At 69.0% G+C, this 112,179-nt stretch carries 103 protein-coding genes and 1 tRNA gene (2 of these 104 cut by a window edge); 51 read left to right on the forward strand and 53 right to left on the reverse strand.

What is annotated here, in order from left to right:
* The 7 genes in view from rlmH to AC07OZ_RS17975 are tightly spaced (at most 30 nt apart) and all read right to left on the reverse strand, a layout consistent with a single transcriptional unit that may run on beyond the window.
* A protein-coding gene (rlmH, locus tag AC07OZ_RS17945; RefSeq protein ID WP_495468440.1) for a 23S rRNA (pseudouridine(1915)-N(3))-methyltransferase RlmH crosses the window boundary here: on the reverse strand, positions 1–119 show its 5' end (the start). It extends 352 nt beyond the left edge of the window; 119 of the gene's 471 nt are visible here — the first part of the coding sequence; it begins with the start codon at positions 117–119; its stop codon lies beyond the left edge, outside the window.
* A gap of 4 nt (positions 120–123) precedes the next feature.
* Positions 124–1,029, reverse strand: a complete 906-nt coding sequence (gene rsfS / locus AC07OZ_RS17950) for a ribosome silencing factor (RefSeq protein WP_495468441.1) — start codon at positions 1,027–1,029, stop codon at positions 124–126.
* A complete protein-coding gene (nadD, locus tag AC07OZ_RS17955) occupies positions 1,030–1,674 on the reverse strand; it encodes a nicotinate (nicotinamide) nucleotide adenylyltransferase (RefSeq protein WP_495468442.1) in 645 nt (214 codons plus the stop codon). It lies immediately after the preceding gene.
* A 30-nt stretch (positions 1,675–1,704) separates the two neighbouring features.
* Positions 1,705–2,640: an oxygen-dependent coproporphyrinogen oxidase gene (gene hemF, locus AC07OZ_RS17960; protein WP_495468443.1), complete on the reverse strand. Its 936-nt coding sequence runs from the start codon at positions 2,638–2,640 to the stop codon at positions 1,705–1,707.
* Positions 2,637–3,335 (reverse strand): 1-acyl-sn-glycerol-3-phosphate acyltransferase, encoded by a 699-nt coding sequence (locus tag AC07OZ_RS17965; RefSeq protein WP_495468444.1) that lies wholly within the window; start codon positions 3,333–3,335, stop codon positions 2,637–2,639. Before AC07OZ_RS17965 ends, hemF begins: the two co-directional genes overlap by 4 nt.
* Positions 3,336–3,365: 30 nt before the next feature.
* The gene (gene purD, locus AC07OZ_RS17970) at positions 3,366–4,649 is read right to left on the reverse strand and encodes a phosphoribosylamine--glycine ligase (RefSeq protein ID WP_495468445.1); all 1,284 of its coding nucleotides are present in this window, start codon (positions 4,647–4,649) and stop codon (positions 3,366–3,368) included.
* On the reverse strand, positions 4,646–5,371 hold the full coding sequence (locus AC07OZ_RS17975) for a YebC/PmpR family DNA-binding transcriptional regulator (protein ID WP_297531163.1): 726 nt from the start codon (positions 5,369–5,371) through the stop codon (positions 4,646–4,648). Before AC07OZ_RS17975 ends, purD begins: the two co-directional genes overlap by 4 nt.
* A 102-nt stretch (positions 5,372–5,473) precedes the next feature.
* On the opposite strand from AC07OZ_RS17975, the gene AC07OZ_RS17980 reads away from it, so the two are divergent.
* The 6 genes from AC07OZ_RS17980 (at position 5,474) to AC07OZ_RS18005 (ending at position 13,158) form a co-directional block, all read left to right on the forward strand.
* Positions 5,474–7,096, forward strand: coding sequence for a helicase HerA-like domain-containing protein (locus AC07OZ_RS17980; protein WP_495468446.1), 1,623 nt, complete (start codon positions 5,474–5,476; stop codon positions 7,094–7,096).
* A 52-nt stretch (positions 7,097–7,148) separates the two neighbouring features.
* Positions 7,149–7,883: a hypothetical protein gene (locus tag AC07OZ_RS17985; protein WP_495468447.1), complete on the forward strand. Its 735-nt coding sequence runs from the start codon at positions 7,149–7,151 to the stop codon at positions 7,881–7,883.
* Between the two features lie 36 nt (positions 7,884–7,919).
* Positions 7,920–10,394: a hypothetical protein gene (locus AC07OZ_RS17990; protein ID WP_495468448.1), complete on the forward strand. Its 2,475-nt coding sequence runs from the start codon at positions 7,920–7,922 to the stop codon at positions 10,392–10,394.
* A 127-nt stretch (positions 10,395–10,521) separates the two neighbouring features.
* A complete protein-coding gene (locus AC07OZ_RS17995) occupies positions 10,522–11,040 on the forward strand; it encodes a DUF6622 family protein (RefSeq protein ID WP_495468449.1) in 519 nt (172 codons plus the stop codon).
* Between the two features lie 30 nt (positions 11,041–11,070).
* Positions 11,071–12,270: a sensor histidine kinase gene (locus AC07OZ_RS18000; protein WP_495468450.1), complete on the forward strand. Its 1,200-nt coding sequence runs from the start codon at positions 11,071–11,073 to the stop codon at positions 12,268–12,270.
* A gap of 30 nt (positions 12,271–12,300) precedes the next feature.
* A complete protein-coding gene (locus AC07OZ_RS18005) occupies positions 12,301–13,158 on the forward strand; it encodes a LytR/AlgR family response regulator transcription factor (protein WP_495468451.1) in 858 nt (285 codons plus the stop codon).
* Between the two features lie 21 nt (positions 13,159–13,179).
* Here AC07OZ_RS18005 and AC07OZ_RS18010 read toward each other — a convergent pair whose 3' ends face one another.
* Positions 13,180–14,574: a hypothetical protein gene (locus AC07OZ_RS18010; protein ID WP_495468452.1), complete on the reverse strand. Its 1,395-nt coding sequence runs from the start codon at positions 14,572–14,574 to the stop codon at positions 13,180–13,182.
* A 720-nt stretch (positions 14,575–15,294) separates the two neighbouring features.
* On the opposite strand from AC07OZ_RS18010, the gene AC07OZ_RS18015 reads away from it, so the two are divergent.
* The 8 genes from AC07OZ_RS18015 to AC07OZ_RS18050 all read left to right on the forward strand — a co-directional run bounded on the left by AC07OZ_RS18015 (position 15,295) and on the right by AC07OZ_RS18050 (position 26,258).
* Positions 15,295–17,124, forward strand: a complete 1,830-nt coding sequence (locus AC07OZ_RS18015) for a glutamine--tRNA ligase/YqeY domain fusion protein (RefSeq protein ID WP_495468453.1) — start codon at positions 15,295–15,297, stop codon at positions 17,122–17,124.
* A 174-nt stretch (positions 17,125–17,298) separates the two neighbouring features.
* On the forward strand, positions 17,299–18,567 hold the full coding sequence (locus tag AC07OZ_RS18020) for an efflux RND transporter periplasmic adaptor subunit (RefSeq protein WP_495468454.1): 1,269 nt from the start codon (positions 17,299–17,301) through the stop codon (positions 18,565–18,567).
* Between the two features lie 105 nt (positions 18,568–18,672).
* Positions 18,673–19,404 (forward strand): ABC transporter ATP-binding protein, encoded by a 732-nt coding sequence (locus tag AC07OZ_RS18025; protein WP_495468455.1) that lies wholly within the window; start codon positions 18,673–18,675, stop codon positions 19,402–19,404.
* Positions 19,405–19,417: 13 nt separating this feature from the next.
* The gene (locus tag AC07OZ_RS18030; RefSeq protein ID WP_495468456.1) at positions 19,418–20,803 is read left to right on the forward strand and encodes a TolC family outer membrane protein; all 1,386 of its coding nucleotides are present in this window, start codon (positions 19,418–19,420) and stop codon (positions 20,801–20,803) included.
* A 17-nt stretch (positions 20,804–20,820) separates the two neighbouring features.
* A complete protein-coding gene (locus tag AC07OZ_RS18035) occupies positions 20,821–22,134 on the forward strand; it encodes an ABC transporter permease (RefSeq protein WP_495468457.1) in 1,314 nt (437 codons plus the stop codon).
* Positions 22,135–22,153: 19 nt separating this feature from the next.
* Complete coding sequence (locus AC07OZ_RS18040) at positions 22,154–23,386, forward strand: ABC transporter permease (RefSeq protein WP_495468458.1); 1,233 nt, start codon at positions 22,154–22,156, stop codon at positions 23,384–23,386.
* 122 nt (positions 23,387–23,508) lie between these two features.
* On the forward strand, positions 23,509–24,846 hold the full coding sequence (locus tag AC07OZ_RS18045) for a sigma-54-dependent transcriptional regulator (RefSeq protein WP_495468459.1): 1,338 nt from the start codon (positions 23,509–23,511) through the stop codon (positions 24,844–24,846).
* Positions 24,843–26,258, forward strand: a complete 1,416-nt coding sequence (locus tag AC07OZ_RS18050; RefSeq protein WP_495468460.1) for a sensor histidine kinase — start codon at positions 24,843–24,845, stop codon at positions 26,256–26,258. Before AC07OZ_RS18045 ends, AC07OZ_RS18050 begins: the two co-directional genes overlap by 4 nt.
* A 3-nt stretch (positions 26,259–26,261) precedes the next feature.
* Here the strand turns inward: AC07OZ_RS18050 and AC07OZ_RS18055 are convergent, their stop codons facing one another.
* Complete coding sequence (locus AC07OZ_RS18055; RefSeq protein ID WP_377156667.1) at positions 26,262–26,507, reverse strand: DUF3297 family protein; 246 nt, start codon at positions 26,505–26,507, stop codon at positions 26,262–26,264.
* A 70-nt stretch (positions 26,508–26,577) separates the two neighbouring features.
* Here AC07OZ_RS18055 and AC07OZ_RS18060 point away from each other — a divergent pair, with 70 nt between their 5' ends.
* A complete protein-coding gene (locus AC07OZ_RS18060) occupies positions 26,578–27,156 on the forward strand; it encodes a DinB family protein (RefSeq protein ID WP_495468461.1) in 579 nt (192 codons plus the stop codon).
* Between the two features lie 48 nt (positions 27,157–27,204).
* Here the strand turns inward: AC07OZ_RS18060 and AC07OZ_RS18065 are convergent, their stop codons facing one another.
* The gene (locus AC07OZ_RS18065) at positions 27,205–27,477 is read right to left on the reverse strand and encodes a hypothetical protein (protein WP_495468462.1); all 273 of its coding nucleotides are present in this window, start codon (positions 27,475–27,477) and stop codon (positions 27,205–27,207) included.
* 196 nt (positions 27,478–27,673) lie between these two features.
* Between AC07OZ_RS18065 and AC07OZ_RS18070 the strand changes: the two genes are divergently transcribed.
* Complete coding sequence (locus tag AC07OZ_RS18070; protein WP_495468463.1) at positions 27,674–28,321, forward strand: class I SAM-dependent methyltransferase; 648 nt, start codon at positions 27,674–27,676, stop codon at positions 28,319–28,321.
* Between the two features lie 73 nt (positions 28,322–28,394).
* Here AC07OZ_RS18070 and AC07OZ_RS18075 read toward each other — a convergent pair whose 3' ends face one another.
* The 5 genes from AC07OZ_RS18075 to AC07OZ_RS18095 all read right to left on the reverse strand — a co-directional run bounded on the left by AC07OZ_RS18075 (position 28,395) and on the right by AC07OZ_RS18095 (position 34,794).
* A complete protein-coding gene (locus AC07OZ_RS18075; protein WP_331614230.1) occupies positions 28,395–28,739 on the reverse strand; it encodes a translation initiation factor Sui1 in 345 nt (114 codons plus the stop codon).
* Between the two features lie 30 nt (positions 28,740–28,769).
* Positions 28,770–31,091 carry a S9 family peptidase gene (locus AC07OZ_RS18080; protein ID WP_495468464.1) on the reverse strand — a complete coding sequence of 774 codons (2,322 nt, stop codon included), beginning with the start codon at positions 31,089–31,091 and terminating at the stop codon, positions 28,770–28,772.
* Positions 31,088–32,203 (reverse strand): tRNA dihydrouridine synthase, encoded by a 1,116-nt coding sequence (locus AC07OZ_RS18085; RefSeq protein ID WP_495468552.1) that lies wholly within the window; start codon positions 32,201–32,203, stop codon positions 31,088–31,090. The genes AC07OZ_RS18080 and AC07OZ_RS18085 overlap by 4 nt, the downstream gene beginning before the upstream one ends.
* A gap of 76 nt (positions 32,204–32,279) precedes the next feature.
* Positions 32,280–32,804 carry a YgjP-like metallopeptidase domain-containing protein gene (locus AC07OZ_RS18090; RefSeq protein ID WP_495468465.1) on the reverse strand — a complete coding sequence of 175 codons (525 nt, stop codon included), beginning with the start codon at positions 32,802–32,804 and terminating at the stop codon, positions 32,280–32,282.
* A 7-nt stretch (positions 32,805–32,811) separates the two neighbouring features.
* Positions 32,812–34,794 carry a M3 family metallopeptidase gene (locus tag AC07OZ_RS18095; protein ID WP_495468466.1) on the reverse strand — a complete coding sequence of 661 codons (1,983 nt, stop codon included), beginning with the start codon at positions 34,792–34,794 and terminating at the stop codon, positions 32,812–32,814.
* A 99-nt stretch (positions 34,795–34,893) separates the two neighbouring features.
* Here AC07OZ_RS18095 and AC07OZ_RS18100 point away from each other — a divergent pair, with 99 nt between their 5' ends.
* From AC07OZ_RS18100 to AC07OZ_RS18135, 8 genes are all read left to right on the forward strand, one after another.
* Positions 34,894–35,256, forward strand: coding sequence for a 2Fe-2S iron-sulfur cluster-binding protein (locus AC07OZ_RS18100; protein WP_495468553.1), 363 nt, complete (start codon positions 34,894–34,896; stop codon positions 35,254–35,256).
* Between the two features lie 230 nt (positions 35,257–35,486).
* Positions 35,487–37,031: a methyl-accepting chemotaxis protein gene (locus AC07OZ_RS18105; RefSeq protein WP_495468467.1), complete on the forward strand. Its 1,545-nt coding sequence runs from the start codon at positions 35,487–35,489 to the stop codon at positions 37,029–37,031.
* Positions 37,032–37,239: 208 nt separating this feature from the next.
* Entirely contained in the window at positions 37,240–38,799 is a 1,560-nt protein-coding gene (locus tag AC07OZ_RS18110; RefSeq protein ID WP_495468468.1) for a protein adenylyltransferase SelO, read from the forward strand.
* Entirely contained in the window at positions 38,796–39,251 is a 456-nt protein-coding gene (msrB, locus tag AC07OZ_RS18115) for a peptide-methionine (R)-S-oxide reductase MsrB (protein WP_495136511.1), read from the forward strand. Before AC07OZ_RS18110 ends, msrB begins: the two co-directional genes overlap by 4 nt.
* A 25-nt stretch (positions 39,252–39,276) precedes the next feature.
* Positions 39,277–39,927: a septation protein A gene (locus AC07OZ_RS18120; RefSeq protein ID WP_495468469.1), complete on the forward strand. Its 651-nt coding sequence runs from the start codon at positions 39,277–39,279 to the stop codon at positions 39,925–39,927.
* Complete coding sequence (locus AC07OZ_RS18125; protein ID WP_495468470.1) at positions 39,924–40,268, forward strand: BolA family protein; 345 nt, start codon at positions 39,924–39,926, stop codon at positions 40,266–40,268. Before AC07OZ_RS18120 ends, AC07OZ_RS18125 begins: the two co-directional genes overlap by 4 nt.
* 69 nt (positions 40,269–40,337) lie before the next feature.
* Positions 40,338–41,135, forward strand: a complete 798-nt coding sequence (locus tag AC07OZ_RS18130; RefSeq protein ID WP_495468471.1) for a peptidylprolyl isomerase — start codon at positions 40,338–40,340, stop codon at positions 41,133–41,135.
* Between the two features lie 121 nt (positions 41,136–41,256).
* Positions 41,257–41,817 carry a DUF2062 domain-containing protein gene (locus tag AC07OZ_RS18135; protein WP_495468472.1) on the forward strand — a complete coding sequence of 187 codons (561 nt, stop codon included), beginning with the start codon at positions 41,257–41,259 and terminating at the stop codon, positions 41,815–41,817.
* A 4-nt stretch (positions 41,818–41,821) separates the two neighbouring features.
* Here AC07OZ_RS18135 and AC07OZ_RS18140 read toward each other — a convergent pair whose 3' ends face one another.
* A complete protein-coding gene (locus AC07OZ_RS18140; protein ID WP_495468473.1) occupies positions 41,822–42,517 on the reverse strand; it encodes an ABC transporter ATP-binding protein in 696 nt (231 codons plus the stop codon).
* Here AC07OZ_RS18140 and AC07OZ_RS18145 point away from each other — a divergent pair.
* The 6 genes from AC07OZ_RS18145 to AC07OZ_RS18170 all read left to right on the forward strand — a co-directional run bounded on the left by AC07OZ_RS18145 (position 42,516) and on the right by AC07OZ_RS18170 (position 48,361).
* On the forward strand, positions 42,516–43,211 hold the full coding sequence (locus AC07OZ_RS18145; protein WP_495468474.1) for an arylesterase: 696 nt from the start codon (positions 42,516–42,518) through the stop codon (positions 43,209–43,211). The two genes, AC07OZ_RS18140 and AC07OZ_RS18145, sit on opposite strands and share 2 nt — an antisense overlap.
* Positions 43,212–43,263: 52 nt before the next feature.
* Positions 43,264–44,109 carry a sulfatase-like hydrolase/transferase gene (locus tag AC07OZ_RS18150; RefSeq protein WP_495468475.1) on the forward strand — a complete coding sequence of 282 codons (846 nt, stop codon included), beginning with the start codon at positions 43,264–43,266 and terminating at the stop codon, positions 44,107–44,109.
* A 5-nt stretch (positions 44,110–44,114) separates the two neighbouring features.
* Complete coding sequence (locus AC07OZ_RS18155; RefSeq protein ID WP_495468554.1) at positions 44,115–44,906, forward strand: sulfatase-like hydrolase/transferase; 792 nt, start codon at positions 44,115–44,117, stop codon at positions 44,904–44,906.
* A gap of 82 nt (positions 44,907–44,988) precedes the next feature.
* Positions 44,989–46,311: an NRAMP family divalent metal transporter gene (locus AC07OZ_RS18160; protein ID WP_495468476.1), complete on the forward strand. Its 1,323-nt coding sequence runs from the start codon at positions 44,989–44,991 to the stop codon at positions 46,309–46,311.
* 9 nt (positions 46,312–46,320) lie between these two features.
* Positions 46,321–47,421: a tetratricopeptide repeat protein gene (locus AC07OZ_RS18165; protein WP_495468477.1), complete on the forward strand. Its 1,101-nt coding sequence runs from the start codon at positions 46,321–46,323 to the stop codon at positions 47,419–47,421.
* Positions 47,422–47,569: 148 nt separating this feature from the next.
* The gene (locus tag AC07OZ_RS18170; protein ID WP_495468478.1) at positions 47,570–48,361 is read left to right on the forward strand and encodes a tellurite resistance TerB family protein; all 792 of its coding nucleotides are present in this window, start codon (positions 47,570–47,572) and stop codon (positions 48,359–48,361) included.
* Between the two features lie 3 nt (positions 48,362–48,364).
* Here AC07OZ_RS18170 and AC07OZ_RS18175 read toward each other — a convergent pair whose 3' ends face one another.
* The gene (locus AC07OZ_RS18175) at positions 48,365–48,889 is read right to left on the reverse strand and encodes a hypothetical protein (protein ID WP_495468479.1); all 525 of its coding nucleotides are present in this window, start codon (positions 48,887–48,889) and stop codon (positions 48,365–48,367) included.
* Between the two features lie 63 nt (positions 48,890–48,952).
* Complete coding sequence (locus AC07OZ_RS18180; RefSeq protein WP_495468480.1) at positions 48,953–49,381, reverse strand: hypothetical protein; 429 nt, start codon at positions 49,379–49,381, stop codon at positions 48,953–48,955.
* Between AC07OZ_RS18180 and AC07OZ_RS18185 the strand changes: the two genes are divergently transcribed.
* Together AC07OZ_RS18185 and AC07OZ_RS18190 are read left to right on the forward strand one after the other, a co-directional pair.
* On the forward strand, positions 49,370–49,768 hold the full coding sequence (locus AC07OZ_RS18185; RefSeq protein ID WP_495468481.1) for a GFA family protein: 399 nt from the start codon (positions 49,370–49,372) through the stop codon (positions 49,766–49,768). The two genes, AC07OZ_RS18180 and AC07OZ_RS18185, sit on opposite strands and share 12 nt — an antisense overlap.
* Positions 49,769–49,785: 17 nt before the next feature.
* Positions 49,786–50,139 (forward strand): VOC family protein, encoded by a 354-nt coding sequence (locus AC07OZ_RS18190; RefSeq protein WP_495468482.1) that lies wholly within the window; start codon positions 49,786–49,788, stop codon positions 50,137–50,139.
* A gap of 97 nt (positions 50,140–50,236) precedes the next feature.
* Here the strand turns inward: AC07OZ_RS18190 and AC07OZ_RS18195 are convergent, their stop codons facing one another.
* Together AC07OZ_RS18195 and AC07OZ_RS18200 are read right to left on the reverse strand one after the other, a co-directional pair.
* Positions 50,237–51,028 (reverse strand): CPBP family glutamic-type intramembrane protease, encoded by a 792-nt coding sequence (locus AC07OZ_RS18195; RefSeq protein ID WP_495468483.1) that lies wholly within the window; start codon positions 51,026–51,028, stop codon positions 50,237–50,239.
* 284 nt (positions 51,029–51,312) lie between these two features.
* A complete protein-coding gene (locus AC07OZ_RS18200; protein ID WP_495468484.1) occupies positions 51,313–52,206 on the reverse strand; it encodes an IclR family transcriptional regulator in 894 nt (297 codons plus the stop codon).
* A 130-nt stretch (positions 52,207–52,336) separates the two neighbouring features.
* On the opposite strand from AC07OZ_RS18200, the gene AC07OZ_RS18205 reads away from it, so the two are divergent.
* The 6 genes from AC07OZ_RS18205 (at position 52,337) to AC07OZ_RS18230 (ending at position 59,046) form a co-directional block, all read left to right on the forward strand.
* Positions 52,337–53,290, forward strand: coding sequence for an MBL fold metallo-hydrolase (locus tag AC07OZ_RS18205; protein WP_495468485.1), 954 nt, complete (start codon positions 52,337–52,339; stop codon positions 53,288–53,290).
* Between the two features lie 27 nt (positions 53,291–53,317).
* Positions 53,318–55,108, forward strand: a complete 1,791-nt coding sequence (locus AC07OZ_RS18210; RefSeq protein WP_495468486.1) for an FAD-dependent oxidoreductase — start codon at positions 53,318–53,320, stop codon at positions 55,106–55,108.
* Positions 55,099–55,362, forward strand: coding sequence for a DUF2783 domain-containing protein (locus AC07OZ_RS18215; protein ID WP_495468487.1), 264 nt, complete (start codon positions 55,099–55,101; stop codon positions 55,360–55,362). The genes AC07OZ_RS18210 and AC07OZ_RS18215 overlap by 10 nt, the downstream gene beginning before the upstream one ends.
* The gene (gene hmgA, locus AC07OZ_RS18220) at positions 55,359–56,741 is read left to right on the forward strand and encodes a homogentisate 1,2-dioxygenase (protein ID WP_495468488.1); all 1,383 of its coding nucleotides are present in this window, start codon (positions 55,359–55,361) and stop codon (positions 56,739–56,741) included. The genes AC07OZ_RS18215 and hmgA overlap by 4 nt, the downstream gene beginning before the upstream one ends.
* Before the next feature lie 4 nt (positions 56,742–56,745).
* On the forward strand, positions 56,746–58,068 hold the full coding sequence (gene fahA, locus AC07OZ_RS18225; protein ID WP_495468489.1) for a fumarylacetoacetase: 1,323 nt from the start codon (positions 56,746–56,748) through the stop codon (positions 58,066–58,068).
* A 210-nt stretch (positions 58,069–58,278) separates the two neighbouring features.
* Positions 58,279–59,046: a DUF481 domain-containing protein gene (locus AC07OZ_RS18230; RefSeq protein ID WP_495468490.1), complete on the forward strand. Its 768-nt coding sequence runs from the start codon at positions 58,279–58,281 to the stop codon at positions 59,044–59,046.
* A 16-nt stretch (positions 59,047–59,062) separates the two neighbouring features.
* Here AC07OZ_RS18230 and AC07OZ_RS18235 read toward each other — a convergent pair whose 3' ends face one another.
* Positions 59,063–59,935, reverse strand: coding sequence for a LysR family transcriptional regulator (locus tag AC07OZ_RS18235; protein WP_495468491.1), 873 nt, complete (start codon positions 59,933–59,935; stop codon positions 59,063–59,065).
* A 136-nt stretch (positions 59,936–60,071) separates the two neighbouring features.
* Here AC07OZ_RS18235 and AC07OZ_RS18240 point away from each other — a divergent pair, with 136 nt between their 5' ends.
* Genes AC07OZ_RS18240 through AC07OZ_RS18250 form a run of 3 tightly spaced genes read left to right on the forward strand, consistent with a single transcriptional unit; the run spans position 60,072 to position 62,721 of the window.
* On the forward strand, positions 60,072–61,097 hold the full coding sequence (locus tag AC07OZ_RS18240) for a Bug family tripartite tricarboxylate transporter substrate binding protein (RefSeq protein ID WP_495468492.1): 1,026 nt from the start codon (positions 60,072–60,074) through the stop codon (positions 61,095–61,097).
* 11 nt (positions 61,098–61,108) lie between these two features.
* A complete protein-coding gene (locus AC07OZ_RS18245; RefSeq protein WP_495468493.1) occupies positions 61,109–61,807 on the forward strand; it encodes an RraA family protein in 699 nt (232 codons plus the stop codon).
* Entirely contained in the window at positions 61,804–62,721 is a 918-nt protein-coding gene (locus AC07OZ_RS18250; protein ID WP_495468494.1) for an NAD(P)-dependent oxidoreductase, read from the forward strand. The genes AC07OZ_RS18245 and AC07OZ_RS18250 overlap by 4 nt, the downstream gene beginning before the upstream one ends.
* Positions 62,722–62,817: 96 nt before the next feature.
* Here the strand turns inward: AC07OZ_RS18250 and AC07OZ_RS18255 are convergent, their stop codons facing one another.
* Both AC07OZ_RS18255 and def read right to left on the reverse strand, forming a co-directional pair.
* Positions 62,818–64,914: a DUF6600 domain-containing protein gene (locus AC07OZ_RS18255; protein ID WP_495468495.1), complete on the reverse strand. Its 2,097-nt coding sequence runs from the start codon at positions 64,912–64,914 to the stop codon at positions 62,818–62,820.
* A 193-nt stretch (positions 64,915–65,107) separates the two neighbouring features.
* A complete protein-coding gene (def, locus tag AC07OZ_RS18260; RefSeq protein ID WP_495468496.1) occupies positions 65,108–65,644 on the reverse strand; it encodes a peptide deformylase in 537 nt (178 codons plus the stop codon).
* 120 nt (positions 65,645–65,764) lie between these two features.
* On the opposite strand from def, the gene AC07OZ_RS18265 reads away from it, so the two are divergent.
* Entirely contained in the window at positions 65,765–66,772 is a 1,008-nt protein-coding gene (locus AC07OZ_RS18265; protein ID WP_495468497.1) for an MBL fold metallo-hydrolase, read from the forward strand.
* A gap of 58 nt (positions 66,773–66,830) precedes the next feature.
* On the opposite strand, the gene ntrC is transcribed toward AC07OZ_RS18265, so the two are convergent.
* From ntrC to AC07OZ_RS18315, 10 genes are all read right to left on the reverse strand, one after another.
* Entirely contained in the window at positions 66,831–68,327 is a 1,497-nt protein-coding gene (ntrC, locus tag AC07OZ_RS18270; RefSeq protein ID WP_495468498.1) for a nitrogen regulation protein NR(I), read from the reverse strand.
* Positions 68,328–68,369: 42 nt separating this feature from the next.
* Positions 68,370–69,476 (reverse strand): nitrogen regulation protein NR(II), encoded by a 1,107-nt coding sequence (gene glnL / locus AC07OZ_RS18275; protein WP_495468499.1) that lies wholly within the window; start codon positions 69,474–69,476, stop codon positions 68,370–68,372.
* Between the two features lie 63 nt (positions 69,477–69,539).
* Positions 69,540–70,079, reverse strand: a complete 540-nt coding sequence (locus AC07OZ_RS18280; RefSeq protein WP_495468500.1) for a hypothetical protein — start codon at positions 70,077–70,079, stop codon at positions 69,540–69,542.
* Between the two features lie 228 nt (positions 70,080–70,307).
* Positions 70,308–71,726: a type I glutamate--ammonia ligase gene (gene glnA / locus AC07OZ_RS18285; protein WP_421033021.1), complete on the reverse strand. Its 1,419-nt coding sequence runs from the start codon at positions 71,724–71,726 to the stop codon at positions 70,308–70,310.
* A gap of 243 nt (positions 71,727–71,969) precedes the next feature.
* The gene (locus AC07OZ_RS18290; RefSeq protein WP_495468501.1) at positions 71,970–72,764 is read right to left on the reverse strand and encodes a competence/damage-inducible protein A; all 795 of its coding nucleotides are present in this window, start codon (positions 72,762–72,764) and stop codon (positions 71,970–71,972) included.
* A gap of 52 nt (positions 72,765–72,816) precedes the next feature.
* A complete protein-coding gene (locus AC07OZ_RS18295) occupies positions 72,817–73,803 on the reverse strand; it encodes an EI24 domain-containing protein (RefSeq protein ID WP_495468502.1) in 987 nt (328 codons plus the stop codon).
* On the reverse strand, positions 73,803–74,855 hold the full coding sequence (locus AC07OZ_RS18300) for a sterol desaturase family protein (protein ID WP_495468503.1): 1,053 nt from the start codon (positions 74,853–74,855) through the stop codon (positions 73,803–73,805). Before AC07OZ_RS18300 ends, AC07OZ_RS18295 begins: the two co-directional genes overlap by 1 nt.
* A gap of 71 nt (positions 74,856–74,926) precedes the next feature.
* On the reverse strand, positions 74,927–75,805 hold the full coding sequence (locus tag AC07OZ_RS18305; protein ID WP_495468555.1) for a polysaccharide deacetylase family protein: 879 nt from the start codon (positions 75,803–75,805) through the stop codon (positions 74,927–74,929).
* A gap of 122 nt (positions 75,806–75,927) precedes the next feature.
* Complete coding sequence (locus AC07OZ_RS18310; protein ID WP_495468504.1) at positions 75,928–76,941, reverse strand: YncE family protein; 1,014 nt, start codon at positions 76,939–76,941, stop codon at positions 75,928–75,930.
* Between the two features lie 300 nt (positions 76,942–77,241).
* A complete protein-coding gene (locus tag AC07OZ_RS18315) occupies positions 77,242–78,054 on the reverse strand; it encodes a TIGR00266 family protein (RefSeq protein WP_377162067.1) in 813 nt (270 codons plus the stop codon).
* An 83-nt stretch (positions 78,055–78,137) separates the two neighbouring features.
* On the opposite strand from AC07OZ_RS18315, the gene AC07OZ_RS18320 reads away from it, so the two are divergent.
* Positions 78,138–78,944, forward strand: coding sequence for an IclR family transcriptional regulator domain-containing protein (locus tag AC07OZ_RS18320; protein WP_495468505.1), 807 nt, complete (start codon positions 78,138–78,140; stop codon positions 78,942–78,944).
* Between the two features lie 90 nt (positions 78,945–79,034).
* Here AC07OZ_RS18320 and phbB read toward each other — a convergent pair whose 3' ends face one another.
* From phbB to phaC, 3 genes are all read right to left on the reverse strand, one after another.
* Positions 79,035–79,772 (reverse strand): acetoacetyl-CoA reductase, encoded by a 738-nt coding sequence (phbB, locus tag AC07OZ_RS18325; RefSeq protein ID WP_495468506.1) that lies wholly within the window; start codon positions 79,770–79,772, stop codon positions 79,035–79,037.
* Between the two features lie 120 nt (positions 79,773–79,892).
* Positions 79,893–81,080 carry an acetyl-CoA C-acetyltransferase gene (locus AC07OZ_RS18330; protein WP_495468507.1) on the reverse strand — a complete coding sequence of 396 codons (1,188 nt, stop codon included), beginning with the start codon at positions 81,078–81,080 and terminating at the stop codon, positions 79,893–79,895.
* Between the two features lie 113 nt (positions 81,081–81,193).
* Complete coding sequence (gene phaC / locus AC07OZ_RS18335; protein ID WP_495468508.1) at positions 81,194–82,948, reverse strand: class I poly(R)-hydroxyalkanoic acid synthase; 1,755 nt, start codon at positions 82,946–82,948, stop codon at positions 81,194–81,196.
* A gap of 158 nt (positions 82,949–83,106) precedes the next feature.
* On the opposite strand from phaC, the gene AC07OZ_RS18340 reads away from it, so the two are divergent.
* The gene (locus AC07OZ_RS18340) at positions 83,107–83,400 is read left to right on the forward strand and encodes a hypothetical protein (RefSeq protein WP_495468509.1); all 294 of its coding nucleotides are present in this window, start codon (positions 83,107–83,109) and stop codon (positions 83,398–83,400) included.
* Here the strand turns inward: AC07OZ_RS18340 and pgeF are convergent.
* Together pgeF and maiA are read right to left on the reverse strand one after the other, a co-directional pair.
* Complete coding sequence (pgeF, locus tag AC07OZ_RS18345) at positions 83,320–84,120, reverse strand: peptidoglycan editing factor PgeF (RefSeq protein ID WP_495468510.1); 801 nt, start codon at positions 84,118–84,120, stop codon at positions 83,320–83,322. The two genes, AC07OZ_RS18340 and pgeF, sit on opposite strands and share 81 nt — an antisense overlap.
* Positions 84,110–84,748, reverse strand: coding sequence for a maleylacetoacetate isomerase (gene maiA, locus AC07OZ_RS18350; RefSeq protein WP_495468511.1), 639 nt, complete (start codon positions 84,746–84,748; stop codon positions 84,110–84,112). Before maiA ends, pgeF begins: the two co-directional genes overlap by 11 nt.
* Before the next feature lie 52 nt (positions 84,749–84,800).
* Here maiA and AC07OZ_RS18355 point away from each other — a divergent pair, with 52 nt between their 5' ends.
* On the forward strand, positions 84,801–85,349 hold the full coding sequence (locus tag AC07OZ_RS18355; protein WP_495468512.1) for an NUDIX hydrolase: 549 nt from the start codon (positions 84,801–84,803) through the stop codon (positions 85,347–85,349).
* Between the two features lie 80 nt (positions 85,350–85,429).
* On the opposite strand, the gene AC07OZ_RS18360 is transcribed toward AC07OZ_RS18355, so the two are convergent.
* Complete coding sequence (locus tag AC07OZ_RS18360; RefSeq protein ID WP_495468513.1) at positions 85,430–87,358, reverse strand: EAL domain-containing protein; 1,929 nt, start codon at positions 87,356–87,358, stop codon at positions 85,430–85,432.
* 22 nt (positions 87,359–87,380) lie between these two features.
* A complete protein-coding gene (locus AC07OZ_RS18365) occupies positions 87,381–88,010 on the reverse strand; it encodes a transglutaminase-like cysteine peptidase (protein ID WP_495468514.1) in 630 nt (209 codons plus the stop codon).
* A 214-nt stretch (positions 88,011–88,224) separates the two neighbouring features.
* Here AC07OZ_RS18365 and AC07OZ_RS18370 point away from each other — a divergent pair, with 214 nt between their 5' ends.
* Complete coding sequence (locus AC07OZ_RS18370; RefSeq protein ID WP_495468515.1) at positions 88,225–89,091, forward strand: HDOD domain-containing protein; 867 nt, start codon at positions 88,225–88,227, stop codon at positions 89,089–89,091.
* Between the two features lie 120 nt (positions 89,092–89,211).
* Here the strand turns inward: AC07OZ_RS18370 and AC07OZ_RS18375 are convergent, their stop codons facing one another.
* From AC07OZ_RS18375 to aceE, 4 genes are all read right to left on the reverse strand, one after another.
* The gene (locus AC07OZ_RS18375; RefSeq protein ID WP_495468516.1) at positions 89,212–90,096 is read right to left on the reverse strand and encodes a delta(1)-pyrroline-2-carboxylate reductase family protein; all 885 of its coding nucleotides are present in this window, start codon (positions 90,094–90,096) and stop codon (positions 89,212–89,214) included.
* A gap of 62 nt (positions 90,097–90,158) precedes the next feature.
* Positions 90,159–91,994, reverse strand: coding sequence for a dihydrolipoyl dehydrogenase (gene lpdA / locus AC07OZ_RS18380; RefSeq protein WP_495468517.1), 1,836 nt, complete (start codon positions 91,992–91,994; stop codon positions 90,159–90,161).
* Between the two features lie 15 nt (positions 91,995–92,009).
* Complete coding sequence (gene aceF, locus AC07OZ_RS18385; protein ID WP_495468518.1) at positions 92,010–93,689, reverse strand: dihydrolipoyllysine-residue acetyltransferase; 1,680 nt, start codon at positions 93,687–93,689, stop codon at positions 92,010–92,012.
* 24 nt (positions 93,690–93,713) lie between these two features.
* On the reverse strand, positions 93,714–96,443 hold the full coding sequence (gene aceE, locus AC07OZ_RS18390; RefSeq protein ID WP_495468519.1) for a pyruvate dehydrogenase (acetyl-transferring), homodimeric type: 2,730 nt from the start codon (positions 96,441–96,443) through the stop codon (positions 93,714–93,716).
* Positions 96,444–96,815: 372 nt separating this feature from the next.
* Between aceE and AC07OZ_RS18395 the strand changes: the two genes are divergently transcribed.
* The 3 genes from AC07OZ_RS18395 to folD all read left to right on the forward strand — a co-directional run bounded on the left by AC07OZ_RS18395 (position 96,816) and on the right by folD (position 101,075).
* Positions 96,816–99,452 (forward strand): PAS domain-containing sensor histidine kinase, encoded by a 2,637-nt coding sequence (locus tag AC07OZ_RS18395; RefSeq protein ID WP_495468520.1) that lies wholly within the window; start codon positions 96,816–96,818, stop codon positions 99,450–99,452.
* Positions 99,449–100,081 (forward strand): response regulator transcription factor, encoded by a 633-nt coding sequence (locus tag AC07OZ_RS18400; RefSeq protein WP_067268997.1) that lies wholly within the window; start codon positions 99,449–99,451, stop codon positions 100,079–100,081. Before AC07OZ_RS18395 ends, AC07OZ_RS18400 begins: the two co-directional genes overlap by 4 nt.
* 136 nt (positions 100,082–100,217) lie before the next feature.
* Positions 100,218–101,075 (forward strand): bifunctional methylenetetrahydrofolate dehydrogenase/methenyltetrahydrofolate cyclohydrolase FolD, encoded by an 858-nt coding sequence (gene folD / locus AC07OZ_RS18405; RefSeq protein WP_495468521.1) that lies wholly within the window; start codon positions 100,218–100,220, stop codon positions 101,073–101,075.
* Here folD and AC07OZ_RS18410 read toward each other — a convergent pair whose 3' ends face one another.
* Positions 101,076–103,568 carry an ABC transporter permease gene (locus AC07OZ_RS18410; RefSeq protein ID WP_495468522.1) on the reverse strand — a complete coding sequence of 831 codons (2,493 nt, stop codon included), beginning with the start codon at positions 103,566–103,568 and terminating at the stop codon, positions 101,076–101,078.
* A 256-nt stretch (positions 103,569–103,824) separates the two neighbouring features.
* On the opposite strand from AC07OZ_RS18410, the gene AC07OZ_RS18415 reads away from it, so the two are divergent.
* Positions 103,825–104,646 (forward strand): dioxygenase family protein, encoded by an 822-nt coding sequence (locus tag AC07OZ_RS18415; RefSeq protein ID WP_495468523.1) that lies wholly within the window; start codon positions 103,825–103,827, stop codon positions 104,644–104,646.
* Positions 104,647–104,712: 66 nt separating this feature from the next.
* On the opposite strand, the gene AC07OZ_RS18420 is transcribed toward AC07OZ_RS18415, so the two are convergent.
* The 8 genes from AC07OZ_RS18420 to AC07OZ_RS18455 form a co-directional block, all read right to left on the reverse strand.
* Positions 104,713–105,630 (reverse strand): aspartyl/asparaginyl beta-hydroxylase domain-containing protein, encoded by a 918-nt coding sequence (locus tag AC07OZ_RS18420; RefSeq protein WP_495468524.1) that lies wholly within the window; start codon positions 105,628–105,630, stop codon positions 104,713–104,715.
* A 30-nt stretch (positions 105,631–105,660) separates the two neighbouring features.
* Positions 105,661–106,863 (reverse strand): MFS transporter, encoded by a 1,203-nt coding sequence (locus tag AC07OZ_RS18425; RefSeq protein WP_495468525.1) that lies wholly within the window; start codon positions 106,861–106,863, stop codon positions 105,661–105,663.
* 189 nt (positions 106,864–107,052) lie between these two features.
* Positions 107,053–107,127: transfer RNA gene (locus AC07OZ_RS18430), tRNA-Gly, on the reverse strand.
* A 60-nt stretch (positions 107,128–107,187) separates the two neighbouring features.
* On the reverse strand, positions 107,188–107,697 hold the full coding sequence (locus AC07OZ_RS18435) for a PilZ domain-containing protein (RefSeq protein ID WP_495468526.1): 510 nt from the start codon (positions 107,695–107,697) through the stop codon (positions 107,188–107,190).
* A gap of 107 nt (positions 107,698–107,804) precedes the next feature.
* A complete protein-coding gene (locus tag AC07OZ_RS18440) occupies positions 107,805–108,545 on the reverse strand; it encodes an SDR family oxidoreductase (RefSeq protein ID WP_495468527.1) in 741 nt (246 codons plus the stop codon).
* Between the two features lie 71 nt (positions 108,546–108,616).
* Positions 108,617–109,192, reverse strand: a complete 576-nt coding sequence (locus tag AC07OZ_RS18445; protein WP_495468528.1) for a TetR/AcrR family transcriptional regulator — start codon at positions 109,190–109,192, stop codon at positions 108,617–108,619.
* A gap of 93 nt (positions 109,193–109,285) precedes the next feature.
* Positions 109,286–110,116 (reverse strand): 2,5-didehydrogluconate reductase DkgB, encoded by an 831-nt coding sequence (gene dkgB, locus AC07OZ_RS18450; protein WP_495468529.1) that lies wholly within the window; start codon positions 110,114–110,116, stop codon positions 109,286–109,288.
* 56 nt (positions 110,117–110,172) lie between these two features.
* Complete coding sequence (locus AC07OZ_RS18455; RefSeq protein ID WP_495468530.1) at positions 110,173–111,381, reverse strand: MFS transporter; 1,209 nt, start codon at positions 111,379–111,381, stop codon at positions 110,173–110,175.
* Between the two features lie 188 nt (positions 111,382–111,569).
* On the opposite strand from AC07OZ_RS18455, the gene AC07OZ_RS18460 reads away from it, so the two are divergent.
* A protein-coding gene (locus AC07OZ_RS18460) for a DUF1810 family protein (protein WP_495468531.1) crosses the window boundary here: on the forward strand, positions 111,570–112,179 show its 5' portion. It continues 386 nt past the right edge of the window; only the first 610 of its 996 coding nucleotides appear in the window; the start codon lies at positions 111,570–111,572; its stop codon lies beyond the right edge, outside the window.

The raw sequence follows: 112,179 nt of genomic DNA on the forward strand, positions 1-112,179 counted from the left end.
GCCTTCACCGCCTTGAGCTCCAGCCGCATCTCGGGCGGGAAGCGCTTGGCGAAATCCTCATAGGCCTCATCGGCCCAGGCCGGCATCTTCTGCCCGACCGCGCACAACACCAGCCGCACGGGGTCAGGCCTTGGCCTTGGACTTCGTGCCGGTCTTCACCGTCGTCTTCTTGGCGGCCGGCTTGGAGACCGGCTTGGCCGCCGGCTTTCTGGCCGCGGCCGCCGGCTTGGCGGCGGCGACCTTCGGCGACACCTTCTTCGTCGCCGGCTTCTTGCTGCCGACCTTCACCGTCTCGACCGGCGCCTGGGTGGCGGCGGGCTTGCGCGTGGTCTTGGCGGCAGGCTTCGCGGTGGCGGCCGTCGTCTTGATGCTCGTCTTCTTCGCAGCAGGCTTGCCGGCCGGCTTGGCAGACTTGGTCGCGGCAGTCTTCACCGGCGCGGCCTTCGTTGCCGACTTCGCGGCGGCGGACTTGGTGCCGGTCGCGCGCGTCGGAGCCTTCTTCGACGCGGCACCGATCGCCTCGCCGTCGACAGACTTGACCTTGGTGGACTTCTTGTCGGCCTTCTTGTCGGCGCCCTTCTCAGCCTTCTCAGCCTTGCCGGCCTTCTTGGCGGAGGACTTCTTCGCCTTGGGCGCGTCCTCGTCGTCCATCGGCTCGGAGGCCTTCACCAGCTTGGTGCCGCTGTCGCCCAGCTTGAGCTTCACCGGCTTGCCGCCCCAGATCTCTTCGAGGTGGTAGTACTGGCGGATCGCCGGCTGCATCAGGTGGACCACGGCGGCGCCGCAGTCGACGATGATCCATTCGCCGTTGTCCTCGCCCTCGGTGCGCATGACCTGCATGCCGCGCTTCTTGACCGTCTCGCGCACGCTGGAGGCCAGCGCCTTGGTCTGCCGGTTGCTCGTGCCCGAGGCGATGATCACGCGCTCGAACAGCGGCGACAGGCGCTCGGTGTCGAAGACCAGGATGTCCTGGCCCTTCACATCCTCGAGACCATCGACGATGGCACGTTCCAGTTTCTTGATGTCCATTCAGTTCTCACTGTAGAGACGGTGCCGGGAAATATAACCCGCCACCTCTTCGCCCACCACGGGCCCTGCGTCAGCGCCCTCGGCCGCCAATCGGCGGGCCTCGGTGGATGACCATTCCAGCGCCGGCATCGTCAGCCGGACCAGCCGATGCGGCCGTTCCAGCAGCGCCGCCGGCGCCTGTACCTTGTCCTGCGCGCGGGCCGCGACTGCCAGCCCCATGCGCTCGACCAGTTCCTCCCAGCCGTTCCAGCTCGGGAAGCCGGCCAACTGGTCCTGCCCGAGGATCAGCCAGAGCGCGTCGTGAGGACGCTCCTGCTGATACTCGCGCACCGAGTCGAGCGTGTAGCTCGGCCCGGCGCGTTTCATCTCGCGATCGTCGAGGACGAAGCGCGGATCCCCGCCCTTCCCCGTGATCGTCAGCCGCACCATCTCGGCACGGTCCGCGGCGTCCGCCATCTGGCGACCCGCCTTCTGCCACGGCTGCCCGGCGACGATCCAGCGGACCTCGTCCAGCGCCAACTGGTCGAGTGCCGCGTGCGCCAACGCCAGGTGCGCGCGGTGCACCGGATCGAAGGAGCCGCCGAACCACCCGACCTGACGGATCCGATCCAGGCCCTTCGGGCTTCCGGAAGCGCTGTCGCTCACTGCTGATCCTTCCGGCTCACTCACGCGCCTTCAGAACCACAGGTGTGTCGGCACCTCATCCGCCCAGTCGCGCGGGCGGAGGAAGTCGCTGTAGAGCTTCGCCTCGGGCGAGCCGGCCTCGGGCTGCCAGTCGTAGCGCCAGCGCGCGACCGGCGGCATCGACATCAGGATGGACTCGGTGCGCCCGCCCGACTGCAGCCCGAACAGCGTGCCGCGGTCGAAGACCAGGTTGAACTCGACGTAACGTCCGCGCCGGTATTCCTGGAAGTCGCGCTCGCGTTCGCCGTAGGCCAGGCCGTGCCGACGATCGACGATCGGCTCGTAGGCGGGCAGGAACGCGTCGCCGACGGATTGGACCATGCCGAACGCCTTCTCGACGCCGCCCTCGGCGAAATCGTCGAAGAAGATGCCGCCGACGCCGCGCGGCTCGTTGCGGTGCTTCAGGTGGAAGTACTCGTCGCACCACTGCTTGAAGCGCGGATAGAGCGCCTCGCCGTGCGGCTCCAGCGCCGCCCGGCAGGTGCGGTGGAAGTGCTGCGCGTCGCGCTCGAAACCGTAGTACGGCGTCAGGTCCATGCCGCCGCCGAACCACACGACCGGCTCGCGGTCGGGCGGCAGCGCGGCGAACATGCGGACGTTCATGTGGACCGTGGGCACGAACGGGTTGTGCGGGTGCATCACCAGCGACACGCCCATCGCCTCGAACGGCGCGCCGGCCAGCTCGGGCCGGTGCGCCGTCGCCGACGGGGGCAACACCCGGCCCCGCACATGCGAGAAGTTGACGCCGCCGCGCTCGAACACGGCGCCGTTCTCGATCAGGCGCACCAGGCCGTCGCCTTCGAGGCGGCCACCGGGCTCGCGCTGCCAGGCGTCGGTGATGAATGCCTGACCGTCCAGACGCTCGAGCGTCGTGACGATCCTTTGCTGCAGACCGAGCAGGTAATCGCGCACCAACTGCGTATTCATCGGGGATCTCCGTCCTTGGCGGCTTCGGGGTGAAGTTCGGGGTGAAGTTCAGGGTGGGGTTCGGGGCGGGGGTCAGTTCTCAACCGGATCGGCCCCGCGTTCTCGGGCCGCTTGCCCTGGCGGCCGGCCAGCACTTCGGCGAACAGCGCGAAGTCCTGGGCCGGATCGCCGCTGACCTCGACGAAGTCGGTGAACAGCACCCGCTTCGTCGCGAAGTCGAACGACGCCAGGCCGACCGGCACCTCGGCCTGCACGGCCACGTGGTACGCGCCGGACTTCCAGTGATCGACGTAGCCGCGCGTGCCCTCCGGCGCGGCGATCAGCCAGAAGGACTCGTCGCGCGCTTTCGCGTCGCGCATCTGCTGGACCGTGTCGGCGACCATGCCGTTGGCCGAGCGGCGGTTCACCGGCACGCCGCCGATCGAGCGCATCCAGCGGCCGACGATCGCCGGCTTGAACAGGCTGTCCTTGGCCCAGAACTTCAGCTGGAAGCCCAGGCTCCATTTCGTCAGCACGCCGATGGGGAAGTCCCAGTTCGACGTGTGCGGATAGACCATCACGACCCCCTGCCTTGCCGGCAGACCGTTGCAGGCGATGCGCCAGCCGAAGGCGCCCAGCACGGCACGCGCGAACGCGCTGCCGCCGGGCATCGGCGTCAGCGCGCCGGTCCATCGTCGGGGAGCGGAAGGGGCCACGTCAGGTCAGCGGTGGAGTCAGCCGTGGCGTCAGCGCTTGATCGCGCGGTAGCCGATGTCCTGGCGGTACTGCTTGCCGTCGAACTGGATGGACTGCGCGGTCTGGTAGGCCAGTTGCTGCGCGTGGCGCACGGCCTCGCCCAGCGCGGTCACGCACAACACGCGGCCGCCGCTGGTCACGAGCTGGCCGTCGTCCTGCAGCGTGGTGCCGGCGTGGAAGACCATCGCCTCCTCGCCATCCACGGGCAGGCCGCTGATCGCATCGCCCTTGCGCGGCGACAGCGGATAGCCGCCGGCGGCCATCACGACGCCCAGCGCGGCGCGGCGGTCCCACTGCAGCTCGACCTGGTCGAGCGTGCCGTCGGTCGCGTGCATCAGCACTTCGAACAGGTCGCTCTTCAGACGCATCATGATCGGCTGCGTCTCGGGGTCGCCCATGCGGGTGTTGAACTCGACGGTGCGCGGCTGGCCGTGCGCATCGATCATCAGCCCGGCGTACAGGAAGCCGGTGAAGGGCGCGCCGTCGCGGGCCATGCCCTGGATCGTCGGCATGATGATCTCGTGCATCGCCTTGGCGTGGACGTTGGGCGTCACGACCGGCGCGGGCGAGTAGGCGCCCATGCCCCCGGTGTTCGGCCCCTGGTCGCCGTCGAGCAGGCGCTTGTGGTCCTGGCTGGTGGCCAGCGGCAGGACGTTCTTGCCGTCGCACAGCACGATGAAGCTGGCTTCCTCGCCTTCGAGGAACTGTTCGATGACGACGCGGGCGCCGCCCTCGTTGTGCACCACGCCGAGCTTGTTGTCCGCGAGGATCCAGTCAATCGCCTCATGCGCCTCGGCCAGCGTCATCGCGACGACCACGCCCTTGCCCGCCGCCAGGCCGTCGGCCTTGATGACGATGGGCGCGCCCTGCGCATCGACGTAGGCATGCGCCTGGGTCGCGTCGCTGAAGGTCTCGTAGGCGGCGGTCGGGATGCCGTGGCGCTTCATGAACTCCTTGGCGAAGGCCTTGGAGCTCTCCAGCTGCGCGGCGGCCTTGGTCGGTCCGAAGATGCGCAGGCCGCGGGCGCGGAACTCGTCGACGACGCCGGCGGCCAGGAAGGCCTCCGGGCCGACGACCGTCAGCGCGATCTTCTGCTCGATCGCGAAGTCGGCCAGCGCCTTCACGTCGGTGATCGGGACGTTCTTCAGCAGCGGGTCGCGCGCGGTGCCGCCGTTGCCGGGGGCCACGAAGACCTGCGTGACGCGCTCGCCCTGCGCCAGCCGCCAGGCCAGCGCATGTTCACGGCCACCATTGCCAAGGACCAGGACCTTCATTCGGACAGGCTCGCGTTGTTGTAGACGTCCTGGACATCGTCCAGGTCTTCGATGACATCCAGCAGCTTCTGCATGCGGGCGGCATCTTCGCCGGCCAGCTCGATGGTGTTCTCGGCGCGCATCGTGACTTCGGCGATCTCGGGCTTCAGGCCGGCCGCTTCGAGCGCGTTCTTGACGGCTTCGTAGTCGGCGGGCGAGGTCAGCACCTCGATGGCGCCGTCGTCGTCGGTCAGGACGTCCTCGGCGCCGGCTTCCAGCGCGACTTCCATGACCTTGTCCTCCGACGTGCCCGGCGCGAAGACCAGCTGGCCGCAGTGCTTGAACTGGAAGGCCACCGAGCCTTCGGTGCCCAGGTTGCCGCCGTACTTGCTGAACGCGTGGCGGACTTCGGCGACGGTGCGGACGCGGTTGTCGGTCATGCAGTCCACGATGATCGCGGCGCCGCCGATGCCGTAGCCCTCGTAGCGGATTTCCTCGTAGGTCACGCCGTCGAGGTTGCCGGTGGCCTTGTCGACGTTGCGCTTGATGTTGTCGGCCGGCATGTTGGCGCCCTTGGCCTTCTCGATGGCCAGGCGCAGGCGGGGATTCATGTTGATGTCGGCACCGCCGGCACGGGCCGCGACGATGATTTCACGCGTCAGACGGGTCCAGACCTTGCCGCGCTTCTCGTCCTGGCGGCCCTTGCGGTGCTGGATGTTCGCCCATTTGGAATGCCCTGCCATGTCCTCGTTCTCCTATGAACGACGGCCCGGAAAAAGTCCGGGCCGGCGCTGTTGATGCTTCGTTAGACTGTGATTTTAGCTTTTTGCCTCTGGAGATTCCGCATGGCCGACCCGATCCTGCTGGCACGCCACGGCGACATCGAGTGCCAGCTGCTTCCCGCGCTGGCCAACCGGCACGGTCTGATCACCGGCGCCACCGGCACCGGGAAGACGATCAGTCTGCAGAAACTGGCCGAATCGTTCAGCCAGATGGGCGTTCCGGTCTTCATGGCGGACGTCAAGGGCGATCTGACCGGCATCTCGCAGGCCGGCGCGCCGTCGGCCAAGCTGCTGGCGGTGCTGAAGGAACGCGGCTTCGAACCGCCGACCGCCATCGCCTGTCCGACGACGCTCTGGGACGTGTTCGGCGAACAGGGCCATCCGGTGCGCGCGACGGTCTCCGACATGGGGCCGCTGCTGCTGTCGCGGATGCTGGGCCTCAACGAGACCCAGGGCGGCGTGCTCCAAATGGTCTTCAAGATCGCCGACGACCACGGCCTGGCGCTGCTGGACCTGAAGGACCTGCGCGCGATGCTGCAGCACGTGGGCGACAACGCGAGCGAGTTCACGACGCAGTACGGCAACGTCTCGGCGGCCAGCGTCGGCGCGATCCAGCGCGGGCTGCTGCAGATCGAGGCGCAGGGCGGCGACAAGTTCTTCGGCGAGCCGATGCTGGACATCCACGACTTCATGCAGACGTCGGATGGATTGGGCGTGATCAACATCCTGGCCGCGGACAAGCTGATGGCCGCGCCGCGGCTGTACGCGACCTTCCTGCTGTGGATGCTGTCGGAGCTGTTCGAGGCGCTGCCCGAGGTCGGCGACCTGGACAAACCCAAGCTGGTGTTCTTCTTCGACGAGGCGCACCTACTGTTCAAGGACGCGCCGGCGGCGCTGGTGGAGCGCATCGAACTGGTGGTGCGGCTGGTGCGGTCCAAGGGCGTGGGCGTCTACTTCGTGACGCAGAACCCGCTGGACATCCCGGACACGGTGCTGGGGCAGCTCGGCAACCGGGTGCAGCACGCGCTGCGCGCGTTCACGCCGCGCGACCAGAAGGCGGTCAAGGCGGCGGCGGACACGATGCGCCCGAAGCCGGGGCTGGACATCGCGATGGCGATCACCGAGCTGGGCGTCGGCGAGGCGCTGATCAGCCTGCTCGACGAGAAGGGCCGGCCCGCCATCACCGAGCGGGTGTTCGTGCTCCCGCCGGGCAGCCAGATCGGGCCGATCACGCCGGAGCAGCGCAAGACGTTGATCACCGGGTCGCTGGTGGCCGGGGTCTACGAGAAACACGTCGACCGCGAGTCGGCCTATGAAAAGCTGACCGGCCGGGCGGCCACGACGGCCGACGCGGCGCCGCAGCCCTCGCAGGCGGGCTCGCCGCGCGGCAGCGCCGGTGCCGGCTCAATGGCGGACGAGGCGGACGAGGCCTTCCGACGCGCGCCAACCACGGGCCAGGGCGGCGCACCCGCGCCTGCACCGGCACAGGACGACGGCGGCGGCCTGCTCGGCGGGCTGAAGGACGTGCTGTTCGGCAGCACCGGGCCGCGCGGCGGGCGTCATGAGGGGCTGGCGGAGACGGCAGCCAAGTCCGCGCTGCGCAGCATCGGATCGTCGGTGGGCCGGGAGATCGTCCGTGGCGTGCTGGGTAGCCTGCTGGGCGGCGGTACTAAGCGCCGCCGTTGAACTGACGGCGCCGGCCGCCTGGGCGGCCAAGCCCGCCAAGGCCACGACCGCCATGTCCGCAAGTCCTGACCCCGGTCCTTCGGACATCGCCTGGGTCTGGGACCACCACGCGCCGCCGCCGAACGCCTCCGCCTGGGCGGTGACCGTGACGCAGATGCGCCTGACGCCGGACGGCATCGAAGAGCGGCCGCGTCTGCGCGGCTACCCCGCTCCCGAAGGTCGTCCGGTCACGCCGGTCGTCCATGTCGATCCGTTGCCGTCCCGGGAGACAGGTGGCGCGCTCAACGACACCCAGCAGGCCGCGATCGTCGCTCGCGTGCTGGACGCCGCGTCGCGATCGACCAGCGGCTGGGTGCAACTCGACTTCGAGGCCGTGCCGTCGCAACGGGACAGCTACCTCGCGCTGGTGCGCCGGCTCCGCGCTGCGCTGCCAGCGTCGACGAAGCTGTCGGTCACGCTGCTCGCCTGGCAATGCCGCAGCCGCGCCTGGATAGCGCCGATCGCCGCCGACGAAGTGGTGCCGATGTTCTTCCGCCTGGGACGGGACACGGCGCGCTGGCAGCGCGAACTCGCCGAGGGCGCCAGCACGCTGCACCCGCGCTGCCGCAACGAGGCAGCGGGCTTCTCGCCCCAGGACACGCCGCCCGCGTACTGGCAGCGGCGCTGGCCCAAGCGCTACTGGTTCAACCTCGCGCGCGGCCAGTCGACCGACTGGCCAGCTGCGGCCGCGTCGGCCATCTGGCCGGAGCGACCCCCACCCCGCGCTGCGCGGTCTCCGGCACCCTGAACCCTGAACGCCCTGAAATCCTTCATCCGCGTCACCATGACCTCCTCTCTCCGCGTCTTGCCTTTCGTCCTGGCTTTGCTGCTGGGCACCGTCATGCCCGCTCACGCCAGCGGCTCGGGTCCGGTCGACGAATTCGTCACCCGCAGCCGCACCGAGGTGCCGCTGGACCGCTACGGACGCGGCGAGCTCGGCCTGGTGCTGACCGGCTATTCGCCGTCGATGTTGGTGCCGGCCTGGCGCGCGATGGCGGCTGCGGACGCGGGCAAGGCGCCCGCGCCGGTGTCCGAGGAAGCGATCGACGGCGCCTGCTGTTCGTCGGGTCCGTACTACAACGACGACTGGAACGCGGAGAAGCGTCCCGCCATCGCCGCCTGGCTGCAAGCGCGCAGCGCCGTCACGCCGGTGCCGCCGCGCTGGCGGACGGTGCGGATGAAGCGCGTGCCCAACCGCGATTACCAGGAGTTCATGAACTGCCCGGACGATGCCTACCGCTTCGCGACGGACACGCTGGACCAACTGCGCCGGCGCGAGGACGCGACGCCCGGCCGGCTGGCGCAGTGGGTGGAGACGCAGGACGCCGTGTTCGGCCGCTGCGGCGGGACGAACCGCCGGCCGACGTACGGCGCGCCTCCGGCGCCACCGCCGCCGCCGCTGCCGGACGTGCTGCCCCTGCCCGACACCGAGCCGCCCATCTGGCGGCAGGCCCGCAGCTATCAACAGGGCGCGGCCGCGTTCTACGCCGGCGACTGGGCCGCGGCGGACAGCCGCTTCAACGCCATCGCCAAGCGCGAGAGCCACGGCTGGCAGGCCTGGGCCGCGCTGGCGCAGATGCGCACGGCGCTCCGGCGGGCGTCGCTGGGCCCGCTGATGGGTTTCAGCCGCACCGACGACAGCGTCGTGAAGACGATGGAGGCGATGGCCGTCCGGATCGCGGCCCATCCGGACTGGACCGTGCAGCAACGGGCGGCCGGACAGCTGCTGGAGGCGGCGCGGGCGCAATTCGAGCCGGCGGCACAGTTCGACCGGCTGTCGCGCGCGCTGGCCGCGCTCGACCGCGCGCCGGACACGCAGACGCTGATCGATTGGCGGGTGCTGGCCGACAAGCTGGAGCAGACGGAGTTCCGCCGCCAGTTGCGGGAGCGGTCTGGGGATCTCGCGGCGCAGCCCTTGATCGGGTGGATGGACACGATGAAGTCCTGCGATCGGCAGGAAATGACCGGCGGGCGTCCGACGATCAAGGACCCCGACGACGCCTTCGCGCGGCCGCGGGGATTCGAGGTGGCCGTCGCGCAGTGGCGGAAGAAGCCGTCGACGGTGCTGTGGCTGCTGCCCGCGCTGAGCTGCGCGGACGGCGGGGCGCTGTCGCGCGACCGCGCACTGCGCGACGCGCTGATGGCCGCCGCGGACCGCGTGCCGAGCGCTCATCCCGGCTGGCTGACGATCCGCTGGCAGCAGGTGCGCCTGCTCCGGGAGAGTGGTGGGAACGCACAGGCGCGGGAGCGGCTGGCGCCGCTGGTCGAAGGCGGCACGGCTCACGGTCCGACGCCGAGCGCCCGCAACCTCATTGCACAAGAGGCGCTGGCGCTGGCACGCACGCCGGACGAGTCGTTCCCCTGGCTGGCGCGTGAGTGGGGCAATTGGAATCGGCCTCGGACGGAGGCCGGCCAGCAGGCATCGGCATCGGCATCGGCCGCGACACCGGCGTCGGCGTCGGCGTCGGCGTCGGCGTCGGCACCGTCATCGGCAGCGGCAAAGGCACCGCCGCCGCTGATGCGGACGCTGGCCGCCGACGGCGCCCGGCTGATCTCCGAGCGATTCACGCTGGCGGACTGGCAGCGCCTGGTCGACGCGACGCAGGTGCCCCAGGACCTGCGGGCGCAACTGGCGTTCGGGTGGTGGTGGCGGGCGGAGCTGTCGGACCAGATGGCGATGGCGCGGGACGCCGCCCAGCGGCTGGGCGCCCTGTTGCCGAAGGGGCGATCCCTGGTCGCGCCTTACCTGGAGGCCAGGACGCCGACGGCCCGGCGGTCGGCGATCTGGCGAGCCGCCTTGAAGCACCCCGCGTTCTCGGCGCAGCTCGGGACCGGGTTGGGCGGCGTCTCGTTGCAGGAGCCGGACGGGCAGGATCCCAAGGACGTGACGGCCAGCCAATGGTGCCGTCTGGACGGCACGGACAACTCGGCGCCCGGCGGCACGGATCCGATGCTCGACGAGGAGCGGATGCCGCCGCTGTCGACGGAATTCCCAGAGCCGGCGGGGCTCATGAAGGAGCGTGCGGCGCTCAAGACGGCCGGCTCGGCGACCGGCGAGTTCAGCCGCTGGGTCCTGGCCGAGTCGCGCCGCCCGGACCGGCCGGCCGACCTGGCCTGGCTGCTGTACGTCGGCATCCAGTCGACCCGCGGCGGCTGCGTCGACCCGGACAACAGCGAGCGCTCCAAGGCCATGTTCCAGATGCTGCACCGCCTGTATCCGAAGTCGGAGTGGGCCAAGCGCTCGCCATACTACTTCTGAAGCGTTTCACGCCTTCCGGCCACCGCTCGCGCCGGATCCCTGCACCTCATCGCAATCCCATGGCCGACCCGGGCGGGCGCCGCGACAGTCGACCCCATCGACAACGCACTGCCTCACGGAGCCCGTCATGCACCCCACCCCGCTTCAGATCCTGTCCCACATCCCCGGCTTCGTCTGGGCGATCCTCGTGGTGATCCTGTACTTCGGCATCAAGCAGAGCACCGCCACCGCCGTGCGCGCCAAGCGCCTGGTCGTGCTGCCGGCGCTGTGGCTGGTGTTCGGCGCCTGGGGCGTGGCGAAGTCCTTCGGCCTGGACGGCCTGCCGGGCCTGGCCTGGCTGCTCGGCATCGGCGCCGGCGTGCTGGCGCTGCGCGCCCTGCGCTGGCCGGGCAACGTCAGCTACGACACCACCAGCCGCCGCTTCCTCGTCCCCGGCAGCTGGGTGCCGATGGCGCTGATGATGGGCATCTTCGGGCTCAAGTTCGCCTCGGGCATGAGCCTGGCGCTGCACCCGGACTACGCGCACAACACCGCCTATGCGATCGGCTTCAGCGCGGCCTTCGGCCTGTTCAGCGGCGCCTTCCTGGGCCGGGCGATCAACATCCTGTCGCACCGCCCTCAGCCGTGCGAGACCGCCACGGCCTGAGCGGGTCGCGATCGCCGACACTTCCACCCCATGAGCACCCTGCCCCTCTCGCCGCCCGTGCGCTGGATCCTCCGGCACGTGCTCATCGTGCTGACGCTGACGGTGGTCATCTCGCTGTCGCTGGTGATCGTGTTCAGCCAGCCCCTGGGCACGACGCTGATCTACTGCTTCTTCATCTCGCTGTTCTGCGCCGCCAGCATCAACGTGCTGCGCTACGGACTGGGCTGGATCCGCTGGCGGCTGCTGGACCGCCTGGGCCGCGCGCCGGCCGAGCCCTTCGACTGGCCGGGCTGGCCGCTGATGGTGCTGTGCCTGCTGCTGGGCACCGGCATCGGCTACAGCCTGGGGGTGGAGGTCGGCAACATGGTGACGGGCCTGCAGGAGAAGAGCCTGCTGTCCAGCCCCCTGCGCCGCGTGCTGAGCGTGATGGTGATCGCGCTGATCCCGGGCTTCGGCGCGACGCTGTTCTTCCTGTCCCGCCACCGCATCGCCGCCGCCGAGGCGCGCGCGGAGACGCTGCGCCGCCAGGCCGCGGAGACACAACTGCGGCTGCTCGAATCGCAGCTCGAACCGCACATGCTGTTCAACACGCTGGCCAACCTGCGGGTGCTGATCGGGATGGACGCGGACCGGGCGCAGGCGATGCTGGACCACCTGATCGCCTTCCTGCGCGCGACGTTGTCGGCCTCCCGCGCCGAACGCCACCCGCTGAAGGAGGAGTTCGCCCGCATCGCCGACTACCTCGCGCTGATGCAGGTCCGGATGGGGTCGCGGCTGCGTTTCGAATTCGATCTGCCCGACGCGCTGCGCGAGGTGCCGGTGCCGCCGCTGCTGCTGCAGCCGCTGGTGGAGAACGCCATCAAGCACGGCCTGGAGCCGCACGTGGGCGGCGGGACGCTGCGGGTGCGGGCGGCCGAGGCCGAGGGTCAGTTGTTGCTGGACGTCGAGGACGACGGCGCGGGCTTCGACGCCGCGGCGGCGCGGTCGCCGGAGGGCGGCTTCGGGACGGTGCAGGTGCGAGACCGGCTGGCCGTGGCCTGCGGACCGCAGGCGCGGCTGGAGCTGTCGCGGCTGGACCTCTCCCGCCCGGCGGGCGGTGGCACGCGGGCGAGGATCCGCATGCCGCTGCCCCCGCCCATGCCCATGCCCCCCTCCGGCGCCACATCCGGAACTGCATCCGCAGATGCATCCGGGTCGGCCTCCAGGCCCGGTCCCTGCGTCACACGCTGAAGCCATCCATCCCTGTTGGAGGAAGAGTCCATGCCCACCGCCCTGATCGCCGAAGACGAAGAACTGCTGGCCGCGCACCTGCGGCAGGAACTGAAGGCGCTCTGGCCTGAACTGGAGATCGTCGCGATGGCCGCGCACGGCGAGGAGGCGGTGACGTTGGCCTTGCGGCACCGGCCGGACGTCTGCTTCTTCGACATCCGGATGCCCGGCATGACGGGATTGGAGGCGGCCGCGCAGCTCGCCGACGACTGGGAGGACACGACGTCCGGCGGCGCACCGTTCCCCTTGCTGGTGTTCGTGACGGCCTACGACCAGTTCGCGTTGCAGGCCTTCGATCGCGCGGCCGTGGACTACGTGCTTAAGCCCGTGCAGCGCGAACGGCTCGCGCAGACGGTGTCGCGATTGAAGGCGGCGCTCGCGCAGCGGCAGCAGCCGCCCGCGGCGCTGGAGTCGGCCATCGAGCAACTGCGCGGGCTGCTCGGCGTCGGGGCGAACGCGACGGCGGGCGGAGCGAATGCCTCCGCGCCGTCCGGCGCGCCCGCAGCGGCCGGCGGGGCGGCGGCGCCGCTGCGCCACCTGCAGGTCGGCGTCGGCGAAGCCATCGTGCTGGTGCCGGTCGACGACGTCGTCTACCTCGAGGCCGCGGACAAGTACGTCCGCGTGCTCACCGCCGACCAGGAATACCTGGTGCGGATCTCGCTGCGCGAGCTGCTCCCGCAGCTCGACACGAACCGGTTCTGGCAGGTGCACCGCGGGCACATCGTGCACGTGGACGCGATCGAGCGCGTCCTCCGCGACGACACCGGCAAGCTGACACTGCGGCTGCGCCGCCGGCCGGAGAGGCTGGCGGTGAGCCGGATGTACGGGCACCTGTTCCGGGCGATGTGACCCGGACGTCGGCAGGCGGTCTCAGATGCCGACCGTCGCGCCGTTCGCCGCGAAGTGGATCTGGAGGTTCTCGCCCGACTGCGACGTCACCAGGATGCGCTGATCGAAATTGTCCGCAGCGGTCTCCCCTCGACCGTCACGATCGATCCACAAGGAGATCGTGCCGTCGGCGAGGACCTCCTTCCGGAGGTACTCGCTGATGGCGGCAGCACTCAGCACATTCATCGAGGCGAAGGCTGCATCGTTGAGGTCGATGACGTCGAACTGCCGGATGTCGTAGCCGTGGATCCAGTCGATCTGGCTGTTCGCGCTGGACATCGTGCCCCAGACGAAGTGGTCCGCGTTCTGGGTTCCGAACAGATGGTCCGTCTTCTGATGCGTCGCATCGGCGACCCACACCCGACTTTGCGGATCCCACGCCGCATCGGCGATGTTCACATCCGGCGGCGTGGAAGACTGCCGTCCCTCCAGCGCATTCACGCTCAGGCCGTCCGGCGTCTCCGAACCGCGCAGCGAGACGAACGAGGCATTGCCCGCACGATCCACCGCCAGCGCGATGTACATCTCGTCGTCGCCGTGGAACCAGCCCCAGCCCTTCTCCCCGGCGGCGACGTCCAGCGACTGGCTCACCCGCCCGTGTTCGAGGTAGCTCTGCGCCGTGCCGTCGTTGAGCGTGCCGGCCGGGATCGCCACGATCCGCGCGTCCTCGTCGGTCTGGAGCGTCCAGCCGTAGTTCGGCACTTCCGGCTTCGCCGTCCAGACACCGCTCGCCGTCGGCGCGACGCTGTCCAGCGTGAACGTCACTTCCGCCGTGTCGCTGACGGTCCCGGCGGCATCGATCTGCCGTGCCTGCAAGGACTTCAGCGCATCCGGTCCGAGCGCGTCCGCAGGAACCGCCGAGCCGGTCCCGTCGTGCCAGGTCTTGCCCGCATCGAGTGAATACTGCCAGCGCGCACCGGGCTCGAGGCCACCCACGCGGATCTCGCCTCGTGCCCCCAGCAGGTGATCCGCCGTCGCGCCCGGCGCGTGCAGCGCCAGTTGCGGCGTGCCCGGCGTCGGGCGGGCCGGCGGCTGGTCGTCCTGCGCCGGCTTCTGCTCGGGCGTGTGGTCCGGCGGCACGTCCGGCTTCTGATCGGGCGTGCGGTTCGGCGGCACGTCCGGCTTTTGGTCGGGCATCTGGTTCGGCGGCAGGTCCGGTTGCTGGTCGGGCGTGTGGTTCGGCGTCACGTCCGCCCTCTGGTCCGGCTTCTGATCCGCCTTCTGATCCGGATGCTGGTCCGGCGTCTGGTCCGCCTTCGGGACTGGTTTCTGGTCCGATCCTGGATCAGGCACGGGCACGGGCACGGACTTCGGATCGGGTCCCGGATCCGCCTTCGAGCCGGGTACGGGGTCCAGCTTCGACTCGGACTCGGGCACGGAATCGGACGTGGGTTCCGGCCTCGGTGTCGGCAGGGGATCCGGCCTTTGTTCCCGCGAAGGCGCCGGCGTCGGAGTTGGCGTTGGCATCGGCGGGACCGGCATCGGGCCCGGTCCCGGCTGCGGAGAACCGCCCCGATCCGCGCCTCCCGCCAGGAACGTCGTCGAGCCCGCGGCCAGCGCGGCGCCCGTCAGCCAGACGACCAAGGCGGCAACGGTCTTCTCCGTCGAACCATCGGAGCTTTCGGCGGTGGGGGAGGACTCCTCCGGCGCCGCGCTGGGCGACGATTCCGCGAGTGATCCGGCGGGCAATCCGGCCTGCGCTTCGGCATCGTCGGGTTGCACTGGGGTGGAGGTGGGGGGAGTGGCGCCTTCCACCGCCTCATCGGCGGCGCGGCGCTTGCGCGGATCTGGCCTCTGAGGCGCCCGGGAAGGTGACGGCGTGAGGAAATCGGAATGTCGCATCGGCGTGTTCGGTTGTCTGACGGAAACCTCGCAGTCTCAGAGCGCCGCCTGTTCAGCGCCATGGCTTCCAAGTTCGCGATGTGGCGCCCGCCGCCAGCCCATCGACGTGAGGCCCTGGCTCCGATGAGCCAGCCGAGATCGCCAGGGCTCGCCCGCGGACCGCCGCACGAACGCCGCACGAACGCCCCGCCCTGGAGAATGGGCGGCCGGGCCCCACGTAGAATCCACGGCCTCTCTTCGAGACTTCACCCATCGATGTCCAGCCCTGACAAGACCGCCGGCGCTTCCGCGCCCGACAAGACGGACGCCGCCGTCAAGCCCAGCAACTTCCTGCGCGCGATCATCGAGCGCGATCTGGAGCAGGGCTTCCAGCCGGCGCGCCACTTCGGCGGCAGCCCGGGCGACGCGGCGCACCACGCCGCCGGCCCGCTGGACCCCGCGAAGATCCGCACCCGCTTCCCGCCCGAGCCCAACGGCTACCTGCACATCGGCCACGCCAAGTCGATCTGCCTGAACTTCGGCCTGGCGCGCGACTACGGCGGCATCTGCCACCTGCGTTTCGACGACACCAACCCGGAGAAGGAAGAGCAGGAGTACGTCGACGCGATCAAGGAGATGGTCGCCTGGCTGGGCTGGCGCTGGGACGCCGCCGACGGCAGCGGCCACGAGACCAGCCACCTGTACTACGCCAGCAACTACTTCGACCTGATGTACCGCGGCGCCGAGTACCTGGTGTCGCAAGGCCTGGCCTACGTCGACGAGCAGTCCCCCGAGGACATGCGCGCCAACCGCGGCGACTTCGGCACGCCGGGCAAGAACAGCCCCTTCCGCGACCGCACGCCCGAGCAACACCTGACCCGCCTGCGCGAGATGCGCGACGGGAAGCACCCCGACGGCTCGATGGTGCTGCGCGCCAAGATCGACATGGCGTCGCCCAACATCAACCTGCGCGATCCGGCGCTGTACCGCATCCGCCGCGCGACGCACCACAACACCGGCGACCAATGGTGCATCTACCCGATGTACACCTACGCGCACCCGATCGAGGACGCGCTGGAGTGCATCACGCACAGCGTCTGCACGCTGGAGTTCGAGGACCAGCGCCCGTTCTACGACTGGCTGGTCGAGCACCTGGCCGAAGGCGGCCTGCTCGCCCGCCCGCTGCCGCATCAGTATGAATTCGGCCGGCTGAACCTGACCTACGTGGTCACCAGCAAGCGCAAGCTGCGCCAGCTGGTCGATGAGAAGCACGTCGACGGCTGGGACGACCCGCGCCTGCCCACGCTGGTCGGCATGCGCCGCCGCGGCTACACGCCGGAAGCGATCCGTGCGATGGTCGAGAGCACCGGCGCGTCCAAGACCAACGCCTGGATCGACTACTCGGTGCTGGACGGCTACCTGCGCGCCGACCTCGAAGGCAAGGCCGCCCGCGCGATGGCGGTGCTGGACCCGGTCAAGCTCAAGCTCGAGAACTACGCGGAGATCTTCGGCTCGACCGATCACCGCGAGCCCTGCTCGGCCCCCGCCCATCCGCATGTGCCCGAACTCGGCACGCGCGCGTTCAGCCTCGGCCCCGAACTGTGGATCGAGCGCGAGGACTTCAGGGAAGTCCCGTCCAAGGGCTACCACCGCCTGTTCCCCGGCAACAAGGCGCGGCTGAAGTACGGCTACGTCATCGAGTGCACCGGCTGCGAGAAGGATGCCGACGGCACCATCACCGCGGTGCTCGCAAAGCTGGTCCCGGACACGAAGAGCGGCACGCCCGGCGCGGACGCGGTCAAGGTCAAGGGCGTCATCACCTGGGTGGGCGCGCACGAAGGCATCGCCACCGAGCTGCGCCTGTACGACCGCCTGTTCACCGAGGCGCAGCCCGACGCCGGCGACCGCAACTTCCTGGAGCTGCTGAACCCGGACGCCAAGCGCGTGACGCGCGGCTACCTGGAGCCCTCGCTGAAGGACGCCGCGCCGGACACCAAGGTCCAGTTCGAGCGTCACGGCTACTTCGTGGCCGATCGCGTCGACCACCGCGCGGGAGCGCCGGTGTTCAACAAGATCACCGGCCTGCGGGACAGCTTCGGGAAGTAAGTCGGCGTGTCCGTGTCCGGACACTGTCCGTCCGAGTGTCCGCGGACACTGGCCGGGCCGACGTCGATGACGACAAGTCATTGATCTGAAAAGGAATTTTGAGGACGCACGGCCTGGCACGGGGCTTGCGAAAGAGTGCGGCATCGATCACACGAAGCCGCACTCGGACACCTCATGATTCGCGATACCTCCGGACAGGACGTTCCCCTCGCCCGCCCTCAGGGACGCCGCCGCCTCTGGCTGGCGCTGGCCGGCGCGGGGCTGCTGATCGCCGCGTTCGCCGCCGCGCCCGCCGTGCAACGGATGCTGGGCAGCGGCAACTCGGTCAGCCTGCAGCGCCTGTCGGTCGCCCCCGTCGAGATCGGCCCGCTGGTGCGCGACGTCGCCGGCGAGGGCAAGGTCGTGGCCGCGATGAGCCCCACCGTCTACGCGCTGCATGGCGGCAACCTGGTGCTCAAGGTGAAGGCCGGCGACAAGGTCGCCAAGGACCAGTTGCTCGGCGTCATCGACAGCCCCGACCTGCGCGCCAAGCTCGCGCAGGAGCAGAGCAACGCCGACGCGCTGCGCACCGAGGCGCTTCGCGCCGAGGTGGACGGCCGCGAGCAGCGCGCCGCCCTGCGCTCCACGTATGAGAACGCCGCGATCGACCTGCAGACCGCGCGCAACGACCTCGACCGCCAGACCAAGGCCTACGACGCCGGCGCCGTCGCCGGCATGCAGGTCGAGAAGGCCCGCGACGCGATGGAAAAGGCCCGCATCACGGCCGCCCACGCGCAGGCCGGCCTCGGCCTCAAGGACGACAGCCTGAAGTTCGAGCTCCAGTCCAAGCAGCAGGCCCTGCAGCGCCAGCAACTGCTGGTGAAGGACCTGGAGCGCCAGGTCGCCGAGCTCGAACTGCACTCGCCGGTGGACGGCCAGGTCGGTCAGCTGCTGGTGGCCGAACGCGCCAACGTCGCGGCCGGCGTGGGCCTGCTCACCGTCGTCGACCTGACCGCGCTGGAAGTGCAGATGCAGGTGCCGGAGAGTTTCGCCCGCGACCTCGCCATCGGCATGCCCGGCGAGATCTCCGGCAACGGCCGGCAGTGGAAGGGTCTGGTCAGCACGGTCTCGCCGGAGGTCGTCAACAACGAGGTCGCCGCGCGCCTGCGCTTCGACGGCGCCACGCCCGACCAGCTCCGCCAGAACCAGCGCCTGTCGGTGCGCGTGCTGCTGGACCGCCGCGACAAGGTGCTGACCGTCGCGCGCGGCAGCTTCGTCGAGGACGGCGGCGGCCGTTTCGTCTACGTCGTGCAGGACGGCCAGGCAGTCAAGCGCCCGATCCGCCTGGGCGCGCAGAGCCTGTCCAAGGTCGAGATCCTGGAAGGCCTCAAGCCCGGCGAGCAGGTCATCGTCTCCGGCACCCAGGCCTTCGAGGGCGCCGAGCGCGTGACCTTGAGCCCGTGAACCCTGAGCCCGTGACAACCGGCCCTTGAGCCCACCGCCAGCCGCCGCCCGCGCCACCGCATTCCATCCACGAATTCCACCCCTTCAACGCCCGCGAGGAACCTCATGCTGAAGATGCAATCGCTCTCCAAGGTCTACCGCACCGAAATGATCGAGACCTACGCCCTGCGCGAGTTCAACCTGGACGTGCGCGAAGGCGAGTTCGTCGCGGTGACCGGGCCGTCCGGTTCCGGCAAGACGACCTTCCTGACCATCGCCGGCCTGCTCGAAGCCTTCACCGGCGGCCGCTACCAGCTCGACGGCGTCGACGTCAGCGGCATGGACGACACGCAGCGTTCGCGCATGCGCAACGAGAAGATCGGCTTCATCTTCCAGGCCTTCAACCTGATCCCCGACCTCAACGTGCTGGACAACATCGAGGTCCCGCTGCGCTACCGCGGCATGAAGGCCGCCGAGCGCCAGCAGCGCGCCCGCGACGCGCTGGCCCGCGTGGGGTTGTCGGCGCGCGAGCGCCACTACCCCGCCGAGCTGTCCGGCGGCCAGCAGCAGCGCGTGGCGATCGCGCGCGCGCTGGCCGGCTCGCCGCGCCTGCTGCTGGCCGACGAACCGACCGGCAACCTCGACAGCGCGATGGCGCGCAGCGTCATGGACCTGCTGGAGGAACTGCACCGCGACGGCGCCACCATCGTCATGGTCACGCACGATCCGCAGCTCGCCGCGCGCGCGCAGCGCAACGTGCACGTGATCGACGGCCAGGTCGTCGACATCGCCGCCGAGCTCCACATGGACCCCGAGCTGCTGCGCGCCGCCAAGCCGCTCACCCCGACCTCGGCCTGACCTCGTCCTGAACATGAGACTGCCCTTCCCTTCGAGGCGCGCGGTAGTACCGGCGATCGCGGTGGCCCTGCTCTGCGCCGGCTGCTGCCTGCCGGCCGCCGCCGAGGACCTGCTCGAGATCTACGCGCAGGCCCGTTCCGCCGATCCCGTGCTGGCCGGCGCGCGCGCCGTGCGCGGCGAGCAGCAGGAACTCGCCGTCCAGGCCCGCGCGCAGTTGCTGCCGCAGTGGTCCGCGCAGCTGAGCGAATCGCACCTCCGCGACGACGGCCGCCAGCACCAGCTGACGCACAGCCTGAACCAGGTCCTCGTCGACCTGAGCCGGCTGCGCAGCTGGGATGCGGCCAAGACGCTGGTCACCGCCGAGGACGCCCGCGTGCGCGCCGCCGAGGCCGACCTGTGCGCCCGCGTCGCCCGCGCCTACTTCGGCGTGCTGAACGCGCAGGCCACGTTGCAGACCGCGCAGGCGATCGAGGACGTGTACGGCCAGCAGGTGGCGCAGGCGCAGTCGCGCTTCGACGCGCAGCTGTCCGCGTCGCTCGACGTCGAGCAGGGCCGCGCGTATTACGAGCTGGCCCGCGGCAACACGGCGTCCGTGCGCGAGGACCTCCTCGACGCCCGCCAGGCGCTGGCGCAGATCACCGGCCGCATGCCGGGCGAGCTCAAGCCGCTCGCGCCCGACCTCGCGATGCTGATGCCCAATCCGGCCGATCCCGAGGCCTGGGTGACGCAGGCGCTGCGCGACAACCCGTCGCTGCAGGCCGCCGCGCTGGCGGTGAGCGCCGGCGACCAGCGCGTCGCCGCCGCGCGCGCCGCGCACCTGCCGACCCTGAGCGCCGGCCTCGACGGCCAGCGGCTGTCGGGCCCGGCCGTCGCGCCTCAGGACGCGGGCCGCTACACGACGACCGTCGGCCTGAAGCTGACGATCCCGATCTTCGCCGGCGGCGCGACCGAGTCGCAGAAGCGCCAGGCGATCTACCAGCGCGAGCAGCTGCGCGACGACCTCGAAAGCGCGCGCCGCGCCATGACGCGCGAAACGCAGGCGCAGTACCAGGCCGTGTTGTCCGCGCTGAGCCAGATGCGCACGGCCGGCGCCGCGGTGCAGGCGGCCGAGAAGGCGCTGGCCTCGACGCGCAGCGGCCTGGACCTGGGCCTGCGCACGATGACCGACCTGCTGCTCGCGATCCAGACGCAGAGCAACGCCCGCAACGCCTGGGAACAGGCGCGCCACCGCTACGTGCTGTCCAAGCTGCTACTGCAGCAGGCGGCCGGCGCGCTGGGCGAGCCCGAACTGGCCTCCGTGAACACGCTGTTGAATGCCGCGCCCGCGCCGCAACCGACGTCGACATCGACGTCATTGCCCGCATCACCGGTCAAGACCGTTCCGCCCGTCAAGTCGTGAGCTGAGAGAGGACCTCCATGCTGACCTACTACCTCGAACTCGCCCTGCGCGCCATGCGCAGCCACCGCGGCCTGACCGTGCTGATGCTGCTGTCCATCGCGATGGGCGTGGCCGCCTGCATGACGACGCTGACGGTGTTCCACGTCATGTCCGGCGATCCGATCCCGGGCAAGAGCAGCCGGCTCTTCAACGTGCAGCTCGACGCGGAGTCCAAGCGCGACTGGAAACCCGGCGACGAGCCCGAGCTCCAGCTCACCCGCTTCGACGCCGAGCAGCTGCTGCGCGCCAAGCGCGCGGTGCACCAGGTCATCATGACCGGCTCGTTCATCGCGGTCGATCCGGCGGGCTCGGGCGACGCCTCGCAGCCGCCGTTCTTCACCGGCGCGCGCTGGACCACAGCCGACTTCTTCACGATGTTCGAGGCCCCGTTCCGCTACGGCAACGGCTGGGCCGCCGCGGACGACACCGCGGAAGCGCGCGTCGCGGTCATCTCCGCCGAGCTCAACGACAAGCTCTTCGGCGGTCAGGACAGCCGCGGCAAGACGCTGCGCCTGCGCGACAAGGACTTCACCGTCGTCGGCGTGCTCAAACCCTTCCGCCCCGCGCCCCACTATTACGACCTGACCCTGGGCGCGTACGCGAAGGCCGCGGACGTCTACATCCCGCTGTCGACCTCGCTGTCGCTGCGCTTCGGCGCCGCGGGCAACACGAGCTGCTGGGGCCGCACCGACGGTGTCGATTCGCGCTCGCTCAACGCGCCGTGCGCGTGGCTGCAGTACTGGGTGCAGCTCGACACGCCGCAGCAGGTCGCCGACTACAAGACCTACCTGACGCAGTACTCCGACCAGCAGCGCGAGGCCGGCCGCTTCGAGCGCCCGTCCAACCCCAAGCTCAGCGCCGTGAACGAATGGCTCGCCATCCGCAAGGTCGTGCCCAGCGACATCAAGCTGCAGGTGCTGCTCGCCTTCGGCTTCCTGGCCGTGTGCCTGACCAACACCGTGGGCCTGCTGCTGGCGAAGTGCCTGCGCCGCAGCGGCGAGATCGGCGTGCGCCGCGCCCTGGGCGCGCCGCGCCGGCAGATCTTCCTGCAGTTCCTCGTGGAGGCCGGCACGCTCGGCCTGGTGGGCGGCCTGCTGGGACTGGCACTGACCTGGGTCGGGCTGTGGGTGGTGCGGCAGAACCCGTCGGACTACGCGCAGTTGGCGCAGCTGGACTGGGAGATGCTGGCCACCACGCTGGGCGTATCGCTCGCAGCCAGTCTGCTGGCCGGCCTGCTGCCCGCGTGGCGCGCCTGCCAGATCACGCCCGCCATCCAGTTGAAGACGCAATGAGGCCTTGAGGAGAATCACCATGGACATCCTGCCCATCCTGTCGACGCTCAAGCGTCACAAGACCGCCGCCGGCCTCATCGTGCTGCAGATCGCGCTGACCTGCGCGATCGTGTGCAACGCCCTGTTCCTGATCTTCCAGCGCATCGAGCGCATCACCGCCGAGACCGGCGTCGCCGAGTCGGAGCTGGTGACCTTCTCGCTGTCGAGCATGGCGCGGGTCGAGAACCCCGAGCCGCAGACGCAGGCCGACCTGGCCGCGCTGCGCGAGGTGCCGGGTGTGGCCTCGGTCTCGCTGACCAACCAGTACCCGTATGGCCGCAGCTCCAACAACTCCGGCGTGCGGCTGTCGGCGGACACCAACCAGTCCGCCCGCGTCGTGGGCGGCCACTACACGGTCGGCCCGGGCTTCATCCAGACGATGGGCATGAAGCTGATCGAAGGCCGCGACTTCGAGGCCAACGAGTTCGTCCCGGGCTCGTCGCTGGACGCCAATCCCGATCCGCGCGTGCCGGCGGTGATCATCAACAAGAAGATGGCGGAACGGCTCTGGCCCGGCGAGTCGGCGGTCGGCAAGGCCATCTACGTCTACGGCAGCGAGCCGCAACGTGTCGTCGGCGTGGTGCAGGAACTGCCCTCGCCCAACCCGGGCTCGCAGGACGAGAACACGCTGCACACGATGATGTTCCCGGTGCAGCCGAGCTTCCGCGGCGGCACCTTCATGGTCCGCGTCGCGCCGGGCGCCGACCGCGAGGCCGTGCTGAAGGCCGCCACCGCCAAGCTGCTCGGCAACAGCCCCGGCCTGCGCCGCGTGGTCCGCGATCAGGAGACCGTCAGCAAGCTGCGCAGCAACTACTACCGCCAGGACCGCTCGATGATCCAGTTGCTGGCCGGCGTCTGCGTCGGGCTGCTGGTGGTGACGGCCTTCGGCATCGTCGGCCTGGCCAGCTTCTGGGTGCAGCAGCGCACGCGGATGATCGGCACGCGGCGCGCGCTGGGTGCCACGCGCGGCCAGATCCTGCGCTACTTCCAGACCGAGAACCTGCTGCTGTCCACCGCCGGCATCGTGCTGGGCATGATCGGCGCGTACGGCATCAGCCTGCTGCTGATGCGCAGCTACGAGCTGCCGCGTCTGCCGGTCGTCTACCTGCCGATCGGGGCGCTGGTGCTGTGGGCGCTGGGCCAGATCGCGGTGTTCGCGCCGGCGCGCCGGGCCGCGGCGCTGCCGCCGGTGGCCGCGCTGCGCGGCGGTTGAACGTCCGCGCGAGGCCTCCCGCCGTCCTTGTTCCGACGAGGACGGCACTCCGGCGCGAGAGGCCCTCGCGCCGGTTTCCGTTTGTCTCTCGACGGGTGTCCCCTTGATATGCTGCGCCTCCAATGAGAACCGTCCTGATCATCGATGACCACGCCGGTGTCGGCGAGGCGCTGTCGCTGCTGCTCTCGCTGCACGACATCGAGGCGCTCTACGCGGCCTCTCCGGCCGAGGGCCTCGCGCTGCTGGCGCAACGCCGTGTCGACCTGGTGATCCAGGACATGAACTTCAGCGCCGACACGACTTCGGGCGAGGAAGGCCGCGAGCTCTTCCAGCAACTGCGCGGACGACACCCGGACCTGCCCATCATCCTGCTGACGGCCTGGACGCAGCTGGAGCAGGCGGTCGCGCTGGTGAAGGCGGGCGCGGCAGACTACCTGGCCAAACCCTGGGACGACGCCAAGCTGCTGGCGACGGTCGAGAACCTGCTGGAGCTGGCCGAGAACGGCCGCGCGCTGCGCGAGAGCCGGCACGAGCAGCGCCAGCGCCTCGACGAGCTGCGACGCCGCTACCGGCTCGACGGACTGGTGGTCGAATCGCCGGCGCTGTTGCGCTGCCTGGAGCTCGCCTGCCAAGTCGCACGCTCGGCGGCGCCGGTGCTGGTCACCGGTCCGAACGGCAGCGGCAAGGAACGTGTCGCGGCGATCGTGCATGCCAACTCGGCGGTGGCCGACGGGCCCTTCGTCGCGATCAACTGCGGCGCGCTGCCGGGCGACCTGATCGAGGCCGAGCTCTTCGGCGCGGAGAGCGGCGCCTTCACCGGCGCGGCGCGCGCCCGCGAGGGCCGTTTCGAGACCGCCGACGGCGGCACGTTGTTCCTCGACGAGATCGGCAACCTGCCGCTGGCCGGCCAGGTGAAGCTGCTGCGCGTGCTGGAGACGGGGCGCTTCGAGCGCCTGGGATCGAGCCGCTCGCGGCAGACGACGGTGCGGGTGATCTCGGCGACCAACGCGGACCTGCGCGCGATGGTGCGCGCCGGCACCTTCCGCGAGGACCTGTACTACCGGCTCAACGTGATCGAGGTCGCGCTGCCGGGACTGGCCGAGCGCGTGCCCGACATCCTGCCGCTGGCGGAGCATTTCCTCGCCGGCCGCGCGACCCTGAGCGACAGCGCGCGCGAGGCGCTGATGGCGCATCCCTGGCCCGGCAACGTCCGCGAGCTGAAGAACGCCATCGAGCGCGCCGCGCTGCTGGCGCCGGGCCGCGTGATCGGCGAGCAGGACCTGGCGCTGCCGGCCGCGTCACCGCTGGCGTCACGCAACCTCGACGAGCCCAGCCGCGAGGCCGTGGTCGCCGCGCTGGAGTCCGCGTCGGGCGTGATCAGCCGGGCGGCGCAGTCGCTCGGGCTGTCGCGCCAGGCGCTCTACCGGCGCATGGAGCGCTACGGGCTGGACGCCGGATGAGGGAGGCGCCGCCGCGCTCATCCGGGCCTTCCACCCGGCACGCGAGCTGGCATCGCTCGCTGCACATGCGGCTGGCGCTGTGCCTGATCGCCGCGGCGGTCGCGGCCGTGTCCATCCACCTAACCCTGACGCTGTGGCCGGTGCCACAGCTCCTGCAGTCCATGGGCCACGAGGCGCCGGAGACCTGGAGCGCCGCCGCGGTGGGACTCACCTTCCTGCTGATGCTCCCCATCGTCTGGGGCCTCGCGAGCCTGCTGCTGATGCCGCTGACGCGCCTGCTGCGGGCGCTGGAGAGCACGGTGCTCAGCTACCGCGACGGCGAGTTCGGCAGCGGCATCGCCGCGGAGCCTCCCGGCGGCCTGGCCGAGCTGTCGACCCTCACGAGATTGCACAGCGAGCTGGGCGTGGCCTTGCGCGAGCAGCGCCGCCACCTCGCGCAGCGCGAGCTGCTGCTGGACACGGTGGTGCAGAACACGCCCGTGGCGCTGCTGCTGACCGACGCGAACGAGCGCATCGCCTACGCCAACATCGCCGCGCGTCAGTTGATGGACCAGGGCCGCAGCCTGGCGGGTCGCGGTCTGGACGAGGTGCTGGCCGACGCGCCGGAAGACCTGCGCCTGGCCTTCGCGGGCGCGCAGGACGGACTCTTCAGCGTCATGCAGGATGGGCAGGAGGAGCGCTACCACCTGTCGATGCGCGACTTCCGCCTGCAGGGCCAGCCGCATCGCCTGCGCCTGCTGCGCCGCATGACGAAGGAGCTGTCGCGGCAGGAGGTCGCGAGCTGGAAGCGCGTGATCCGCGTGATCAGCCATGAGCTGAACAACTCGCTGGCACCGATCTCGTCGCTGGCGCACAGCGGCGCGGAACTGTCGCGGCGCGGCATGCACGAGCGCGTGCCCGGCGTCTTCGGCAGCATCGGCGACCGCGCGAAGCACCTGCACCAGTTCCTGGCCGGTTACGCGAGCTTCGCGAAGCTGCCCGCGCCGCTGCTGGCGCCGGTCGACTGGCCGCCCTTCATCGACTCCCTGGGCGCGCACTACCCCTTCGCGCTGACGGGCGAGTTGCCCGCGTCACCGGGGCGTTTCGACGCGGCGCAGATGGAGCAGGCGCTGATCAACCTGCTGAAGAACGCGCATGAATCCGGCAGCGCGCCGGAAGGCGTGAGCCTGAGCGTCGGTACCGGTGGTGTGGCGCGCGAGGATTGGCGCATCGAGGTCGGCGACCGCGGCCCCGGCATGACCGAGGCGCAGCTGTCGCAGGCGCTGATGCCGTTCTACTCGACCAAGCGCAGCGGCAGCGGGCTGGGCCTGGCGCTCGCGCGCGAGATCGCCGAGGCGCACGGCGGCCGCATCGCGATGGGCAACCGCGACGGCGGCGGCCTATGGGTGGCGATCAGCTGGCCAAGGAGCTGAGCGTCACTTGTAGAACGCTTCGACCTTGCCCTTGAGCTTGATCATCATCGGCTGGCCCTTGCGGTCCAGCGTGCGGCCGGCGGGGACGCGGATCCAGCCCTCGGAGACGCAGTACTCCTCGACGTCCTTGCGCTCCTTGCCGTTGAAGAGGATGCCGATGTCGTGCTCGAACACGGCGGCGACGTGGTGCGGGCTGCGCGGGTCGATGGACAGGTGGTCGGGCAGTTCGGGGCGGGTGGTGTCGCTCATGACGTGGGCGTTCTAAGGGAATCGGAAAACGCGGCATTGTCCCGCAGTCCGGCGCCCTAATATCGCCAGCATGACAGCCATCGCCACGCCATCCTCATCCCCCACCTCATCCGGCGCTTCGTCCCTGGACTTGTCGCGCTCCGCCATCGATGCCGTCACGCTGGACGCGCTGGCGGCCTTTCCCGCGCAACTGGCGGCGCATTTCGCGTTGTTCCCGGTTGAAGCGCGGCACTGGGCGCCGCCTTCGTGGGACGGCGTGCCGAGCGAGCCGCTGACCGCGATCGAGCAGGTCTGCCATGTGCGCGACATCGAGATCGACGGTTATCAGTGGCGCATCCGGCGCACGTTGGGAGAAGACGATCCGCTGCTGCCCTCGCTGGACACGGAGGCGCTGGCGCGCGAGCGCCGTTATGGCGAGGACGATGCGCAAGCCGCGCTGGCCGCTTTCGCCGCGGCCCGTCAGGAGACGCTGGCGCTGCTGGCGGCGATCACGCCGGAGCAGCTGAAGCGCCCGGCGCGCTTCGAGGGCTACGGTCCGCTGAGCTTCAAGTCGCTGATCCACTACCTGTGCAGCCACGACCAGCAGCACCTGGCGGGCCTGCAGTGGGTGCTGGGGCAGTACGAGGCCGCGCAACTCGCGGCGCCCTGATGTCGACCGTGACGAAGGCGCGGTGAGCGCCCTCGCCGCGGGAAGCGCTCATTCGTCGCAGCGTTGAACCACCGGCGTCGCGTACTCGTGACCGACGACGGCGCGGGCGAAGAGGTAGTTCTCGCGGGCCTGCTCGCTGAGCTGGTCGAGCGTGACCTGGCCGCGCTCGTCGCAAGGGAAGGACAGGCCGCGGCCGGAGTGGAACAACGACTCGAACCGCAGCAGATAGCGGCCATGGCCGTGGCCACTGCCGTGCAGGTGGCTATGACTGCTGCGGGATCCTGCGTCGCGCTGGAGCGCACCGAACTGGGAAGGACTCATGGACGGTCTCCGCGGCCCACGGGGAGGTGGGGCCGGACGAGGCAACATTAGGACGCCGCCCCCGGCGCCGCGCGTGCAAACGTCGCAACTCCCGTCACTGTCTGCAACCCGACCCCTCACTCGCGTGCCGGTATTCGCACGGGGTGGTCCCGCGTGGATCCGGTCGGGCTGCGGCATCATGGAAACCATGGATGCCATGGACCCTCGCACCGACGACTTCTACCGGCGCTACGCCGGGCGCCTCGCCACGCAGCCCGAGTCGCCGCGCAGCGCGATGCTGCCCGTCGTCGAGGCGGCGCTGCCGCGCGGGAGCCGCGTGCTCGATGTCGGCGCGGGCGCGGGGCGGGATGTCGCCGGGATGCTCGCGGCAGGACTGGAGGCTTACGGCGTCGAGCCCAGCGAGGCGATGCGTGAACGCGCGCTCGTGCAGTTCCCGGCACTAGCGGGCCGCCTGCGCGACGGCGCCTTGCCCGACCTGGGCCGACCCTTCGCCGATGCGGTGCCGGACGGATTCGACGGCGTCGTGTGCAGCGCGGTGCTGATGCATGTGGGCGAAGACGCCCTGCCGCGCGCCCTGTCCGCGTTGGCGGCCACGCTGCGACGTTCAGCCGATGGCCGCCGTGCCGCGCCGGGCACGGTGATGCTGCTGTCGCTGCCGGAACAGATCGACGGCTCGCTGGCCGAGGGCCGCGACGTCGACGGACGCCGTTTCGCGAATCACGCGCCGGAGCGCGTGGCGGGGTTGCTGGCGACCATGGGTTTCTCGCTCGCCGCGCACACGGTGAGCGACGCGGTGCTGAACGCGACAGGCACGCGCTGGCACATGGTCACGCTGCGACTGTGAGCGCCCCGATATTTCGTCTTTCGCTCATATTTCCTGCCGAGGAAATATGGCCCGAACACGACATATGGCGACCTCAGCCGCCCGCCTTCTTCGGCGCGAATCCCGCCGTCGTCAGCCAGGCCATCACCTTGTCCAGGTGATCGCCCTGGATCTCGATCGTGCCGTCCTTGACGGTGCCGCCGCTGCCGCAGGCGGCCTTCAGCTTCTTGGCCGTCTCGGTCAACTCCGCGACCGTCATCGGCAGCCCGAGCACCACCGTCACGCCCTTGCCCTTGCGGCCCGCCGTCTCGCGGCGCACGCGCACCTTGCCGTCGCCCAGCACCGCGTTCGCCGCCTGCGCCTTGCAGCGGCAATCGGCCTGCGCCTGCCGGCAGTCCGGGCACACCCGCCCGCCGTTCGTCGAATACACCAGCGCCATCGCTTCTTTCCTGTCTCGTCAGGCCGGCGCTCAGCGCGCCAGCGTCTTCGCGAAGAAGGCGTCGATCGTGCGGTACAGGTGCAGCTTCGCGCTGCGTCCTGCGATGCCGTGCGCCTTGCCCGGATAGATCATCAGCTCGAACGGCCGCGCCTCGTTCTGCAGCGCCTCGGTCAGGCGCAGCGTGTGTTCGAACAGCACGTTGTCGTCGGCGGTGCCGTGCACGATCAGCAACGGCCTGGTCAGCAGCTTCGCGCGCATCACCAGGTTGGACTGGCGGTACGCGTCGCTCTGGGGGCCCTTGCCGTCCTTGCCGTCCTGCGGCATGCCCAGGTAGCGCTCGGTGTAAGCCGTGTCGTAGAGCGTCCAGTCCGTCGGCGGCGCGACCGCCACCGCGGAGGCCAGCGGCGTGTCGGCGTCCAGCATGGCGCGCTCGGCCAGGAAGCCGCCGTAGGACCAGCCGAAGAAGCCGATCCGCTTCGGATCCACGCCCGCGACCTGCTTCGGCAGTTGGCGCACCGCGGCGAACAGGTCGTTCACATCGACCGCGCCGAAAGCCAGGCGATGCGCGCGCGTGAACTCGCGGTCGCGGTTCTGCATGCCGCGCGTGTCCAGCGTGAACACGCCGTAGCCGCGACGCTGCCAGTACGCGATCAGCGCGGTGTCGCGGCTCCAGTTCCAGTTGGTGGTCGAGGTGCCCGGACCGCCGTAGGCCATCGCGATCACCGGATGCGGACCGGCCTTGCCGTCCAGCGGCGCGAAGTACAGCGCGTTCAGCGGCGTGCGGCCGTCGGCGGCGGTGATGTCGACCACCTCCGGCTTCGGCACGATGCGCGCCAGCAGCGCGTCGGGAGCGTCGCCTGGCAGCGCCACCGGCTTCGCGCCGGCCTTCACCGCCTGCAGCGACAGCGCCGGCGGTTCGCCCCACGCGCCGCGCGTGACCAGCAGCCGCGAGCAGTCGCCGTCGCCACGCGCGTCGCGCCATTGGCGCGGCTGGGCACCGTCCAATGGACGGCTCGTGCCGTTCAGGTCGATCGCGAACAGCTCGCGCGAACGGCCGCGATCGCGCGCCGCGGCGTAGACCACGGTCTTGCCGTCGCTGCACACGCGGTGCGCGACCGGCTCGGGCTCGTTCGTCAGCGGGCGGCGCTCGCCGGTGCGGCGGTCCACCAGCACCAACTGGCGGCGGCCGGAGGATTCACTCGACCACAGCAGCGCCGGCTGGCCCGAGAGCGTCAGGCCGTCGATCTCCTGCAGGTCGTCGTGCACCTCGACCCAGGCCGGATCGCGCTCGTCGATGACGGTACGGCCCGGGCCGGCGCCATTCGCGTATTCGGTCAGCGCCAGCTTGTGCTGATCGCGCGTCAGCGTCTGCAGCCATGGCGTGCCGTCGCCGAACCAGCCGGCGCGGGCGATGTATTCGGCGTCCGACGGCAGCGGCAGCGGCGTCATGCGGCCGTCCGAGACCTGCAGCGTCCACGCGGTGACGCGGGCGTTGTTCTCGCCGGCGCCCGGGTAGCGCTGCTGCGTCATCGTCGTGCGGTCGGAGAAGATCTGCGCGCGCGTCTTCACCGGCACGTCGCGCTCGTCGACGTTCAGCGCCAGCAGCTGCTTGCCGTCCGGCGACCACCAGTAGCCGCGCTGGCGGCTCAACTCCTCAGCCGCGATGAATTCGGCCAGGCCCCAGAAGCGCGTCTCCGTCGCGCCCTTCGTCAGCGCGCGCGCGGCGCCGTCGCCCTCGAGCGACTGCACCCACAGCTCACCGCCTTTCACGTAGGCGACGCGGCTGCCGTCGGGCGAGCAGGTCGGATCCTGCTCCGGCACCTGTTCATCGTTGGTGAGGCGCTGCGCCTTCGGACCCTGGTCGCCGAGGCGCACCAGGTACAGGTCACCGGACAGCGGGAACAACAGCGCCTTGCCCGACGGGCCGCACCACTGGTAGCCGGTGATGCCGCCCTGCGAGATGCGCTTGCGCTCCAGCGCCATGCGTTCGGCCTCGGTCAGCTGCTGGCTGCGGCCGCCGAGCACGTCCGACGCCGACACGAGCTTGCGCGGTGCGCCGCCGGCAGCGGGCTGCGCCCACAGCTCGAGCTGCTCGCTGTCGGTCTCCGACGGGCGCAGGTAGCTCACCCACGCGCCGTCGGGCGAGATCTCGGCCTGGCGCACCAGGCGGCCCTGCAGCGGCGGATCGCCGAGGACGCGTTCCAGCGTCAGCGGAACGACGTCCTTGGCGGAGGACGAAGAGGAAGAAGAGGAAGAAGAGGCGGACGGCGCGGCGGGCGCGGCGCCGGCGAACACCGGCGCCAATGCGGCGGCGAGCGCCAGCAGGCGCGAAGTCAGTCGGTAAGCGGTCATGCGGCGATCAGCGAGTCGCTGTCTTGTTGTTGATCGGTATCGGACAGGCCATCGGCGGGCTCGTCCACGGCGCGCTCGTCCGGAGCGCGCTCCTCGGCGTCGCAGGCGCTGAAGGCGTCGACGAGCTCGTCGTCCTCCATCTCCGGCGGCGGTGCGGTCGGATCCAGCGGGCGGCCGAACAGCGTCATGGCCAGCACATCCGGCGCGTTGATCGTGCGCACGCGCTGGTAGGTCTCTTCCGCCTCGGGATAGCGGCGGCGCAGGTAGTGCAGCCACTGCTTGAGCCGGCCCGCCTGATGGCGCGTCGCCACGTTGCGGCGCACCTGGGCAAAGAAGCTCTCCATCAGCGGAATCACGTCCGACCAGGGCAGCGCGGAAACGCCCTGCGAGTGGCCCCGCGCCGCGCGCACCGCGAGCGCCAGCCCGGGATCGGCCACCATGCCGCGTCCCAGCATCAGCGAGCTGCAGCCAGACTCCTCCAGGCAGCGCAGCGCGTCCTCGACGGTCCACACTTCGCCGTTGGCGACGACGTCGATGCCGATCGCCTCGCGCAGCACGGCGATCTGGTCCCAGTAGGCCGGCGGCTTGTAGCCGTCGCGCTTGGTGCGGCCGTGCACGACCAGTTCCGACGCGCCGGCCGCCTCGATCGCGCGGGCGCAATCGAGCATGCGCCCGCGGTCCTCGTTGCCCAGCCTCATCTTGGCCGACACCGGCAGATGCGCCGGCACCGCACGGCGCACCGCGGCGACGATCTCGCCGACCAGTTCCGGCTCGTCGAGCAGCACGGCGCCGCCGCGATGCCGGTTCACCGTCTTGGCGGGGCAGCCGAAATTGAGGTCGATGCCTTCGGGATCCAGCTCGGCCAGCCGCGCGGCGTTCTCCGCCAGGCACTGCGGATCGGAGCCGAGCAACTGCGCCCGCACCGGCACGCCGGCGCGCGTGCGTCCGCCGTGGAGCAGCTCCGGCACGATGCGCGTGAACACGCGGCGCGGCAGCAGCCGGTCGGTGATGCGGATGAACTCGGAGACACAGCGGTCCACGCCGCCGACACGGGTCAGCGTGTCGCGCAGCATGTGGTCCAGCAGGCCCTCCATGGGCGCCAGCAGAATCATTGGAGGCAAGGAACCCGCCGCGCTCGTGGCGCCGCGGGTCGGCGGTCTGGAAAGACCGGGAGCATAGCGGAAGCGCCTATTCCTGGACCTTCTCGGCCTTGCCGGCCTTCGCCAGCTTCTCCTCGCGGTCGCGCACGCTCAGCCACAAACGCACGTCGAATTCCAGTTGCGAGTAGTCCGACGCCATGTGGTGGCACAACGCATAGAACGCCTTGTCGTGCTCGAGCTCCTTCAGGTGCGCGAGCTCATGCACGACGATCATCTTCAGGAACTCGGCCGGCGCCTCGCGGAACAGCGTCGCGACGCGGATCTCGCGCCGCGTCTTGAGCCGGTTGCCGTGCACCACGGCCTGCCGCGTGTGCGTGCCCAGCGCGTGCTGGATGACCTTGAGCTTGGCGTCGTAGGCCACCAGCGCCAGCGGCCCCGCGTTGCGCATGAAGCGCTGCTTCAGGTCCTGGGTGTAGTCGAACAGCGCCTTGTCGCTGCGGACCTCGTGCGGCTCCGGATACTTGCGCGCCAGCAGCGGGCCGAGCTCGCCCGCGTCCAGCAACTGCTGCGCCTGCGCGACCAGCGCCGGCGAATAGCCCTGCAGGTACTTCACGACGCGGTCAGTGCGCGGCGGCGGCGGACGAAGCTGCCGGCGTCCCGTAGTTCGCGCTGATCCACTGCTCGAAGCGCTCGAACATCGCCTGCTCCGCCGACGCGTTGCCATCGCCGTTGTCGGCCAGCAGCTCCGCGCCGTGGACCACGCGGACGTGCGCGTCCAGCGGCGGACCTTCGTCAGTGCGTTCACCGCGGCGCTCGGAGGCTTCCAGCAGGTCCTGCGCGTTCGCCCAGGCCTGCTCGACGGTCTCGTCGCAGGCCTCGGCCAGGTAGCGCGCCGAGAAGCCCTCGCCGGTCAGCCGGCGCAGCGTCGCGTCGTGCGACAGGCTGTTGCCCGGCGCCCAGTAGGCCTGCGCCAGCGCCGGCCCGATCGCCGGGTTGTCGGTGAGGTAGCCGTCGCGCTGCAGGAAGAACGCCCGCGTCTGGTAGACCGCCATGTGCGCCAGCAGGTAGCCCTGGTACGACGCCGCCGACTCCTGGTTCAGCAGGTGCGGGATCGCGAGGATCGGCCGCGGCGCGCGGTCGACGCCCTGGATGCGGCGCTCCATCGCGCGGGCCAGCGCGAGCACGGACTCGGTCGTGCGTTCCTCGTCGGCCATCGCGTACAGCGCCGCCTCGAAGTACGGCACCACGGCGATCGCACGCTCGTCGAAGGCGCGCATCGGCTGCGCCGACGCGATGCGGTCGTGGATCAGCTCGTCGGGAATCGCCTGCCCGTCAACGGTGCGCGCATAGCGCTTGAGCCAGTCCGCGTCGCCGAGCAGGCTGTCGCAGAACATCGACTGCGTTTCCGCATAGGCCATCGAGGTCGGCGCGAACTCCTGCGAGAAACACGGCGAGTTCTGCGTCACGTTGGCGAAGTGGGCCGCGTGGCCGCCTTCATGGAACAGCGTCAGCATCGCCCGCGCGCCGCTGCCGACCTGGTCGGGCTTGGCCTCGGCGGTGAAGTTGATCTCGCCGGCGTGCCAGCGGCCCTGCTCGTCGAACCACGTCGGCAGCGGTCCGTGGCAGAAACCGTTCTGGTATTTGCCCGGCCGCTGCAGCAGGTCCAGCCGCATCGTCGCGCCGCGGTACTGGATGCCCAGCCGGCGGAAGCTTCGCACCCAGCGCCGCAGCGCGGGGCCGAAGGGCATGTACGGGTCCATGCGGCGCGTCACGTCGCCGGCGCTGTGGAAGCGCAGGTTCCAGGGCTCCAGCGCGTCCGGGCCGTGCTTCGCGGCGAGCGCATCGTGCGCACGCTGCTGCGCTGCCTCGGTGCGGGCGACGAAGTCGTCGAGCACGCCGAAGAGCTCCGCCTTCGTCATGCGCTCGTTCTTGCGCAGCTTCATCTCGAAGTAGTCGGGGAAGCCGAGCGCACGCGCCAGCCGGTTGCGCAGCGCGACGATCTCCAGGAAGCCGTTCTCCAGCACCCAGCGCTCGAGGCCGTGCAGCGCCTCGTAGGAACTGCGGCGACGCGACTCGTCCGGGTTGGTGGCCGCGTTGGTCGACAGCATCGTCAACGTGGCGGCTTCGGTCTCGCCGCGGTCGTTGACATGCGTCGGCGCGAAGTCCTTGCGTTTGGCGAAGAGCACGCGCTCCGCCTCGATCAGCTCGGCCATCAGGCGGCGGCCTTCGTCGTTGTCGACGATGTTGGCCTCGAACACGCCCAGCCAGCCGCGCAGGCCGTGGGCCAGCGCCTGGCGGGCGTCGGCATCGGCGCCGGCGGCGCCCGGCGCGGCGTCCCCCGCGGCCTCGACGGCGGCCAGGTGTGCGCGCGTCGCGCTCAATGTCTCCGGATCGGAGATGAAAGCCTTGTAGTCGGTCTCGGCACGGCCGAAGCCCTCGTGGTCGTCGCTCGTGGCCATGTAGGTGGCCCAGAACAGGTCTTCCTTGCGCTTGTGCACCGCGACGTAATCGCGGTTGAGCTGGTCGAAGAAGGCCTGGGCGGCCTGGACGGCTGGCGCGGCGGACGCGCCGCGCCCCGAGGTGGCGGTGGTGACGTGAGGCATCGGGGAAGCTTAGCGCACGGCATGATGGCGGCCATGGACCACGCCCATGACGCCGCCGAGGACTCCGGCGCGCCTTCCCTGCCATCGCCCTCCCCGGCCATACCGACCGCAGCGACCGCGGCGACCGGACCGGCCGTTCACGCCGTCGACCTCCATCCCCAGGGTTGGCGCTTCGACGCGCCCGAGGACCAGACCTTGCTGCTGGCCGCGCTCGACCACGGCCTGCGCCTGCCGCATTCCTGCCGCAACGGCACCTGCCGCGCCTGCATCGCGAAACTGGTGTCCGGCCGCATCGAGTACCGCATCGAGTGGCCCGGCCTGTCGCGGGAGGAAAAGGACGAGGGCTGGATCCTCCCCTGCGTCGCCTGCGCGCGCTCGGACCTGGTGATGGACCAGCCGCAGACGATCAACCTGTTCGATGTGCCACCGCCGCCCGGGCCGGCCTCGGGTGCCAAAATCTGATCGCATCTCGCACAAGCTGCGGTCCGGCTGAGGCGATAAACCCACACGCGGGTTCACGAAAACGCCTTCCGCGCTTTTGTTCACGGGCGACCCCGCATATCCATCGATCAGCTTTCACCTTCGAGAGGCAGCATCCCGTCCGCGTATCAAACATTCCAATGCTGACAGGATCGCCCGCCGGGTTTGAAGCCCTCCGGGCGGGTCTGCCGCGAAGAAGAAGGACTCCCGACATGCTGAATCTGAATCGTTGGCGGCTGAGAAGCCGTGTGCTGGCCGGCTTTGCGCTGGTGATCGTGCTGATGGCCGTGGCCTCGGCGGTGGGCGTCATCCGGGTGTCGATGCTGCACCAGCGCATCGAGCGCCTGGTCGAGGTCGACATGCACACGCTCGAGATCTCGCGCCAATGGTCGGGCCTGACCGAGGGCAACATCCAGCGCCGCATCGTGCAGCTGGTCGTGGACGACGAGAACTTCGTCAAGGCCTTCACTTCGCGCTCGAAGGAGCTGTCGGCCCGCATCGACAAGATCCAGAAGGAACTCGACGAGAGCGTCACCGAGCCGGTGGGCAACAAGCTGATCGACGAGATCGGCGCTGCCCGCAAGAAGTACCAGGACGCCCGCGAGGCCGCCATCAAGGTCAAGGAAGGCGGCGGCGACATCAAGCCGATCGCCGCGTCGCAGCTGATCCCCGCGATGAACGACTACCTGGTCGCGATCGACAAGTTCGCCGAACACACCCGCGACCTGCTGCAGGCCGCGCGCAAGGAAGCGCAGGCCGAGGCCGAAAGCACCCGCAACCTGGTCATCGCGCTGATGACGGTGGCGATCGTGCTGGGTGTGGGCATCGCGCTGGTGATCACGCGCTCGGTGACCGAGCCGCTGGCCGAGGCGCAGTCGCTGAGCCAGTCCATCGCCAATGGCGACCTGAGCCGCCGCGGCGCCGACGTGGAGGGCACCGACGAGGTCGCCACGCTGCGCCGCTCGCTGCAGGAGATGCAGCAGCGCCTGGCCGAGACCATCGCCAGCGTGCGCTCCTCCGCCGACCAGGTCCGCCACGCGTCGTCCGAGATCGCGACCGGCAACGCCGACCTGTCCAACCGCACCGAGCAGGCCGCGAGCAGCCTGGAAGAAACCGGCGCCGCGATGGCGCAGCTCGGCGAAGGCGTGAAGCTCAACGCCGAATCGGCGCGTGAAGCGGATGGCCTGGCGCAGACGGCCTCGCAGGTCGCCGGACGCGGCGGCGCGATGGTCGAGCAGGTCGTCGCGACGATGAACGAGATCCAGCAGTCGTCCAACAAGATCGCCGACATCATCGGCGTCATCGACGGCATCGCCTTCCAGACCAACATCCTGGCGCTGAACGCCGCCGTGGAAGCGGCGCGCGCCGGCGAACAGGGCCGCGGCTTCGCGGTCGTGGCCAGCGAAGTCCGCTCGCTGGCCCAGCGCAGCGCGGAAGCAGCCAAGGAGATCAAGTCGCTGATCTCCGCCTCGGTCGAACGCGTGGACGGCGGCTCCCGCCTGGTCGCCGACACCGGCGCCACCATGCGCGAGATCGTCACCAGCGTCGAACGCGTCACCCGCGTCATCGGCGAGATCTCCGCGTCCAGCGCGGCGCAGTCGCTCACCCTCGGGGAAATCGGCCAGGCCGTCCGCCAACTCGACCAGATGACGCAGCAGAATGCGGCGCTCGTCGAGGAATCGGCTGCTGCGGCGGAGTCGCTCAAGGACCAGTCGGCTCAGCTCGTCGAGACCGTCTCGAGCTTCAAGCTCGGCTGACACTTCCGAGAACCTGCGCTTCGCCAAGCGCGGGCTCTCCGCGGCGCAGGGGGCGTCCCTCCGGGAACCCCCAGCACCACTCCGGCCCCAGTGAGACCCACTCACTGCGGGCCTTTTCGCTTTCTGGCGCTCCGCACGCTCTGGCGCTCTTTGCCTGCGCTGCACCCCGTGGGCCGCAGGGCCATGAGGGGCTCGGTAAACTGACGCGATGAATGCGCCTCTGAACGCTGGCCTCCACGCGGCCCTCCACGCGGACTTCCCAGGCGCCGAGCCTGAACGCTGGACCCATCGCTTCGCGACACTCGGTCCGGACTTCTTCACCGAACTCCCCGGCACCGGATTGCCCGACCCGCACTGGGTCGCGACCAGTCCGGATTGCGCCGCCCTGCTCGGCTGGCCCGAGGATTGGTGGACCCGTCCGGCGGCATTGGAAGCCTTCAGCGGCAACACCCGCCTCGCCGGCATGAAGCCGCTGGCCACGGTGTACAGCGGCCATCAGTTCGGCGTCTGGGCCGGACAGCTGGGGGACGGCCGCGCGCTGCTGCTCGGCGGCGTCGATGGCCCGAACGGGCACTTCGAACTCCAGCTCAAGGGCGCGGGGCTCACGCCCTACTCGCGCCGCGGCGACGGCCGCGCGGTGCTGCGTTCGTCGATCCGGGAGTTCCTCTGCTCCGAAGCCATGGCCGCGCTGGGCATCCCGACGACACGCGCGCTCGCGATCACCGGCTCGACCTCGCTGAAGGTGCAGCGCGAGCGCGTCGAGACCGGCGCGATCGTCACGCGCGTCGCGCCCAGCTTCCTGCGCTTCGGCCACTTCGAGCACTTCACGCATCACGGCATGGAAGCCCGTACGCGCGAGCTGTTCGACTTCTTCGTCCGCCACCACGCGCCGGAATGCGCCGACGCGCCGAATCCGGTGACCGCCGCGCTGTCCAAGGTCGCCGCGCAGACGGCGGAGCTCGTCGCGCAGTGGCAGGCCGTCGGCTTCATGCACGGCGTGATGAACACCGACAACATGTCGATGCTGGGCCTGACCATCGACTACGGCCCGTTCGGTTTCATGGACGGTTTCGATCCGGGCCACATCTGCAACCACTCGGACCATCAGGGCCGCTACGCCTTCGCGCGGCAGCCGCAGGTCGCGTTCTGGAACCTGCATGCGCTGGCGCAGGCGCTGCTGCCGCTGATGCCGAACATCGAGACCGACGCGGGAGCGGCCGGCGATGAACTGATCGAGGCGCTCGAGATCTACCGCGAACGCTTCGGCGCCGCGCTGCTCGGCGCGATGCGCGCGAAGCTCGGTCTCACGGCCGAGGTCGACGAGCGCGGCGAGGACGGCCCGCTGATCGACGACTGGCTGCGGCTGCTGGCCGCGCACCACACCGACTACACGATCGCGCACCGCCGGCTGGCCGGTTTCGACCCGGCGCAGCCGCTGGAAGCGGCGGCGAACACCGGCCTTCGCGACCTGTTCCTGGACCGCGCCGTTTTCGACGCCTGGGCGACGCGGTACGCGGCGCGCTTGAAGATCGAGACTGTGGACGCACTTGAGTCCCGTGCCCGGCGGATGAACGCGGTCAATCCGGCAGTGGTTCTGAGGAATCACCTGGCCGAGACGGCGATCCAACGGGCCGAGGCCGGCGACTTCAGCGAGGTGCACCGGCTGCTCGAGGTGCTGCGACGTCCGTTCGACGAGCCCGCGCTGGCGTCCGACGCCGGTTTCCCGCCCGACTGGGCGCAAACGCTGGAGGTTTCCTGTTCATCATGAGCCGCTACGACAAGTTCATCCAAGACGCCACCGACCAGGATCGCGACCGCGACACGGCGTACCCCGTCAAGAAGACGGATGCCGAGTGGCGCGAACAATTGGACCCGACCCAGTACCAGGTCGCCCGCCACGCCGCCACCGAGCGAGCCTTCACCGGCAAGTACTGGGACCACTGGGAAGCCGGGAACTACAACTGCGTCGGCTGCGGTACGCCGCTGTTCAAGGCGGACACCAAGTTCGACGCCGGCTGCGGCTGGCCCAGCTACTACGAGCCGGTCAACGCCGAGGTCGTCGAGCGCGTCGTCGACTCGACGCACGGCATGGTCCGCGTCGAAGTGCGCTGCAACAACTGCGGCACCCACCTGGGCCACGTCTTTCCCGATGGCCCGGAACCGACGGGCGAGCGCTTCTGCATCAATTCCGCCGCGATAGACTTCGAGCCCCAGCGCTGAGCGCGCCGCACTGATCCCCGACCGAATGAAGCTCCTGCTCGATTTCCTGCCGCTCCTGCTGTTCTTCGTCACGTTCAAGTACGCCGACGGGCAGCCGGACTGGGCAGCGGCCTTCGCCACCGAGCACTTCGGTTTCCTGGTCGCCGGCGGCAAGGTCGGCCCGGCCGAGGCGCCGGTGCTGCTCGCGACCCTCGTCACCATGCTCGCGACCATCGCGCAGGTGCTCTTCCTGAAGCTGCGCGGCCGCAAGGTCGACCTGATGCTGTGGATCAGCCTGGGCCTGGTCGCGACGCTCGGCGCGGCGACCGTCTACTTCCACAACGAAACCTTCATCAAGTGGAAGCCGACGATGCTGTACTGGGCCATCTCCGCGGTCTTCTTCGTCAGTCAGGTCTTCCTGGGCAAGAACCCGCTGCGCAAGATGATGGGCGCTGCTGAGCTGTCGCTGCCCGATGCCGCATGGGCACGGCTCAACTGGGCCTGGGTCGCGTTCTTCCTGGCCCTGGGTTTTGCGAATCTTTACGTCGCTTACTCGTTCACCACGGAGACCTGGGCCAACTTCAAGGTCTTCGGGGCAACCGGGCTGATGCTGCTGTTCACCTTGGGCACGGGGCTCTACATGAGCCGCCATCTGCCGCAGGAAACCGAGGCACCCGCCGAGGAACCCAAGCCATGAGCAGCGGCGACGACATCCGGAATCCCTCGTCGGCATCGAGGGCGACGCCGAATCCCGTGGCGACCCCCTCGGTCGAGATCGAGGCCCGCCTGCGGGCCGCGCTGGCGCCCGAGCTGCTGCGTCTGCGGGACGACAGCGCGCACCACGCGGGGCACGCCGGAGCGCGCGAAGGCGGTCATTACTACCTCGAAATCGTGAGCGCGCGCTTTGCCGGTTTACCCAGGGTGGCTCGGCATCGGCTCGTATATGATGCCCTCGCCGATCTGATGCAGAAGGGCATTCACGCGCTGGCCATCGAGGCTCGCGCGCCCGACGAACAGCAGAAACCAGGTCCTCAGTAGCGCCGCGTGTCGGCGCTTTGTTTTGGAGCGCTCACGCTCATCCGAGAGTCGAAAGGCCCTTTACCCATCATGAAGAAGTTTGTGCTCGCCGCCACCGTGGCGGTCATCGGCGCCGTGGCCCTGCCGGCCCTCGCCCAGAACATCGCGATCGTGAACGGCAAGCCCGTGCCGAAGGCCCGTGCCGACGTGCTGATCAGCCAGATCACCAAGGGTGGCCAGCCGCGCAGCCCGGAGATGGAAGCCAAGGTCAAGGAAGAGGTCGTCCTGCGCGAGATCTTCCTGCAGGAAGCCGAGAAGCGCGGCCTGAACAAGACCGACGACTACAAGAACCAGATGGAACTGGCGCGCCAGTCGCTGCTGATCCGTGAGCTCTTCGCCGACTACGCGAAGAAGAACCCGATCACCGACGCCGACGCCAAGACCGAGTACGACAAGTTCAAGGCCCAGGCCTCCGGCACCGAATTCCACGCCCGCCACATCCTGGTGGAGAAGGAAGAAGACGCCAAGGCGCTGGTCAAGCAGCTGAACGGCGGCGCGAAGTTCGAGGACCTCGCGACCAAGAACTCCAAGGACACCGGTTCCGCCCAGAACGGCGGCGACCTGGGCTGGTCCGCGCCGGACGCCTACGTGCCTGAATTCAGCGCTGCCCTGGGCAAGCTGAAGGCCGGCGAGATGACGCAGGAGCCGGTGAAGTCGCAGTTCGGCTATCACATCATCAAGCTGGAAGAGACCCGTCAGGCGCAGTTCCCGGCCTTCGACGACGTCAAGGGCCAGATCGTGCAGCGCATGCAGCAGCAGAAGGTCGCGGACTTCCAGGAAGAACTGCGGACCAAGGCCAAGACCGACTTCAAGTTCTCCCAGAACTGATCGCCGATCCGAACAGTCTTTGCTGTACTGTTCAGAGCCCGCGCCGCTGCAGGTCAGCCGCGCGGGCTTTTCACATCTGAAGCTTCCTTGAAGCTCCTATGACGCCTACGCTGACGCCCCCATGACGGCTTCCCGACTTGCCCGCCGACTGCTGCCCTCGCCCGAGTCCCTGGAACAGACCAAGGGGCTGAAGTGGCTGGGCCTCTATTTGCGGGAACGGCCCTGGCTGTGGGTGGCGCATCGCCGCCGCGTGGCCCTGGGCGCGGGCTTGGGACTGGCCGTGGGCGTGATCCCGTTGCCGACCCAGATGCTGCTGGCGGCCGTGGTCGCGATCGTGTGCCGGGCCAACGTCGCCGCCGCGATCGCCGCGACCTGGCTGACGAATCCGTTGACGCTGGTGCCGATCTGGACGCTGGCGATCTTCCTGGGCCGCCAGGTGCTGGGCATCCATGGTCCGATCTCCGCGCCGAAGGAACTGGCGCTGAACTGGAGCGATCCGACGAGCTGGTGGCACGCCCTGAGCCAATGGCTCTCCGAGCTGGGCACGCCGCTGCTGGTGGGCCTGCCGCTCGCGGGCGTCCTGCTCGGCCTGGCCCTCTACGTCATCGTCTACATCGGCTGGTGGGCCGTGATCCGTTACGAGCGCAGAAGGCGTCTGCGCGAGCGCGCGATGCGCGCTTGACGCCTCACGCTGGCAGATCCGCCATCGTGATGTCCTGAAGGTGCCCTGCCGAGATCTTCAGCTGCCGCTCACAACGCGCCGCGATGCTCTGGTCGTGGGTGACCATGACCAGCGTCGTCCCGAGTTCCCGGTTGAGTTCGAACATCAACGCCATGACCTGCTCGCCGGTGGCGTAGTCGAGGCTGCCGGTGGGCTCATCGGCCAGCAGCAGCGCGGGTTGCTGCACGAAGGCGCGAGCGAGCGCGACGCGCTGCTGCTCGCCGCCCGACAGCACGCGCGGGTAGTGCGACAGCCGCTGCCCGAGTCCCACGCGTTCCAGCATGAGCCTGGCCTGCGCCCGCGCATCACGCTCACCGCGCAGTTCAAGCGGGAGCATGACGTTCTCCAACGCCGTCAGATGAGAAAGCAGCTGGAAACTCTGGAACACGAACCCCAGATGTTCCCCACGCAGCGCGGCGCGGCCGTCTTCGTCGAGCACGAACATGTCCTGCCCCCGCAGGCGCACCGTGCCTTCGGAGGGCGTGTCCAGGCCCGCGAGGATGGACAGCAGCGTGCTCTTGCCCGAGCCCGAGGCCCCGACGATGGCGACGGACTCCCGCGCCTGCAGCTGGAAATTGATGTCATGCAGAATGGTCAGCACGCCGTCGGCATCCTGGACCGACTTGCTGACGTGATCGACTTCGAGGATGTTCTGAACCATGAATCAACCGCAGATGCGCCGCCGTGAATGGATGTTGCACTGTAGCGCCTGTGTCGCGACCCTCGTCGCGGCGGGGGTCCTGGCCGGACCTGTCGCGGCGCAAGGCCGCACCGAAGCGGGGGCGACGGCGAGCGCAGCATCACGGCGCATCGTCGTGCTGGGCGACAGTCTCTCGGCCGAGTACGGCCTGGCCCGCGGCAGCGGCTGGGTCGCGCTGCTGGACCAGCGGCTGAAGGCGCAGAAGCTGGGCGCCGAGGTGATCAACGCCAGCATCAGCGGCGACACGACCTCGGGCGGACGCTCGCGGCTGCCGGCGCTGCTGAAGCAGCATCGTCCGACGCACCTGATCATCGAGCTCGGCGGCAACGACGCGCTGCGCGGCCTGCCGCTGAAGATGACCCGCGAGAACCTGAAGGCGATGGTGCAGGCCGGCAAGGACGCGGGCGCGAAGGTGCTGCTGATCGGCATGCAGATCCCGCCCAACATGGGCGCGAGCTACGCGCGGGACTTCGAGGGCAGCTTCAGGACCGTCGCACAGGAGGAGAAGGTGCCGCTGCAGCCCTTCCTGCTGGCCGGCGTGGCCGATCGGCCGGACATGGCCGAATGGTTCCAGGGCGATCGCATCCACCCGCTGGCCAAGGCGCATCCGCTGATGCTGGACAACGTCTGGAAGGTGTTGCGGCCGATGTTGTGAGCGGGTGCGTAGACTGCGCGCCTTCGCTCCCTCTTCTTCCTCTCCCGGCCTGATGTCCGATTCCATTTCCAGGCGTCCCGCGCTGCTGCGCTGGGGCGCCATGAGCCTGCTCGCGCTCGCCTGCGCCGGCGCGGTGCTGGCGGGCCACGACAGCCGTCGTGCGGCGCAGGTCGCATGGCTCGCCCTCCCCGTGCTGCTGTGGCTGCCGTGGCCGATCGAGCGCCGCGCCTGGCGCCGGTTGCGCTGGGCCACGGCCTTCGTCGTGATCTCGGCCTTCCTCGTCGACGGCGCCGTGCGCGCCTTCCTGCAGAACCAGTACCAGGCCGCGCCGGACAGCTCGCTCGTGCTCGCCGCGGCGGCGAACACGACGCCGCGCGAGTCGATCGAGTACCTCACCTCGCAGGTACCCGCGATGGCACTCGCCGCCGCCGCGTTGATCGGGATGCTCGCGCTCACCGGCGTCGCGATCACGCTCGCGACGCGGGCGAGCGGCGATCAGGCGGCGCTTTCGCGAGGCGCGCGCATCACGCTGCTCGTGCTGCTGACCGTCTGCGCCCTCGCCCACTTGAGCAAGCCCTGGCGCCGCCATCATCCGCTGCTGTTCTGGCCCGCCTGGACGCAGCAGGTCGCGGATCTGCGCGCGAACTGGGCGGACCAGCAGGTCCAGCGCGAGCAACTCATGCGCAACGCCCGCGCGGCGGCACCCACGATGGCGACGGGCACGCCGTCGACGGTGGTGCTCGTGCTGGGCGAGAGCGTGAACCGCGACAACATGAGCCTCTATGGCTACGCGCGCCCGACGACGCCGGAACTGATCGCGTTGCGCGACGAGGAGCGGACCCGGCTGCTGACACTGCGCACGCCTGGTCGACACAGGCGACGACGGTCGCGTCGCTGAGCGGTCTGTTCAGCTTCGGCGAGCGTGACGAGGACGATCCCGCCGGCAGCACGCAACACCTGATCGCGCTGGCGAAAAGCGCCGGCTACAAGGTCTGGTGGGTGAGCAATCATGACGACGTGGCCGTCGACCAGCAGCATGCGCGGCTGGCCGACATCGTGGAGATGATCAACCGGCAGCCGGGACGTTCGTCGGTCTCGCTCGACGAGGACTTGCTGGACGAGGTCGAACAGGCCCTTTCCGATCCCGCGCCGCGCAAGCTGGTGGTGGTGCACCTGCTGGGAGCACATCCGCACTACCGGCTGCGCATGCCGCCGGGCGAGCATCCGTTCGACGATGACGACGGCGATGCCGTGGACTCCGCGATGGCACGCGACGGTCGCGCCGCCTGGGTGCGCGAGTTCCGGCAGGACTACGACTCCGCCATCCACTATCACGACCGCATCGTCGCGCGGACGCTGCGGCTCACGCGGGATCACCTGCCGGCGGGCGGGCGCGGCGCGTGGATGTTCCTGTCGGATCACGGCCAGGAGGTCGGACACAGCCTCGACCATGCGGGCCACAGTCCGGGCACGGCCTCCGGCTACCGCATTCCCGCGCTGCTGTGGCGCAGCGGATCGGGCTTCGATGCGTCGTCGGCCTCGCGGCCGTTCCGCGCCGACTGGGCCGGCTGGACGCTCGCCGAGCTGATGCAGCTCCGCTGGCCCGGCATGCGGGACGAGCGCAATGTGCTCCATCCCGCTTACGCGTGGGAAGCGCCGGAGCTCCCCGTCAAGAACGTGCGCTTCGAGCAATAGCCGACGGACGCCGCGCCAGCAATCGGACGGATGCTGCGCGGGCATTGCGCTTGCCTGTGCTCCTGCAAACCAGGAGCCCGGCATGGATCGAATCGACAGTGACGCCGCGGCCCGGGCCGACAAGGACCCCGTCAGCGCCCCTTGGTGGACCAAGCTCGGCCCCGGCCTGATCACCGGCGCGGCCGACGACGACCCGAGCGGCATCGCCACCTACTCGCAGGCCGGCGCGCAATACGGCTACAGCGTGGGCTGGACGATCCTCGTCACCTTCCCCCTGATGGTCGGCATCCAGCTCGCCAGCGCGCGCATCGGCCGCATCACCGGCAAGGGCCTCACCGAGAACTTCTCCAAACTCTGTCCGCGCTGGCTGGTCTTCGGACTGGTCTCGCTGCTGGTCGTCGCCAACGTGATCAACCTCGGCGCCGATCTCAGCGCGATGGGCGACGCGATGCACCTGGCCGTCGGCGGACCGCCCGGGGCCTTCGTCGTCGCCATGGCGCTGCTCTCACTGCTGCTGCAGATCTGGCTGCCCTACGAGCGCTACGTGAAGCTGCTGAAGTGGCTGACGCTGACGCTGCTGGCCTACGTCGGCGTCGGCTTCGCGGCGCAGGCGGACTGGGTGCTCGCGCTGAAATCGCTGGTGCTGCCGGCCATGCACTGGGACCGCGAGTACACGACCACGGTCGTCGCGATCCTCGGCACGACGATCAGCCCCTACCTCTTCTTCTGGCAGGCCAGCCAGGAGGCCGAGGAGATCCGCCGCATCGATGCCGACCGCCCGCTCGCTGTCGCGCCCGAGCAGGCGGCGGTCCAGTTCCGCCGGCTGCGCACCGACACGCTGGTGGGCATGGGCTTCTCCAACGCGATTGCGTTCTTCATGATCGTCGCGACCGCCGCGGCGCTGCATGCGCACGGCGTGCGCGACATCGAGACCACCGCGCAGGCTGCGCAGGCGCTCAAGCCGATCGCGGGCGACTTTGCGTTCGTGCTCTTCGCGGCCGGCATCGTGGGCACGGGCTTCCTCGCGCTGCCGGTGCTCGCGGGATCGGCGGCGTACGCGGTCGCCACGCTCGCCGGCGTGCGACGCGGACTGGACCGGCCAGTGCAATCCGCCAAGGTGTTCTACACGATCCTGAGCGGCGCGATGCTGATCGGGCTCGCGGTCAGCCTCTCGGGCCTCAATCCGATCAAGGCGCTGTACTGGTCTGCCGTCATCAACGCGGTGATCTCGGTGCCGATCATGATCGCGGTGATGGTCGCGGCGTCGCACCGCAAGATCGTCGGCGAGATGCGCATGCCGCCGTTGTGGCGCGTGCTCGGCTGGCTGGCGACCGCGGCAATGGCCGCGGCCACGATCGCGATGATCGTGCTGCAGACTTCCAGCACTTTCGGGGGTAGTCGCTAGACTGCCCCGATGACCGCCCCCGCCCCGCACCATGTCGACTGGACCCTGCGCATCGATGATGTCTGGCGACGCGCGCCGGATCTCACCGGCGCACAGATCGTCGACGAGATCGATGCGCTCGCCGCCGAGCGTCCCGACGACGATGCGCGAGCCCTCTTCGAACGGGCCTGTGCCCGCGACACCGCGGGCCTCGAAGCGGACGCGGAGCCGCTCTACCGCGCGGCGCTGGAGACCGGGGCGCTCGATCCCTACCGCCGCACGCGCGCGGTCATCCAGCTCGGCAGCACGCTGCGCTGGTTGAAGCGTCTCGACGAGAGCGAGGCGCTGCTCGTCGGCGAACTCACGCATCACATGCAGCCGGGCAACGACCGTCCGCTGCATGACGAGGCGCGCGCGATCCTTTCGCTCACCTACGCTGCGCAAGGACGGGGGAACGAGGCGGCCGGGCTCGCGCTGGCCGCGCTCGCGCCGCGCCTCTCGCGCTACAACCGCTCGATGCTGGCCTGCGCGAAGCAGCTTGCCGGCGAGGTGTGGGACGACGGCGCCGTCGCCGCACCCGGTGCGCCGCGTGTTGAGCTGATTGAAGGCCGCTTCTTGCTGCGGCCCTACCGGCCCGCCGACCTGCCGGACTTCGTCGCGGCGGTGCGCGAGTCGCATGTGTCCATCGGCCGCTGGATGAAATGGGCGCACGCGGATTTCTCCGCCACGGAAGGCGCCGAGTGGCTAGCCCACTGCGCGCGTGGCTGGCAGAGCGGCACCAGCTACGAGTTCGGCATCTTCGACCGCGAGACCGGGGACTTCGTCGGCGGCGGCGGGCTCAACTCCTTGCATGCGGTGCATCCGTTCTGCAACCTCGGCTACTGGGTGCGCTCGTCGTGGGAGGGCCAGGGCGCGGCCTCGTCGGCGGTGCGTGCGCTGAGCCGGCATGCGTTCGGGAAGCTCCAGCTGATGCGCGTGGAGATCGTGGTCGCCGACGGCAATGAACCGAGCCTCGCCGTGGCGCGGCGCTGCGGCGCGCATTACGAAGGGCTGCTGCGCAATCGCATCCGCGGCGTCGATGGAAAGGCGTGGGATGCGCACATGTTTTCGCTGGTGCCGGGCTCCTCGTGAAGCCTGGCAAGCTGCGACATCGCTAGCACCGAGACTCCTGCTGAACAAGCCGGCCCGACCGAATCCATCGACAGGCCGATCGGACTTGGGGATGTCCCCCGATGCCCTCAACTGACAGACTCTTCTACCGCGTTGAAAGGGGCTGGCGATGAGTGCGCATGGACTTCTGGATCAACTGCTGAGATCGGGTCGCGACCTGCTTGCAGGCGGCGGCGTGCCGGGCCGAGGCGGCCCGAGCGGGCTTGGCGGACTCGGTGGGTTGGGCAACCTCGGCAACCTGGGCGGCCTTGGCAATCTGGGCAACCTCGGTGACCTTGGAAAGATCGGCGCAGGCGCGGGCGTGGCCGGCGTCCTGGGTGCTTTGCTCGGCAGCAAGCGCGGACGCAGCTACGGCGGCAAGGCGCTGAAGTACGGCAGCATCGCGGCGCTCGGCCTGATGGCCTACAAGGCCTACACCGCGTGGCAGGCGCAGCAGCAGGCGCAAGGGCAGACGACGGGTCAGGCACAGGCGCCGGGGTCGACGTCGTCGCCGCAAGCCAGTCTGACGGCGGAGCCGCGCACGCTGGACCGTGTGCCGCAGGACGAGGCCGAGGAACACAGCCGTGCCGTGCTGCTGGCGATGATCGCGGCGGCCAAGGCCGACGGCCATCTGGACGACCGCGAGCGCGAACTGATCGAGCAGGCGCTCAGCCGCGTGGCGGACGATCCCGAGTTGCAACGCTGGCAGGAGGATGCGCTGCGTCGCCCGCTCGATCCGGCGGCGGTCGCGCAGGCCGCGACGACGCCAGAGATCGCCTCCGAGATGTACCTCGCAAGCCTGCTGATGGTCGACGAGACCAGCTACATGGAGCGCGCCTACCTCGACGAACTGGCCCGGCAGTTGAAGCTGCCGGAGGGCCTGAAGTCACAGCTGGAGGCGCAGGCGCTCGCGCAAGGCTGACCGTCAGGTCTTCCGCCAGGAGTGGATGAGGCGGCGCGTCCCGTGCTCGATCTCGCGCCAGTGTTCGAGGAGATCGAGGGAGTACCGGTAGCTGACTTCCTCCCCGGTGTCGGGTTCGACCATCTCCACGGAGCATTGCGGAAAGAAGAGCTCGCGGGCGCCCGGACCATCGGGGTGGTGGCTGCGCATGTGGAACAGCCCGCCATCCTCCCGCCGGCCGATCCATTCGACCTGGTCCTTGAAGCTGCCGTCGGGCCCGTTCCACCGGTAGCCGCTGAGCCCGAACCGGGAGACGCCCGGCGTCGCTTCGATCGCGCCGAAGCTGTGAAGGCGTTCCATCACCTGCTCCGTCGTCATCGGCAGGTCTTTCTCATGGACGCTGAATGACAGGGATCCGATCCTGCGCCGATCCGAGTCGTCGACCCAGTTCTCCAGCGAGTAGCCCTCGAGCGTGGGCCAGAAGAAGGTCAGGCCGCCGATGCCCTTGCGCCCCTCGGACGGGAGCTCGAAGCGGTCGGTGCCCGGCACGGCGAACTTCTTGAACTCCGACCGCGCCTTGAAGCTAGAGAAATTCGCCGGCCATTCATAGACCTACCCGTTGATGCGGGTGCGTATGAGGCCGGTGGAAAAATCCCGCTCGACCTCCCGCGCCTGCTGGAGCATCAGAGGCAGGCGGGCCTCGGGCAGGTGCCGCTCGGCAAACCGCCGCGCGTGCGCCACGGTCGGGGAGTCTGGCAGAGGCGCCGCGCGCGGCTGCTCCTTGCGTCCGCATCCCGCCGCCGCAACGGCAGTCATCGCCAGGCCGAACGTGCGCCGCGTCATGCCCGGGCAGGTCGCCCCCTTCGGATCCATCACTCCGTCATCTCCCACGGTTTCCCTTTGATCCGACTGTATCGACATCAGGGCCTGCCGCGCCCGGACCTGCTGGCGTCGATGCCGACTTCCAAGCGGAAAGATCGAGACGGCGGCATAGACTGCGTCGTGCCAGAACTTCGAAAAACGGCCGTCATGAAAGTCCATGGTTCCTGCCACTGCGGCGCCATCCGATTCACCGGCGACGTCGATCCGACCCAAGTCGTCGTGTGCCATTGCGACGACTGCCAGATCCTGTCCGGCGCGCCGTACCGCGCGGTCATCTCGGCGCCGATGGAGACCTTCGAGATCTCCGGAACGCCCAAGACCTATGTGAAGGTCGCGCAGAGCGGGAACCGGCGCGCGCAGGTGTTCTGTCCCGACTGCGGCACGGCGTTGTATGGCGCCGCGGCGGAGAACCCGACGCATGCGGTGCTCCGGCTCGGATGTCTGGAGGAGCGAGATCAGTTGCGGCCTTCGCGGCAGATCTGGACGCACTCGGCTGCAGGGTGGACGGAAGCGCTCGGCGACGTGCCTGCTTCGCCGCAACAGTGACCGGACACGAACAACCCATGCAGGTCAAACGCATCGTCGCCAACATCGCCGCACGCGAACCGTCCGCCGTGGACGACTTCTATCGTCACGTGCTCGGACTGGAACTCGCGATGGACCATGGCTGGATACGGACCTATTCGGGCGACCAGGCGATGACGGTGCAACTGAGCATCGCCACCGAGGGTGGCGCCGGGACGCCGGTGCCGGCGCTATCCATTGAAGTCGACGATCTCGAGGAAGCGCTCCGCCGGGTCCATGAGGCTGACATCCCCGTCGAGTACGGCCCTGTCATCGAACCATGGGGCGTTCGACGCTTCTACGTGCGGGATCCCGTCGGGACGCTCGTCAACATCCTTCAGCACGTCGGATGAGCAGAGCGATCTGTTCGAAGCGAAGCGAACAGGGCTCGGGGGTCGACGCGAGGATGCAGGGGCCATTCAAGCTGGCGAGGGAACGACCTGCCCAGGATCATGAGCCAGCGGTGCTGTCGAATCGGCCGCGCCGGTACGCGAGCTTCAGCAGGACGCCTGTCATCGCCAGGCAGAGAACGACCGCCACAACGGAGCCTTCGGCGCCAAAGGCACCGCCGGACAGCCAGGCGGGGCCAGTCAGTGTGCCGTGGAGCCAGGAGTCCCCCGACTGACCGGAGACCGCGATTGAAAAGACGGCCCCCTGCACGAAGTTCCAGGCGAAGTGCAGCGCGGTGCACAACCAGATCCGCCGGGTCAGCAGGTAGGCCGCTCCAAACAGCAGACCGAGTTCCAACCCGAGCAAGACTCCGATCATTGGTGTCGCTCCCGCATTGCCCAAGTGGGCCAGGCCAAAGAGGAGGCTGGAAACCGCCAGCGCCCAGGCGATGCCAAAGGAACGCTCCAGCAGGCGCAGCAGCACGAGCCGGAACAGCAGCTCCTCGATCAGCGCGCCGGCTGCGATCTTTGGCACCATGCTCGCCAGCACCGCGCGAAGCTCGCCGAACGTTCCCACGGTCTCCAGCGAATACGCTCCCAGGACCGTCAGGATGGCCACGACGCAGGAGAAGAGCAGGCCGCCCAGCAGCAAGCCGGCGAGAAGTTCGGCTCCAGCCCCTGAGGCGGAAAGCTCCCGCGCGGGTCGTCGTTCCCAGCAACGGACGTAAGCCCAGTACCCGGCGACGAGGACCAGCGCCTTGATCAGATTGCGCCACTCTCGCAGGCTCGGATCGGGCATGAAGAGTTTCGTGCCGACGTTCGCTGCAACGAAAGGGAGAGCGATGAACAGCAACGCGGCGAGCCAAGTCCCCGCGGTGGATGTGCCGACACGCTGAACCCACGGCGCAAGGCTCGTGGGCGACACAGCTGCCTCTCGTCTCATACCGGGAAGGTCCATGGTGCGACGCAGCGGCTGCGCGGTGAATCGATGGTTCAGGCACTCTGCCCGATTCGCAGACCAGAACCCACCGCTCGCCGACAGGCTGCAAATTTCCAGGCTTGAACTGCAGCAGTCAGCCGGAAGCGGACCTGCCGCCGCGGCTGGACGCCGTACACACGTCGTGTACAGATCAAGCCTCAGCCAGGGAAGCGTCCGCCGATCTCGCGCATCAACGCGGTCGCCGCGCCGGTGAGCCCACGCGCGACCGCACCGTCCCATGCCGCATCGAATGCCCCCGACGGCCCGATCGCCGTCAGCGCCAGCGCCATCTGTGCGTCGCTGTCGAAGACCGGCACGGCCAGCGCGCTGACGCCCTCGACGATCCCGCCCACCGAGCGGTGCAGCACGCGGCCGCGGATCTCCGCCAGGGTCGCTGAGAACGCCGCCCACGTCGGCAGTTCCCGCGGCCGGTCGTGCGGCCCCACGCGCGCGAGGTCGGCAGGGCCTTTGCGGCGCGCTTCCGCGAGCATCGCCTTGATCTCCGCCTCCGGCCGGTAGGCCGCGAACAGCGGCCCTGACGCGGTGTCCGACAGCGACACCACCGTCCCGTGCCGCATCGTCACGTGCACCGCCGCCGGCGAGGCCGCCGTGCGCACGATCGTCGCGCCCTGCGAGCCCCACACCGCGATCGCCACCGTGTGGCCGATCTCCTCGGCCAGCGCCTCCAGCCGCGCCGTCGCCAGCCGGATCGGGTCGATCTGCCGCATGCCGATCAGGCCCATCTCCATCGCCAGCGGGCCCAGGCCGTAGTAGCCCGTCGCCGCGTCCTGCCGCATCAACCCGAGCTTGCAGAAGCTCACCAGGTAGGGATGCGCCTTCGCCGGACTCATCTCCGCCGCCTGCGACAGGGCCTTCAAGGGCAGCGGCTGGCCGCGCGCCGCCGCCGCCTTCAGCAGCCGGCCGCCCACCTCGATGCTCTGGATGCCGCGCCTATCCTCGCGGTCGTCCCGTTCGTCCCGGTCGTCCCGCTCATTGGGCTCCTCGCGATCGTTGGCATCCGGCGCGTCGTCGGCGATGTCTGGCATGGTCATTTCGCTATTGTTGAACGAATTCAGCGACACAGCTATATTTGCATCCAACAAACGAATTCCGTTTTGCTGAATTTCTTCAGCACCCCGCCTTCCCCCATCCCTCCCCCTCAGCCAACGCCCGGGACACGCCATGACCAAGCAGTTCGCCAGCCACGCCGACGTCGAGGAGAAGCAGGTCTCCTTCGTCAAGCTCAGCGACAACGCCTATGCCTACACGGCCGAGGGCGACCCCAACACCGGGATCATCATTGGCGACGACGCGGTGATGGTCATCGACACCCAGGCCACGCCCGTGATGGCGCAGGATGTGATCCGTCGCATCCGCGAGGTCACCGACAAGCCCATCAAGTACGTCGTGATGAGCCACTACCACGCGGTGCGCGTGCTGGGCGCCTCGGCGTATGAGCCCGAGCACATCATCGCCAGCCGCGATACCTACGACCTCATCGTCGAGCGCGGCGAACAGGACAAGGCCAGCGAGATCGGCCGCTTCCCGCGGCTGTTCCGCAATGTCGAATCGGTGCCGGCGGGGCTCACCTGGCCGACCATCACCTTCCAGGGCGCAATGAGCGTGTGGCTCGGCAAGCTCGAGGTGCAGCTGCTGCAGCTCGGACGCGGACACACGAAGGGCGACACCGTCGCGTGGCTGCCGGAGCAGAAGATCCTCTTCTCCGGCGATCTGGTCGAGTTCGACGCCACGCCGTATGCCGGCGACGCGTACTTCAGCGACTGGCCGCAGACTCTCGACAACCTGGCCGCGCTCAAGCCCAGCGCGCTCGTCCCTGGACGCGGCGCCGCGCTGACCACGCCCGAATCCGTCGCGCAGGGATTGGCCGGCACGCGCAGCTTCATCGCCGATCTGCATGACTCGGTGAAGGCCGGCGTCGCCGCGGGCAAGGAGCTCAACGCCGTCTACAAGGACACCTACGCCGTCATGAAGCAGAAGTACGGCCACTGGGTCATCTTCGACCACTGCATGCCCTTCGACGTCACGCGCTGCTATGACGAGGTCACCCAGTTCCGCGATCCGCGCATCTGGACCGCGCAGCGCGATCAGGACATGTGGCAGACGCTCGAAGGCTGAGCGGCCTCGACGCCCCGCGAGCCCGCGATGGATACCGCCGTCGACTATCAGCGCATCGTCTATCCGTATCGCCGCAGCGCGGATCAGGACGCGCATGAGCGCGGCCAGGCCGCGCGCCATCCCGTCGTCGTCGTCGGCGCGGGACCGGTGGGATTGACGGCGGCGATCGACCTCGCGCTGCAGGGCGTGCCCGTCGTGCTGCTCAACAACGATGGGCGGCTCTCCGTCGGCTCGCGCGCGTTGTGCTTCGCGAAACGGACGCTGGAGATCCTCGATCGCCTCGGCTGCGGGCAGCGGCTCGTCGACAAGGGCGTCTCGTGGAATGTCGGTCGCGTGTTCTTTCGCAATGAACAGGTCTACCAGTTCAACCTGCTCGCCGAGCCGGGCCACCAGCGACCGGCCTTCGTCAATCTGCAGCAGTACTACGTCGAGGGCTTTCTCGTCGAACGCGCGCTGGAGCTGTCCCTCATCGACCTGCGCTGGCATCACGGCGTGACGGGATTGACGCAGCACGACGATCACGTCGCGCTGGAGATCGAGACGCCCGACGGGCCTTACACGCTGCTCGCGGATCACGTCGTCGCCTGCGATGGATCGCGCTCGATGTTGCGCCGCTTGATCGGCGAGGAGAGCCACGGCCGCACCTTCAAGGACCGCTTCCTCATCGCCGACGTGCGCATGAATGCGCCCTTCCCCGCCGAGCGCTGGTTCTGGTTCGATCCGCCTTTCCATCCGGGTCAGAGCGTGCTGTTGCACCGCCAGCCCGACGGCGTCTGGCGCATCGATTTTCAGCTCGGCTGGGAGGCCGATCCCGAACTCGAGAAACAGCCCGAGCGCATCCTGCCGCGCGTGCGCACGCTGATGCGCGCGGCCTCGATCGCCGCGGGCGGCGACGGCGCAGTGCCTGAGATCGAGCTCGTCTGGGCGAGCGTCTACACCTTCGCCTGCATGCGCATGGACCGCTTCCGGCACGGGCGCATCCTGTTCGCCGGCGACGCGGCGCACGGCGTGTCGCCGTTCGGTGCGCGCGGGGCCAACTCCGGCATCCAGGACGCGGACAACCTCGCGTGGAAACTGGCGGCCGTCGTGCAGGGGCGTGCCCCCGAGACGCTGCTCGACAGCTACGCCCGCGAGCGCGAGATCGCCGCCGACGAGAACATCCTGAACTCGACGCGCTCGACGGACTTCATCACGCCGAAGAGCGACATCAGCCGGATGTTCCGCGACGCGACCTTGACGCTCGCCAAGGATTTCGATTTCGCGCGCCGGCTGGTCAACAGCGGACGGCTCTCGGTGCCGACGGTGCAGTACGGCATGCCGGCCGCGGACGCGCCGATCCGCATCGAGGGCCGCGACGACTGGTTGCTGCGCCAGATGCGACCGGGCAGATTCACGTTGATGGTCTTCCGCAACGAGAACGACCGCGACCGCGACCGCGACAACGACAACGACAACGACAACGACAACGACAACGAGACCATCGTCGCAGGAGGGTGGAGTCAGCGAGCGATCGTGGGGCCGGAATGGGGCTTGGGGGTCCAGGAGGGATCCCCCATGCCCCGTGGAGAGCCCGCGCTTGGCGACGCGGAGTCCGGGCTCCACGCGATGCTCAAGATCCACATCGACGACGCGCTCGACGCACAGGGGCTGGTGCGAAAGCGCTATGACGCGGCCCCAGGCGCGGTGGTGTTGCTGCGCCCCGACCAACACGTCTGCGCGCGTTGGCGCAAGATGCCGACGGGGGAAGCGATCGAGGCGGCGATGCGCCGTGCGCTTGGCCACGACGTGCCCTTCGAGGAGCCCGCCGCATGTCACTGATCACCGCTCCGAACTTCGACGCCGGCGACGACTTCTACGAAGCGCTGCTGAGCGCGCATCATGGGCTGGACGTCGACGCCAGCCATGCCTTCAACGCGCGGCTGATCCTGCTGCTCGCCAACCACATCGGCCGGCAGGACGTGCTGCTTGAAGCGCTGTCCGCGGCGGCTCGCGGCAATCCCGCTTCGCCAGTTTCTCCAGTTTCCATCGATGCCCCGACCCCGGGCGACGCTTCCCCACGAGGACAAGCATGAACGCACCAGAGACCCTCCGTTCGCCCGAGGCGACCGGCACGGCGCAGAGCGCGCTGACCTACCAGAGCGGCTTCGGCAACCAGTTCGAGACCGAGTCCGTCCCCGGCGCATTGCCGAAGGGCCGCAACAGCCCGCAGCGCGCGCCGATGGATCTCTATCCGGAGTTGCTGTCGGGCAGCGCCTTCACCGCGCCGCGCGTGGAGAACCGCCGCACCTGGCTGTATCGCCGGCAGCCGTCCGTCGTGACCGGCGCGTTCCACGCCTACGAGCAGCCGTTCTGGACCAGCGGCGCGGCGGGCGGCGTCGCGGCGCCGCCTGACCCGCTACGCTGGCATCCGTTCCCGATGCCTGAGACCCAGGCGAACGCCGCGGGCGTCGACTTCGTCGACAGCCTCAAGACCATCGTCAGCAACGGCGATCCCGACGCGCAGGTCGGCATGGCCTCGTTGATCTACGCGTTCAACCGCCCGATGACCCGACGCGCGCTGATGAACGCCGACGGCGAGATGCTGATCGTTCCCCAGCAAGGCGGGCTTCGCCTCACGACCGAGATGGGCCTGCTGGACGTCGTTCCCGGCGAGATCGCGCTGATCCCGCGCGGCGTGAACTTCCGCGTCGAGGCACTCGAGGGACCGGATGCGCCCGCCCGCGGCTACATCTGCGAAAACTACGGCGCCGCCTTCCGGCTGCCGGAGCTCGGCCCCATCGGCTCCAACGGGCTGGCCAACCCGCGCGATTTCCTCGCGCCCGTCGCCGCGCATGAACCCGACGGCGCGCCGTATGAAGTCATCCGCAAGACCGGCGGCGCGCTGTGGCGCAACCAACAGGCGGTGACGCCGTTCAACGTCGTCGCCTGGCACGGCAACCTGACGCCGCTGAAGTACGACACCAAGGATTTCATGACGATCGGCTCGATCAGCTTCGACCATCCCGATCCGTCGATCTTCACCGTGCTGACCTCGCCGAGCGACACGCCCGGCACGGCCAACTGCGACTTCGTGATCTTCCCGCCGCGCTGGCTGGTGCAGGAGGACACCTTCCGCCCTCCCTGGTACCACCGCAACGTGATGAGCGAGTTCATGGGCCTGATCTACGGCCAGTACGATGCCAAGCCCGAAGGCTTCCGCCCCGGCGGCGCGAGCCTGCACAACTGCCTGGTGCCGCACGGCCCCGATGCCGACGCCTTCGAAGCCGCCAGCACGCGCACCCTGACGCCGCAGAAGCTGGACCACACGCTGGCCTTCATGTTCGAGAGCCGCTGGCGCTTCCGCCCGTCCGAGTGGGCGCTCAACGGCGGCGCGCTCGATACGAACTATGCGGCCTGCTGGGGCGCGCTGAAGGACAAGTTCAATCCGGATCCCTCGAATGACAAGGCCTGACCCCATGACCGACCTCGACCACACTCACGACCCCGCGCTGCGCAGCTGGATCGCCTCCGCGAACACGCCGGACACCGACTTCCCGATCCAGAACCTGCCGCTGGGCATGTTCCGCATGGCCGGCGCGACCGGCTCGTTCCGGCCCGGCACGGCGATCGGCGACCAGGTGCTGGACCTGATCGCCGCGGCCGAGCTTGGCGTGTTGTCCGATGGCCTCGGCGCCGTGCTGCGCACCTGCGAAGGCCTCGGCCTGAATCCGCTGATGGCGATGGGCCCGGATCTGCGCCGGCAGTTGCGCCACGAGCTCGTCGCGGCGCTGAACGCGGACGCAGGATCGACGTCCTCCGAGCAGCTCGCGCCGGCGCTCAAGCCGATGACCGACGTCGAGATGACGCTGCCCTGCCGCATCGGCGACTACACCGACTTCTACGCCGGCATCCATCATGCGACGACGGTGGGCAAGCTGTTCCGCCCGGACAACCCGCTGCTGCCTAACTACAAGTGGGTGCCCATCGGGTACCACGGGCGCGTGTCGTCGATCGGTGTCAGCGGGCAGACCTTCCGCCGTCCCGTCGGACAGACGAAGGCACCCGATGCCGAGGTGCCGAGCGTCGGTCCGATCAAGCGGCTCGACTACGAGCTGGAGGTCGGCGCGCTCGTCGGCACCGGCAACGCGCAGGGTCATCCGATCGCCATCGGCGATGCGGAGCAGCACCTGTTCGGCCTCGTGCTGCTGAACGACTGGTCGGCGCGCGACATCCAGGCCTGGGAGTACCAGCCGCTGGGGCCCTTCCTGTCGAAGAGCTTCGCCACGACGCTGTCGCCGTGGGTGATCACGATGGAAGCGCTGGCGCCGTTCCGCCGCGCGTTCACGCGGCCTGAGGGCGATCCTCAGCCGCTGCCGTATCTCGACGGCGCGGCCAATCGCGACCGCGGCGCGATCTCCATCCGGTTGGAAGTCCATCTGCAGACCCGCGCGATGCGCGACGCGGGCGAAGCGCCAGCGAAGCTGATGGCCTCGGACTTCGCCGATGCCTACTGGACCATCGCGCAGATGCTCACGCACCACGCGAGCAACGGTTGCAACCTGCAGCCGGGCGACCTGTTCGGGTCGGGCACGATGTCCGGTCCGGACGCGGGACAAGGCGGCTCGCTGCTCGAGCTGACCAACGGCGGCAAGCAGGCGATCACGCTGCCCAACGGCGAGCAACGCACCTTCCTGCAGGATGGTGACAGCGTCGCGCTGGTCGGCCGATGCGAGGCAGCGGGCCGTCGCGCGATCGGCTTCGGACCGTGTGTCGGCACGGTCGTGCCAGCTGTGGCCTGACGCTCCATCGAACCGGACCGCCGGGTCCGGATCGACCGGGTCACACACCGACACACCCTCAGGCGCCCGCGCTCACCCCGCCATCCCGGCGGGTTGTCAGCGGAAGCCGACGGATGACGTCGGATTGGATCCAGACCGTGCGCATTGCAGACGCACAGGATCGGAGGTTGCCGAAGCAGGCGCATGTTCACTCTTCCCAAAGGAACCGACATGCCGCCGACGCGCCTCCTCGCCATCTCCGCCGCCGCCTGCCTGGCCGCCACGCCCCTGTTCTCCTTCGCCCAGGTCACCGTCAAGGACGACGGCCAGTGGCGCGCGCTGTTCACCGCCGGAGCCAGCCTCTCGTCGGGCAACAGCGATTCGACGACGGTCAACCTCAGTGGCGAAGCCGTCAAGGCCACGAAGACCGACAAGCTGTCGATCAACGGCCGCGCGCTGTACCTGAAGAACGACGATGACGAAGCCGAGCAGCGCTATGCCTTCGGCACGCACTACCAGCGCGACATCAACGACCGCATCTTCGGCTTCGGGCAGTTCGACGCGCTCAAGGACGAGCCGTCCAACCTGTCGTCGCGGCTCTCCGTCGGCACCGGTCTCGGTTATCACGTCATCAAGCAGGACAACGTGACCTGGGACGTCTCCACCGGTCTGGGCTACACGCGCGAGCGCTACGTCGAGCCGGCTATCATCGACGGCGTCGCCCGCGACCGCTACGCCAACACCGAGCTGCTGTTCGCCGAAGAGTCCAACCACAAGATCTCCGACAACACGACGCTCAAGCAGCGCCTGGCCTATCTGCCCGACCTGCGCAACAGCGGCGAATACCGCGCCACCTTCGACGGCGGCATCTCGGTCGCGATGACCAAGCGGTTCAGCCTCACGGCCACTGTCCAGCACCGCTACGACAGCAACCCCGGCGATGGCCTGAAGAAGAACGACACGCTGTTCATCACGGGCGTGTCGTACAGGATCGATTGATCGAAGGCAGTCCGCCTCAACCGAGCAGCGCAATCAGGCGCGTCGCCGCGGGCGGCAGGTAAGCCTGCGCGCGATGCGTCACCACGAGGTGGCGGCGCATCGTCGTCTCCTTCAGCGCGACCTCGCGGAGCGATCGCAGGCGCCCCGGTCCTTCGAGGTGCCGTCGCGAGATGAAGCTCAGCAGGCCCGTCTCGGCGATCAGCGCGGGCAGCATCTGCAGCGAGCTGCTCTCCACCTGCACGACCGGCCGCGGCAGGCCGTGCCGGTCGAAGCTGTGGTCCAGCCAGTCCCGTGTCGGCGCACCGGCCGGCTGCAGCACCCAGCGATATTCGCCGAGCGCCTTCAGGCTCGGTTTTCCGGTGAAGACCGGGTGCTTCGCGCTGGCCGCGACGACGACGGCATCCTCGACCAGCCGGTGCGACACGAAGCCGGCTTCGGCGCGCCGCTCCGTGCCGACGATCAGATCCAGTTCGCCCGCGCGCAACATCGGCATCAGCGCGTCCACCAGCGCAACCGTCGTCTTCAACGTGACCTCGGGCGCTTCCTTCAGCAGGCGACTCACCGCCTTGGGCATCAGGAACTGCGCCGCCGTCGGCACGACGCCGACGCGCACTTCGCCCGACAGGCCGCGGCCGATATCGCTCATCTCCCGCTGCGCATCCTGCGCATCGAAGCGCAGCTGACGCGCCCAGCGCAGCATCACCTTGCCGGCCGGCGTCAGCCGGATGCCGCGCCCCGCGCGCTCGAACAGCGGCGCGCCGGCCGCCTTCTCCAGCCGACGGATCGCGCCTGTCAGCGCCGGCTGCGTGCGGTGCAGGCGCTCCGCCGCCTGGCCGACATGCTCCAGTTCGGCGATGGTCTCGAAATAGCGCAGGTCACGCAGATCCATAGCAAAAGCCTGGCTGATGAAAACGAAAGAATAATCGATTGGACCGGCGCGAAGCGACCGCCAATACTTGGCCTCGACAGCTTCAAGAACGCCCAGACCCCGGCCTGCGGACCGGGGCGCACACGGAGACAAATCCATGATCCGATCGATGTCCTCGCGCCGCGCGGCGCATGCCTCGACGCTGGCGATCGCCCTCGCCATCCCGCTCGCCATCCCACTCGCTATCCCGCTCGCCTTCGGCGCGATGCCAGCCGCCGCCGCGACCTATCCGACCAAGCCCATCCGCGTCTACGTGCCCTTCCCGCCCGGCGGCGGCACGGATGTGATCGCCCGCGAGATCACGCAGGCCGTGGCGACCTCGACCAAGTGGGTCTTCGTCATCGAGAACAAGCCCGGCGCCGGCGGCAATCTCGGCGTGGATGCGGCCGCCAAGTCGACCAAGGACGGCTACACGCTGGTACTCGGCCAGAGCAGCAACCTGTCGATCAATCCGTGGCTGTACGCGCGCATGCCCTACGACCCGACGAAGGACCTCGCGCCCATCGGTCTGGTGGCGCGTGCGCCGCTGGTGCTGGTGACCTCGGCCGACTCCAAGCTCAAGACCATCGCCGAAGCCGTCGCCGCCGCGAGGGCGCGGCCCGGCGTCCTGAACTACGCCTCGGCCGGCAACGGCACGGTGGCGCATCTGGCCACGGAGCTGTTCCAGAAGTCCGCCGGCGTGAAGCTGCAGCACGTCCCGTACAAGGGCGTGGGCCAGGCGCTGACCGATGTCGTCAGCGGCAACGTCGATCTCTACATGTCGACCACGCCGTCGCTGCTCGGCCACATCCGCCAGGGCAAGCTGCGGCCGCTCGCGGTGACCTCGGACAAGCGCCTGCCGGAGCTGCCCAACGTGCCGACGCTCGCCGAGTCCGGCTTCAAGGGCGCGGAGTCGGCGACCTGGTTCGGCTTTCTCGCGCCCGCCGGCACGCCGCCGGAGATCGTCGCGCGATTGAACGGCGAGTTCACCAAGGCGCTGCAGCAGCCCGCGCTCGTGAAGAAGCTGGGCGACGAAGGCGTCGCCGTCACCGTCAGCACGCCGGACCAGTTCAGCCAGCTCATCCGCCAGGACCTCGCCCGCTGGGGCAAGGTCGTGAAGGACGCCGGCATCAAGATCGATTGAAGGAGCACCCCATGAGTTCAGCCGCCGCATTGCCCGACGTGATCCGGGACATCGAACGCACGCCTGAGGACGTCGTGACCCGCGCCGCCGTCTATCCGTCCTCCATCCTGGCCGACGTCGCCGGACGCCGCGGGGCGCTGCACGGGCGCATCCAGGCGCTGTCCCCGTCGATGCGCTTCGCGGGTACCGCCATCACCGTCGAGGTGCGTCCGGGCGACAACCTGATGATCCATGCCGCCATGGCGCTGGCCAGACCTGGTGACGTGCTCGTCGTCGACGGCAAGGGGGACCTGTCGAGCGCGCTGATGGGCGAGATCATGTCGCAGCAGTGCGTGGCGCTGGGCATCGCGGCCGTCGTGATCGACGGCGCCGTGCGCGACAGCGAGGCCATCCGCGCGCTGGGCTTTCCGATGTTCGCCGCGGGCTTGAATCCGAACGGGCCGACGAAGTCGGTCTCGGGGCGCTTGAACCATCCCGTCTCGGTCGGTGGCGTGACGGTGCATCCGGGCGACCTGGTCGTCGGCGATGCGGACGGCGTGACCGTGGTCGAGCGCGCCAAGGCCGCGTCGCTGCTGCCGCTCGCCGAGGAGAAGGTCGCCGCCGAGACCGCGCGCATCGCCGGCATCCGCGATCGCGTGGCGCTGCGGCCGGTCTGGCTCGAGGGCGCGTTGCGCGCCGCGGGCGTGATCAAGGACGGAGAGACGTTGTGAGCCGTCCCGTCCTGCTCGTCACCGGCGCGGACCTGGCGCCGCAGGCGCTCGCGCTGCTGTCGGACTTCGAGGTGATCTACGCCGGCAGGACGCCCAGCGAGGACGACATCGTCGACCTCTGCCGCGCGCGCAATCCGACGGCGATCATCGTGCGCTACAGCAAGGTCGGGGCCGCGGCGATCGAGGCGGCGCCGGCGTTGAAGGTGATCTCCAAACACGGCAGCGGGACCGACACGATCGACAAGGTTGCGGCCGCGGCGCGCGGCGTCCAGGTCGTCGCCGCAGTCGGCGCCAATGCAGCGGCCGTCGCCGAGCAGGCCATGGCGCTGTTGCTGGCCTGTGCGAAGTCAGTCGTCGCGCTGGACGCGCGCATGCGCGACGGGCATTGGGACAAGGCGACGCACAAGAGCGTGGAGCTGGAGGGTCGCACGGTGGGCCTCGTCGGCCTCGGCGCCATCGGACAGCGCTTCGCGCGGATGGCCGATGCGATGGGCATGCGCGTGATCGGTTCCGATCCTTTCGCGAAGGATCTGCCCGCATTCATCGAACGCGTCGCACTGGACCAGCTCTGGCGCGAGGCCGATGTGATCTCGCTGCACTGCCCACTGACGGCGGACAACGCCGGGCTGCTCGACGCCGGCACGCTGGCCGCGTGCAAGCGCGGCGTGATCGTCGTCAACACGGCGCGCGGCGGCCTGATCGACGAGGCCGCATTGCTCGAAGCCGTGCGCACCGGGCAGGTGGCCGGCGCCGGTCTCGACAGCTTCGCGATCGAGCCGATGCCCGTGGACCATCCGTTCATCCGCGAACCGCGCATCCTGCTCAGCCCCCACATCGGCGGCGTCACCGCCGATGCCTACGTGAAGATGGGCATGGCGGCGGCGCGGAACGTGCTGGCGGCGCTCGCGGGCTGAGAGCGCCGAGGGTCCGAGGGACAGGGATCCCCCGCCCTCGTCCTCTTTCGGGCACTGCAGAAACGAATCGAGGGGCACCGGCCCCTCGTTTTTCGTTCAACGTTCCATCTGACGGCCTGGCCCGTCATTGCGGCGCGGTGGATCCACCGCACGCGGGGGCTCTGCCGCGCGCGGCGGCTCGGCGCGCGGCGCCGGGCGAGGCGCCTCGACGCGGGGCTGCGGCTGCGGCATCGGGCGTGGTGCTTCGAAGCGCGGCTGTTCCACCCGGGGCTGCTCCACGCGCGGTTGCTCGACCCGCGGCTGCTGCGGACGCTCGAAGCGCGGCTGCTCCGGACGGGGCTGCTCGAAGCGGGGCTGCTCGAAGCGCGGTTGTTCAACACGGGGTTGCTCGACGCGCGGCTGTTCCGTTCTGTCAGGGCCGCGATGGCGCCAGTCGTTGCGGTCGCCTTCGCGGCGCTCCGACGGCCGTTGCGCGTCGGGACCGCGTTGCGGCACCACCGTCTGCGCCGACGGCGCGGGCGGCGTCTGCTGCGCCTGCGGCACCTGCGGCCGCACCGTCGCGATGTCCGGCTCGGGGCGGATCACGCCGCGGACCGGACGGCTCTCGCCGGGCCGCGCGTCACCCGGCGAGTCCGGACGACCATCGCCGTTGCGGTCCATGAAGGGCCGGCCTTCGTTCCGACCTTCGTTGCGGCCGTCGTTGGGGCCGGCGGGCCCGGTGTAGGGTCCCGGGTTCGGACCATCCGGCCGACCATCATGGTTGCGGTCCACGAACGGACGACCGGCGTCGGGACGCCCGTCCGGGCGCCCATCCGGACGACCGTCGGCCTGCCCGATCGGACGCGGCGGCCACGAGCGCTGCGGCTGCAGCGCGGTCGCCGGCAGCGGTGCCGACACGGGCCGCTGCGTGTACAGGGCGCCATGGTCGCGCTCGTTCCGGTAGACCGGCGGGCGCTGGCCCGGCCGCACCACCGTGGCCGGATTCGCATCCGGATTCACCCGGCGCCAGTAGGCCTGGCTGTAGCGGAAGCCTGGGGTCCAGGCTTCGCGCGGCGCCAGCGGCACCCAGCTGCCGTAACGCGGCGGCGGCGGACGCCGGCCTCCGCCGACGACGACACCGACACCGATCGAGATGCCCGGTCCCACGCCGCCGACCAGCGCCGGCGCGTACGCCGGACGGCGCACATACGGCCCCGGCACCCAGCACCAGCGCTCGCGGTAGTAGGCCCAACGACCGTAATGGAACGGGGCGAAGCCCCAGGGCATGTCGTCCACCCAGGTGTAGCCCCAGCGCGCGCTCCACACCCAGCGGCCGTAGCGGTACGGCGCCCAGTCGGCGACGACGACCTGCGGCACCCACACGGCGCCGTAATCCGAGCTCTGCTCCCACGCGCCGTAGCGCGCCAGGTCCTCGGCACCGGTCATCTCCGGCGACACGTAAGGCACGCTCGTGCCGCTGCCGACCAGCGGCTGCACCGCGTCACGGCTGTCTTCCAGCATGAGTCTCGCAAAGCCGTCCTGCTGCAGCGGCTGGCGCTCGGTCCGCGGGCCGTTGTCCCACCAGAACTCGGCCTGCTCGTTCGTCCCCAGCCAGACCGGCTGCGCGTCGGTCGCGCGCGAGTCGAAGCGCAGCTTGCCTTGCCAGGCCTGGGCCTCGCTGCCGCGATCCAGTTGCGTCACGCGGTACAGGCCCTCGCGCTCGAAGCCGAAGCGGCCCTCCAGCGTGCGCACCGTCCATTCGTCGGCCGAGTCCTGGCCGCGGACCCGCAAGCCCACCGCGCCCTTCACGATCTGGACCGCGATGCGGTTGTCGGCCAGGGCGTTGAATTCGATTTCGCTGCGGTGGTCGATCCACAGCGTCGAGACGCCGATCGTGACCGTCGCGCCACTGCCGTCGTCGGTGCGGAGGCGATCCCCTTCGCCGACGCTCTGGTTGCGGTGCATCTGCACCCATTCGCGCTCATCGGCGTCGTACAGCCAGACCGAGCCCGCGAGGTCCGCCAGCCGCCCTGCCCGCGACGGCGCGTCCGCGAACGCGGGGCCGTGCGCCAGCAAGGCCACCAGCGCGACCAGGACCAGGGAGGTGGCCATCCACCAGCGGGACAGCCACCCGCGCCCCTGCCCGGCGGCCGGCCGTCGGCGCGACGGGTGATCTGTCGAGCGATTCAGCGAATGGGTCATCGAGTCAGTCATGGCCTTTTGCCTCCACCGGCATCCGGAGGAATGCGGGACGCGGAGCTCCGCGATCGTTCCTTAACGCTTCGGCGACGTCCTGGTGCACGCCTGCTTACAACTTGACGCCCTGTTGCGCCAAGGTCAAGCGGACGCCGTAAGTCGTCGTCCTGGCCGACCACTCCGGCACCCGGCGCGCCTGGGCCGCCGATCGTCAATCGTCCGTGTTCGGGTCCAGGCCCGGGAAGAGGATCTCAGTGAAGCCGAAGCGGCTGAAATCCTTGATCCGCATCGGATAGAGCATGCCGACCAGGTGGTCGCATTCGTGCTGCACGACGCGGGCGTGGAAGCCTTCGGCCTCGCGGTCGATCAGGCTGCCGAAGGCATCGAAGCCACGGTAGCGGATGCGGCTCAGGCGGGGCACGACGCCGCGAAGCCCCGGCACCGACAGGCAGCCTTCCCAGCCCTCTTCCGTCTCGTCGGACAACGACTCGATGGTCGGGTTGATCAGCACCGTCATCGGCACCGGCGGCGCCTCCGGGTAGCGCTCGTTGCGCTGGAAGCCGAAGACGACGACCTGCAGGTCCACGCCGATCTGCGGCGCGGCCAGGCCGGCGCCGTTGGCAGCCTTCATCGTGTCGAACATGTCCTCGAGCAACTGCTTGAGCTCGGGGGTGTCGAAGTCTTCCACCGGCTTGGCGTGGCGCAGCAGGCGCGGATCGCCCATCTTCAGGATTTCTCGAACGGCCATGGCGGTTTCCTTGTGCGGCGGCTTCAGGCAGAAGCGGAGCGGGTCATCCAGGCGACGGCGGTCCCGGACGCCATCGCGTACTCTGGGAGCCATTCTAAGAACCCGACCCGGAGACTGCCCGTGAGCGCCACCACCCCCCTGCCCTCGGCCCCGGCATCGCTGCCGTCGTATCTGGAGCCGCTCGTTCCCGGCGTCTTCGCGATCGACACGGCTTTCCAGCGCGACCACTTCGACGCGGCCTTCCTGGTCGTCGATGGCGGGCGGGCGGCCTTCATCGACACGGGCACGCGGCTCGCGCTGCCGCGCCTGCTCGGCGCGCTGGAAGCGCTCGGCGTGCCGCGCGACGCGGTGGACTGGGTGATCCCCACCCACGTGCATCTGGACCATGCCGGCGGCGTCGGTCCGTTGATGGCGGAACTGCCGTCGGCAACACTGCTGGTGCATCCGCGCGGCCTGCGGCACATGGTCGATCCGTCCGCGCTGTGGGCCGGTGCGCTCGCGGTCTACGGGGAGGCGGAGATGCGCCGTTCCTACGGCGAGCTGATGAGCGTTCCCGAATCACGCACGCAGGCGAGCAGCGACGAGCAGCGCATCACCGTGGGCGCACGCCCGCTGCGGCTGATCGACACGCCGGGGCACGCGCGCCATCACCACTGCGTGTGGGACGAGACCAGCGGCGGCTGGTTCACCGGCGACACCTTCGGGTTGTCGTATCGCGAGTTCGACGATCCGGAGCGCGGCGCGTGGATCATGCCGACGAGCACGCCGGTGCAGTTCGAGCCGGATGCGCTGCGCGCCTCCATCGCGCGGATGATGGCGACGCGGCCGTCGCGCATGTACCTCACGCATTACAGCGCCGTGGGCCGCGACGCGGCGGACGTCGAGCGCCTCGCCGCGCTGCTGGTCGCGCAGATCGACGAGATGGAAGCGATCGCGCTGCGGCTGAAGGACGCGCCGGATCGCCACGTCGCGCTCAAGCGCGAGCTGCTCGCCCTGTACCAGCGCCGCGCGATTGAACACTGCGGCGACCGCATGCCATCGACGCGCGTGGCCGCGCTGCTGGCGATGGATGTGGAGCTCAATGCCCAGGGTCTGGCGGTCTGGCTCGACAAGCGATCGCGCCAATGAAAACGGCGGCCAGAGGCCGCCGCTTTTGGTGCTTCATTGCGCGTGAGCGCAACGAGACTTACGCGTCCAGGTTGAGCTCCTGGATCTTCCGCGTGATCGTGTTGCGTCCGATGCCGAGCTTCTGCGCGGCCTCGATGCGGCGGCCGCGCGTGAGGTCCAGCGCGGTCAGGATCAGGCTGGCCTCGAAGCGGCGCGTCAGCACGTCCCACACGTTGGGCTCGCCGGCCGCGAGCAGGCGCCTCGCCTCGCGCGCCATCTCCGCCACCCACGCGTCCGGCGACGGCGGGATCGGCACCGCCGGCAGCGGCATGGACGTCGCCGACGCGGAACTCGTCAACCCGCTCGCCAGCGGCATGACCTCGGACGACATCGTCGCGGAGATCGCCGAGGCATGCGCCCCCGGTTGCGCCAGCAGTTCCTGCGGCAGGTCCTTGGCCTCGACCACCAGGCTGGGCGCCATCACGCTCAGCCAGTGGCAGATGTTCTCGAGCTGCCGCACGTTGCCGGGGAAATCGAAGTTCACCAGGCGCTGCAACGCAGCTTCCGACAGGCGCTTGGGCTCAACGCCGAGCTCGCCCGCGCTGCGCTGCAGGAAGTAGCGCGTCAGCAGCGGCACGTCCTCGCGGCGCTCGCGCAGCGGCGGCAATCTCAGGCGGATCACGTTGAGGCGATGGAACAGGTCCTCGCGGAAGCGGCCTTCCTTGACCAGCGTCTCGAGGTTCTGATGCGTCGCCGCGACCACCCGCACGTTCGCCTTCTGCGGGCTGTGACCGCCGACGCGATAGAACTGGCCGTCCGACAGCACCCGCAGCAATCGCGTCTGCAGGTCCAGCGGCATGTCGCCGATCTCGTCGAGGAACAAGGTGCCGCCCTCGGCCTGCTCGAAGCGGCCGCGCCGCGTCGCCTGCGCGCCCGTGAACGCGCCGCGCTCATGGCCGAACAGTTCCGACTCCAGCAGATCCTTCGGGATGGCCGCCGTGTTGATCGCGACGAAGGGTCCCTCCGCGCGCGGGCTGTGCTTGTGCAGCGCGCGCGCCACCAGCTCCTTGCCCGAGCCCGACTCGCCGGTGATCAGCACCGTCACGTGGCTCTGGCTCAGCCGGCCGATCGCGCGGAACACGTCCTGCATCGCCGGCGCCTGGCCCAGCATCTCGGGCATCTGCACCGTCTCGGCCTCGCCGACGGCCTCGCGCTGGCTCTCTTCCTGCGCCCGCCGGATCAGCTCCACCGCGCGCGGCAGGTCGAAGGGCTTGGGCAGGTACTCGAAGGCCCCGCCCTGGAACGCGCTCACCGCGCTGTCCAGGTCGGAGTAGGCCGTCATGATGATCACCGGCAGCCCCGGCAGCTGCTTCTTGATCGTGCTCAGCAGCTCCAGGCCCGAGCCGCCCGGCATGCGGATGTCCGACACCAGCACCTGCGGCGTGTCCTCCTCCAGCGCGGCCAGCACCTCGCGGGTCTGGGCGAAGCTGCGCACCGGCAGCCCCTCGCGCGTCAACGCCTTCTCGAGAACAAAACGGATGGAATGGTCGTCGTCAACAATCCAGATCGACTTCATCTATGGCTCCCCTTTCCCCCGTTGTCGGCTTGTGGCCGCGGCTCAGGGCAAAGGCAGGGTGATTCGGAAATCGGTCCGACCCGGCTGGCTGTCGCAATCGATCATCCCCTGGTGCTGTTGGGCGATCGTCTGCGCCAGCGTCAGCCCGAGACCGGAACCGCCATCCCTCCCTGAAACCAGCGGAAAGAAGATGCGGTCCTTGATCTCCTCGGGCACGCCCGGGCCGTTGTCTTCGATATGCAATTCCAATGCCAAGCGCCAGCGCTGCTTGCCGATGGTCACCTGCCGGGCGACGCGTGTGCGCAGTGCGATGACGGCGTCGCCCCCGTCGATGCGCTCGTGCAGCGCCTGCGCCGCGTTCTGGACGATGTTGAGCACCGCCTGGATCAGCTGCTCGCGGTCGCCGCGGAAGTCGGGCAGCGAGATGTCGTAGTCGCGGATCATCGTCAGCCCGCGCGGGTACTGCGCCAGCACCAGCGTGCGCACCCGCTCGCAGACCTCGTGGATGTTGACGTCGCCCACCACCTGCGCGCGCCGGTGCGGCGCGAGCAGCCGGTCCACCAGCGACTGCAGCCGGTCGGCCTCGTGGATGATGACCTCGGTGTATTCTTCGAGCTCCGGCCACAGGTCCGTCGGCTGCAGCTCCAGCGCCAGCAGCTGCGCCGCGCCGCGGATGCCGCCCAGCGGGTTCTTGATCTCGTGCGCGAGGTTGCGCGTCAGTTCCTTGGTCGCGTGGACCTGGTCGAGGTTGCGCTCCTCGCGGTCCTGGCGCGTCTGCTGCGCGTTCTCGATGAGTTCGATCACCAGCCGCTGCGGATCGTCCGTCTGGCTGACGATCACGTGCACCGGCAGCAGGTCGTCATGCGTGCGCGGGCCGCGGCGGATGGTCGCGTCGAAGCGCGAGCTCGAGAACGCGTTGCGGCTGACCTCTTCGAGCGCCTCGACGACACGGCCGGTGTCGACGAACCATTCGAGCAGGTTGCTGCCCTGCACCGCGCGGCGCGGCAGGTTGAACAGCGTCTCGACGGCGGTGTTGGCGAACTCGCAGGTGCCGTCGGCGCGGACCACGGCGACGAGCGTCGCCAGCAGGTCGAAGCACGCGTACTGCGCGTTGTGCGCGTCGTGTGACGCAGGATGGGGAGTGGTCATGGGGTGCTGCCCTCGCCGCCATCGGCGCGCGACACCACGGCGGCCCGGGCCGCCGGCCCCCGATCAGAGATTGGGCGGCGGCAGCTTGGCGAGTTCGCGCTTGATGGCCTGGACGTCGGCTTCCTGGCGCGACACCGCGGCCTTGAGCTCGGCCGTGCGGTCGATGTACTTCTGGTAGTTGCGTTCGTCGCCGCGACGCTCGGGCTGCCCGCCGTTGTATTCCTGCTGGATCTTGCTGAGCTTGCCTTCGGCGTCGCGCAGCTCCTGCTCGAGGATGCGGCGGCGATCGTCGTCACGGACGCGCTGGTCCTTGGCATCGACCTTGAGATCAGCACTCTGGCCTCCCGACGCGGGCGCCGTGGTCGCCGGCGCGCGCGGCTTGCTCGGCGCGATCACGGAGATCGGCGTGCCCTCGATGCTGCGGCAACCCTTGTCGGCGGCTTCCTTGGCGGACATCGCATCCGTGTACAGCACCGGCGGACCGGGGCAGCGATACACGATGCCCTGCGCCGATGCCTGCCCGGCCGCCATGCCCATCATGGCGGCCAGCATCATCGCCAACCACGAACGTCCCACCCGCTTGTGCTGCAGCGTCATCTGCATTCCCTGCTTCTAACTGACCAGAGTCGTCGGACATTGTGACGCAATCGGTCACCGCCGGGAGAGAGCGTGCGCTCACGCCCTGTTGCCAGGTGTACGCGTGGGGAAGGTCAGACACGTGCGTCCAGGGATCGAAAAAGAAAAGGGACGGCCGGAGCCGTCCCTGTGCGTGGTCGTGAACGTGCGGAGCGGGCCGTGCCGAAGCGGTCATGGCGCTCTCCGCGCGGACGATCACAGCGAGTAGTACATGTCGAACTCGACCGGGTGGGTGGTCATGCGGAAGCGCTGGACTTCCTGCATCTTCAGTTCGATGTAGGCATCGATGAAGCTGTCGGTGAACACGCCGCCCTTGGTCAGGAACGCGCGGTCCTTGTCCAGGTACTCCAGCGCCTGGTCCAGCGAATGGCAGACGGTCGGGATCTTCGCGTCTTCTTCCGGCGGCAGGTGGTACAGGTCCTTCGTGGCGGCTTCGCCCGGATGGATCTTGTTTTCCACGCCGTCCAGGCCGGCCATCAGCAGGGCCGCGAAGGCCAGGTACGGGTTGGCCGAGGGATCCGGGAAACGCGCCTCGATGCGGCGGCCCTTGGGGTTCGCCACGTACGGGATGCGGATCGAGGCCGAGCGGTTCTTGGCCGAGTAGGCCAGCTTCACCGGGGCTTCGAAGCCGGGCACCAGGCGCTTGTACGAGTTGGTGCCGGGGTTGGTGATGGCGTTCAGCGCGCGGGCGTGCTTGATGATGCCGCCGATGTAGTACAGCGCGAAGTCGCTCAGGCCGGCGTAGCCGTCACCGGCGAACAGGTTCTTGCCGTCCTTCCAGACCGACTGGTGCACGTGCATGCCCGAGCCGTTGTCGCCGACGATGGGCTTCGGCATGAACGTGGCGGTCTTGCCGTAGGCGTGCGCGACGTTCTGGATGATGTACTTCTGCAGCTGCAGCCAGTCGGCGCGCTGGACCAGCGAGCTGAACTTGGTGCCGATTTCCATCTGGCCGGCGTTCGCCACTTCGTGGTGGTGGACTTCGACGGGAATGCCCATCTGTTCCAGGATCAGGCACATCTCCGAGCGCATGTCCTGGCCGCTGTCGACCGGGGGCACCGGGAAGTAGCCACCCTTGACGGTGGGACGGTAGCCGCTGTTGCCGTGCTCGTAGTCCTTGCCGGTGTTCCAGGCCGCCTCTTCCGATTCGATCTTGACGAACGAGCCGGACATGTCGACGTTCCAGCGCACGCTGTCGAAGATGAAGAACTCGGGTTCCGGACCGAAGTAGGCGGTGTCGCCCAGGCCGGAGGACTTCAGGTAGGCCTCGGCGCGACGGGCCAGCGAGCGCGGGTCGCGCTCATAGGCCTTGCCGTCGGTCGGGTCGATGACGTCGCAGCTCAGGATCAGCGTCGGCTCTTCGTAGAACGGGTCGATGTTGGCCGTGTTCGGATCCGGGATAAGCAGCATGTCCGATGCTTCGATGCCCTTCCAGCCGGCGATCGAGGAGCCGTCGAAGGCATGGCCGTCGGTGAACTTGTCTTCGTCGAAATGGGAGACGGGCACGGTCACGTGCTGCTCCTTGCCGCGCGTGTCGGTGAAGCGGAAGTCAACGAACTTGACTTCATGCTCCTTGACCAGGTTCATCACGTCGGCGACGGTCTTGGTGGCCATCAATCACTCCTAGAGGGGGCTGGATGAGAAAGAAAGAGTCGTGGGGCATCGGCCCAGCGCGGACGATTTAGCAGTTTGCATGCCAACAGATGGCGGCACGGTGACAGGCAGGCGCCAGAGCGGTGCATGACACGCAAGCCCTTGATGCCCAACGCGCCAGACGGGGGCGGCATCGGTCGATCAGAGAGAACCGCTGTCAGACCACGCGCGGCATCGTCCGGGCGGGCTGCCCGAAGCGGTGCATCATCGCACCAATTCAGTGCTGATGGCGGCACCAAACTGGACCACGCCCGCGCGCAGTGCGGCGTAGGCGGCGTCCATCGCGGCGGCGTCGCCCTTGACGCCCAGTTCGATGTGCCGGCCCCACTGCGGGTGGTCGACGCTGGGCAGCGAGAAGACCTTGATGCCGGGGAAGTCGGCCTCGACGCGTTCCATCAACGGCGTCAGGCTCGCTTCCATCGCGCCCTGCACGATCAGCGAGCGCTCCCGCGTGCCGACCTCGCGGTGCAGGTCGGCGTGCAGGTGGTCCAGGACCCACTCGATCATCGGGTGCGCCATCACCGGGAAGCCGGGGACGAAGTAGGCACGGCCGACCGAGAAACCGGGGATCCTGTTGTACGGGTTCGGGATGATCGCGGCCCCTTGCGGGAACACGCCCATCACCATCCGGCGCACGGTGTCGGGGTGGTCGCGCTCGGGCGTCGTGCCCTGCTCCGCGGCCATCTGCTGGACGCGCTGCCAGATCAGGTCCGCGGCTTCCGGGTGCAGCTCGAGCGGCCGGCCCAGCGCCGCAGCCGCGGCCTGCCGCGTGTGGTCGTCCGGCGTCGCGCCGATGCCGCCGCAGCTGAAGAACAGGTCGCCGCTGTCGAAGGCCGCGCGGTACTCGCGGATGAGGTGCTCGCGGTCGTCGCCGAGGTACTTGGCCCAGGCCAGCGACAGCCCGCGCGCGCCCAGGAGCTCGATCACCTTGGACAGGTGCTTGTCCTGGCGCTTCCCGGACAGGATCTCGTCGCCGATGATGAAGAGGCCGATGTTCATGCGGGGTTCCTGCGAAAGCGTGGGAGCGGGAGTCGGCGTGGTTGGCGCGAGCTCAGAGGGGTGACGGCTTGTTCTCGATGCGCGTCACGGGACCGGGTGCCGGGTCTTGCCTGGGGTCGATCACCTCGACATCCTCGACCTCGTCGACCCGATCGACGACTCGCGGCGGCACGGCTTCATAGTTGGCCGGCAGCGCGTCCATCACCGGATCGGGGGCCCGATCGGAGACGGTGTCGGCGCGACGCATCTCCTGCAGCGCAGCCAGCGCGTAATGCGAGAACCACAGCGAGCTGAACGCGAAGACCAGCGTGTACAGCCACACCGACACCAGGATCAACACCGGCGCGAAGGCGATCGTCAGCGCCCCCATCGCCCAGATCGCGGCGGGCGCCGCGCCGAGGTAGCCGGTGGCCAGGCCGAGCACGAGCAGCGGCATCCGGTGCTCGTTGAGCAGGCGGCGGCGCTCGGGGCCGGAGGCGTGTTCGGCGAGCACGTCGAAGGTGAAGACACGGTAGCCCAGCCAGCCCCAGATCAGCGGCGGCAGGATCAGCGCCAGCGGCGGGATCAGCCAGAACGGCAGCGACGCGATCAGCAGCACGACGCACAGCACCGTGTGGCCCAGCGACCAGCTCAGGCTCGCGACGAAGCCCGCGCCGTGCTTGCGCTCCAGACCGGCGAAGCGCCGTTGCGCGACGAGGTCCACCATCGACGGCGTCATCAGCAGCGCCACCAGCAGCAGGCTCAGCACGACCAGCGCCGGCACGGCCATCGCGAGCACGATGATGGGCGCGAGCACCGTGCGGAAGGACGCGGCGCCGAGGCTGTCCAGCCACTTCAGCATGCCGTCGACGAGGCTCCACGACTCCATCGTCGCGCGCACGCCGGCGACCGCCGCTTCCCAGAAGAAGTAGCCGAGCCCGAACGCCAGCGCCGCCGACACGATCAGCGGCAGCAGCGACAGGCCGATCACCCGCGGATGCAGGCAGTACGCGGCCGCGCGCCAGAACGAGTCGGCGAGGCGGCTCATCGGCTTGATCATCAGTCGTTTCCTCCGGCCGGCGCGCGGCCGGCGATGTCCATGGGCGCGCCGCCGGACGGGGTCGATCCGTCGCCGGGCGCGGCCGCGATCTTGTCACGTCCGACGAGCCGCTTGAGCCCCAGCCACTGCTGCACCCAGAAGCCGCGTCCGTAGTCGCGCCCGCCCTCTTCCGGCAACTGGTCGCGCACGCCGGTCGGGTCCCAGCGGTCCTCGAAGTTGGCGGTGCGGAACAGCACGTCCCAGATCGGGAACATCACCGCGAAGTTGTGGCCGCCCAGGGTGCCGCGACCGAAGCCCTCGTGGCCGATGCCGATCGAGTGGTGCAGGCGATGGAAGCGCGGGCTCACCAGCAGCCGCTCGCCGATCAGGCCGAAGGTCAGCCGCAGATTGGCGTGCTGCAGGTTCTCGAGCAATTGCGAGATCGCCACCAGCGCGACGAACTGGCCGGGACCGACACCGATCAGCCGCGCCGTGATCGCGACCGCGCTGTCGATGATCAGGTCGTCGAGCAGGTGGTTGCGGCTGTCGCTCCACATCGTCATCTGGCGCTGGCTGTGATGCAGCGAGTGCAGCGCCCACCACCAGTTCCACGAATGCTGCGCACGGTGCAGCCAGTACATCAGCAGGTCGAAGGCGACGAGGTAGATCACGAAGCTGACCCAGGCCACGTCGGTGACGCCGGGCCACAGCGCGTCCAGCTGGAAGGTCGGGATGCCGTGCATGCGCATCTCGCCCACGGCGCCGTCGAACAGCGGCTCCAGCGAGAAGAACATGACCAGCCGGAACAGCCCCAGCCGCTGGATCAGCGTGTAGACGATGTCGATGCGGATCGCGTGGCGGTCGGTGACGGCCTCGACCGGACGCCAGCGTTGCAGGGCGCCGATCACCGCCAGCATCACGACGATCTGGATCAGGCCGATGAGCAGCCAGCCGGTCGCGTCGAACGCGTCCTCGAGCAGGTTGCCGTAGCCGAGGTTGAACACGATCGGTTGAATGACGCTCTCGAACAGCGCCTGCTGCGCCTGTCCGAACAGATCGGTGAACCAGTCCATCACGCCGTGGGTCCTCCTGAAAAGTGATGCATCGCCGCGTCAGCGTCCTAGCGCTTCAACACGCCAACGCCTCAGCGCCTGAGCGCGTCCTTCGGGCCCGGTGCCCCGGCCCCGCCGCCGGACGCGGCCGTGCCCGCGCTTGAAGTCGAGGTTGAGGTCGAAGCCGCCTTCAGCGCGACCGCCTCCTGCGGCTTGCGCATCCACGCGACGTACTCCGGATGATCGCGCAACGGCGCGAAGCACATGCCCCGGGCTTTCAACCCTTGCAGCAGCGGCTCCAGCACGGTCGGCGCCCAGGGATCCTGGCGCGACCAGATGCCCAGGTGGGCCATCAGGATGTCGCCCGGCTTGACGCGCCGCAGCGCCTGCTCGAGCAGCGCCTGGTTGGGGAACTTGTCGCTCGGCAGCTCGTCGCCGAGGAAACCCGAGGCGTTCCAGCCGACATGCCGGAAACCGCAGGCCTGCGCCGCCGCGAGCAGCGCCGGCGACGTGCGCCCGGCCGGCGCGCGGAAGATCATCGACATCGGCCGCCCGGTCATCTCGAGGAAGCGGCGCGCGGGGCGCTTGAGCTCCTCGCAGTACTCGGCCGAGCTCAGCACCACGTTCTGCGGCACCTGCTCGCCCGCGGCGCGCTTGAAGCGGAACTTCCCGTCGGGCAGGTCGGCCGACCAGGCATCGTGGAACCAGGTGTGCGAGCCGAAGTCGTGGCCCTGCTCGGCCAGCTGTTTCCACCAGGGCGCCCACTTGTCGTCGAGCGTCTGGCCGCCGTCCATCGTCGGTTCCTGGGCCAGGAAGAACGTCGCCTTCGCATCGAAGCGCTTGAGCGTGTCGACGATCAGCGGCGCGACGCCCATGTGCCCGGTGTCGAAGGTCAGATAGACGGGCTTGTCGCAAGGCGCGTTCGCCGGTGCCGAGGCGGACTGCGGCTGCGCCTGCACGACCGCGGTCATGCCGAGCAGCAACGCCGCGCCATGACGCAGCACGGGCGGCAACAGCGGCCGCAGCGCACGACGGCGCGCCAGGCGCGGGACGGACGATGTCTTCACGGGCTCGGGCCTGGGTCCGGACGCGCTCACTGGCGCGGCATCTGGTCGAGGGTCCAGACGCCGTGCGGCGACTTGCCGACCTTGACCTGCTGCAGGATCTGCTTGGTCTGCAGGTCCATCACCGTCAGCTTGCGGGCCCAGCGCGACGTGAACATCAGCGTGCGGCCGTCGGTGAGGATCTCCATGTCGTCCGGGCCGCCCGGGGCCTTGAAGGTGTCGACGACCGTGAAGTCCGCCAGCGCGATCTTGCTGATCGTGTTGGCCGCGCGGTTGCTCACCAGCACGTGCTTCCTGTCGCCGAGCGCGCGGAACGAGTGGGCGCCGTCGCCGGTCTCGAGGCGCTTGACCAGCTTCGGCAACGCACCGGTGACGTCATAGACCTCGACGCTGCGCTCGCCGGTCAGCGCGACCAGCAGGTACTTGTCGTCCGGCGTCAGGTACAGGTCGGCGGGCAGCTTGCCGACAGGGATCTTCCAGCGCGCGGCCATCGTGTTCAGGTCGATCGCCAGCAGCTCGCTGCTGTCCTGCAGGCTCGCGTAGACGACGCTGCTCCTGCTGTCGATGGACAGGTGGCTGGGCGTCTTCGGCGCGGAGAAGCGCTTGAACAGCGCCATCGGCTGCGCCGCGTTCTGCGGCTGCCACTTGTAGATGTCGACGTGGTCCAGCCGGTTGCCAGCCAGCACCAGCCACTTCATGTCGGGCGAGAAACGCAGGTGGTACGGGTCAGGGATGCCGCGCACGGTGCGCTGCACCTCGGCCGTCACTGGATCGAGGAAGGTCAGCGAGTCGCCCAGCGCGTTCGCCACGACCATGGTCTTGCGGTCCGGCGTCAGGTAGAGGTGATGGGGCTCCTTGCCGGTCGGGATGCGCTTGATCTCGCGGAAGTCCTTCGGGTCGATGACGCTGATGTCGGCGTCCAGCGAGTTCAGCACGAAGATGGGACTGCCGGTGGACGCGATGGCGACCTGGGCCGCGGTCAGCGCGCTCAAGGCGGTGACGACCAGGGCGGCCAGCACGGGCCGCACGAGGGAAGACAGCATGGAGATCCTCAACAGGAGATGCCTGGCGCGCCCAGCGCCACGCAGCCCTCAAGTGTAGGCGGGTTCACCCTAGGTCCCGGGCGGAACAGGACCGCGGAGCCCTGCTGATGCCGGCCTGGGCGCCAGACAGGTCCGGTGCATGAGCCGTTCTTGAGCGTTTCGAGGCGGCGGCTTCACGCGCTCCGCGCGCAAGCCTCGAGCGATCGCGGCGCCGCAGTTGCATTCAGTTGCGCCAGACTTGCCGCCAGGGTTGCGGCAAGTCTGCGCATGGCGAACTTCTTGGGGCGCCTTCGGGACGGCTTATTCGTCGTCGCCGCCGAGCAGGCCGCCCAGCAATCCGCCCCCGGCGATGCCGGTCAGCAGACCACCCTCTTCCCGCGAGCCCCCGCGCTGCGGGGCCGCGGCGAAGACGCGCGAGGCCAGCCGCGAGAACGGCAGGCTCTGCAGCCAGATCTCGCCGGGGCCGGTCAGCTTCGCCAGGAACAGACCTTCGCCGCCGAACAGGGCGGTCTTGATCTTGCCTACGTACTGAATCTCAAAACTCACGCTGGGCGTGTAGGCGACGACGCAGCCGGTATCCACCAGCAGCGTCTGACCCGGCTGGAGCGTACGTCGAACCACGGTACCCCCTGCATGCACGAAGGCCAGCCCATCACCATCGAGCTTCTGCATGATGAACCCTTCGCCACCGAAGAAGCCTGTCGACAGGCGCTGCTGGAGTGCGATCCCCAGCGACACGCCGCGGGCCGCGCACAGGAACGCGTCCTTCTGGCAGATGAGCGTGCCTCCGAGCTTGCCGAGATCCATCGGCAGGATCTTGCCGGGATACGGCGCCGCGAAAGCGACCCGCAACTTCCCATGACTCTGGTTCGTGTAGACCGTGGTGAACAGCGATTCACCGGTCACCAGCCGCTTGCCGGCGCCCAGCAACTTCCCGAAGAAACCGCCCTGGTTGGCGGACCCGTCGCCGAACACCGTGTCCATGCCGATACCGGCATCCATGAACATCATGCTGCCGGCTTCACCGATCGCAGCTTCGCCGGGGTCAAGTTCGACCTCGACGAACTGCATCTCGGCACCCTTGATTTCGTAGTCGACTACATCCATGGCCATGGTCTTCACCTTCTGTCTTTTCACCTGGAAACGGGCGCGATATTAACGTTTCGCGGCCTTCCTCTACTGCGGTCATGACGCCCATGTCTCCTGACGAAAGCGCACCCAACACCCCCCTGAAGCCTGGCGACAGCTACGTGCAATCCTTCGCGCGCGGCCTGTCGGTGATCCGGACCTTCGATACCCACCATGCGCGCCAGACGTTGACGGAAGTCGCCAAGCGCTGCGGGCTGACGCGGGCCGGCGCGCGGCGCATCCTGCTGACGCTGCAGACACTGGGCTACGTGAGGTCCGAGGGGCGGCTGTTCGAGCTGACGCCCAAGATCCTCGACCTCGGCTTCGCCTACCTGTCCTCGCAGCCGCTGTGGCGTTTCGCCGAGCCGGTGGCCATCCAGTTGGCCAATGACCTGCGGGAGTCCGTCTCCATCGCGGTGCTCGACGGTGAGGATGCGGTCTTCGTGCTGCGCGCGCCGCTGCGCAAGATCCTGTCCGACCCGATGGGCGTCGGCAGCCGTCTACCGGCATGGGCCACGGCCACCGGCCGCGTGCTGCTGGCCTCGCTGTCGGTCGAGGAGCGCGAGACCCGCGTGGCGCAGGTGCAGTTGGCGCGACGCGCGAGCAACACCGTGCGGTCGCACGAGGAGCTGCGCGCCGCGATCGAGCAGGCCCGGCGCCAGCACTGGTGCCTGGTGGACCAGGAGCTCGAGGACGGCGTGCTGAGCGTCGCCGTGCCGATCACCGGCCGCGATGGCCGGGTCGTCGCGGCGATGAACGTCAGCACGCATGCATCGCGCACGCCGCCGCAACTGCTGCTGGAACAGGCGCTGCCCAAGCTCCAGGCGGCGGCGCAGAACCTGTCGCAGCTGCTGGTGTTGATGAAGAAGGACTGAGACGGAAAGGACCTCTCGGGCGCTTCCTGCGCCCGGCAACGACAAAGGGCTGCCGCGGCAGCCCTTTTCTTTGGGACCAGCGACTCGCGCTTAGCCCATGTGCAATCCACCGTTGCAGCTGAAGTCCGCGCCGGTGGTGAAGCCGGACGTCTCGCCCGCGAGCCAGCCGACGATCGAGGCGATCTCCTCGGGTTCGCCGAGGCGCTTCACCGGGATGCCCGCGACGATCTTCTCCAGCACGTCCGGGCGCACCGCCTTGACCATGTCGGTGCCGATGTAGCCCGGACTGACGGTGTTCACCGTGACGCCCTTGGACGCCAGCTCCTGCGCCAGCGCCATCGTGAAGCCGTGCATGCCGGCCTTGGCCGCCGAGTAGTTGGTCTGCCCGATCTGCCCCTTCTCGCCATTGACCGACGAGATGTTGATGATGCGGCCCCAGCCCTTGTCGACCATGCCCGGCACCACCTGCTTGGTGACGTTGAACATGCTGTTGAGGTTGGTGTCGATGACGGTGTCCCACTCGTCGCGGGTCATCTTCAGGAACATGCGGTCCTTGGTGACGCCCGCGTTGTTGACCAGCACGTCGATGGTGCCGTGCTCGGCGATCGCGATGTCGAACGCGGCGACGGTGGAGTCCCAGTCGGCCACGTTGCCCGCCGAGCAGAAGAAGGTGTAGCCCTGCTCGGCCTGCTCGCCCAGCCACTTCTCGCGGTCGCGGGTGGGACCGCAGCCGGCGATGACCTTGAAGCCGTCCTTGTGGAGGCGCTGGCAGATGGCGGTGCCGATGCCGCCCATGCCGCCGGTGACGTATGCAACTTTCTGACTCATGCTTGCCTCCTGTATGGCGCCCCGGAGCGCCGCGTCCGCGGCCAGGGCGTCTGGAATGTCGAAACGGGAAAGACGCGAGAAAGACTCAGGAAAGAACAGTCGACGGCGGTGCCGCCGGTTTCAGCGCTCGACGCACAGGGCGACGCCCATGCCGCCGCCGATGCACAGGCTGGCGATGCCCTTCTTCGCATCGCGCTTGATCATCTCGTGCAGCAGCGTGACCAGGATGCGGGCGCCGGACGCGCCGATCGGATGACCCAGCGCGATCGCGCCGCCGTTGACGTTGACCTTGCTGACGTCCCAGCCCATCTCCTGATGCACCGCGCAGGCCTGCGCGGCAAAGGCCTCGTTGATCTCCAGCAGGTCCAGGTCCTTGGGCTGCCAGCCGGCGCGCTGCAGCGCCTTGCGCGACGCCGGCACCGGGCCCATGCCCATGGTCTTGGGATCGACGCCGGCGCTCGCGTACGACGCGAGGCGCGCCAGCGGCGTCAGGCCCAGCGCCTTGGCCTTGGCGTCGGTCATCAGGACCAGCCCCGCGGCGCCGTCGTTCAGGCCCGACGCGTTGCCGGCGGTCACCGAGCCGGCCTTGTCGAAAGCGGGCTTCAGACCGGCCAGCGCTTCGGCGTTGGACTTGCGGTTGATGAACTCGTCGGCCGAGAACACGATCGGATCGCCCTTCTTCTGGGGGATCGTCACCGGCACGATCTCGGCGGTGAAGCGGCCGGCGTCCTGCGCCGCGGCGGCCTTCTGCTGGCTGGCCAGCGCCAGCTCGTCCTGCTGCGCCCGGCTGACGTGATATTCCTTGGCCACGTTCTCGGCGGTGATGCCCATGTGGTACTGGTTGTACACGTCCCACAGGCCGTCGGTGATCATCGTGTCGACCAGTTTCCAGTCGCCCATGCGCTGGCCTTCGCGCGAGCCCGGCAGCACGTGCGGCGCCAGGCTCATGCTCTCCTGGCCGCCGGCGATGATGATGTCCGAATCGCCGTCGCGGATCGCCTGCGCGGCCAGCATCACGGCCTTCAGGCCGGAGCCGCAGACCTTGTTGATCGTCATCGCCGGCACCGTCACGGGCAGGCCCGCCTTGATGACGGCCTGGCGCGCCGGATTCTGGCCGACGCCGGCGGTCAGCACCTGGCCGAGGATGACCTCGTTGATCTGGTCCGGCTGCAGCCCGCTGCGGCGTAGCAGCTCCTGGATGACGATCGCGCCCAGCTCGCTGGCGGGGGTCTTCGACAGCGTCCCTCCGAACTTGCCGATCGGCGTGCGCGCCGCGGCGACGATGACGATGTCTTGCGGTGAACTCATGACTCGCTCCTCTTTGGATACTGCTGAACGACGGACGTCAGCGGGTGAATGCGGGATCAACTCTGCGGGATCAACTCTGAACCGGTTGGGTTCTCACTGCGCGGGAGTGGGTTTCACGCGCGCTGCTTCACATAGCGGCCCGGCGCCGGCTCGATGGCCTCGTGGCCGCGGCCGCCCGGCTTGCGGGGTGCCGCCTTCTGCGGCCCCGCGTGGCCGGCCAGCCACTCCGACCAGTCGGTCCACCAGCTGCCGGGATGCTCGGTGGCGGATTGCAGCCATTGCTGGTGATCGGCCGGCAGCGCCGCGCCCTTCCCCAGCCAGTGGCTGCGCTTCTTCTTCTCCGGCGGATTGATGACGCCGGCGATGTGCCCGGACGCGCCGAGCACGAAACGCTTCTTGCCCTTGAACACCTGCGTGCTGCGGTAGGCGGCGTCCCAGGGCACGATGTGGTCCTCGCGCGAGCCGTAGATGTAGACGGGCGCCTGGATCGCGCCGAGGTCGATCTTCTCGCCGCAGACGGTCAGTTGGCCGGGGACGCGCAGGTCGTTCTGCAGGTAGGTGTGGCGCAGGTACCAGCAGTACATCGGACCCGGCAGGTTGGTCGCGTCGCCGTTCCAGTACAGCAGGTCGAAGGCCGGCGGCGCATCGCCCTTCAGGTAGTTGCCGACGACGTAGTTCCAGACGAGGTCGTTCGGACGCAGGAAGCTGAAGGTCGTCGCGAGCTCCTGGCCCTTGAGCAGGCCCGGGCCGCTCACGGCCTGGTCGCCGAGCGTCATCTCACGCAGCTGCACGGCCTGCTCGTCGATGAACAGGTCCAGCACGCCGTTGCTGCTGAAGTCGATCAGCGTGGTGAGCAGCGTGACGCTCTCGGCAGGCTGCTCGCCGCGCGCGGCCAGCACGGCCAGCGCCGTCGCCAGGATCGTGCCGCCGACGCAGAAGCCCAGCGTGTTGATCGTGTCGGTGCCGGCGATCTCGCGCGTGACCTCGATGGCCTTGATCGCGGCCTTGCCGATGTAGTCGTCCCAGGTCCAGTGCACGCAGTCCGCATCGGGATTGCGCCAGCTCACCACGAAGGTGCGATGGCCCTGCGCGACCGCGTAGCGGATCAGCGAGTTCTCCGGCTGCAGGTCGAGGATGTAGTACTTGTTGATGCAGGGCGGCACCATCAGCAGCGGCCGCGCATGCACCTTCGCGGTGAGCGGCTTGTACTCGAGCAACTGGAAGAACTCGTTCTCGAAGACGACGTGGCCTTCGGTCGTCGCGACGTTGCGGCCGACCTCGAAGGCGGACTCGTCGGTCTGTGACACATGGCCGCGCCGCACGTCGGCCATCAGCAGCTGCAGGCCGCGGGTGAGGCTCTCGCCCTGCGTGTTCAGCGCGCGCTGCTGCGCTTCGGGATTGAGCGCGAGGTAGTTGCTCGGCGAGGCCGCGTCGACGAACTGCTGCACCGCGAAGCGGACGCGCGCGCGGGTCTTGTCGTCGGCCTGCACCTGGTCGGCCATCCGCTGCAGCGTCTTCGCGTTGAGCAGGTAGAGCTGCGCGGTGAAGTGGGCGAGTCGATTCTCGTTCCACGATGCATCGGCGAAGCGGCGGTCCTTCAGCGGCGCGATCGCAGTTGCCGCCGCGGTGGCGTCCGCGGCCTGGGAATCACCGAGCGCGGCGTTCCACAGCGCACTGGCCTGGCTGATGTAGTCGGACTGCAGTTGCGACCACGCGTCGGGCGGGATCTGCATCGCCTGCAATTGCTTGAAGGCATCGCCGAACCCATGCGACAGGCCGCTGGCCGCCTGTTGGGCCTGCTGAGCCCAGTGTTCGAAACCGTGGACCGATGTGCCGGGGAACCCGGTGGCGGCGTTGTTCGCGCTCATGTGTCTCCTCATGCCAACCTGAGCAAGAAGCTTGCCACAGCCGATCACGCGGAAGGTGCGGATCGACAGGGAGGCTTCGCATATGCTCAGGCGCTTTGTAGCCCGATCAGCTTACCCCCGCGTGACGCTGCTGTCGCGAGGAGCCGAGGAAATCGTTGATGTATCTGGTGGCCATCGCGTGGATGTATGTGGTGCTGATGATGGCGGTCGTCGAGGCCTTCAGTTCGCAGGGCTCGGTGCTGGGCGCGCTGATCACCTTCGTGTTCTACGGCGTGGTACCGCTATCGATCGTGATGTACGTGATGGGTACGCCCGGGCGGCGCGCCGCACGCAGAAAGGCGGAGGCGTCGACGCAAGAGCCGACCCCCGTGTCAGCGCAGCCGGATGACCGCGGCCATGCGCCCGCTCCGCAGGCCGTCGACGCGCTCGTGGCGGAACGAAAAGAATCGTGACGGCTCGCTGAGCGTGCACCACCCACCGCCGCTGACGCCACCGATGCCGAGCACGTCGAGTCTTCGTCGCGCCAGGCCGTAGAGATCGGCGCGCCAGCGCGCTTCGCCCTGGTCGTTCCGCTGGAAGCGGAACATCGGTTGATCCTGATGGCGCGGCTCGGCCCCGAAGGCCGCGAGCACATCGGCGCCGACCTCGAACTGCGCCGGTCCGATGCAGACGCCCATCCAGGCGCTGATCTCGCGAGGCTCGCAGCGCACGGCCTCGCACATCGCCGCGACGGTGTTCTCGAGCACGCCGCCCGCGAGACCTCGCCAGCCGGCATGCGCGGCACCGACCACGCCCGGTCCGGCGAACAGGACAGGCAGGCAGTCCGCCACCATCACCGCGCAGGCGAGCGCGGGATCCGTGCTGATGGCCGCGTCGGCCGGCTCGGGATCGGCGCCAGGCAGCGCATGTTCGGGGCGCAGACGCAACACGGTCGTCCCATGCACCTGCTTCAGGAATACCGGCAGACCGCCGATCGCGACCGCGACACGCCGGCGGTTCTCGATCACATTCGCCGGGTCGTCACCGACCGAACGTCCGAGGTTGAGACTCGCCAACCCGCGTTGATCGTCCGGCGCTTCCGGGCCGCCGCTGACGCCGCCGGCGCGCGTGGTCATGAAGGCGTCGACGTGCGACGCGGTCCACGTCGGCCGCAGCCAGTCCTCATTCAGCATCGGGACAGGCGCTCGGCTGCGTCTTGCTGAAGGCATCCAGCGCCATGCACTGCTCGAAGATCTTCATCACCGTCGGCACGTGGTCGAGCCGGCTGTTGAAGCGTTGGGCATTGAAGATCTGCGGCACGAGCACACAGTCGGCCATCGTCGGCGTGTCGCCGAAGCAGAAGCGGCCTGCTCTTCCTTCAGCCTTCAGGCGATGTTCGACGACCGCGAGCCCGCTCTCGACCCAGTGATGGATCCAGCGGGTCTTGTTGTCGTCACCGACGCCGAGGTCTTTCACCAGGTAGCGCAGCACGCGCAGGTTGTTCAGCGGATGGATCTCGCAGGCGATGTCCTGGGACAGCGCGCGGATGTAGGCGCGGCTCAGCGCGTCGCCGGGCAGCAGCGGCGGTTCGGGGTGCGTTTCATCGAGGTACTCGATGATCGCCATCGACTGCGTGACGAGCGCGTCGCCGTCCTTCAGCAGCGGCACGAGGCGTGACGCGGACACGGCGGCGTAGGACTCGTTGAACTGCTCGTTCTTCGCGAGGTGGACGGACTTGTAATCGAAGTCCAGGCCCTTGAGCGCCATCGCGATGCGGACGCGGTACGAGGCCGACGAACGGAAGTAGTTGTAGAGCTCCATGGCCGGCGATGATGCCACGGAGGCCACGGCGGGGGCCGGTACACTGCGGCCCATGTTCCAAGCGCGGCGCTACCAGCATTGCCCCACCTGCGGCGGCCAGATCGAATACCGCGTCCCGGCCGATGACAACCGGGAACGCGCGACCTGCACCGTGTGCGGCGCGATCCATTACGAGAACCCGTTGAACGTCGTCGGCACCTTGCCGGTGTGGGGCGATCAGGTCCTGCTGTGCAAGCGCGCGATCGAGCCGCGGCTGGGCAAGTGGACGCTGCCGGCGGGCTTCATGGAACTCGGCGAGACGCTGGCGGAAGGCGCGGCGCGCGAGACGGTCGAAGAGGCCGGCGCGCAGATCGAGCTGCAGAACCTGTACTGCGTGATGAACGTGGTCCGCGTCGGGCAGGTCCACACCTTCTACCGCGCGAAGCTGCTGAGTCCGGAGTTCGATCCGGGCCCGGAAACCCTCGAAGCCAAGCTGTTCCACGAGCACGAAGTGCCATGGGACGAGATCGCCTTCCACACGATCCGCGAAGCGCTCCAGCGCTTCTTCGAAGACCGCCGCAGCGGCAACGGGTATCCGTTGCATACGGCGGACATCGACTAATCAGGCGCGGATTCTCAGAGCTTCAAAACGCTTTGCAAGAGTGCTTGACGGAGGTCAAGCGATTCACCGACTTCAATGAGTCAGGGCTTGATTTCCTGCGCCGAGGCCCAGGGGCCGGTGATGCCGTCGAGTTCGCAATCCCACAGCGCCTGTGCATCGAGCGCATCGGTGACGCCTTCCGCATAGACCTTCAGAGAGAGACTGCGCAGCATGACCACCAGGCTGCGCACGAACGCCGCCCGGCCCACGTCCGCCGACACGCCGCTGACCACCGAGCTGTCGAGCTTCACGTAGTCCAGTCCGGCCTGGAAAAGTCGATCGATTTGAGCCAGTCCAGCCCCCGCGTGTTCGAGACCCAGTTGGACACCCAGCGGCCGCAATTGGCGACCCAGTTCCTGCAGCGCCTCGAAGTGCTGCGCCGCCGCCGGCTCGGCCAGTTCCAGTCCAATCTGACGACGAACCGCCGCCGGTGCCACCTGCACCAGCTCACGGGCGCGGGCGATGAAGCTGCCGTCGTTCAGCGACGCCGGCGCCACGTTGACGCAGCGCATCCGGCCATCGCGCTGCGTGGCCTGCAGCGCCAGTGCGAGCGCCTGCAGGTCCGCCTCGGCGCTCAGCCGATGGCGCAGCGCCAGCGGCAGCCAGCGCGCGGCGGGCTCGAACTCGCCGACCGGGTTGAGCTTCAACTGCAGCGGGCACTCCAGATGCAAGACCTGACGCTCGCGGCCGATCAGCGGGAACTCCAGCAGCCGGCTGCGTTGATGCGCCAGCGCGTCCGAGATCAACGCGCGCCACGCGCGCTCGCCCTGCGCCACCTCGTCCGACGGCGGCGCCTCGCGCAACTCCAGCACGACACCCTCGCCCTGCTCGGCCTTGGCGAGTGCCGCGTCGGCTGCGGCGAACCAGGCGCTCATCGGCTGGTCGCGCATCAGCTCGACCGCGCCCAGCGCGACGCCGACACCCGATCCCAGGTTCTGCAAGCCCGCGCGCAGCGCATCGGCCAGCGCCTGCGCGGTATCGCCGACCACATTCGGCGCTGGCAGCCACAAGGCGAAGTCCGAACCGTTGAGCCGTCCCGCGAGGCAACCGCGCACCTGCTCCGGATACACCCGCAGCGCCTGCGCGATCGCCATCAGCGCCTGGTCCGTCGCGCCGTGGCCAAGGCGCTGGTTCAGGCCCGGCAGATCCCGCAGCCGCACCAGCACCAGCCCCGCGCGCAGCGGACCGTCGTCGCGCTCCAGCGCGGAGTTCAGTTCCGCCACGAATTGCCGCCGGTGCGACAGGCCGGTCAGTTCGTCGCACAGCAACTGGTGATGCAGCGTGCGCAGCTGCTCGGCCTGGGCCTCGAACATCTGCCGCGTGCGCAGCACCATCGTGTTCATCGCGCTCGTCAGCTTGCGCATCTCGGGGACACGCGGCTCCAGCACGGTCTCGAAGCGCCCTTGCGACACGCCCTCGGCCTGCCGCACGGCGGTGTCCAGCGGCCGGCGCAGCCGGGCCAGCACCGCCGCCGCCGCCACGCCCGTCGCCAGCCCCACCGCGAGCAGCCAGAGCGCCGTGCTCACCGTGGCGCGCCACAGCGCCTCGTGCACGTAGCCGGTCTGGCCGCGCAGCTCGATCTCGCCGGCGGCCTTCCAGCCGTCCGACACCTTCGCCACGCCGGGCGCCACGTCCAGCGGCAGCAGCGCGACGAACCAGCGCGGCGCATGTGAGACCTGCGGCGTTTCCAGATGGCGCTCGAAGACCTGCGCGCCGCTGCCGTCGCGCCAGCGCACGCTCTCATACGCCCCCGCATCGAATTGCGCCGAGATCAGCAGCGACATCAGCTCCGCGTCGCCCTTCTGCTGCGACAGCGCCAGCGCCAGCGAATTCGCGTTGTCGGCGTTCTTCAACTGCGCCTGCGTCTGCAGCAGCTCGCGCAGCGACCAGGTGCTCACCGCGACGCCGCCCAGCGCCGAAGCCAGCACCGCGCCCAGGACCAGCCACCAGATTTGTCTTATCAGGGACATGTCTTGAATTCTCCGTCGCCCATCAGAAGCCCTCCGCCTTCGCCTTCGCCAGCAGGTCGCGCCACAGCGACAGCCGGACCAGCGGATTGCCCGCCGTCGTCGCGCCGACGCCGCTCCACAACCCTTCGCCGTTGAAGCTGAACACCGGCGTCAGGTCCGGTCTCAGCGACGCGGGCCGGATCTCCGGATTGATATTGTCCAGAATCAAGGGCTCCGCTTCCGGCTGCGCATAGTAGGCCAGGACCATGTGCGCCTGAGGCCGGCCCTGGAACTGCGCCCGCACGTACACCATCCGCAGCTTGGCTTGCGGCACGCCCGCGCTCAACAGGCTCATGTACTTGGCGATCGCGTAGTCCTCGCAGTCACCCGCGCCCTTGTCCAGCAACTCCAGCGGCGTGGCCCAGTAGTCGACCTGGCCCCACACCTCGATGTCGTCCTTGAACGCCACCCGCTGGTTGAAGAAGCTGTTGACCGCCGTCAGCCGGTCGCGCTCTTCGGGCATCGTCGCCGCGCGATCCGCCATCTGGATCATGGCCCTGACCGAAGCCTGCGTCTTCGGCGAGAGCCTGGCCGCGGACTCGGTCAGCTTGTCCTTGTCCCACGCCCAGGCGAATGCGGACCACAGCCCTGCCACGCACACCAGCAGCGCCAACGCCCGCGGCGCCGGCCGGATTGTCCGGCCTGCGCGGTACGCTGTACGAGTGACGAAACGTGACATGCGCTGCAATGTATCTGCCCCGGCGCGCTCCGGCGGGCGAAGTGCGACATGCGATGGGCCCTCGTGGACGCCCCTCCGGACAAGCGGCAATTTGCCGCACCCCTTTCATGCCCCGGGTCGGGGAGCGCCGGGATAATCCGGCGCTCAGATGAAGACCCAAGCCATCCGCCAGGAACTCGATCAGGCCCGCGCCAACGGCCCGCTGCGCCAGATCCAGATTCCGCCCTGCCCCGAGCTGCTGCAGCGCCTGCGCGCAGCGATGGCGCTGCCTCAGCCCGACCTCAACGAAGTCGGCCGCGTCGCGGCGGCCGACGTCGCGATGTCCGCGACGCTGCTGCGCGTGGCCAACAGCCCCTTGCACCTCGTGGCAGGCCACGTGCCCTGCACCACCGTCGGCCAGGCGATGTACCGCCTGGGCCTGGATGAGAGTGTCGCGCTGATGCAGGCCTTCCTGGTCCGTCACGCGATCCCGGTCAACAGCCCGCACCTGCTGCGCTTCTGGCAGCGCTCGACCAAGCGCGCGGTCGCGATGGGCTTCATCGCCGGCCAGTTGCCGGGCATGCGCGTCGACCTGGCGCAGAGCTACGGGTTGTTCTGCCACGTCGGCATGCCGGTGCTGCTGCAGAGCGTGCGCGGCTACGGCGCGACGATGGTCGAAGCCGGCGCCCGCATCGACCGCCCCTTCATCGCGACCGAAAACGCCAACCACCGCACCGACCACGCCGTCGTCGGCGCGCTGGTGATCAAGGTCTGGCATCTGGCGCCGGAGTTGATGACGGCCATCCGGCTGCATCACGACTTCGAGGCGCTGAAGGACGAGAGCATCGAACCGGAGATCCGCTCGCTGATCGCCGCGGGGCTGATCGCCGAACATCTGATGCGTCAGCACGAAGGGCTGGACGAGGACGCGGACTGGGCCGCCAACCGCGAGGCGGCATTGGCCTGGCTGCACTTGTCAGAAGACGAGCTCGAGCAGTGGGACGACGCGCTTCGGCCGTTGCTGGACGAGGCCTGAGCTCGGCTGGCGGGGCCAGGGGGCCGGCCCTCATACGTCTCGCAGGCTCCACAAATCGGGCCGGCCCCCTGGCCCCGCCAGCCTCCAGCTCGTGGTGGGCGTCGAGGTGGCGTGCGAAGGTCAGGCGGCGCGGACGGCCACACGGGCAGCAGCCAGGTCCCAACGCGCGCAACCGACGCTCTTGAAGAGCCGCGTGCGGCGGTCGTCGACGGGACGCTGACCCAGCACGAGATCGTCGATCGCGTCCTGCGGTTCGAAGCGCCCGGCCGCCATCAGGTCGCCGGCCTCGGCCTGCGCGCCGACCGGATCGTCGACCCAGATCTGCGCGCCACGGACCAGTTCCTGCGGCAGCTCCACCATGTCGTCGCGGAACGCGCCGACACCGATCACCACCGCGCCCTCGCCGACTCCCGGGCGCAGCACCGGCACGCGGCTGGTCGTCGCGCAGACGATGACGTCCCAGTCGTGGCGCGTCTGGGATTCCGCCGGCAGCGGCTCGACGCCGAGCTCCTCGACAAAACCTGGCACCGTCTGGTGACCTTGCACATGGATGGTCGCCTGCGGGTGCAGCGCCTGGAGCGCCTCGACATGCGCGCGCGCCTGCACGCCGCCGCCGACCACCAGCGCGCGGCGCGGTGCCTTGCGGACCAGGTGCTGCAGCGCCAGCATGCTGACGGCGGCCGTGCGGCGCGCGGTCAGCGCAGGGCCGTCCAGCACCGCCAGTCGCTGTCCGGTGCGGCTGTCCAGCACGACGACCTCGCCCGCGATCGTCGGCAGGCCGAGCGCCGCGTTGAGCGGATGCACGCTGACGAGCTTGGTGATCGACAGCGTGTCGCTGAGGCAGGGCATCACCAGCAGCACGCCATCCTGACGCAACGGCAGCACCTGCCGCGGCGGGCAGGTGAGCCGGCCGTCGCGGTGCTCGCGGCAGACCAGCGCGATCTCCTCCATCAGGGGAGACCACGGCAGCGCGCGCGAGGTGGCGGCGGCGTCGAGAACCAGCATCCGGTCGTGTGCTCCGTGCGTGGCCTGAACTGCTTGGGCGGCTTGGACGGCGTGGCCCGCGCTTACTTGCGCGGCGGCGGCAGGTCGGTGCACGAGCCGTGCGCGACTTCCGCGGCCATGCCGATCGATTCGCCGAGCGTCGGATGCGGGTGGATCGTCTTGCCGATGTCGACCGCGTCCGCGCCCATCTCGATCGCCAGGGCGATCTCGCCGATCATGTCGCCCGCGTGCGTGCCGACGATGCCGCCGCCGATGATGCGGTGGGTCTCCTCGTCGAAGATCAGCTTGGTGAAGCCCTCGTCGCGGCCGTTGGCGATCGCGCGCCCCGACGCCGTCCACGGGAACAGGCCCTTCTTGATCTTGAGACCGCGCGCCTTGGCTTCGTCCTCGGTCACGCCGACCCAGGCCACTTCGGGATCGGTGTAGGCGACGCTCGGGATCACGCGCGCATCGAAGCGCGACCTGGCCAGGGACTCGTCGCCCAGCAGCTCGCCGGCGATGACTTCCGCCGCCACGTGGCCCTCATGCACCGCCTTGTGCGCCAGCATCGGCTGGCCGACGATGTCGCCGATGGCGAAGATGTTGGGCACGTTGGTGCGCATCTGCACGTCGACCGGGATGAAGCCGCGATCGCTCACGACCACGCCCGCCTTGTCCGCGCCGATCTTCTTGCCGTTGGGCGAACGGCCCACCGCCTGCAGCACCAGGTCGTAGACCTGCGGCTCTTTCGGAGCGCCCTCGCCTTCGAAGGTCACCTTGATGCCTTCGGGCGTCGCTTCCGCGGCCACCGTCTTCGTGTTCAACATGATGTTGTCGAAGCGCGGCGCGTTCATCTTCTGCCAGACCTTGACCAGGTCGCGGTCCGCGCCGGTCATCAGCGTGGGCAGCATTTCCACGACGTCCAGGCGCGCGCCCAGCGTCGAGTAGACCGTGCCCATCTCCAGGCCGATGATGCCGCCGCCGACGATCAGCATGCGCTTGGGCTGGCTGGTCAGTTCGAGCGCGCCGGTCGAGTCGATCACGCGCGGGTCGTTCGGCATGAAGGGCAGGCGCACCGCCTGCGAGCCCGCGGCGATGATGATCTTGCGGAACTTCAGCGTCTGGGTCTTGCCGGTGCGTTCCTGGGCCTCGCCGCTGGTCTCTTCGACCGACAGGTGGTTGGCGTCCAGCAGCGTGCCGTAGCCGCGCACGACGGTGACCTTGCGCATCTTGGCCATCATCGTCAGGCCGCCCGTGAGCTTGCCGACGACCTTGGACTTGTGCGCGGCCAGCTTGGGCAGCTCGACCTTGGGGGCGGCGAATTCGACGCCCAGGTCGGCGAAGTGCTTGACCTCGTCCATCACCGCCGCGACGTGCAGCAGCGCCTTGGACGGGATGCAGCCGACGTTCAGGCAGACGCCGCCCAGCGTCGCGTAACGCTCGACGATCGCGACCTTGAGGCCGAGGTCGGCCGCGCGGAACGCGGCCGAGTAACCGCCGGGACCGCTGCCGAGGACGATCACGTCGTACTCGCCTTCGGCCGGGCCGGTGTAGGTCGCGGCCTGCGGAGCCGGTGCAGCGGGAGCCGCGGCGGGCGCGGGTGCCGACGCAGCCGGAGCGGGCGCAGGCGCCGAGGCGGCCGGCGCCGGTGCTGCGGCGGCAGGCGCCGGCGCGGCGGCCGCGTCGCTTTCCAGCACGACCAGCAGGTCGCCCTGGTTGAGCTTGTCGCCCAGCTTGACCTTGAGTTCCTTGACGACGCCGGCGGCGGAGGACGGGATCTCCATCGAGGCCTTGTCGGACTCGACGGTCACCAGGCTCTGCTCGACCTTCACCGTGTCGCCGACCTTGACCAGGACTTCGATGATCGCGACGTCCTTGAAGTCCCCGATGTCGGGAACCTTGACTTCAACTTGTGCCATGTCCGGTGCTTCCGATCAGAGGACGATGCGGCGGAAGTCCGCCAGCAGGGACGCGAAGTAGACGTTGAAGCGGGCAGCCGACGCGCCGTCGATGACGCGGTGGTCCCAGCTCAGCGACAGCGGCAGGATCAGGCGCGGCTGGAACTGCTTGCCGTCCCACACGGGCTGCGTCGAGGACTTGCACACGCCCATGATCGCGACTTCCGGCGCGTTGATGATCGGCGTGAAGTAGGTGCCGCCGATGCCGCCCAGCGACGAGATCGAGAAGCAGCCGCCGGTCATGTCCGCCGGGCCGAGCTTGCCGTCGCGGGCCTTCTTGGCCAGCTCCGACATTTCCTGGCTGATCTGGAAGATGCCCTTCTTGTCGCAATCGCGGATCACCGGCACGACCAGGCCGTTCGGCGTGTCCGCGGCGAAGCCGATGTGGAAGTAGTTCTTCAGCACCAGCGTGTCGCCGTCGAGCGAGGCGTTGAACTCGGGGAACTTCTTCAGCGCCGCGACGGTCGCCTTGATCATGAAGGCCAGCATCGTGACCTTGATGCCGGACTTCTCGTTCTCCTTGTTCAGCTGGACGCGGAAGGCTTCCAGCTCGGTGATGTCCGCGTCGTCGTGGTTGGTGACGTGCGGGATCGTGACCCAGTTGCGATGCAGGTTGGCGCCGCTGATCTTCTTGATGCGCGACAGGTCCTTGCGCTCGACCGGGCCGAACTTCTCGAAGTCGACCTTGGGCCAGGGCAGCAGGCCCGGGAACGCGCCGCCGCCGGCAGCGCCGCCGGCCGGGGCCGCCGCCTTCTGCGCGACGGTCTGCGCCGTGCCGGCCATGACGGCCTTGACGAAGCCCTGCACGTCGGATTCGGTGATGCGGCCCTTGGCGCCGGAGCCCTTGACCTCGTCGAGCGGCACGCCCAGTTCGCGGGCGATCTTGCGGATGCTCGGCGACGCATGCGGCAGCTTGCCCGACGGCTTGGTCGGCTCGTGCGGCGGCAGCGCGGCGGTCGGGATCTGGCGATCCGCGGGCGCGCTCGCGGCGGCCGGAGCCGGCGCAGCGGCGGCTTGTGCCGGAGCAGGCGCGGCAGCAGCCGGCGCGGGAGCGGCAGCGCCACCCGCCGCTTCGATCACGGCGATCTTCGAGCCCTTGGCGACCTTGTCGCCGAGCTTGACCAGCAATTCCTTGATCACGCCGCCGTGCGACGACGGGATCTCCATCGAGGCCTTGTCGCTCTCGACGGTGATCAGGCTCTGCTCCTGCTTGACCGTGTCGCCGACCTTGACCAGCACCTCGATCACCGCGACTTCGTCGAAGTCGCCGATGTCGGGCACGACGATGTCGACCGGACCGGCCGACGCTGCGGCAGGCGCAGCGGCAGGAGCCGGCGCGGGTGCTGCTTGCGGCGCGGGCGCCGGAGCAGCGGCCGCCGGTGCGGGCGCTGCGGCGGCCGGCGCCGGGGCGCCTGCGGCATCGCTCTCGAGCACGACGATCAGGTCACCCTGGTTGATCGTGTCGCCGATCTTGACCTTCACTTCCTTGACGACGCCCGCCACGGAGGACGGGATCTCCATCGAGGCCTTGTCGGACTCGACGGTCACGAGGCTCTGCTCCACTTTCACCGTGTCGCCGGGCTTGACCAGCAGCTCGATGATCGCGACGTCCTTGAAGTCCCCGATGTCGGGAACCTTGACTTCCACCAATGCCATTTGTGTTGTCTCCGAGTCCGACGCTTAGGCGTACAGCGGGTTGATCTTGTCGACGTTGATGCCGTACTTCTTCAGCGCTTCGGCCACCTTCGCCTGCGGGATCTTGCCTTCGTCGGCCAGGCTCTTCAGCGCGGCCACGACGATGTAGTGGCGGTTGATCTCGAAGTGCTCACGCAGCTTGGAGCGGAAGTCGCTGCGGCCGAAGCCGTCGGTGCCCAGCACCTTGTACGAACGGCCGGCCGGGATGAAGGCGCGGATCTGTTCCGCATAGTTCTTCATGTAGTCGGTCGACGCGATCACCGGACCCTGCACCTTGCTCAGCTGCTGCGTCACGTAGGGCACGCAGGCCAGTTCGGTCGGGTGCAGCAGGTTCCAGCGCTCGGCGTTCTGGCCGTCGCGGGCCAGCTCGTTGAAGCTGGGGCAGGACCAGACGTTGGCGCCGACGCCCCAGTCCGATTCCAGCAGCTTCTTCGCGGCCTGGCTCTCGCGCAGGATGGTGCCCGAGCCCAGCAGGTTCACCGTCAGCGGCTGCGCGCCTTGCGGCTGCACGGCCTCTTCCAGCAGGTACATGCCCTTGAGGATCTGTTCCTCGGTGCCGGCCTTCAGGCCCGGCATCGGGTAGTTCTCGTTGAGCAGCGTCAGGTAGAAGTAGACGTTCTCCTGGTTCTCGACCATGCGCTTCAGGCCGGAGTGCAGGATGACGGCGACTTCATGCGCGAAGGTCGGGTCGTAGCTGATGCAGTTGGGGATGGTGCCGGCCAGGATGTGGCTGTGGCCGTCCTCGTGCTGCAGGCCTTCGCCGTTCAGCGTGGTGCGTCCCGAGGTGCCGCCCAGCAGGAAGCCGCGCGCCTGCATGTCGCCCGCCGCCCAGGCCAGGTCGCCGATGCGCTGGAAGCCGAACATCGAGTAGTAGACGTAGAACGGGATCATCACGCGGTTGTTCGTCGAGTACGACGTCGCCGCGGCGATCCAGCTGGCCATGCCGCCCGCTTCGTTGATGCCTTCCTGCAGGATCTGGCCGGCCTTGTCCTCGCGGTAGTACATGACCTGGTCCTTGTCGACCGGCGTGTAGTTCTGACCCGCGGGGTTGTAGATGCCGATCTGGCGGAACAGGCCTTCCATGCCGAAGGTGCGCGCCTCGTCGACCAGGATGGGCACGGTGCGCGGGCCCAGGTCCTTGTCGCGCAGCAGCGTCGTCAGGAAGCGGACGTAGGCCTGCGTCGTCGAGATCTCGCGGCCTTCGGCCGTCGGATCCAGCACGGCCTGGAAGGTGGCCAGGTCGGGCACCTTCAGCGCTTCTTCCGCCTGCGGACGGCGCTTGGGCAGGTAGCCGCCCAGCGTCTTGCGGCGCTCGTGCAGGTACTGCATCTCCGGCGTGTCGTCGGCCGGCTTGTAGAACGGGATCTTGGACAGCTCGCTGTCCGGGATGGGGATGTTGAAGCGGTCGCGGAAGGCCTTGATGTCCTCGTCCTGCAGCTTCTTGGTCTGGTGCGCGGTGTTCTTGCCTTCACCGATCTTGCCCATGCCGTAACCCTTGACGGTCTTGATCAGCATGACGGTCGGCTGGCCGACGGTGTTCACCGCCTTGTGATACGCCGCGTACACCTTCTGCGGGTCGTGGCCGCCGCGGTTCAGGCGCCAGATGTCCTCGTCGGACATGTTCTCCACCATCTTCAGCAGCTCGGGGTGCTTGCCGAAGAAGTGCTTGCGCACGAACGCGCCGTCGTTGGCCTTGTAGGCCTGGTAGTCGCCGTCCAGCGTCTCCATCATGACCTTGCGCAGCAGCTCCTGCTTGTCGCGGGCCAGCAGCGGATCCCAGTAGGAGCCCCAGATCAGCTTGATGACGTTCCAGCCGGAACCGCGGAACTCGCCCTCCAGCTCCTGGATGATCTTGCCGTTGCCGCGCACCGGGCCGTCCAGGCGCTGCAGGTTGCAGTTGACGACGAAGATCAGGTTGTCCAGCTTCTCGCGCGCGGCCAGGCCGATCGCGCCCAGGCTTTCCGGCTCGTCCATCTCGCCGTCGCCCAGGAAGACCCAGACCTTGCGCTTGGCCGTGTCGGCGATGCCGCGGGCGTGCAGGTACTTCAGGAAGCGCGCCTGGTAGATGGCCATCAGCGGGCCCAGGCCCATGGACACCGTCGGGAACTGCCAGAACTCGGGCATCAGCTTCGGATGCGGGTAGCTCGACAGGCCCTTGCCTTCGACTTCCTGGCGGAAGTTGTTCAGCTGGTCTTCGGTGATGCGGCCTTCCAGGAAGGCGCGGGCGTAGATGCCAGGCGCGCTGTGGCCCTGGATGTAGAGCAGGTCGCCGCCGTGCACGCCGCCTTCGCCGGTGTCATCGCCGTGCCAGAAGTGGTTGAAGCCGCAGCCCAGCATGGTCGCCAGCGAGGCGAAGCTGGAGATGTGGCCGCCCAGGTCGCCGCCGTCTTCCGGATGCAGGCGGTTGGCGCGCACGACCATCGCCATCGCGTTCCAGCGCATGAAGGCGCGCAGGCGCTCTTCCATGTCGATGTTGCCGGGGAAGCGCTCTTCCTGGTCGGCCGGGATGGTGTTGACGTAGGCCGTGGTGGCCGAGAAGGGCACGTCGATGCCGGCCTGACGCGCGTGGTCGATCAGGGTCTCGAGCAGGAAGTGGGCGCGATCGCCGCCTTCTTCACCGATGACGGCGGACAGGGCGTCCAGCCATTCCTTGGTTTCGAGGGCGTCGGTGTCATTGGCGGATGCGCCGAGGAACGACTGGGGCTGCGCGGACATGTCTTTGTCTCCTTGTCTCAATCACGGCCTTCTGGTGGGCGTCTGGCGGGCTTGTTGCTGGCGCGAGGCTCTCGGATCGAACGGGTCACTGTGCCCGAACTTGCGAAAACCGTCATGCGCGCGCCGTCATGCCTACGCACGTGGCAAACACGCGGCAAACCCCACCGGAAGGGCTATGGCGGCGGAGTGTCGCATAAGCCGTTCATTTTCCAAATAGCGCGATGCGTTTCCACATAATGAAAAGCAATAGCCTGTGAAGGCCTCGTTTCGTGACGGATGTCTTTCACGATGCGATCCGGGAATGCCCGGATCGGGAATGCCCCGGGGCCGCCCGGGCCGGGTCGGGCTGAAGGCGCCGGGATAATCGCGCCCATGTTGTCCCGCCTCGATGTCCAAGGCTTTGCGCGCCGTACCCTGAATCCCGTCAAACGCCTGGTGTCGTCCTGGTGGCGGCGCCAGTCCCCGTCGCGGCAGGACCGTTTCGCGACGCTGGGGCCGCTGCTGTCGGTGGTGCTGTTCCTGGCCGCGATCGTTTCGGCCTTCTGGTACCTGCGCAACGAGGAAATCGAACGCGAGGCCGAGGCCGTCAAGCGCGACACCGAGATGGCGCAGCAGCAGATCCGCTCGCGCCTGATCGAGAACGAGGACTTCCTGATCGCGCTGCAGCGCGACCTGGCCAACCGGTCGATCGACAACCTCGAGTTCACGCAGCGCGCGATGGCCATCGCGCGCAACCGGCCCGAGATCACCCACATCACCTGGCTGAACGCGCGCCGCGAGAAGCGCGTGAGCGTCGCGGCGATCGGGGAGCAGGCCGAGTCGCTGATGACGCTGGAGGGCAGCGATCCGTCCATGCCCAACGGCCACGCCAACAGCGAGCCCGAACGGGCCTTCCAGGGCGCGCGCGACCGGCGCACGCGGACGTATTCGGCCTCCTTCGCCGATGCCAACAACTCGACGGTCTTCCAGCTGCAGCTGCCGCTGAGCGACCGCAGCGGCTTCGCCGGCGTGCTGATCGCCGAATACGCGGTCGAGGGCCTGCTGCGCTACTCGGTCCCGAACGAACTGACCTCGCGGCACGCGGTCGCGGTGCTCGACCCGCGCGAGCAGGTCGTCGCCAGCACGGTCACGCCGATGCCGGGCAAGCGCATCACCCGCGCCCCGATCTATCACGAGGTGCCGATGACGCCGGCGCCCGGCCTGGTGCTGCGCGGCCAGGGCTACCGCACGTCGATCGGCCTGATCTCCAACACGCTGTTCTGGATGGTGATGGCGCTGTCGGTGCTGACCGTGTGGATGCTGCTCGGCACCTGGAAGCACATGCGCCGGCGCGCGCAGGTGCAGAACGCGCTCGCCGCCGAGACCAACTTCCGGCGCGCGATGGAGAACTCCATGCTGACCGGCATGCGGGCGATGGACCTGGAGACGCGCATCAGCTACGTCAACCCGGCCTTCTGCGCGATGACGGGGTTCGCGGAGTCCGAGCTGATCGGCCGCAAGCCGCCCTTCCCCTACTGGCCGCCCGACCGCTACGAGGAGAACCTGCGCCTGCTGCAGCAGGAGATGCAGGGCCGCAGTCCGGCCGGCGGCTCCGAGGTGAAGGTGATGCGCAAGGACGGCAGCATCTTCGACGCCCGCATGTACGTCTCGCCGCTGATCGATCCGAAAGGCAAGCAGAACGGCTGGATGACCTCGATGACCAACATCACCGAGGCCAAGCGCGTGCGCGACCAGCTGTCGGCGTCGCACGAGCGCTTCACGACGGTGCTGGAGGGGCTGGACGCGGCGGTGTCGGTGCTGTCGGTGCAGCAGGGCGAACTGCTCTTCGCCAATCGCAGCTACCGGCTGTGGTTCGGCGCCGATCCCAAGGGGCACGCGATGCTCGCAGGCTCGCAGCCGGCCGGACTGGCCGGCGCGACGAGCACGCAGGACGCGAGCTACGCGGACGGCGCGAACAACCACGGCGACCATGGCGATGAAGAGGACGTCGACGACTTCGGCGGTCTGCCCGCGCAGCACCTGACCGAGGTCGGCGGCGATTCGCGCGAGGTGTTCATCGCCCAGCTCGACATGTGGTTCGACGTCCGCGCCCGCTACCTGCAGTGGACCGATGGCCGCCTGGCGCAGATGCTGATCGCCACCGACATCACCGCGCGCCGGCATGCCGAGGCCCAGCAGCAGCAGCAGACCGAGAAGGCGCAGGTCACCAGCCGCCTGATCACGATGGGCGAGATGGCGTCCAGCGTCGCGCACGAGCTCAACCAGCCGCTGACCGCGATCACCAACTACTGCAACGGCATGGTGTCGCGCGTGCGCGGCGACAACATCCAGAAGGACGACCTGATCGTCGCGCTGGAGAAGACCGCCAAGCAGGCGCAGCGCGCGGGGCAGATCATCCACCGCATCCGCGCCTTCGTGAAGAAGAGCGAGCCGCAGCGCCAGCCCGCGTTCGCGGCCTCGATCGTCGAGGACTCGGTCGAACTCGCCGGCATCGAACTGCGCCGGCGCAACGTGCAGATCCACACCTACGTCGCGCAGCGGCTGCCGGTGATGCGCGTCGATCCCATCCTGATCGAGCAGGTGCTGCTGAACCTGCTCAAGAACGCCGCCGAGGCCATCGACAACGCGGCGCTGCCGCCCTCGCGCCGCCACATCGAGCTGCGCGTCGTGCCCAAGCACACCGCCGAGCTCGGCGCCAACATCGAGTTCTCGGTGACCGACATGGGACCGGGCCTGCCGGTCGAGGTCATCGAGCGCATGTACGAGGCCTTCTTCTCCACGAAGGCCGATGGATTGGGGATCGGCCTAGGGTTATGCCGGTCCATCATCGAGTCCCACCAGGGTCGGATCCGTGCCGAGAACCTCTACAATGGCCCGTCCATCGTCGGGTGCCGGTTCGCGTTCACGATCCCCGTGGACATCCCGCGTCCGGAGTCTTCACTCGCCCCTCTGGACAAGAGCGGCGACGCAGGGACGGGCACAGCACACAACACTGCCGCAACACCATGAGCTTGATTCCGAAGAAGGGTAATGTCTACGTCGTCGACGATGACGAGGCCGTGCGAGATTCCTTGCAATGGCTGCTGGAAGGCAAGGACTACCGGGTCAAGTGCTACGACTCCGCCGAGAGTTTCCTGAGCCGCTACGACCCGCGTGAAGTCGCCTGCCTGATCGCCGACATCCGCATGGAAGGCATGAGCGGCCTGGAACTCCAGGACAAGCTGATCGAACGCAAGAGCCCGCTCCCCATCGTCTTCATCACCGGTCACGGCGACGTGCCGATGGCGGTGCAGACGATGAAGAAGGGCGCGGTCGACTTCATCGAGAAGCCGTTCAAGGAAGAGGAACTGCTGTCGCTGGTCGAGCGCATGCTGGACCAGGCCCGCGGCGCCTTCGCCACGCAGCAGGAAGCGGCCAGCCGCGACGCGCTGCTGTCGCGCCTGACGACGCGTGAGGCCCAGGTGCTGGAACGCATCGTCGCCGGCCGCCTGAACAAGCAGATCGCCGACGACCTGGGCATCAGCATCAAGACGGTGGAAGCGCATCGCGCCAACATCATGGAGAAGCTGAACGCCAACACCGTGGCCGATCTGCTGAAGATCGCGCTCGGCGCGAACACGCAGGCCAAGGCCGGCTGATCGCCGCAAGACTTCAGAGGCCGCTGCGAAGCGGCCTCTTTGCATTCCGGGCAGAGCGATCCTCTGCCCTTGCGCTTTTCTGCTTTCCCAGTTTCTGCTTTCCCCGTTTTTGAGTCACTGAATCCGGAGTACCGACATGACCGCACAACTGATCGACGGCAACGCCCTCTCCAAGCAACTGCGCGCCGAGGTGGCGACACGCGCCGCCGCGCTGACCGCCAAGGGCGTGAGGCCCGGGCTGGCGGTGGTGCTGGTGGGCGACAACCCCGCCAGCCAGGTCTACGTGCGCAACAAGGTCAAGGCCTGCGAGGACGCGGGCCTGCATTCGGTGCTGGAGAAGTACGTCGACACGATGACCGAGGCGGAGCTGCTCGCGCGTGTCAACGCGTTGAACAACGATCCCTCGATCCACGGCATCCTGGTGCAGTTGCCGCTGCCCAAGGGCATCGATGCGCACAAGGTCATCGAGGCGATCGCGCCGGAGAAGGACGTCGACGGCTTCCACGTCGCCAGCGCCGGCGCGCTGATGGTCGGGCAGGAGGGTTTCAAGCCCTGCACGCCCTATGGCTGCATGAAGATGCTGGAGTTCATCGGCTATGACACGAAGGGCAAGCACGCCGTGGTGATCGGCCGCAGCAACATCGTCGGCAAGCCGATGGCGATGCTGCTGCTGCAGGCCAACGCGACCGTGACCGTGTGCCACAGCGCGACGCCGGACCTGGCCCACTTCACGCGTCAGGCCGACATCGTCGTGGCCGCCGTGGGCAAGCGCAACGTGCTGACCGCCGACATGGTCAAGCCGGGCGCGGTGGTGCTGGACGTCGGCATGAACCGCACCGAGGAAGGCAAGCTCTGCGGCGACGTGGACTTCGACGGCGTCAAGGAAGTCGCCGGCTGGATCACGCCGGTGCCGGGCGGTGTCGGACCGATGACGATCACGATGCTGCTGGTCAATACGATGGAATCGGCGGAGCGCGCGGCCGCCGCTCGCTGATCAGTTCGTATCGGCCTCGCGCAGCGTCTGCACCACCGGACGCTGCAGCACGCCGCGCAGCGCCCACCAGCCGGCGAGTTGCGCCAGCACCGCGCCGCCGATCGTCGTGCCGATCAGCACCCAGGGCTTGAACTGCCATTCGAATTCGAACGCGTAGTGCGTCAGCGCCCAGCCCAGCGCCTGCGCGGCGATCCCCGCGAGGAAGCCAGCGAGTGCGCCCAGCCCAAGCAGCTCCGCGCGCTGCACCGAGGCCAGCAGCGCGCTCGACGCGCCGAAGGCGCGCATCAACGCGAACTCCCGCGTGCGCGCATCACGTGACCCTACCGCCGCCACGAGCAGCACGACCACGCCCAGCGCCAGCGCGACGGCGAACAGCAGCTGCACGGCCATGATCACCTGCTCCAGCACCTGCTGCACCTGCTTGAGCTCGGCGGAGACGTCGATCAGCGTGAGGTTGGGGAACTCGTTGACCAGCTTGCGGTCGAGCGCCGCGGCGGCGCCCTGCCCTTCCGGCGAGCGGTACGCGGAGATGTAGCTCACCGGCAGTTCCGGCATCTGCGCGCGCGGGTACAGCACGAAGAAGTTGACCCGCATCGATCCCCAGTCGACCTTGCGCAGCGAGGTGATCTTCGAGTCGACCAGCACGCCCGCGATATCGAAGCGCATCGTGTCGCCGAGCTTCAATCCAAGCTGCTCCGCGAGGCCCTGCTCGACGCTGACGCCTTCCTTGTCTTCGGGAGTCCATTTGCCGCCGGCGATCAGGTTGTGCGAAGGCAGCTCGGCGCTGTGGCTGAGGTTGAACTCTCGCTCCACCAGGCGCTGCGCGCGCTCCTCGGTGAATCGGCTGGCCTTGATCGCCTCGCCGTTGATGGCGACCAGCCGGCCGCGGATCATCGGGTACCAGTCGTAATCCTTGACGCCGGACTTGTCGAGATCGGACCGGAAGCCCGGGCCCTGCTCCGGCTGGATGTTGATGACGAAGCGGTCCGGCGCGTTCACCGGCGTCGCTGCACGCCAGCTCTCGATCAGGTCGGTGCGCATCAGCACCAGCAGCGCCAGCGCGAGCAGCCCCAGCGACAACGAGCCGACCTGCAGCACCGCGAAGGCCGGCCGTGCGGCGACCTGGCGCGTCGCCAGCAGCAGCCAGCGCGGTGCGCCGGCCTGCGGCACGAGCCGCCGCAGCGCCAGCACCGCGCCGTACGCGAGCAGCGCGAAGAGGCCCAGCGCGACGGCAAAACCGCCGGTCGCGAACAGCCCCAGGCGCCAGTCCGCCGACAGCGCCGTCAGCACCGCGGAGAAGCCGATGACACCCGCGAGCAGCACCGCGATCGAGCCCATCTTCGGCCGGCCCAGCTCGCGCCGGATCACGCGCAGCGGCGGCACGGCGGCCAGTTGCAGCACCGGCGGCAGGCCGAAGCCCAGCAGCAGGCTCATGCCCATGCCCAGCCCCAGCAGCACCGGCCAGATGCCGGGCGCCGGCAGGTTCACGTCGATCAGTCCCGCCAGCATGGCGATGAAGCCGTAATGCAGCAGGAAGCCGAGCAGCACGCCGATCGCGCTGCCGATGAAGCCGACGGTGGCGAACTCCAGCGTGAACACCCAGGTGAGGCGACGCTGCGGCTGACCGAGCACCCGCAGCATCGCGCAGTCGTCGAGATGTCGGTTGGCGAATTCCCGCGCCGCGAGCGCGACCGCGATCGCCGCGAGCAACGCCGCGAGCAGCGCGACGAGGTTCAGGAACTTGGTGGCGCGATCCAGCGTCTGGCGCATCTCCGGGCGGCCGGTCTCGAGCGACTCCAGCCGCACGCCGCGCCAGTTGCCGTCCTTCGACTGCTGACGGGTCTGCGCGTTGAACTGCTGCACCGAGGCCGCCTCACCGATCACGGCGAAGCGGTAGGTGATGCGGCTCGCAGGCTGGATCAGCGCGGTCGCGGCGATGTCGGACTGCGCGAGCATCACGCGCGGCGCGAAGTTCATGAACCCGGCGCCGCGATCGGGCTCGTTCGAGATCTCGCCGGCGATCTTCAACGTCGCGTCGCCGAGCAGCAGCGGATCCCCGACCTTCAGTCCGAGCGCGCTCAGCACGCCTGGATCGACCCACACGGTGCCGGCTGCTGGTGCGCCGACCTGGCGACCATCCTTCAGCGACAGCGCGCCACGCAGCGGATACCGCGGGCTGACCGACTTCACCGCCACCAGCCGGCTGCCGCCGCCCTGGTTCTCGTGGGCGCGGGCCATGCTGGGGAAGTTGAGCGTCTCGACGCTCTTCAGGCTCAGGCGTTCGGCGAGCTGCCGGACCGGCGCGGGCGTGGGCTGGTCGCTGGCGACGACCGCATCGCCGCCGAGCAGTTGCGCGGCGTCGCGGCGCAGCCCCTGGTCGAGCCGGTCCGACAGGAAAGCGACCGCGCACACGGCGGCCACGGCCAGCATCAAGGCCAGGATCAGGAGGTGGAGTTCACCCGCGCGGAAGTCGCGCCAGGTCTGCAAGCCCATCTGCCGCCACAGCGACGGCGGACGTCGGCCCGACGGGGAACCGGAAGCCGATCGGCCTGCGGAGGTACCGGCCGGGGTGCCGGGAGGAGTACCGGCGGGGGTGGCCGACGGAGAAGACGGGTGCGCGCTCATGCGCGGACTGTAGCGAACCGCATGCCCGCGCGCTGGCACGGGGGTGCGGCCATGCAATCGGCTTGAACAGTCCGTGCAACCGGTTTTGACGATGCAGCGGACTCACAGGCGTTCAATGGCCTGCATGAACACCCACTTCCCTCCCCTCTTCGTCTCCCATGGCTCGCCCATGATCGCGCTGGAGCCCGGCGAGGCCGGTGCCTTCATGCAGCGCCTCGGGCGTACGCTCGACGCCGTCTGGGGCCGGCCGAAGGCCGTGCTGGCGATCTCCGCGCACACGACCGCGCGCGAGGCCGTCCTGCTCGGCACGGATCGCCACGAGGCGGTGTACGACTTCGGCGGCTTCCCGCCGGCGCTGTACCAGCTGCGTTACGACGCCCCCGGCGATCGCGCGCTGACCGCGCAGATCGGCGAGACGCTCGCCCTCCCCGTCTTCGACCACGGCGGGCTGGACCATGGCATCTGGACTTCGCTGCGCTTCCTCTATCCCGACGCCGACGTGCCGGTCATCCCGCTCACGCTGACGGCACACGCCTCGCCGGCGCAGTTGCTCGAGCTGGGCGAAAGGCTGCAGGCACTGTCGCGCGAGGGGGTGCTGATCCTGGGCACCGGCAGCATCACGCACAACCTGCGCCTGCTGATGCGGGCGACGGCCGAAGGCCTGCCGGAGATGCCCGAATCGGCGGCCTTCCGGACCTGGTTCGCGGAACGCTCCGCGGCACGGGATTGGGACGCGCTGGCGGCCTACCGGACGCAGGCGCCGAGCGCCGCGTTGATGCATCCGACGGACGAGCATCTGCTGCCCTGGTACGTCGCCGCGGGCGCCGGCGGTCGCGACGACGCGCCGATCCGCATCCACGAAGGGGTCACCTTCGGCGCGCTGGGAATGGACGCCTACGCGTTCGGTCCCCAGGCCGGGCGCCTGTCCCAGGCGCTGGCCGGTTGAACGGTCGGCAGCTCTTGAAGCCTCAGAGCCTCCGAGGGATCGGGGGCGTCCGAGACGCCGAAGCCGTCAGATGAAGATCGCCGCCAGGATCCCGAGGATCAGCGCCCACTTGACGACGTAGTAGCCGGTGCGGGACTTCGCCTTGAACGCCTTGAAGAACAGGCGCACCTTGTAGGCGTGATAGAAGAACTTGTTGAGCCCGCCGATGGGCTCGCTCTCCAGGTTCTGCGTCGCGGCGGAGGTCATCACCAGCTTGCCGAACGCGCGGTTCAGCCAGCGGATCGGCGCGAAGTGGACCGGACGCTCCACGTCGCAGAACAGGATCACGCGCTGATGCGTGGTCGTGTTCTCGGCGTAGTGGATGAAGGTCTCGTCGAACATCACGTCCTCGCCGTCCTTCCAGTGGTACTTCTCGCCGTCGACGTCGATGTAGCAGCCCGGATCATTGGGCGTCGTCAGGCCGAGGTGGTAGCGCAGCGAACCCGCGTACGGATCCCGGTGGCGCACCAGCTTCGCGCCCGGCGGCAGCGACGCGAACATCGCCGCCTTCACGCCCGGGATCTGCTTGAGCAGCTCGACGGTCTTCGGGCACAGCGCGTTCGCCGAGGCCATGTCCCGGTCGTACCACTTCAGGTAGAAGCGCTTCCAGCCGGTGCGGAAGAACGAGTTGAAGCCGATGTCGTTGTAGCCCGACGCGGCCTTGATGTAGCCCTCGTCGTTGAGCTTGAGGGCTTCCTCGCGGATCACCTGCCAGTTGTCGCGCAGCAGGCTGAGCTCGGGGAACGCCGAGGTCTTCAGGTAGGGCGTGGCGGGCGCGCGCGAGAACAGGTACATGACCGCGTTGATCGGCGAGATCAGCACGGTGAAGTCGGTCAGCGCGCGCGCCAGCTTGAAGCGGACACGGCCGCGGAAGTGGGCATACAGCGCCGAGGCGATGAAGATCGCCAGCACCCAGTAACGCGTGGGTGGCAGCCATTCGGCCATGTGCGGGACTCCTGCAAGAGAAGCGCGGGATTATCGACGATCGAGCGCCAGCGACACGGCCCAGAAGATCAAGCCCCCGAACGCCAGGGCGACACCCACCCAGCCGGTGGATGTCCAGCCGTGGCCGGCGGCGATCGCCAGCCCGCCCAGCCAGGGGCCGAGCGCGTTGGCCGCGTTGAAGGCCGAGTGGTTCAACGCCGCGGCCAGCGTCTGTGCCTCGCCGGCCACATCCATCAGCCGGGTCTGCAGCACGGCGCCGAGTCCGCCGCCGCAGCCGATCAGGAACACCACCGGCAGCAGCGTCCACAGGCTGCCCGCGGCGAACGGGTACAACGCCAGCGACGCGGCGCTCCAGAGCAGCAGCCCGCCGATGGTGGGCATCAGCGCGCGATCGGCGGCCCAGGCGGAGACCAGCGTCCCCGCGGTCATTCCCATGCCGAACACGCTCAGGACGACCGGCAGCATGCCGGGGCCGGTGCGGGTGACTTCGAGCAGTGTGGAGCCGAGGTAGGTGTAGACGGCGAACATGCCGCCGAAGCCGATGGTCGCGATGCCCAGCGTCAGCCAGACCTGGCGGCGGCCGAGCGCGCCGAGCTCCCGCATCGCGCTGGCCCCGGGCTGGACGCGGTCGCGCGGCGCATGCATCGCGACCAGCGCGGCGGTCAGCAGCGCCAGCAGCGTCACGACGCCGAAGCCCCAGCGCCAGCCGGCCCACTGCCCCAGCGAGTTGGCCAGCGGCACGCCGATGATGGTCGCCACGGTGAGGCCCAGCATCATGAGGCTGACCGCCTGCGCACGCCGCGCCGGCGCGACCAGCGAGGCGGCGACCAGTGCGCCGACGCCGAAGTACGCGCCATGCGGCAGTCCGCTGAGGAAGCGGAACAGCAGCATCGCGTGATACCCGGGCGCGAGCGCGCTCAGCCCGTTGCCGACGGCGAAGGCCAGCATCAGCGCGATCAGCAGCGTGCGCCGCGGCACCTTCGCGCCGAGCACCGCCAGCAGCGGCGCGCCGACGACCACACCCAGCGCGTAGGCGCTGATCACGTGGCCGGCCGTCGGGGCGTCGATGCCGAGATCGGGCGCAAAGAACGGGACCAGGCTCATCGCCGCGAATTCGGTCGTGCCGATCGCGAAGCCGCCGATGGCCAGCGCGAGCAGTGCCCAGCCGGTGTGCACGGCGGGCGTCGGGTCGTCGGAGAGCTGGGGAGAGGCGATCGGAGAGGCGGCGGACATGTCGGACAGCTGAAAGGAAACGCTCAGTGCGCGTTCAGGAAACGTTCAGCATTGCAACACGGATCGAGGCCTCGGACCGTTGCAGGGAGATGGAGAGCGCCCTGGGAAGCGCCCTGGGAAACGCCTTGCGAAGGGGCTTTGGACGGGGCTTGGGAGGGAGGGCTGGGGCAGGCGACTGAAGCAGCCGTCTGGAGCGGGCGAAGGGAGTCGAACCCTCGTCATTGGCTTGGGAAGCCAAGGTAATAGCCGTTATACGACGCCCGCGGAGGAGGCGGATTATGACCCAAGCCGGTCGCGGTCCAGAGGGGACCGGGGCAGGCGGGCTCAGCGTCCGCGCTGCCCCATCAACTGGGCCAGCAGGCGCTGGAGTTCCGCCTCCGCCAGCGGGTCCAGGCCCAGGAAGCGGCAGCCGATGTGCACCTGCTCGCCGGCCAGGAACGACCGGAAACTGCGCCGGATGCGCACCTCGAGGTCGGCCACCAGCACGAGCTGATCCCCGACCATCACGCGCGCCTGCGGGACTTTCTGGCCGAGGAACAGGCCTCGCCCCTCCTCGACCGTCCCGCGCAGACCGAGTCCGCCCAGCGACACGTCGTCCACGCTGAGGCTGCGGGCGCGGCCCAGCAGCATGAATTCGACGCGCACCGCCGGCCCGAGCGGCACGTCGCGGCGCGGCGTGGTGCGGCGCTCGTCGCCATCGGCGTCTTCGGGGGCTGGCGATGCAGCCACATCGATGACATCGGCATCGGCGGCCTCAGCAGCGGCCTCTGCGGGGGCGGCTGCTGGCGCTTCAACAGCCGCAGGCGGCTTCGATCGGAGGCGTAGGCGGAACATGGGAAGGTCGGAAAGCACGGGCCCCCGGGTTGTATGCGCTCCAGGTGAACGCCTTCATGTCTGGCCGACCGTGAGGCGTGAAGGATTTCACACCCATGAACATCCGCTTACAGGACCCACCCGCCGTCGATCGTGAGGCTGGCCCCCGTCATGTAGCCCGACTCGGGTCCCGCGAGATAGGACACCAGGGCGCCGATCTCATGGGGCTGGCCCATCCGGCCCAGCTTGAGCTTGTCCTGGAGATAGTCCGCGAACGGTGCGGTCATGTCGGTCGCGATCGGCCCCGGCTGCACGTTGTTGATCGTGATGCCGCGAGGCGCGAGGTCCAGCGCGAGGTTCTGGACCATCGACGCCACGGCTGCCTTGGTCATCGCGTAGACCGCGCTGCCCGGCGTGCCGGTGCGGATGGCCGTGTTGCTGCCGATCGTGATCACGCGCCCGCCGTCCCGCATGCGCGCCACGGCGGCCTGGATCGCCAGGAAGACGCCACGCACGTTGACGTTCAACGACAGATCGAGGTCCTCGATCGACAGCAGGTCGATCGTCCCGTGCCGCAACACGCCCGCGTTGACGACGACCGCATCCAGCGGTCCCAGCCGTTCGACCGCCGCCGTGACCGCCGCGCGGATCGCATCCGCATCGGCGCTGTCGGCCTGGATCGCCAGGCCGCGTCCGCCGGCGGCCTCGACCACGTCGAGTGCCGCTTGCGCCGCGTCGGGCCGGGACACGTAGGTCAGTGCGACGTCGAACCCGTCCTTCGCGAGCCGTTCGACGATGCCCGCGCCGATGCCGCGCGAGCCGCCGAAGACCAGCGCGACACGACGCGTGTCCTGTTGATCCGGGTTCATGTCTTCATCCTTCATTGCTTCGCCTCTTTACTGGAACGATCGTTCCATAATTGATCAAAAAAAAAGCAGACTCATTTCAGCGCCTGCAACGACAGTCGCGCCAACGCGCGCAATTCGGAATCCGAGGCGCCACCGCGCGCGGCCAGACGCAGCGTGGCGATCTGGGCCAAGACGAACGCCACGGCATGTTTCGCCTCGACGTCCGCGGACAGCTCCCCCTTGGCCTGCGCGTCCCGGATGCGTTCGAGCAGCGCCGCCTGCATCGCCCGCCCGCCCGCCTCGCGGATCCCGGCCAGCGCCGCGCTGCCCTCGCTGCCCATGCCGAACTCCTGCACCGAACCGACGCCGAGACAGGGCAGGTGCGCTTCGTTGACGACACGCTTGAACAGCCGTTCGAGGCCGTCCAGCGCCGTCCTGCCGCTCCGGAGCACCTCGATGTGCTGGCCGGTCTCGCGCTCGGCATAACGCTGCAGCGCCGCGCAGTACAGCGGCCATTTGCCGCCGTACGTGCTGTAGAGACTCTGCTTGCCGATGCCCATCGAGGCGGTGAGCATCTCCGCGGAGCTGGCCGCGTAGCCGTGCTCGCGGAACACCGCCACCGCGGCGTCCAGCGCTTCGTCGGGATCGAACTGCTTCGGTCGTGCCATGCGGCGGACTCTATCCATTCTGGAATGACCGTTCCACCATCAAGGCCTTCACCTTGAACCAGATCCCGGCTTGGCCGCCGCGCGGGGCCGGCCTCAATCCCAGGCGGGCGCGAAGTCCGGATTGGCCAGCCGTTCGCCGCGATCCAGCGTGGCGATACGGGCCATGTCCTCGTCGCTCAGGCGCAGTCGCACCGCCTCGAGGTTGGCTGCCTGGTTCGCCGGCTTCGTCGATGACGGGATCACCGCGAATCCGCGTTGCAGCAGCCAGGCCAGCGAGACCTGCGCGGGCGTCGTGCCGTGCTGGGCCGCAATGTCGAGCAGCACCGGCTCGGTCATGACCTTGCCATAGGCCAGCGGCATGTAGGCGGTCAGGTGCAGGCCTTGCGCCTTCGCGAAGTCCACGACCTGACGGTTCTGCAGGAACGGGTGGATCTCGACCTGGTTGGTGGCGAGCTCGCCGACGCCCACGATCTCGATCGCTTCATGCATCTGCGCGACGGTGAAGTTGGACAGGCCGATCGCCCGTGTCAGGCCGAGCCGCTTCGCTTCGAGGAGCGCATCGAGCGTCTCCTTCAGCGGCACCGCGTTGCCCGGCGAAGGCCAGTGGATCAGCGTCAGGTCGACCGCATCCATGCGCAGCTTCGCGAGGCTCTCGCGCAGGCTGGGAATCAGCCGATCGCCAGCCAAGTGCTCGGTCCAGATCTTGGTCGTGACGAACAGCTCGCCGCGCGGCACGCCGCTCTCGGCGATCGCCTGGCCGACCTCGGCTTCGTTGCCGTAGATCTGGGCGGTGTCGATGTGGCGGTAGCCCAGCGACAGGCCGCTCTTGACCGCGTCGATGACGGTCTGGCCCTTGAGGCGGAAGGTACCGAGGCCCAGCGAGGGCATGGAAATGGAAACTGGGTGGACAGCAGTGGTGGTCATGAGGAACTCCGGGAAGTGGTCGGGGGGGTGTCGAGCGGGCGCGCGTGCGTGCGTGCTCAATGGCCCACGGCGATCGGGGCGGCGCCAGCGGCACGCGCCGGCAGCGGGAAGCGGCGGTCGAGACGGCCCGCCAGCACGGTGAGCGCGAAGGCGCCGAGCACGACGAGGGCGCCGATCCAGGGCGTGTGGATCAGCCCCAGGTGCTCGACGATCAGGCCGCCACCCCAGGCGCCACCGGCGATGCCCAGGTTGAACGCGGCGATGTTCAGGCCCGAGGCGACGTCGACGGCCTTGGGCGCATGCGCTTCGGCCTGCTGGACGACGTAGACCTGCAGACCCGGCACGTTGCCGAAGGCGAACGCGCCCCAGGCGAGCACGGTCAGCACGGCCAAGATCGGCGACTGGGCGGTGACGCTCAGCACGAACAGCACGGCGGCCAGTCCCAGGAAGATCAGCTTGAGCGCGCCGATCGGGCCGCGCTTGTCGGCCAGCTTGCCGCCCCAGACGTTGCCGACCGCGACCGAGATGCCGTACACGAGCAGCACCAGGCTGACGCCGTTGGCCGAGATGCCGCTGATCTGCTGCAGGATCGGCGCGAGGTAGGTGAAGGCGATGAAGGAACCGCCGTAACCGACCGCCGTCATCGCGTAGACGAGCAGCAGACGCGGCTGACGCAGCGGCTCCAGCTGATGCAGCAGGCTGGCCGGCGCGGGCTGGGCGAGCTTGCGCGGCACGAAGACCAGGCTGGCGACGAAGGCGATCAGTCCCAGCGCGGCGACGGCAAGGAAGGTCGCGCGCCAGCCGAAGTGCTGGCCGACGAAGGTGCCCAGCGGCACGCCGGTGACCAGCGCGACGGTGAGGCCCGAGAACATCGTCGCGATGGCGCTGGCGGCCTTCTCCCGCGGGACGAGGCTGGTGGCGATCGTCGAGCCGATGGAGAAGAACACGCCATGCGCGAGGCCGGTCAGCACCCGGGCGACGACGAGCGCGCCGTAGCCCGGCGCCAGCCATGCGAGCAGGTTGCCGGCGGTGAACAGCAGCATCAGCGCGAGCAGCAGCTGCTTGCGCGGCCAGCGGCCGGAGAGCGCGGTGAGGACGGGGGCGCCGATGGCGACGCCCAGCGCGTACAGCGAGACCAGCAGGCCCGCGGACGGCAGGCTGACGCCGAGGTCGGCGGCCATGGTCGGGATCAGGCCCACGATGACGAATTCCGTGGTCCCGATGGCAAAGGCGCTGACGGTCAGCGCCCACAAGGCGATCGGCATGATGAGGCTCCTGCGGAAACAGGGAAGTTGGGGAATGGACGCCAGTGTTCCCGTTCTTCATTTGCAGAAAAAGCCGTCAATCTTCAAAAGATTATTGATTTCAATGCAAGACTTGAAGAACTCTCCGGTGTGGAACCAATTTCGCAGACGCATCACTGCGAACCTTTCTCCCCACCACAGCGTTCGCCATGCCCAACCCACTTCCAAAGGCCTTCCAGAGCTTCTCTGCGCAGCTACAGCCTCCGACGACCGGACAGAGTCGTCCGTCCCGGCACGATCCCCACAACCTGCAGCGCTTTTCGGATGCGCAGGCGCAAAAAGGCACGGGCCTGATCGATCGGGAGATTCGCGAGGGCGACGTGCAGCGCGAGTGGATGTGGTACGTCTTTCCGCAGGTCAAGGGCATTGCCGACACGAAGCTCTGCAATGACTACGGCATCCAGTCCATCGACGAAGCGGAGTCATTCTTGAAGCACCCCGTGCTGGGGAAGCGGATGATGGAGTCGCTCGACATCATCGACCGGCACGTCAAGACGGGTGGCCGGCATGGCGTCACCGTCGAGGGCATCTTCGGCGAGGACCGCGCGCAGAAGCTCAAGGCGTGCGTGACGCTCATGGCGCAGGCAACCGGCGACACGAGGATCGTCAGCTTCCTGAACGACCATTTCCGCTACTACCACCCGCAGACCATGAACGTCCTCCGGACGTGGACGGACTGGCACTGCAGACCGACGGCCGTCGATCCGAAAAATGTCGAGCGGTTCGTCGATGTCGACCCGGCGACGATCAACCGGATCG

This window comes from Roseateles sp. GW821-FHT09G03 (genome assembly GCF_059416045.1).

Excerpts from the sequence above, each read along its gene's own strand:
- AC07OZ_RS18445 (WP_495468528.1), bottom strand. The coding sequence starts at position 109,192 with ATGGCACGACCGAAGCAGTTCGATCCCGACGAAGCGCTGGACGCCGCG.
- AC07OZ_RS18110 (WP_495468468.1), top strand. The coding sequence starts at position 37,240 with ATGAATGCGCCTCTGAACGCTGGCCTCCACGCGGCCCTCCACGCGGAC.
- AC07OZ_RS18070 (WP_495468463.1), top strand. The coding sequence starts at position 27,674 with ATGGACCCTCGCACCGACGACTTCTACCGGCGCTACGCCGGGCGCCTC.
- phbB (WP_495468506.1), bottom strand. The coding sequence starts at position 79,772 with ATGAGTCAGAAAGTTGCATACGTCACCGGCGGCATGGGCGGCATCGGC.
- AC07OZ_RS18245 (WP_495468493.1), top strand. The coding sequence starts at position 61,109 with ATGAGTTCAGCCGCCGCATTGCCCGACGTGATCCGGGACATCGAACGC.
- AC07OZ_RS18290 (WP_495468501.1), bottom strand. The coding sequence starts at position 72,764 with ATGAACATCGGCCTCTTCATCATCGGCGACGAGATCCTGTCCGGGAAG.
- ntrC (WP_495468498.1), bottom strand. The coding sequence starts at position 68,327 with ATGAAGTCGATCTGGATTGTTGACGACGACCATTCCATCCGTTTTGTT.
- dkgB (WP_495468529.1), bottom strand. The coding sequence starts at position 110,116 with ATGACCACCACTGCTGTCCACCCAGTTTCCATTTCCATGCCCTCGCTG.
- AC07OZ_RS18080 (WP_495468464.1), bottom strand. The coding sequence starts at position 31,091 with ATGACCGCTTACCGACTGACTTCGCGCCTGCTGGCGCTCGCCGCCGCA.
- AC07OZ_RS18230 (WP_495468490.1), top strand. The coding sequence starts at position 58,279 with ATGCCGCCGACGCGCCTCCTCGCCATCTCCGCCGCCGCCTGCCTGGCC.
- AC07OZ_RS18145 (WP_495468474.1), top strand. The coding sequence starts at position 42,516 with ATGAATCAACCGCAGATGCGCCGCCGTGAATGGATGTTGCACTGTAGC.
- AC07OZ_RS18040 (WP_495468458.1), top strand. The coding sequence starts at position 22,154 with ATGGACATCCTGCCCATCCTGTCGACGCTCAAGCGTCACAAGACCGCC.
- folD (WP_495468521.1), top strand. The coding sequence starts at position 100,218 with ATGACCGCACAACTGATCGACGGCAACGCCCTCTCCAAGCAACTGCGC.
- AC07OZ_RS18135 (WP_495468472.1), top strand. The coding sequence starts at position 41,257 with ATGACGGCTTCCCGACTTGCCCGCCGACTGCTGCCCTCGCCCGAGTCC.
- AC07OZ_RS17975 (WP_297531163.1), bottom strand. The coding sequence starts at position 5,371 with ATGGCAGGGCATTCCAAATGGGCGAACATCCAGCACCGCAAGGGCCGC.
- glnL (WP_495468499.1), bottom strand. The coding sequence starts at position 69,476 with ATGACCACTCCCCATCCTGCGTCACACGACGCGCACAACGCGCAGTAC.
- AC07OZ_RS18130 (WP_495468471.1), top strand. The coding sequence starts at position 40,338 with ATGAAGAAGTTTGTGCTCGCCGCCACCGTGGCGGTCATCGGCGCCGTG.
- AC07OZ_RS18435 (WP_495468526.1), bottom strand. The coding sequence starts at position 107,697 with ATGTTCCGCCTACGCCTCCGATCGAAGCCGCCTGCGGCTGTTGAAGCG.
- hemF (WP_495468443.1), bottom strand. The coding sequence starts at position 2,640 with ATGAATACGCAGTTGGTGCGCGATTACCTGCTCGGTCTGCAGCAAAGG.
- AC07OZ_RS18035 (WP_495468457.1), top strand. The coding sequence starts at position 20,821 with ATGCTGACCTACTACCTCGAACTCGCCCTGCGCGCCATGCGCAGCCAC.
- aceF (WP_495468518.1), bottom strand. The coding sequence starts at position 93,689 with ATGGCATTGGTGGAAGTCAAGGTTCCCGACATCGGGGACTTCAAGGAC.
- AC07OZ_RS18055 (WP_377156667.1), bottom strand. The coding sequence starts at position 26,507 with ATGAGCGACACCACCCGCCCCGAACTGCCCGACCACCTGTCCATCGAC.
- AC07OZ_RS18120 (WP_495468469.1), top strand. The coding sequence starts at position 39,277 with ATGAAGCTCCTGCTCGATTTCCTGCCGCTCCTGCTGTTCTTCGTCACG.
- AC07OZ_RS18305 (WP_495468555.1), bottom strand. The coding sequence starts at position 75,805 with ATGACCGCGGTCGTGCAGGCGCAGCCGCAGTCCGCCTCGGCACCGGCG.
- AC07OZ_RS17985 (WP_495468447.1), top strand. The coding sequence starts at position 7,149 with ATGTCCGCAAGTCCTGACCCCGGTCCTTCGGACATCGCCTGGGTCTGG.
- AC07OZ_RS18210 (WP_495468486.1), top strand. The coding sequence starts at position 53,318 with ATGGATACCGCCGTCGACTATCAGCGCATCGTCTATCCGTATCGCCGC.
- pgeF (WP_495468510.1), bottom strand. The coding sequence starts at position 84,120 with ATGCTGAATGAGGACTGGCTGCGGCCGACGTGGACCGCGTCGCACGTC.
- AC07OZ_RS18375 (WP_495468516.1), bottom strand. The coding sequence starts at position 90,096 with ATGCTGGTTCTCGACGCCGCCGCCACCTCGCGCGCGCTGCCGTGGTCT.
- AC07OZ_RS18060 (WP_495468461.1), top strand. The coding sequence starts at position 26,578 with ATGACAGCCATCGCCACGCCATCCTCATCCCCCACCTCATCCGGCGCT.
- AC07OZ_RS18400 (WP_067268997.1), top strand. The coding sequence starts at position 99,449 with ATGAGCTTGATTCCGAAGAAGGGTAATGTCTACGTCGTCGACGATGAC.
- aceE (WP_495468519.1), bottom strand. The coding sequence starts at position 96,443 with ATGTCCGCGCAGCCCCAGTCGTTCCTCGGCGCATCCGCCAATGACACC.
- AC07OZ_RS18105 (WP_495468467.1), top strand. The coding sequence starts at position 35,487 with ATGCTGAATCTGAATCGTTGGCGGCTGAGAAGCCGTGTGCTGGCCGGC.
- AC07OZ_RS18295 (WP_495468502.1), bottom strand. The coding sequence starts at position 73,803 with ATGATCAAGCCGATGAGCCGCCTCGCCGACTCGTTCTGGCGCGCGGCC.
- AC07OZ_RS18165 (WP_495468477.1), top strand. The coding sequence starts at position 46,321 with ATGACCGCCCCCGCCCCGCACCATGTCGACTGGACCCTGCGCATCGAT.
- glnA (WP_421033021.1), bottom strand. The coding sequence starts at position 71,726 with ATGGCCACCAAGACCGTCGCCGACGTGATGAACCTGGTCAAGGAGCAT.
- AC07OZ_RS18415 (WP_495468523.1), top strand. The coding sequence starts at position 103,825 with ATGAACACCCACTTCCCTCCCCTCTTCGTCTCCCATGGCTCGCCCATG.
- AC07OZ_RS18360 (WP_495468513.1), bottom strand. The coding sequence starts at position 87,358 with ATGTCCCTGATAAGACAAATCTGGTGGCTGGTCCTGGGCGCGGTGCTG.
- AC07OZ_RS18320 (WP_495468505.1), top strand. The coding sequence starts at position 78,138 with ATGTCTCCTGACGAAAGCGCACCCAACACCCCCCTGAAGCCTGGCGAC.
- maiA (WP_495468511.1), bottom strand. The coding sequence starts at position 84,748 with ATGGAGCTCTACAACTACTTCCGTTCGTCGGCCTCGTACCGCGTCCGC.
- AC07OZ_RS18000 (WP_495468450.1), top strand. The coding sequence starts at position 11,071 with ATGAGCACCCTGCCCCTCTCGCCGCCCGTGCGCTGGATCCTCCGGCAC.
- AC07OZ_RS18005 (WP_495468451.1), top strand. The coding sequence starts at position 12,301 with ATGCCCACCGCCCTGATCGCCGAAGACGAAGAACTGCTGGCCGCGCAC.
- AC07OZ_RS18425 (WP_495468525.1), bottom strand. The coding sequence starts at position 106,863 with ATGTCCGCCGCCTCTCCGATCGCCTCTCCCCAGCTCTCCGACGACCCG.
- AC07OZ_RS18045 (WP_495468459.1), top strand. The coding sequence starts at position 23,509 with ATGAGAACCGTCCTGATCATCGATGACCACGCCGGTGTCGGCGAGGCG.
- AC07OZ_RS18355 (WP_495468512.1), top strand. The coding sequence starts at position 84,801 with ATGTTCCAAGCGCGGCGCTACCAGCATTGCCCCACCTGCGGCGGCCAG.
- AC07OZ_RS18315 (WP_377162067.1), bottom strand. The coding sequence starts at position 78,054 with ATGGCCATGGATGTAGTCGACTACGAAATCAAGGGTGCCGAGATGCAG.
- AC07OZ_RS18235 (WP_495468491.1), bottom strand. The coding sequence starts at position 59,935 with ATGGATCTGCGTGACCTGCGCTATTTCGAGACCATCGCCGAACTGGAG.
- AC07OZ_RS18180 (WP_495468480.1), bottom strand. The coding sequence starts at position 49,381 with ATGGACTTTCATGACGGCCGTTTTTCGAAGTTCTGGCACGACGCAGTC.
- AC07OZ_RS18300 (WP_495468503.1), bottom strand. The coding sequence starts at position 74,855 with ATGGACTGGTTCACCGATCTGTTCGGACAGGCGCAGCAGGCGCTGTTC.
- AC07OZ_RS18200 (WP_495468484.1), bottom strand. The coding sequence starts at position 52,206 with ATGACCATGCCAGACATCGCCGACGACGCGCCGGATGCCAACGATCGC.
- AC07OZ_RS18095 (WP_495468466.1), bottom strand. The coding sequence starts at position 34,794 with ATGCCTCACGTCACCACCGCCACCTCGGGGCGCGGCGCGTCCGCCGCG.
- AC07OZ_RS18025 (WP_495468455.1), top strand. The coding sequence starts at position 18,673 with ATGCTGAAGATGCAATCGCTCTCCAAGGTCTACCGCACCGAAATGATC.
- AC07OZ_RS18330 (WP_495468507.1), bottom strand. The coding sequence starts at position 81,080 with ATGAGTTCACCGCAAGACATCGTCATCGTCGCCGCGGCGCGCACGCCG.
- AC07OZ_RS18395 (WP_495468520.1), top strand. The coding sequence starts at position 96,816 with ATGTTGTCCCGCCTCGATGTCCAAGGCTTTGCGCGCCGTACCCTGAAT.
- AC07OZ_RS18160 (WP_495468476.1), top strand. The coding sequence starts at position 44,989 with ATGGATCGAATCGACAGTGACGCCGCGGCCCGGGCCGACAAGGACCCC.
- AC07OZ_RS18190 (WP_495468482.1), top strand. The coding sequence starts at position 49,786 with ATGCAGGTCAAACGCATCGTCGCCAACATCGCCGCACGCGAACCGTCC.
- lpdA (WP_495468517.1), bottom strand. The coding sequence starts at position 91,994 with ATGGCACAAGTTGAAGTCAAGGTTCCCGACATCGGGGACTTCAAGGAC.
- AC07OZ_RS17995 (WP_495468449.1), top strand. The coding sequence starts at position 10,522 with ATGCACCCCACCCCGCTTCAGATCCTGTCCCACATCCCCGGCTTCGTC.
- AC07OZ_RS18280 (WP_495468500.1), bottom strand. The coding sequence starts at position 70,079 with ATGCAGATGACGCTGCAGCACAAGCGGGTGGGACGTTCGTGGTTGGCG.
- AC07OZ_RS18205 (WP_495468485.1), top strand. The coding sequence starts at position 52,337 with ATGACCAAGCAGTTCGCCAGCCACGCCGACGTCGAGGAGAAGCAGGTC.
- AC07OZ_RS18170 (WP_495468478.1), top strand. The coding sequence starts at position 47,570 with ATGAGTGCGCATGGACTTCTGGATCAACTGCTGAGATCGGGTCGCGAC.
- fahA (WP_495468489.1), top strand. The coding sequence starts at position 56,746 with ATGACCGACCTCGACCACACTCACGACCCCGCGCTGCGCAGCTGGATC.
- AC07OZ_RS18370 (WP_495468515.1), top strand. The coding sequence starts at position 88,225 with ATGAAGACCCAAGCCATCCGCCAGGAACTCGATCAGGCCCGCGCCAAC.
- AC07OZ_RS18440 (WP_495468527.1), bottom strand. The coding sequence starts at position 108,545 with ATGAACCCGGATCAACAGGACACGCGTCGTGTCGCGCTGGTCTTCGGC.
- AC07OZ_RS18240 (WP_495468492.1), top strand. The coding sequence starts at position 60,072 with ATGATCCGATCGATGTCCTCGCGCCGCGCGGCGCATGCCTCGACGCTG.
- AC07OZ_RS18030 (WP_495468456.1), top strand. The coding sequence starts at position 19,418 with ATGAGACTGCCCTTCCCTTCGAGGCGCGCGGTAGTACCGGCGATCGCG.
- AC07OZ_RS18215 (WP_495468487.1), top strand. The coding sequence starts at position 55,099 with ATGTCACTGATCACCGCTCCGAACTTCGACGCCGGCGACGACTTCTAC.
- msrB (WP_495136511.1), top strand. The coding sequence starts at position 38,796 with ATGAGCCGCTACGACAAGTTCATCCAAGACGCCACCGACCAGGATCGC.
- AC07OZ_RS18125 (WP_495468470.1), top strand. The coding sequence starts at position 39,924 with ATGAGCAGCGGCGACGACATCCGGAATCCCTCGTCGGCATCGAGGGCG.
- AC07OZ_RS18150 (WP_495468475.1), top strand. The coding sequence starts at position 43,264 with ATGTCCGATTCCATTTCCAGGCGTCCCGCGCTGCTGCGCTGGGGCGCC.
- AC07OZ_RS18050 (WP_495468460.1), top strand. The coding sequence starts at position 24,843 with ATGAGGGAGGCGCCGCCGCGCTCATCCGGGCCTTCCACCCGGCACGCG.
- AC07OZ_RS18085 (WP_495468552.1), bottom strand. The coding sequence starts at position 32,203 with ATGATTCTGCTGGCGCCCATGGAGGGCCTGCTGGACCACATGCTGCGC.
- AC07OZ_RS18410 (WP_495468522.1), bottom strand. The coding sequence starts at position 103,568 with ATGGGCTTGCAGACCTGGCGCGACTTCCGCGCGGGTGAACTCCACCTC.
- AC07OZ_RS18185 (WP_495468481.1), top strand. The coding sequence starts at position 49,370 with ATGAAAGTCCATGGTTCCTGCCACTGCGGCGCCATCCGATTCACCGGC.
- AC07OZ_RS17990 (WP_495468448.1), top strand. The coding sequence starts at position 7,920 with ATGACCTCCTCTCTCCGCGTCTTGCCTTTCGTCCTGGCTTTGCTGCTG.
- AC07OZ_RS18455 (WP_495468530.1), bottom strand. The coding sequence starts at position 111,381 with ATGCCGATCGCCTTGTGGGCGCTGACCGTCAGCGCCTTTGCCATCGGG.
- AC07OZ_RS18255 (WP_495468495.1), bottom strand. The coding sequence starts at position 64,914 with ATGACTGACTCGATGACCCATTCGCTGAATCGCTCGACAGATCACCCG.
- AC07OZ_RS18420 (WP_495468524.1), bottom strand. The coding sequence starts at position 105,630 with ATGGCCGAATGGCTGCCACCCACGCGTTACTGGGTGCTGGCGATCTTC.
- AC07OZ_RS18065 (WP_495468462.1), bottom strand. The coding sequence starts at position 27,477 with ATGAGTCCTTCCCAGTTCGGTGCGCTCCAGCGCGACGCAGGATCCCGC.
- AC07OZ_RS18140 (WP_495468473.1), bottom strand. The coding sequence starts at position 42,517 with ATGGTTCAGAACATCCTCGAAGTCGATCACGTCAGCAAGTCGGTCCAG.
- AC07OZ_RS18340 (WP_495468509.1), top strand. The coding sequence starts at position 83,107 with ATGTATCTGGTGGCCATCGCGTGGATGTATGTGGTGCTGATGATGGCG.
- purD (WP_495468445.1), bottom strand. The coding sequence starts at position 4,649 with ATGAAGGTCCTGGTCCTTGGCAATGGTGGCCGTGAACATGCGCTGGCC.
- hmgA (WP_495468488.1), top strand. The coding sequence starts at position 55,359 with ATGAACGCACCAGAGACCCTCCGTTCGCCCGAGGCGACCGGCACGGCG.
- def (WP_495468496.1), bottom strand. The coding sequence starts at position 65,644 with ATGGCCGTTCGAGAAATCCTGAAGATGGGCGATCCGCGCCTGCTGCGC.
- AC07OZ_RS18075 (WP_331614230.1), bottom strand. The coding sequence starts at position 28,739 with ATGGCGCTGGTGTATTCGACGAACGGCGGGCGGGTGTGCCCGGACTGC.
- phaC (WP_495468508.1), bottom strand. The coding sequence starts at position 82,948 with ATGAGCGCGAACAACGCCGCCACCGGGTTCCCCGGCACATCGGTCCAC.
- AC07OZ_RS18310 (WP_495468504.1), bottom strand. The coding sequence starts at position 76,941 with ATGCTGTCTTCCCTCGTGCGGCCCGTGCTGGCCGCCCTGGTCGTCACC.
- rsfS (WP_495468441.1), bottom strand. The coding sequence starts at position 1,029 with ATGGACATCAAGAAACTGGAACGTGCCATCGTCGATGGTCTCGAGGAT.
- AC07OZ_RS17980 (WP_495468446.1), top strand. The coding sequence starts at position 5,474 with ATGGCCGACCCGATCCTGCTGGCACGCCACGGCGACATCGAGTGCCAG.
- AC07OZ_RS18020 (WP_495468454.1), top strand. The coding sequence starts at position 17,299 with ATGATTCGCGATACCTCCGGACAGGACGTTCCCCTCGCCCGCCCTCAG.
- AC07OZ_RS18015 (WP_495468453.1), top strand. The coding sequence starts at position 15,295 with ATGTCCAGCCCTGACAAGACCGCCGGCGCTTCCGCGCCCGACAAGACG.